This is a genomic window from Candidatus Delongbacteria bacterium, assembly GCA_041675285.1.
In the GTDB taxonomy this organism is placed as follows: domain Bacteria; phylum CAIWAD01; class CAIWAD01; order CAIWAD01; family CAIWAD01; genus CAIWAD01.
The window spans coordinates 1-115343 of the sequence record JBAYTZ010000003.1; the positions used below are offsets into that span (position 1 = coordinate 1).

Sequence of the window (115343 nt, forward strand, 5' to 3'; positions counted from 1 at the left end):
CGCCTGATTCTCGGCGCAGCTGCCGCCGGTGGCGCGCAGGGTCAGCACCGCGCGCTCCTCTTCCTGCAGGCGCGTCACCAGGGCCGGGGGCAGCTCGCCGTCCAGCAGGCCTTGCGCGGACCAACCGACCACCGGGCGCAGGGCGTCGTCGCCCGAGGCCAGGATCCAGCCGCCCTGATTCAGGCTGACCAGGTAGAAGACCGGCTCGGCGGCTTCCCAGGCCAGCGCGTGGACGCTGCTGATCTGGGCCTCCTGGAAGCCCGCGCTCCGGGCGGCCCAGGCTGCGGCCATGGCGCTCACCTGCGTCGGGCCCATCGGGGCGGCCCACGCCGGGGTCAGGTTCAGGGTCAGGGCGGAAAGCAGACCGGTCAGGGTCAGGGTGCGGGTGAGGGTGAAATTCCGTGCCATGGGAGCCTCCTGGTTACGGGCTCCTTATTGGCAGGGATTGTGCCAGTTTGAGTCGAAAATATCTCATTGAAGATCAACAGGATCGTTTCTCAGAACAAAGCGGATATCGGTTGAAATGCCCCAATCAAAGCTACGGTCAGGGTGGGGGATATCAACCGCCAGCCCGCTCCCGAACCCTCCGACTTCAGGCGGCGGGACGCAGACTCCGCTTCCCAGAGGATAAAATTCCCCGCAAACCGTTCGGAATTGGATGTGAGACCGCTCACATGCCCGCCGTGGGGCCTCGCTTGTCCGGGCTCACATGGCGCACGGCCATCCCAAAGCCCGGCGCTTTGGGGCAAATGAACAACAATATGGGGGAAATGCCGGGGAGACCCGCCGCAGCGGGCCTCCCGCAGAGGGTGCTTCAGCGGGGCGTGTCGTCCACGATGGCGATGCGGAAGGCCGTGCGGGCGCAACTGCCCACCACGCCCTGGCATCGATCGCCCTGCAGGTTGAACTCGACGGGGTCCGTGGGCTGCTCGCGGATCCACCAGTGCGTGGTGAAGAAGAAGCGGGCCGCTGCGTCGTCCAGCCGGCGCAGGGTGATCTGGTAGTAGCCCATCCGGCGGTCCCGCAGCACGTCGCTGACATATTCGTCCTGTTCGTCGAGGAACACGAAGAAGCCCCAGGAGACCGGCTGGGCCTGCACGCGCGAACCAGGCGGCAGGCGCAGGTCGGGATAGGGGCCCACCTGCCAGGCCAGCTCCTCGTCGTCGCGCAGCCAGTGCAGACGCTCGGCGGGCGTGCGCTGCCACTCCCCGGCCACGCTGTCCCAGACCACGGCCAGGAATTCGATCTGGTACTGGTAGGGGCAACCGTCCGAGCAGCTCTGCTCGAAGTCCACAGTGAAAGCGGTGGGGTTGGAGAGGTTCTCCTCCCGGGCCGGATCGAAGACCATCAGCGTGTCCGCGTCGTAGCCGTGGCTGCGGTCGCCGGGCTTCTGCGTGAAGGCCAGGCCATCGGGACTGACGATCCGCGTCACGCCGGCGCCGCTGAAGGCCTCGCCGCGCCAGGTCCCCGCGATGGCCAGTTCCACGCTGTCCCCCGGGACCAGCGGGAAGGCCGCCCGGTCGAACACGTAGCGGAACTGCGCGGGGTCCTCCTCCAGCGTGACGGTGGCGCCGTCGGCCAGCCGGCGCAGGGTGATCAGCGCGCCGGGCAGGAAGGTGCTGGAGTCGTTCACCGCCTGGGTCAGATCCACGGGCTGGGTCAGCCGGACCTCCTGCAGGCCGGTGTCACCGGGCTCCAGCAGCGCCACGACGGTGGCCCGCTCCAGGAAGGCGCCGGGATCGTCCTCGGGCATGTCGCCGCAGCCGGTCCAGAGGAGCAGGCCCAGCAGCAGGGCGGCCACGGGCCGCGCCAGGGTATGGAAAGGTGCCGTCATGCTTAGAATCTCCACGTCAGTTCAAGGCTGGGCAGGCGGCGGATGCCGTCCGTCAGCACCTTGGTGGGCAGTCCGCCCGGATCGTCGGTGTAGTTGAATTCCACGCCCCAGTAGTTGGGGTTGTTGAACAGGTTGAGGATGCCCATCCGGCACTCAAATTCCTTGCCGGGCTTGCGGTGCGTGAAGGTCCAGGCCAGGTCCAGCCGGTTGTAGGCCTGCAGCTGCTGCGCGTTGCGCCCGCCGTAGTTGTGCAGGATGCTCTCCTCGCCGTTCAGGCCGTCGTCCCCCAGCCAGGTGGCACTGTAGGGTTCGGTGAAGCGCGGCCCCGAGGCCCACAGCCAGGTCAGACCGGCAGAACTCTCGTTGTAGCGGAAGAAGCGCACCCACTTGCGGAAGGGCCAGCCCTTCGTTTCCTGATGGAAGAAGCTGCGGTTGGCCAGCAGGTTGAGGTTGTTGCGTTTGTCGAAGGCGGCGTAGAACGGCTTGCCGTCGTTGACTTCGTCCACGTGGCGCACGGCCCAGCCCAGGCTGTAGCCCAGCTGGCCGGTCCAGAGGCCGCGTGTGCGCTTGATGGTCAGGTCCGCGCCGAAGGATTCGCCCCGGCCTTGATAGAACAGATAGTCGTTGCTCGAGGGATCGTCCGCCTGGTGTTCATCCATCAGTGCCTTGGCCTCGGCCAGATGGTCCATCCGCTTGTGGTAGCCCTCCAGTTCCAGCGTGAAGTCGGCGGGTAGATCCGCCTCCACGCCCGCGGTGAGGTGCATCGAACGCGACGGCCGGGACGTGCTGTCCATGGAGACCCAGAGGAAACTGAAGGTGCTGCCGTCCCGCCGAAACTGCTGGATGCCCTGGTTGTAGAGTCCCCAGGCCGCCTTGAGGCGCAGGCCCTCGTTGACGTGGAGCTTCACGCCCAACCGGGGTTCCAGCCGCTCCACGGAGTAGGCGTCGCCGTCCGTCAGGCCGCCGGCCCGGAACACCACGCCCCGCAGCCCGGGCTCCACGATCACCAGCGGGTGCGGCCGCCAGCTGGCCTGGGCGTAGAGTGCGACCTCGGACATGGGCACGTCGATGTCCCACTGGTGGTTGTTGAACACCCACGCCTGGAAATTGGTGGACACGCTCTTCAGCAGCAGGCCCGTTTCCACCGACAGGGCGTCGTCGTGGTGGTACTCCAGTTGCAGGCGCGTGGACCAGTCGTTGATATGGTTGGTCTGCAGCACCAGCGCTTTTCCGCCGAAGTCCAGCTCCGTGCGGAAGCGCGAGAAGGCCACGATGGTGCGCGAATACCAGCGCGTGTTCCAGACATGGCGCCAGTTGAGGTTCAGCGCCCGGTTGCCGTATGCGAAGTCCAGCGAACTGGTGTCGAAGACGTCGTCGCCCCAGTAGCCGGTGACGGAGAGCCGGTCCTTCTCGCCCAGGTCCCAGTTGGCGCGCAACTGGGCGTCGGTGAAGTGGTAGGGTACCTCGTCCTGGGTGAAGGCCTTGGTGGCCAGGTCGATGTAACTGCGGCGCAGGGCCACCATCCACGAGGAATTGTCCAGTTTCCAGGTCGGGCCGCTGAACTGGATCGACGAGGCCAGCGCGCCCAGGCTCACCTCGCCGTCCAGGGCCTCCTGGTTGCCCTCGCGGGAGGTCACCTGCAGCACGGCGCCCAACCGGCCGCCGTACTGCGCGGGCCATGAACTGCGCAGCAGGTCGGTGTGCTTGACGGCGCCCGGGATGAAGGCCGAGAACAGCCCGCCCAGGTGGTTGGGGTTGTAGACCTCCACGCCGTCCAGCAGGATCAAGTTCTCGTCGGCCCGGGAGCCGCGCACGTTGAGGTCGCTGGAGAAATCGTTGGAAGGCAGCACGCCCGGCACGGTGAGCAGGGAGCGCAGCAGGTCGCGCTGGATCAGCACGGGCGCCAGATCCATCTGCTTGCGGTCCAGCCGCACGTTGCCCACGTAGACCTGCTCCTGCTTCAGCTCGCGCTCGGTCTTCTCCGCCGTCACCACCACCTCGGCCAGGGCCAGGGTGGTGGGCCGCAGGCGGATCTCCTGCAGCGGATCCAGCCCGTCCAGCAGCGTGAACTGGACCTGGCGCGGCTCGTAGCCCTGGTAGCTCGCCTCCACCTGGACGGGACCGGCCTCCAGCCCCGAGATCACAAAATAGCCGTCCAGGTTGGTGGCGGCGCCCCGACGCGGCGCCCGGCCCGTGGCGGCCTCGGCGATCAGGATTTTCAGGTTGGCCCCGATCAGGGCCTCGCCGGTGGCGTCGTCCACGACGTGGCCGTGCAGGCGGGCGGCCCGGGCGCCGGCGACGGCGCACAGGAGCAGGCCCACCAAGAGCGGCCAGCGGAAGCAGGATGTGGCGGTCATCTATGTTCCTTCATGTCATGCGGTGACGGGCGGATGGCCCGGAATCAGGGTGCCTCGAACCGGCGGTGAAGTGGCGTTCACCGGCCGACCGGGCGCGGATACGGTCTAAAATAGAGCTTGAGTGGTCACGGGGAAATGGCAGCGGCCGAAAGGTGGCTCTGGAGACCGGCCCGGCCGCTGGCCGGGTTTGCGCATGCCGTTCGGGAATCGGATGTTTTCGGCCAGACAAGCCATTCCGCAAGCCGGAGACTCCCATGCGCAACCGAATCCGCCCCCTGCTGATCCTGCTTCTGCTGCTTGGTTGGACCGTGCCGGCCCTGGCCTTGCGCGTGGGCGTGGCGCCGCTGGCGGGCAGCGGGTTGACCATGGACCAAGCCCGGGTGGCCCGCTCCCTGCTGGTGCACAACCTGCAGAAGGAGATGCCCGAGGATCTGGTGGTGGAGCTGCGTGGCGAGTCCTGGATGGCCCTCTCGCCGGTCCTCGAGCTGCTGGGGGAGGCCCGCGGCCAGAAGCTGGACCGCATTGTGCTGGTGAGCGCCGACCAGCTGGGGGAGAAGTTGATCTTCCAGCTGCGCGTGTTGCAGGTCTCCGACGAGCGCAATTTGTTCACCGACTCCATGCCGGTGGCCTCCGTGGAGGATCTGGACACGGCCATGCAGCGGGCGGCCATGGCCGTGGCGCGTGGCAAGACGCTGGACGATGTGCGCGAAGTGGGTCAGGTGCTGGAGAACGAGGGCCTCAAGACACGGCATCGGACGGCCCTGCGCCAGGCCACGCTCCAGGCCGGCTACCTCTGGCCGCTGAGCGACGAGGCGGTGGACAAGTCCGAGCGCAACTACGACGGCCACTCCCGCCGCTTCGCCTTCGCCCTCTCCAGCGGCATCGAGGATCGCAACTTCGATGCGGGCTACACCCTGGCCTGGCGCTACGGGCCGGCGGTCCAGCTCTATTCGGACTGGCTCTTCCGGGTCCAGGACTTCTGCCCCTACCTGGGCGCGGGGCTGGGCTTCCACTGGGTGCTGGACAAGAAGCCGGACGGCGAGTACCGGATGGACGACGGCTTCCACCTGGCGGCCCGCACGGGCGTGATCCTGTTCCGCACCTATGACTTCCAGATGAGCCTGGAGGGCGGCTACCTGGTCACCTGGAACGAGGACATCGACCGCGCCTGGCTGCTCTCCCTGGGCATCCGGCCGTAGGAGCCCGTCCGCCCGGCTGGACAAATCCACCAAGTGGTGTCAGGCACCGTGCCAGACGACGAACCGCAAGTACCCGATGGACGACGGTTTCCACCTGGCGGCCCGCACGGGCGAGATCCTGTTCCGCACCTACGATTTCCAGATGAGCCTGGAGGGCGGCTACCAGGCCACCTGGAACGAGGACATTGACCGCGCCTGGCTGCTCTCCCTGGGCATCCGGCCGTAGCAACCCGTCCGCCCGGCTGGACAATTCCCCGAAGTGGTGTCAGGCACCGTGCCAGACCACGATTCTGCCAGCCGTGTTGATTTCTTGACACCCGCGAGGCTTGAAAGCCACTCCATTCACAATGTTAAGCCGGCCAGCCAACCGGGCGCCGCGACGCTCCGGAACACTCGGAAATCCGTCCGGAAGCCCGCTCTGGCGGTGGCATGATCCTTGCCGTGCAACCCGTGCTGCAAATGAAAGGCAAGTCATGCTGCGCGTTCTGCTGTTGTTCCTGGCCTCGCTGCCCGCGCTGGCCAATTCCATGTCCGCCGATCTGGTGCTCGCCCATCCCCAGCCCTTGAGCAACGGAATGGTGCTGACCCTGGATTTCCCCGAGCCCGACCTGCTGGACGTCAGCGGCGGTCAACAGGCCCGCCTGGCGGGAGAGGGGTTGTGGGGCGTGGCCGGCTGCCCGGACTTGCCGGCCGTCATCCGCCATATCCGCATCCCTGATCGCAGCGGCGTCACCTTGGACGTCCAGGAGGCCCGCTGGACCAGTCTGGGCCGCGTGGACATGGCCCCCGTGCAGGAACGCCTGCACACGCCCCAGGACCTGCCCCTGGCCTGGATCCGCGACGAGGCTGTCTATCAGACCGCCTCGCCCTGGCCCCAGGACTGGATTCGCCTCTCCGACCCCAAACTGCTGCGCGAGATCCGCCTGGTCACCCTGACCGTGGCGCCCCTGCGCTGGAATCCCGTCTCCGGCGAACTGCAGCGGCTGGAGTCCCTGACCGTGATGCTGGGCTTCACGGGCCACAACGAGCTCAACATGCCCCTGCGGGACGAGGACGAGGGCCTCTCCGACGACAGCGAGGGCCTGGTCTACCGCTATCACGCCGCGGAGGACCAGTTCGTCCGCCAGATGCTGGGCCACAACCTGCTGGATCCCGTCTCGGGCGAATCCTGGCAGGAGGAAGGCTCGCTGAACGAGATCGGCTGGTCCGCGCCGGCGCTGCCGCTGAATTACCTGGTGATCTGCCGCAACGCGGCCGTCAATCAGGCGGGCTTCCAGCTCTGGCTGGAGTGGAAGCGCCGCAAGGGCCACCACGTCACTATTCTGACGGAGACCCAGATCCCCAGCTTCAACGCCTCGAACATCCGCGCGGCCATCGTCAGCGAATACAACACCTCCGCTTTTCCGCCGCATTACGTGATGCTGGTGGGCGACCCCACGGACGGCAGCTACACCCTGCCCACCCACCCCAGCCAGTACGACCACTACTACGCGGCTTGCATCGGCTCCGACATCCTGGCGGACGTGGTGGTGGGGCGGGTCTCGGTGACCAGCGCCACCATGCTCAACAACGTCTTCAACAAGATCGTGGGCTACGAGACGGCCCCCTACCTGGAGAACACCAGCTGGCTGCGCCGGGCTTCCTTCCTGACGGGCTCGGGCCACTGCGGCGAATCCATGAGCCAGCTGGCCCGGGACATCGGCTTCCAGCTGCTGCAGGAACGCGGCTATTCCCAGGTGGACACGGCCTTCTGCGCCAGCAGCCCGAGCTACGTCTACAACTGGTTCAACCAGGGCATCAGCCACTACAATTACCGCGGCTGGATCGGGATGGAGGGGCTGGACACCAACACGCTGCTCAATCTGCAGCAGGGGCCGCGCACGCCCATCGCCGTGGTCTTCACCTGTTCCAGTGGCGAGTTCTCCCAGTCGGAATCCTGGGGTCCGGCCTATTCCGAGGCCTTCCTGCGCGGCGGGACCATCACCACGCCGGGCGGCGCGGCGGCGGCCATGGGCTTCTGCACCTCCAACACGCACACGGCCTACAACAACCTGGTGGACGGCGGTTTCTGGAGCGCGCTGCTGGACTACCGCATTCCCCAGGTGGGCACCTGCATGTTCCGCGGCAAGCTGGAGCTCTTCAACACCCTGCCCGACAACGACAGCAACGTCAACAACTTCTCCTACTGGGCCAACCTGATGGGCGACCCGGGCATGGAGCAGTGGTGCGGCGTGCCGGAAGTGCTGCATTTCGAGACGCTGCCCGCCGGCGGCAGCACCAGCGCCCAGGTGTTGGAACTGCGCGTGCTGAACGCCGAGAACGCCCCGGTGGAAGGCGTGGCGGTCACCGCCTGGCAGAGCGGCGATTTGGCCGTCAGCGAACTCAGCGACGCCGAGGGCCGCGTGCAGCTCAGCCTGCCGGGCTACCCGGAAGGCGAATTGAAACTCACCGCCAGCAAGGCCTTCCACGCGCCGACCCTGGCGGCCCTGACCTTGAGCTCCCTGCCCGCGACCCCGGTGCTGCAGGCCTTCCAAGTCGTGGACGCCAGCGGCGACGGGCTGCTGGTCCCCGGCGAGAGCTTCCAACTGCAGTTGACCCTGGCCAACGCTTCCGCCAGCGAGGCGCTGCCCGCCCTGGCGCTGAGCGTTGAGCTGGTGGACGAGGAGGCGGCCCTGATCGTGGACGGCGCGGCGGACCTGGCCGCCCTGGAAGCCCTGGGCGTGGGCGAAGTGCGGGACCAGTTGCAGCTCACCCTGGACGACAGCTGGACCGAGGGTCTGCCCCTGGAGCTGAACCTGCGCCTGGGCGCCGGCGAACAGCAATTCCTGCTGCGGGCCGTGCTGCCGGTCAGCACCCCCGTGCTGGCCATCCGCAGCGCGTCCTGGGCCACCTCGGCCCTCTATCCCGGCGAGACCAAGGACTGGGTCCTGCGCGTGGAGAACACGGGCACCATCACCAGTCACAACCTGCAGCTGGTGCCGATGTTCGGCAGCGAACTGCTCACGGTCACGCCGGAGACCCTGACGCTGGACTCGCTGGCGGTGGGCGAGTCGGTCAACGTGACGCTCGCAGTGACCGCGGCGGCCAACCTGGTGCCGGGCTTCACGGCTCCGTTCTACCTGCTCTGGGGCGACGCGAGCCTGGAGTGCGACGGCCTGGTCACCACGGCCCTGACCCTGGGCAACCGGCTGGTCACCGATCCCACCGGCCCCGACGCCCATGGCTACTACGCCTTCGAGAGCACGGACACCCAGTGGATCCAGTCTCCCGTCTTCAACTGGATCGAGATCGCCCCCAACAACGGCGGGACGGGCACCGTGCTCAACTTGCACGACACGGCCGACGAGGCCGACGACAGCCGGCGCGTCCAGCTGCCCTTCCCCTTCTCCGTCTACGGCGAGACCTACTCCAGCCTGGCGGTCTGCTCCAACGGCTTCGTGGCCTTCGGCACGCTGGCCCACCTGCAGACCGACTTCCGCAACCACTTCCTGCCCTGCGGAATGGGGCCGGAGCCCATGCTGGCGCCCATGTGGGACGATTTCAAGCTGACCTCCGACGCCCAGGTGGTCACCCAGTACGTCGAATCCCAGCACGTCTTCGTGATCGAGTGGTACCGCATGCGGACCAACTCCAACAACGCGATCAACACCTTCCAGCTGCTGCTCTACGATCCGGCCGTCTATCCCACTCCCACGGGGGACGGCGAATTCGTCTACCAGTACCAGACCTTCACGGACACGCAGAACAACGATCAGGACTTCCCCTACTGCACGGTGGGCCTGAAGAACCAGGACGCCACCATCGGTCTGACGTTGTTGAACTACCACGAGCGCCCCAGCACGGCCGCCACTTTCGGCACGGGCAAGGCCATCCGTTTCAGCACCTCCATCGGGCTCAGCGTGGATCCGGCCCAGCTGGACCTGAGCGCCACGGAGGCCGCCTTCCACCTCTCCGAGACCAGCGTGGAAGCGGCCAGCGACAGCCTCTGGCTGGGCAACAACGGCCAGGCGCCGCTGATCTGGCGGGCCAGCGTGCTGGCGCCGGAGACTTGGCCGCCCGCCATCGCGGACAGCACGCAGCGCGAGAGCGGCGGTCCGGACTCCTTCGGCTACACCTGGCGGGACAGCGCCGACGAGCAGGGGCCGCCCGCGGGCTGGGTGGACATGTGGGAAGCCGGCAGCGAACTGGTGCTCACCGACGACGACGACTGGTCGGATCCGCTGACCCTGCCCTTCGCCTTCCCCTTCTACGGGGAGCCGCGCACCCAGCTCTGGGCCCACGCCAACGGCTTCGTGGCCTTCACCGAGCCCGACGGCAACTTCTGGCAGAACAACGTCAGCCTGCCGGGTTCCTCGGCGCCGGACCAGAGCCTGATGATCTGGTGGGACGACCTGATGAACAACGGCAACTACAGCGGCTACATCCGCTCCTGGACCAACGACGCCGACAGCGTGGTGGTGACGTGGAACGTCGTGCCCCACTTCAACCAGACCAGTTACGGCGGACCCTTCACCTTCCAGGTGGTGCTGGAGTCCAACGGGCGGATCACTTACAACTACGGCGAGATGAACGCCGAGGACACGGACAGCGACAGCGGCACCATTGCCGTCCAGCTGGACCAGGACACAGGGTTCGTGATCCACCAGATGACCCGCGCCCAGGACCACCTCTCCATCCAGATCCTGCCGCCCTTCTGGCTGACGCTGGGGACCAGCACGGGCGCCGTGTCCACGGGCGAGCTGCAGGCCCTGGTGCTGAACGCGCGCAACGACCTGCAGGGCCTGGTGCTTCCGGCCGGCCAGTACACGGCCACCGTGGATCTGCGCACCAACGACCCCGAACATCCCATGACCCTGATTCCGGTGACCCTGAACGTCGCCGATGTGGACCTGGAGCCCGGGCAGGGGCCGCGCAGCTTCGCGCTGGGCGAGGCCGTGCCCAACCCCTTCAATCCGGTCACCCACTTCAGCTTCCAGCTGCCCGAGGCGGCCCGCGTCCAGGCCAACCTCTACAACGTGGCCGGCCAGTACGTGGGCACGGTGCTCAGCCAGTCGCTGCCGGCGGGCTCGCACTCCCTGCGCGTGGACGGCTCGCGCCTGGCCAGCGGCGTCTACCTGTTGAAGCTCGAGGCCGGCCCGCACAGCGCCGTGCGCAAGCTGACCCTGCTGAAGTAAGCCACAGTCCCATCAAACGCGACCGGGCGGGAGCCATCCCGCCCGGTTTTGTTTTGTGGACAACCGAGTGGAAGACCTCCCGGGAGCGGGCCACTCCCGGCAGTCCCTGCCGCAAGGACGAGGGCCGGCGTGGGGCGAGAACGGCGGCCGGCGGGCTCCCGATCCTCGCGATCGCCCACAAATCCGCTCATTCTGGACTGAATCGACCCTCTTTTGATGATTTGAATTTCATTCATTCAAATTGACAAGTGACGAGGATCACACGCTTGAGCGGAGGGCGCGTTGGATCCCGAAACCGCGTCGACCTGTGGATAACTGGTGGACAAAATCTGGACTCAATCGGTCCTTCTCGCCCTGTCCGGCGAATGGGCCCCACGCGGCGGCCGGATGCCCGGCGCCGGCCCCGACGACCGGCGGATCCGGGCTGTGAGAACATAAACGGCCACCTGTGACATGGGTCAGGTGGCGGGGCCGTGGTGGTGCATATCTTGTTAGGGAAGCAAAACAAGAACGGATCTGCCGGAAGGAGTCGCTCATGCGTGGATGGACGGGTTGGCTGGCCCTGGCGCCGCTGCTGGCGTTGGCCCAGGCCGAGGTGGAATGGGTGGAGCCCACGGGCGGCGTGGCCGTGGCCGTGGACCCGCAGCTCAACGTGTACACCGTCAGCTACGACTACAATCCGGCCGGGGACATCCGCCTGACCAAGCGCGACAACACGGGCCTCGTGTTGTGGAGCACGGGCTACGACCAGACGGATCCCGGCAAGTGGGAACAGGCCACCTGGGTGGACTGCGACAGCCAGGGCAACACGCTGGTCAGCGGGACCCTGAAGTCCGGCTACAGCAACCCGGTGAACGCGGCCAGCCTGCTGATGAAGTTCGCGCCGGATGGCGCCCTGCTCTGGCGCGTGGTCTACGAGAGCGACTTCGACGGTTCCTGGACGCGCAAGTGCCTGGTGGACGGACAGGACAACGTCTACGTGCTGGGCGTGGGCCCTGGCCCGAGCGGTTTCACGGCCCAGGTGAAGAGCTTCGCACCCGACGGCAGCGCGCGCTGGACCTGGCACGACCTGCAGGGCATCGGCTCGCCGATCAACCTCAAACCCACCCCGGACGACGGCCTGCTGGTGGTCACGCGGACCAGCGCGGGCAACTTCACCGGCTACGCCAAACTCTCGCAGGACGGCGCGCTGCTCTGGTCGCTGCCCGGCCTGCAGAGCCTGAGCAGCGGGGACGCGGCCGGCGACGCCCAGGGGCACACCTACCTCGTCCACGGGGAATACGTGTTCAACGGCGGCACCGTGCTGCGCAAGCTGGACGCGACCGGAGCCGAACTCTGGAACCGCGTGCTGGCCTTCGGCGGCACGCGCGTGGAAGTGGGTCCGGACCAGCAGCCGCTCCTGAGCGGCACGCCCAGCCCCAACGGCGTGGGTGCGGCCTTCTGGAAGACCGACGCGGCGGGCACCACGCTCTGGAGCAACCTGGACGCCGACGGCCCGCTCATGCTGTTGCAGCAGGTCCAGCTCCGCCTGGACGACCAGGGCGCGGCCTACCTGGCCGCCGGCCTGCTGGGCACGGCCGCCGTCTGCAAGGTGGACGCCGCCGGCGCCTCCCAGTGGACCCTGACCGTGTCCGGGGGCAGCGCGGCCGCGCTGGACTTGGGTGCCGACGGCAACGTCTACCTCACCGGTGGCCAGACGGCGAAGATCCGCCAGGTCGCGCCGCGTCCGCAGCTGAGCGTGGAGCGGCTGCCCGCCTGCGGCACGCGCCTCAGTTGGACGGCCGTCCCTGGCGCGCTGGAATACCGCGTGTACGAGGCCGGCGGGCTGGGTTCCCCCTGGTCGCTGCTGGGCTCCACCACCCAACAGGAGTGGCTCCTGCCTTGTCTCACCGACGCCACGCGCCTCTACCAGGTCACGGCCCAGCTGCCTTGACCACTTGGCGCCCGGTTGTATCACATGAAAGAGGGGGCCGCGGGGCCCCCTCTGCTTGTCAGACTGGGTTGCCGGTTACTTGACCAGCAGCAGCTTCTCCGTGCCGGCGGGCTGGCCGTCCAGCCGCAGCTCCAGCAGGTACAGGCCGCTGGCCAGGTCGGAACCATCCACGCGCAGCACGTGCTCGCCCGTGGGCCGCGCCGCGTCCACCAGCGTGCGCACCAGCCGGCCCTGCAGATCGTAGAGGGCCAGCCGCACGTCGGCCGAGCGGGTCAGCCGGTAGCTCACCGTTGTGGCCGGGTTGAAGGGATTGGGCCAGGCGCGGCCCAGCCCGGCTGCGGCGGGACGCTCCTGCGGCGCAGCCAGGTCGTCGATCAACACGTCGTGGCCGAAGGCGTGGAAGTTGAACTGGTAGCCGCTGATCAGTTGCGGGCTGCCGCCGGCCACGCGGTAACTCACCGGCGTCTCCCAGGCCACGGGCACCAGGGTGACGTTGGGCACCGGGCGCAGGTCGCCGGGGGTCTGGAAATCGCGCTCCTCCAGCGTCACCACCTCGACCCAGAAGTTCTCGGTAAAGGGCCCCAGCACGTCGCTCAGCACCACGGAAACCCAGTCCTCGGAGGCGTCGCCGCCGGCGTAGCTGGGCGTGTAGCTATGGACGCTTTCGTGGATCACGCTGCCGCTGCCGGGCAGGCCATTCCAGAGGCGCAGACGCCACTCCACCGTGTCGTCCTGCATGATGTTGTAGCTGGCGAAGCGCAGGCGCAGGCTGTCCAGCGCATAGCCGTGGCTGGGGGCCAGGGCGGGCAGCGCCAGGGCTTGCAGATAGCCCAGACCCAGCTCCTCGTTGGCGGCCGTGGTGTGCAGGAAGTTGGGATCCGTCACGTCCCAGCCGTAGTCGTTGGCCAGCTCCAGCACGCCGGCGGGGCGCACGATGAAGCTCGGCACGTTGTAGCGGTCGTTGTCCGCGTACTGGTCGGCCGTCAACAACCGGACCTGGGGGAAGTGCATGCTGGGCTGGCTGGGCGTGTACTGGAAGGGCAGGTCCACGCGCTGGCCGGCGGGCAGGTTGAAGCCGCCCGAAACATCCGTGGCTGCGTTGTCCATGTAGAGACCCCACTGCACGCCGTTGGCGTCGCCGGAGCCCAGATTCAGGAAGGAGGCGCGCCCGTCGATGGGCCGGCCTTCCGTGCGGGGATAGGGCAGGCGGACTTCCGTCACGCCCAGATCGTTGGCCAGCAGGGGCTCGCCCACCACGCGGAAGTCGTCCAGGTAGAAGCCCGTGCCCGTGCCGCCGTCGTGGTTGTCGTCGGTCATCACACGGAAGCGGAAGAAGGCCGTGTTGCCTGCCAGGAAGCTGATGTCCGTGCTGCGGTTGTGTCCGCCCCCGTCGCCGAAGTAGTACCACGCTCCGGAGCCGGTCTCCGTGTCGTAGTAATCGAAGAACAGCTCCTGCCAGAGGTAGCCGTTCAGGCTGTACTCCACCACGAAATAGTCGTCCAGGCTCTGGTCGCCGTTGCCGTCGTAGTCCGGCATGTCCACGCGGGTCCAGAAGTCGAGGTTGAGCTGGTAGTTGGTGGGCAGCAGCACGGCCGTGCTGGTGATGGTGTTGCGGATGGGCACGTCCTGGTCGGCCAGCGTGCAGCGCAGGCTGAAAGGCCCGCTGTGAAAGGAGGTGGAAATGGCGAAATGGTCGCCCGCCGCGGGCACGCCGGAATAGTGCAGAATCGGGCCGGGAAAGTCGATGCCGTCGGCGTTGTTCTGCAGCAGCACCTGGGCGCCGTCGCTGATGACGATGTTGTCCAGCTGCATGCCCGTCAGGCTGGGATCATCCGTGTAGGACGTGGTCTCGTCGCTGGCGAAGGCGAAGCGCACGCGCGTGGCCTGGGAGCGGAAGGCCGTCAGGTCGCAGAAGGCTTCCTGCCAGCCGTTGCTGGTGCCGCCCCAGCCCGCCGTGACGGTCTGGCCGAAGATCTCGCCGAAGGCGAAGGAGTGGCTCACGTTGTAGGCCGGGCTGGAGGGCGTCAGGATCTGCCAGGCCCCCGCGCCGACCTTCACCTCCACGTGGCAGGCGTCCCAGCCCGTGAAGGGGGCGGGCGCGCCGGCGGGGCTTTCCAGCGCCCACAGCACGTCGAAGGTCAGCTGCGGGTTGGTGGTGGTGCTTAAGTTCAGCGGCGGCAGCTCCAGGTAGAGCAGGCTGTGGTCCTGGTAGCCGCCCAGGTCCACGTTGCCCGACCACCAGTTCCAGCCGTCCACTCCGTTGAAGCTGTCCATGTGCCAGGTGCTGCCCTGGTCGGTCAGATCCTGGCTGGTCCAGCCCTCGAAGCCGGTGTTGAAATTCGTCTCGTACAGGGTGGTGTCCGTGCGGCTGGCGTCGCGCTGGGCGATGGCCGGGAAATCCACCGACTCCACCCGGTGCGTACTCAGCGCCGCCAGTCCCTGGGTGGCCGAGGCCAGCAGGGCCAGGAAGAGCCATCCACGTGTTCTGCGCATGTTCGATCCTCCTCGTCACTACCGGGCCGCACCGGCCCGCAGCCAGTGGACGCCAAACCCGATCTGCCCCGCAAGGGGGCTGGTTTGTTCAATCTTGTCGGGCCTGGCAACTACCAGGCTTGTTCCACCAGGATTTCGGGATCCACTTCCTGACGCAGGATGCGTTCGATTCCCGCCTTCAGGGTGACGGTGGAGGAGGGGCAGCCGGAACAGGCGCCTCCCAACCGCAAAAAGATCACCTTGTCCCGAATCTCCACCAGCTCGCAGAATCCGCCGTCCATGGCCAGGGCCGGGGCGATTTTTTCTTCCAGGATCTGCGCGATCTGGTCGTTCATCGAAAGCTCGCTCATGTATCCTCTTTCAATCTGGATTCCGGGACTCAAGCTGGCGTCCGGCGCCGGTCGCCGGTGTGTCCCAGGCCACTCCGGGACTCGGAACACGTTGCGGGTCAAATGAGGCAGATTCCCCGTCCGCCTGCAAGACAAAAGGCCGCCACGCGCTCGCGGCGGCCCGGAAGTTGCGGATCAGGCGCGCTCCGTCCTCGCTCAAGAAAGACTCCGGATGGAACTGCAGGCCCCACCAGCCCAGCCGGGGCTGGCGCAGCGCCATCGGCAGGCCCGGCGCGCAGCGGGCGTTCTCCGCGCAGCGGGCGTTCTCCGCGCAGCGGGCGACCTCCGCGCAGCGGGCGTCTACCCAGAGATCCGGCGCCACGAACTGGGGCAGGGTCCCCCGGGCGGGGATCTCCAGCACCAGGCTGTGGTAGCGGGCCACGCGCATTCCCGGCCGGCAACCGGCGAACAGGCCCGTGCCGGCGTGCTCCAGCTCCACCGCGTGGCCGTGCACCGGGCGCGGCGCACGGACTAGCTTCAACCCCAGCAGCCGACCCATGGCCTGCTGGCCCAGGCAGATGCCCAGCACGGGCAGGCGGCCAGCGGCGGCGCGCAACAGGCGCAGCAGATTGGGCGCGCGCTCCGGGCGGCCTGGGCCGGGGGAGAGGAAGAGCGCGGCTGGGCGGCGCGCCAGCAGGTCCGCCGGACTCAACTTGTCTGCCCGGACCACCTCCGGCTCCTCCCAGGCCCCGGCCACCAGGTGCGCCAGGTTGTGGGTGAAGGAGTCGTGGTTGTCAATCAGCAGCAGCACCGGATCCTCTCAGGCCTTGCGGCCGGGCTTCTTCCGGTCCGGTTTGGCCGGTGGCCTGGCCGTTGCCTTGGCCTTCGGCTTCGCCACAGGCTTGACAGTTTCCGCGGCGGGAGTGGCTGGGGTGCCGCGTCCCTTGGCCGGCAGCAGCATGCGCTCCAGCACCTGCTCCATCCGGCTCACCGGCAGGAATTCGAGCTTGCTCTTGATGGACTCGTGCATCTCGCCCAGGTCCCGCAGGTTGGCTTCCGGGATGACCACGGACTGGATCCCGGCGCGCAGCGCGGCCATGGCCTTCTCGTTCAGGCCGCCGATGGGCAGCACGTCGCCGTGCAGGGTCACCTCGCCGGTCATGGCCGTGTCGTGGCGCACCAGCCGCCCGGTGGCGGCGCTGGCCATGGCCGTGACCATGGTGATGCCCGCGCTGGGGCCGTCCTTGGGGATGGCGCCCTCGGGGATGTGCACGTGCAGGTCGTGCTTGTCGAAGGTGCCGTGCTTGATGCCCAACTCGGCAGCGTGCATGCGCAGCCAGGTGAGCGCGGCCATGGCGCTCTCCTTCATCACCTCGCCCAGTTTGCCGGTCATCACCAGCCGGCCGCGGCCGGGATAGAGGCCCACTTCGATCATCAGCAGGTCCCCGCCCACGGGCGTCCAGGCCAGACCCACGGCCTTGCCCAGCATGGGCGCCAAGGGAGCGCGGCGCTCCAGCACGTGGGCCACGCCCAGGTAGCGCTCCAGCGCCGCCGGGTCCACCGGCACGAGCGTGGGCTTGCGCGACTTGCGGCCCTTGGCCAGTTTGCGGCGGTCCTCGGCGCCCACCTGCTCGCGGGCCACCTTGCGGCAGATCTTGGCGATCCGCCGCTCCAGCGTGCGCACGCCCGCCTCCTGCGTGTACTGCATCACGATGGCCTCCAGCGCCGCCGCGTCGAAGGTCACGCGCGTGGCGTCCAGCCCGTGCTCCTCCAGCTGGCGCGGCACCAGGAAGTCCTGGGCGATGTGCAGCTTCTCGTGCAGCAGGTAGCCCGGCAGGTAGATCAGCTCCATCCGGTCGCGCAACGCGGGCGGGATGTCCCCGGCCACGTTGGCCGTGGTGATGAACATGACCTCGCTCAGGTCGAAGTCCAGGTCCAGGTAGTGGTCGCTGAAGGCGTTGTTCTGCTGCGGATCCAGCACCTCCAGCAGCGCGGCCGACGGGTCGCCGCGGAAGTCCATCGACATCTTGTCGATCTCGTCCAGCAGGATCACGGGATTGCGGCTGCCCGCCTTCTTCATGCTCTGGATGATCCGGCCGGGCAGGGCGCCGATGTAGGTGCGGCGGTGGCCGCGGATCTCCGCCTCGTCGCGCACGCCGCCCAGCGAGAGCCGGACGAAGTTGCGCTTCAGCGCCCGGGCGATGCTCCGGCCCAGGCTGGTCTTGCCCACGCCGGGCGGGCCCACGAAGCAGATGATCTGGCCGCGCATCTTCTTCACCAGCCGCAGGACGGCCAGGTGTTCGAGGATGCGCTCCTTGGGCTTGGCCAGGCCGTAGTGGTCCTCGTCGAGGATCCGCTCGGCGTTGGACATGTCCAGGTTGTCCTTGGTCTTCTCGTTCCAGGGCAGGCTGAGGATCCAGTCCACGTAGGTGCGGATCACGTGGGCCTCGGGGCTGGCCGGGGTCATCTGGCGCAGCTTGTCCAGCTCCTCCTCCACCCGGGCGTGGGCGTCCTCGGGGAGCTTGGCCTTCTCGAGCTTCTCCTTGTAGCGGCTCACCACGCCTTCGTCGTCGTCGGCCTGGTCGCCCAACTCCTCGCGGATGACGCGCAGCTGCTCCTGCAGGTAGTAGGCCCGCTGGTGCTTGCTGATCTTGTCGCGCACCTGGTTCTCGATGGTGCGCTCCAGCTCGAGGATCTCGTTCTCGCCCTCCAGCAGCTGGATCACGTGCTGCAGGCGCTCGTCGATCGCCTCCGCCTCGAGGATCGGCTGCTTGGACTCGACGTTCTGGCTCACGTGGGCCGCGATGAAGTCGATCAGCACGCTGACGTGGGGCATCTGTTCCAGCGATCCGAGAATCTCGTCCGGCAGGTTGGGATTCAAGTTGACGTAGCGCCGGAAGAGGTTGGCGGCCACGCGGGCCAGGGCCTCCAGCCGCGGCGTCTCCTTCTGGTCCTCGCCGCCCAGGGGCAGCACGTCCACGAAACGCACCTCGGCGCTCAGGCTGTAGCGCTTGATGCGGGCGCGGGTGACCCCCTCCACCAGCACCTTGACCACGTTGTTGGGCAGCTTGAGGATCTGCAGGACCTTGACCACGGTGCCCACCGGATAGAGTCCGGCCCGGCGCGGCTCGTCCTCCTGGGGGTCCTTCTGGGCCACCACGAAGAGCAGCTTGTCGCGCAGCATGGCCTCCTCGACGGCCTTCACCGAGGACGGCCGGCCGATGAGCAGCGGGAAGATCATGTAGGGGAAGATCACCACATCGCGCAGCGGGATGGCGGGCAGCCGTCCCGGGATCTCGATCTGGGTCTGCTTGGCGTTCGACATACGATCACTTTCAAAACTTGCCGCGCCCGCCGCCCGTCCGTGAACGGCTGTCTGCGCGAGGATGAAGCGTGGGATGGGCCAATGTAGGAAAGGCAAGGGCGGGTACTCTCTCGGCTGGGGGCTTCACCACAGAGTCAGAGGGGCATAGCGGCCGAATGGGTTGACAGGTCATGGCCTGGGTTGGGGGTGGGGGCGCCGGAGTGTTGGGGTGCGCACGAAGTTGGGAAGACTCGAAGAGGAGGTGGGTTTGCGAGGGATGGCTGCGGCTGAGCGGTTGTCTTGGCGCGGATTCTCAACACGGAGTCACAGAGGCACAGAGACAGAAACACGTGATGGATGAAAATCATGGTGTTGTGTGGGATTCGCTTCCCCCGCGCCCCGCGGGGGAAGCCGGCCGGGTGCACGCAGCGTACACGGGCGGATGGGGGCGTGGGAGAACGGAGGCGTGCTCTGGCACCGTGCCTGACACCGCTTTCGGGATTTGTCCAGCGCACGGGGCAGATCGAGCCGAAAGGTCAGGTGCATCACCTGACCTTTAGATCTCAATCGCCACGCCACGTGGACACCCCAAGGCGCAACCTGATCCGTACATTTGCCGCGTGATGTCTGACCCTCCCGGATGCTTCTTCCGCTCACGGAGGTTTGTGTGCGCCTGCCGCGCTGGATCAGCCTGATTCTCTTGGTTTTGCTCGTGCGCGGCGTCGGGGCCTCCATCCTGACTGTGCCTGCCCAGTACTCCACCATCCAAGCCGCATTGCAAGCCACCAGTTCTGGCGACACCGTCCACGTGGCACCAGGAATCTATTACGAACACTTGGTCACGCCATTTACGTCCGTAACCCTGCTTTCAGATTACGCCTGGACCCGGGACAGCTTGGATATTGAACGCACGATCATCGATGGGTCTTGGAGCGGCACAGTGCTCGCCGTGAATTGCAGGCAGCAGCACAGATTTGTCATGGAAGGATTCACTCTTCAGCGGGGTATGGGCTTACAATACGAGCGTACGGGGGGTGTGCAGTTTCGCGAACAGGTCAATGCAATACTACGCCACGTTGTGTTAAAAGAACACCGCAGTAGCAGTCGACTTTATCAAGTGATGCAATGGATCGATGGAGAAGAAAATCGGGGTAGTTTGGTGCTTGATAACTTGCGTATTGAATTAGATACTTTGCAAGTAGTAATGGATCCGGAACCTAGTCAGATCGTGCTCGTGGGCTTAAGGTCGCTTGTCGTACATAGACTTCGTGTGATTCAGACGGCCAACCCAGGAAGTCTAATGAGTGTGAATGCCGACACGGTGATTGTGTCAGATTGTATCCTGGACCGTCACCAGTTTTCAACTGTTCCAGCAGGCAAGTTTATCATGGCACACGGAAACGAATTTGTATCCGTGGATTCTGTCACTATTCAAAATAGCACATTTTCTACCTCGCCCTTAACTTTCACTGGAGAAACCACTGGGACAATATTGGTGAACGGATTGCAGATGGAAGGTGTCCATGTGGTTTGGCCAGATTCGCGACTTAATAATTCAACCTCAATGGTCGGAATTACTGGCGGCCGGGTCTTGGTAACTAACTGGACTCACAGGAACTGTTCCACTAATGCGGGATTTGTCGTTGGCGGTTTACATGGAGCGGAGGGAATCGTCCAGAATTTATTGGCAGAGGATTTACTCTCAGGCGGCCCAGTGTCCCCCGAAGCGAATTGCGAAGACGGGTGTGCGGGAGGGGCAATGTATGTGACCGGTCTCAGCATGGATAACGTGACCATCCGGCGCTTGACTTTGGATGTGTTTGACACGAGTCCTGGCCCACACGCCACCATCAGTCCGCCGGTCATCTTCGCTTCCAACGGAGACCGTTTCACGGCGGATACCCTGATCTATCGCAATGTGGAGGTTCATGACGTGGTGGTGATAGATCCGGACGACTATAGCCAGCCGGAGACAGATTGCACGGCGAGCTTGGGCCGTGCCTTCAGATTCTATCCATCTCCTATCGCGCGTCCGTGGACGATTTTCATGGACAGTTGTCGCTTCGTGGAGAATCGTCAACCCAATACCCAACCGGAACGGAGACAGCAGGATTCGTTCCCTGGTGGCACGCGAATGGTTGGCTCAACAGTAAAGATTGAGGGAGATCCAGATTCTAAACTGATCCTAAGAAAAGTCACGCTCTTGCACAATGATGATGGAGGGTTGGAAATAGTTCGATTTCGAAATTTGAATATGGAAGATGTGGTGCTGGTGGACAATAGTAGAATGGGAGTATATCTCTCATCTTCAGATTCGATACATGTGGATAATTTATATATATCAAGAACGAATTCTTACCTTGCGTTTTTAAGCTATCCGTATGACTATGATTATCCTTCCTGGCAGTGCGTTGCAATGATAGATGGGCATATTGGAACTTTTTTGAATAATGTTTCATTTGTTGACAATCACACAGAGTTCATGTTCTGGTGTCCAAGAGAAGATTTTGATTTAAGAACCTATTTCACAAATTCAATATTTAGTAATAACACATACGGGTTCTTGGTTAATCCAGAATATGATAGCAGTTTATTTCCCCCACCTTTGTTCGATTACTGCTTCCTCCCAACGGCGCAACCGGGTGTGGGAAATTTAGTCGGGGTTGATGCCTCTTTTGATCCCATCCAAGGAGCCCCCTTTTTAGCCTGGAATTCACCTTGTGTGGATGCTGGTAATCCTAATTCAAATTACAACGACGCAGAAGATCCAGCTGCTCCTAGCTTCCCCCTTTGGCCGGCGCTGGGCAGCCTGCGCAATGATATGGGTTTCACGGGCGGTCCGCACGCCGTGGCGCTGGATACCACCTGGGTTTCGGTGCCTGGCTGGCAGCCCAACATCCAACCCAAGGACTTCTCCCTGGGCGCCCCCTGGCCCAACCCCTTCAACCCGGTGACGCGCATTCCCTTTACCCTCACCCGCCCGGAGATCGTCAAGCTCAGCGTGCACAACCTGCTGGGTCAGGAAGTGGCCGTGCTGGTAAACGGAGTGCAGTTCGCGGGTCGGCAGGAGGTCACGTGGAACGCGGGGCAGTTGGCCAGCGGCACCTACCTGATCACCCTGGAGGCGGCCGGACGCCGGGAAACCCGCAGCGTCACCCTGCTACGCTGACCTCTCGCGCCGGCAGTTCGCCCTATAGTCACGGATCGGCCATTCCTTGCTTCCCCTGACAGAAAGCCGACTCAGCTTCCGGCAATCCTCCGCGTGCCGCTTGAGTCCTCCGCTTGTCATCTCACACAGCGTCCAGGGCTCCTCCCTGCACATGCGGGGTCTGTTGACATTCCGTGACAGCCCCCACCCAAGTCCTCCACTCTCCAGGAAGTGGCCGAACCTCCGCCGCCGTGAATTCGTTGAGCGCGCGCATGGCACTTGATTGGTTGTATCCAAATGAATACACTCCGGCTGGCTCTGAACCAAACCCGGACCTTCGTGCGCTGGCTGAAGGCCTTGCGGGATCCCCACGCGAAAGCACGGATCCTGCTACGCCTGCAGGCCCTCCAAATGGGACAGTGGGGAGACGTCAAATCTCTGGGGAAGGGCCTGCTTGAGCTGAGGATCGACGTGGGGCCGGGCTATCGGATCTATCTCGTTCATCGGCAGAAGGATCGAAATGTGTTGTTGTGCAGAGGCAACAAGGACACCCAGGCGCGCGACATCAAACGGGCTCGGGCACTGGTCGCACAGCTGGAAAGGGAGAACACGTGAAAACGTCCTTACGAGATTTCGATGCCGCGGACTACCTGGACAGCGAAGAGCAGCTCTCCGCGTACCTGTCGGCTGCCATGGCTGAGCCGGATGAGGCCCTTTTCCTGGCCGCCTTGGGCGCAGTGGCCCGTCGCCGCGGAATGGGACTCGTGGCCCGTCGATCGGGCCTGGGCCGGGAAAGCCTTTACAAAGCCCTCACCCCCGGCTCGCATCCCCGTTATGAAACCATCCGCCAAGTTCTGGCAGGAATGGGCATGCGCTTGACCGTGGTGCCCGCATCCTGAGACGCGAACGACAGAGTCACAGAGGCCGGATCGGTCATGGCCTGGGTTGCGTGTGACCCGGCCGAGGATCTGTTTGAACACGAAGACTCAAAGGCTCAAAGGCTACAAGTCGAATTGTGTCATGTGAGGTGAAGCCCGCAGGGCTGAACCAGAACCAGGTGGTGACGCCGTCAGGCGGAACCAACTACGCGGTGGCAGGAAGGCCAAACTGCGGCTAGCGGAAGGCCACCGCGAGGTGGCCTGACTCTAGCCGTTGAGAAAAAGCGCCTCTTTGGCTCCACCTTTCTGGCGCCAGCAGAAAGGTGGAAAACAAGGGGACCGGCCAGGCCGGTGCCAGGTCGGTGCCAGGCCGGTGCCAGGCCGGTGCCAGGCCGGTGCCAGGCCGGTGCCAGGCCGGTGCCAGGCCGGTGCCAGGCCGGTGCCAGGCCGGTGCCAGGTCGGTGCCAGGTCGGTGCCAGGTCAGTGCCAGAGCACTGTCCAATTCTGGCGCCAGCAGAAAGGCGGAAGACAAGGGACGGCAAGTGGCCGGGAGGAGCCATGGGATCCCAGCTTTCGCTGGGATGACAGGCCCTTTGCCATGGGATCCCCCGGTCAAGCCGGAGGATGACGAGTACCTGCGGCCGCTGCCGGCGGGCCTACAGGCAAAAGAGCCCTGCTGCCGCATCCACTTCGCGCAACAAGAGCTCGGCCGAAAGGGAGCTGACCTCGCCCCCCAGGTCGCGACATGCCAAGCCCCCCGCCACCGCCGCGCAGGCCAGGGCTTTGCGGGTGGGGAAGCCCTGCAGCAGGGCCCAGGCCAGCGCGCCGTGGAAGACGTCGCCCGCGCCCGTGGTGTCCACGATCTTGCCCGCCGGCCAGGCCGGGAACCAATACGGCTCGGCGCCGCGCTCGCCGACGATCATCCCGCCGGCTCCCAGGGTGATCACCGCCAGCCGCGGCCCGGCTTCCAGCAGATTGGCCGCCGCCTGGAGCAGATCCAGGCCGGGGTACTCGCTCATCACGAAGGCTTTGGAGACCGCCAGCACCTCGGCCGCGGCCACCAGCGACGCGATGTCTTCCCGCGGGCCGCCCAGATCCAGCAGCACGGACATGCCGGCGGCCCGGGCGCGCCGCGCGGCCTCCAGCGCCACGGGCTCCTTGCCGTCCAGCAGCAGCCAGCCGGGCCCCCAGGGCAGCCGTACCAGCGCTGCGGCCGGATAGTCCGGCAGCCCGGCGCGATCCAGCACCACCGTGCGCTTGCCGTGGCGGGCCTCCACCCAGATGCCGGCCCGGGGCGTGACACAACCCGCGCAGAGCTCCACGCCCGCGCAGTCCACGCCGCCCTCGGTAAAGGCCTGGCGGATCCGCACGCTGTTGGCGTCGTCGCCCAGGCAGCCGGCGAAGGCGACTTCCGCCCCCAGCCCGGCGGCGGTCAGGGCCGCCCGGGCGGCGGGCCCGCCCACGCACTCGCGGCTGCGCAGGGCCAGGTTCTTGCTGTCCACGGCCGGGTACTGGTCCAGCAGCAGCAGGTGATCCCAGACCACGTGGCCCAAGGCGATGAGACGCATGGCGACACTCCCGTTGTTCTCTTGTGAGACAAGGACGAGGCTCCGGCCTGACGCCGGGCTCAGCCGCCCGTGCCGTGGAAGCACTCCAGGTTGTCCAGCAGCTCGCCGGGCAGCTCCAGCTGCAGCGGGCGGGCGTCGTAGAATTCCTCGATCACCTGCAGGTTGTCCAGCGCGCTGAAGCGGTCGCAGAACAGCACGATGCTGCCGCGATCCTCCGGGCGGCGGATCACGCGGCCCGCTGCCTGCAGCACGCGGCAGAGGCCCGGCAGGCGGTAGGCCTTGTCGAAACCACCGTCGCCCTGGCTTTCGTACCACAGACGAGCCAGCTCGCGCTCGTGAGACAATTGCGGCAGCCCGGGCCCGATCACCAGCGCGGCCTCCAGCATCCGGCCCGGATAGTCCACGGCCTCGGCGAAGATGCCGCCCATCACGGTGAGCAGCAGGCGTGGTCCGCCGCGCTCCAGCTTCTTCAGCAGGGCCAGCCGCTCCAGCGGCTCCAGGCTGCCTTCGTGGACCAGCAGCGGCAACCCGGCGGGCAGCTCCCGGCGCAAGGCGCGCAGGTAGGCGAAGGAGGGCAGGAAGACCGCCGTGTTGCCGCCCACCCGGCGGAAACTCTCGGCCACCAGCCGGCCCAGCAGGGGCAGGCCGCGGCTGCGGTCCCGCCAGCGGCTGCTGATACCCTCGAAGATGATCAGGTTGCGGTGCTCGGGCGGAAAGGGCGAGGGCGCGGCCAGGGTCAGCACGCGGGGCCGCTGGTTCAGGCCCAATTCGCCCAGGTGCCAGTCCCAGGGGCGCAGGGTGGCGCTGAACAGCACGGCGGCGTGAAAGCGCTCCAGCTGCTCCTGGATCCAGTCCCCCGCCCAGGTGCAGAGGATTTCGAAGATCAGGACCGGACGCTCCGGGCCGGGCAGCACGCGGATCACCTGGCGCAGCGTCTCCTTCTCCTGGCGCGCCAGCTCGGCGAAGCGCTCCAGCTCGCGAAAGAAATCCACGATGGGATCCTTCTCCACCACCACGCCCAGCAGGCTGCGCGTGAGCAGCAGATCCACCAGCGCGCGCTCGTACTGCCCGGCGGCGGCGGCCAGGACCTCCTGGTCGAAGCGCGCGCCCAGGGCGCGCTCGCCCGTGTCGTAGACGAATTCGAAATCGGGTTCCACCTGCTCCTCGACCCGCTCGAAGAGATCGTCGAGCTTGTGCAGGGCCTGCTTGAGTCCCTTGAGCGGCCGCTGCAGCGGCCCGCCCTGGAACAGGTCGCCGCCGGCCAGCTGCACGTCCAGGTGGCGTTCCAACTCGCCCAGCTGCTCGCGGGCCAGGCTGGCGCTGAACCAGCTGCGGCCGCGGGGCGCCAGGTTGTGGGCCTCGTCCACCACCAGCACGAAGTCCTGCGGGTCGCCCTCCACGAAGAGCCGGCGGATGCGCACCTGCGGATCGAAGACGTAGTTGTAGTCGCCCACCACCAGGTCGCGGGTCTCGGTCAGCGCCAGGGCGATTTCATGCGGGCAGACCCGGTGCCGGATGCCCGTGGCCACCAGCTCCTCGCGATCCACCAGCGGCAGGCCGGCCAAGTCGCGCAGGGCGGCCTCCAGGCGCGGGGCCAGGCCCTTGAGCAGGGGACAGTGCTCCTCGTGGCAGAAGTAGGTCTCGGCGGGACACATGCCCTCGCGGCTGCTCATGGCCACGGCGCTGACCACGGTTCCCTCGCGGTTGAGGGCTCGCGCCACCAGCAGCGCGGCCTCGCGGCCCGTGTTCTTGGCGGTGCAGAAGAAGACGCGCCGGCCGGCCTGCATGGCCGTGCGCAGCGCGGGCAGCAGCACGGAGACGGACTTGCCCAGCCCGGTGGGGGCGTTGAGGGTCAGGATCTGCTCCCGGGCCAGCGCGGTCTCGATCTCCTGCATCAGCACGCGCTGCCCGGGCCGGTAGGCGGGGAAGGGAAACTCCAGCTGGCGCGAGCGTGTGACACGGGCGGCGCGCAGCTCGTTCTCGCGGCGCTCCCGGGCGGCCAGCAGGGCGACCTGGGTCTCCAGCGTGGCCAGCAGTTCGTCCGCCGGCCGCTCCACGTCCAGCACGCGCTCGGCGCCGTCGCCCAGGTTGATCAGCCGCAGGCGCGCGCGCACCGTGCCGGTGGGTTTGAGCATCCAGGCGTAGAGCAGGGCCTGCAGGACGTGGCCGGGGAAGTCCTCCGCGCGCAGGCGCTTCAGCCGCTCCGCCTGGACCAGCACGGTCTTGATCTCCTCTACCGTGCCGTCCTCGTCCAGCTGATCGGCGCGCCCCGTCAGTTCCACCTCCTCGCCCAGCAGCACGCCGCGCCAGGAGAGCGGCACCTCCACGCGCGCGCCCTCGGCCAGGGCCCGCTGCTGCGCCTGGCCATGCAGGCGCTGTCCCTGCCGGGCGCGGCCGGGAATCCAGCCGCCGCCGTCGTTGCGCCCGCCCTCGGCGAGTTCGCACAAGGCCTGGACGGCCAGGCGGCGCACGGGCTCAGGCATGGGGCTTCCCTTCCCCCGCGCCCCGCGGGGGAAGACTGGTTCCGGCGAAGCTGGATTCGGGGGAAAGGGGGCGATTCCCTTCCCCCGCGCCCCGCGGGGGAAGGCCGGTTCTGGCGAAGCCGGAACCGGGGGGATGGGGGCTGACCGTCAGTTCTTCCTCCATCCCACCCCGATTCAGGTTTGATTCACGGAGGATTGTCTCCAAAACAGCGTCCAATTCTTCGTCCACTTGATGATTCCAGAAGCGAAGGACCGTGAAGCCATGCTCCCTCAGCCAGTCATCGCGTTGGATGTCGCGCACGGGATTTTCGGCGTGCTGGCCACCATCAATCTCGATGACAATCCGCGTGGACAAGCAGACGAAGTCCAAGATGTAGGGACCGGCAATGTGTTGCCTTCGAAAGCGGAAGTTGCCCAGTTGCCTTTTACGCAGGGCCGCCCAGATCGCCTTCTCCTGTTGGGTCATTTCGTGCCGAAGGCAACGGGCGTGGTGCAACATTTTCTTCGTTCTTCTCAAGGCCCCCATCCCCCGTCGCTGCGCGACGCCTTCCCCCGCGGGGCGCGGGGGAAGGGAGTCAAGTCTTCTGCTTCTTCTTCTTCGCCGCCGGAAAGAGCACGTTGTTGAGGATCAGGCGGTAGCCCGGCGAATTGCGGTGCAGGCTCAGCTGGGTCTCGGGGTCGCCCACCATGTGGCGGTAGTCCTCCGGGTCGTGGCCGCCGTAAAAGGTGAAGGTGCCCTTGCCCACGTTGCCGTGGATGTAGCGCACCTCGTTGGAGCCTTCGATCTCCCCCAGGACCAGCACGTGGGCCTTGAGCCGGTCGCGCCGAAAGGCCGTGGTCTGGCCCATGAAGCCGCGCACCCAGGCGGTGTGGTTCTGGGTGAGCATGGTGGGCACGGGATCCCATTTGGCGCTGAACTCGAAGAGGCTGAACCAGTCCTGGTCCTCGGGCACGGAGCGGCCGGTGATCGGGCCCAGGTCGATGTCGGAGAACTCGTAGACCAACGGGTCGGTGATGAGCTGGAAGTCGGTGAAAGCCACGCACTGGCCGAAGTCCAGCTTGGTGCGCCAGGCGGGATCCAGGCCGTCGCCGTCGAAGACCGCGTCGCAGATGTCCGTGCCGCACGCGGCCAGGGCCACGTCGTAGCTGTCCGTGGCGCTGCACATGGCGAACATGAAGCCGCCGTTCTCCATGAAGGCGCGGATGGCCAGGCTGACGGCCAGTTTCTCCTGGCTGACCTTGGCGTAGCCCAGCCGGTGGGCCAGGGCCTCGAACTCGGCCTGCTGGCGCACGTACCACTCGGCGCCGTGATACTGGGCGTAGAACTTGCCGTACTGGCCGGAGAAGTCCTCGTGGTGCAGGTGCAGCCAGTCGTAGTCGCCCAGCTTGCCGGCCAGCACCTCCTCGTCCCAGATCGTCTCGAACTCGATCTCGGCGTACTCCAGCGCCATGGTCACCGCGTCGTCCCAGGGCGGGCTGTCCGGCGGCGCGTAGATGGCCACCTTGGGCGCCTTCTCCAGCAGGATGCGGTCCATGTTCTCCTGCTCGATGGTGGCGTAGATCGCCGCCGTCTCGGCGCCGCCCGCGCTCTCCCAGGTCACGCCCGTCAGCGCCAGGCGCTCCTCGAGGGCCGGGAACTCGTCCATCAGAAAGGAGCCGCCGCGGTAGTTCAGCAGCCACTCCACGTCCACGCCCTGCTTGAGTGTCCACCAGGCCACGCCGTAGGCCTTCAGGTGGTCGCGCTGGCCGGGATCCATCGGGATGAGGAGTTTGGCCGCGACGGGGGCGGCCAGCAGCAGGCTTAGGCTCACTATTGACAGCAGGCAGGCGCCGCGGCGCAGGGTTCTGGTCGTGCTCATGGGTTGATCCGCCTTTCAGGGTCAGCGGGGACGCTCGTCCCGGGGCTCATCCGCGGCAGCCGGTTTGTCCGTGGACGCCGGCGTGGCCGGAGGCGGCGCGTCCGCCGGCTCCCACTCCCGCAGCCGTCGGCGCACGGCGTCCTGGAGCAGGCTGCCCGGCCAGGTCTCCAGCAGGCTCAGGGCCTGTCGGCGCAGTTCCTCGCGGGGCTGGCCTTCGCGCTCGGCGGCCAGCAGATCCATCCAGGCCAGCCGATCCAGCCGCACGGAGGCCGGATGACGCTGCCGGAAACGCTCAAGTTCCCGCCGCAGGCCCGCGGCGTCCAGCTCGGCCTGGGCCAGCTGACAGGCGCGCCAGTCCAGCCACTCGGCCAGTTTGTCCGGCCGGCCCTCCGCCAGGCTGTGCAGCAGCTCCAGGGCCTCGCGCCAGGAACCCGCGAAGGCCAGCCGGTCCGCCCGCGCCGCCTCGGCCACGCAGAGGGAATCGCGCGTGGCGAAAGCCAGCAGGTCGGCCAGGTCGATGGCGTCGTTGAAGGTCTCCTGGCGCGTGCTGGTCTGCAGGAAGGCGCCCAGGCTGCGTCCGCAGGGCGTCAAGCGGCCGGCCCACCACTCCAGGCGCAGGGCCAGGAAAGCCAGGTCCGCCCGCTCCTCCTCGTTCACGCGGGCCCGGTTCTGCAGCACCCCGAGCACTTCGGCGGCCCGCTGCTCGTGGCCCTGGCTGCCCAGCAGCAGCAGCAGCAGGCGTCCGCCCTCCGGGTGGCCGGGCTGGCGCTTGAGCAACAACTCCAGTTCCTGGATCGCCTCCTCGGGCCGGCCCAGCGGCCGGTGCAGCAGCTGGGCGGCCTTCAGGCGCGCCGGCAGACCCTTGCTGTCCGTGCGTTCCGCCAGTCGGCGATAGAGCGCCAGGGCCTCTTCGCCCCGGCCCAGTGCGGCCAGATTGTCCGCCTGGAGCAGCAGGCCCTCCGGCTGGGCGGGCTGCGGCCGTCCGCGCCGGCTCAGCTCCTCCAGCAAGGCCTGGGATTCCTGCCGGCGGCCGTCCTTACCCAGATCCTGCGCCAGCTCGAAGGGGATCTTGCCCGTGTCGGCGGAATCCAGCTCCCAGGCCAGCTTGATGGCCTGCTCCGGTCGCCCCTGCTGGGTCAGCACGCCCAGCACGGCCTGACCCACCGCCGCGCAGCCGCCCCGGCCGCGCACGCGCTTCACCATGTACTCCAGCAGCGCTGCGCGTTCCCGACAGTTCTCCGCCAGGCGCAGCAGGCGCGTGTCCACCAGACTGCCCGGCGTGCGACGCGCGCACTGCCAGGCCGCCAGCTCGTCGAAGGCCTCGTTCCAGCGGCCCGCATCCTCGTGAAGCTGCGCCACTTCCAGCGCCCAAAGCTGCGGCAGCCCGCGCGTGCGGCGCTGCTCGCGCGCCCAGTCCAGGCACTCATCGAGAAGCTGGACCTGCCGATAACTCTGGAAGACCGCCAGGGCCGTCTCTTCCGTCCGCGCCTGCTCGCGCAGCTTTTTCCATGCCTCGGCGGCTTTGGCGGGTTGACCCAGACGATACCAGGCCCCGGCCAGCGCGCCGCTGATTTGAAAGTCCAGCGCGTTGCGCAGCGGGCCGCTCGCCGGCAGCCGGACGGCCAGGCTGTCCATGCTGCGGCGGGCGCCGCTCTCGTCCTTGAGCCGCACCTGAAGGTCCAGCATCTGCAGCAGCGGCCCCGGGTCGCCGCGTTGGCCGCTCAGTCCCTCCAGCAGTCGCAGAGCCTGCTGGAACTGGCCCTGCTGGATCAGTTGGTTGGCCTGCTGCTGCAGATCCGCCTGGCGCTGGCGCTGCTGCGAAGCATCCGGAACAGCCTCCGGAAGGGGCCGAATGCGCGCGGGCTCCTGGGCCGTGACGCACAGGGCGGCCAGCAGCAGGGCGGTTGTCGCGAACGTGCAGAATCGGACACTTTTCATGCGGCCAAGGTAGCCAGCCTGCGCGACACTTTGGCCCGGAGGGCCCCGGCTCGCACACGGCTGCTCATATCTTGAACAGGTTTAACAGGATGGCTCAAGGGACTCTTTCGCCAAGCGATTGCCCGGTAAGGTGATCTGGGTCACACGCCAAGTGGTACGGCGTTTGCTTTGAGGGTCGCATCTAGAGGATCGAATGGAAAAGCAGGATCTCATCCGATACCGAACCTTCGCCGACGCGTTGATCCGACTCAACAACGCGGCCAGCACCCTGTTGCAGGAAGGGGCGGATCCGGAAGCCATCAAGTTGATCCTGTCCGGCACGGCCAAGCTGTTTGCCGAGCTGGAGCACCGCATGTCCCAGGCGCTGCCCGAGGATCCGGATCATCCGCTGGATTTGAACTTCCCCGAGTCCGGCGCCTCCGGCTGGGAGCTGCCTCCCGCCGAGGCCGGCGATCCTCAGCCCAAGCCGGATCCCGCCCAACCCGGACCGCGCTTCGGCAGCGGCCAGGAACCCTTTCCGTCCATCGAGCCCGCGGTTTAGCTGAAGTCCCGCCCGGTCACGCTGATCCGTAGACAGCCGCCGTCCACCTGATAGCTTTGTCGCTGCCAGACCAGCCCGCTATCCGGCAATTCGCCGCGGCCCGCGAGCGGCAGTCCCAATTGAAACTCCGTTCCGCCGCCCAGCCGCCGGTTCAGGAAGCGCCCGGCCACCGTGTTGGCCAACTCGGCCACGGTGTCCAGCAGCAGGGCCTCGCGCCCGCTCTCGTCCCCGGTCACCATCTGCAGCAGGCGGGCGGCCAGGTCCGGACTCATCTCCACTCCCAGCAGGCCCGGCAGCGGGCTCAGCAACTCCAGCCGCGCCCAGCAGAGGCTGCCGGCCGCCGCCTGGCAGGATTCCTCCTGTTCCTCCACCAGCATGAAGGCCAGCTGCTCCAGCGTTTCCTCCAGCGCCCGGGCCAGATCCGCACGCCACCCGCTCATGCCCATTCCCCTTCCCCCCAGCTGTCGCCGGACTCCTGCTGCAGGACGGCCGCCAGGTTGGAGGGCGAGAGCGGCTTCTCCAGCACGGCCTTGGCACCCATCACGATCAGCCGGTCCCGGCGACTCTCGTTGCTGGCGCTGGAGACCACCACCACCTGCACGCCCGCGGTGAGAGGATCGTCTTTGACCTGCCGCAGCAACTCTTCGCCGTCCATCACGGGCATGACCAGATCCGTGATCAGCACGTCGGCGGGCTCCAGCAGCAGCAGATCCAGCGCCTCGCGGCCGTTGACCGCCTCCCGGACCTCGCAGGGCAGGCCGGTGGCTTCCAGACAGCGTTTGAGGAACATCCGCGCCATGGCGGAGTCGTCGGCGATCAGCACGCGCAGACTCATGCTCACCTCATTCCAGCAGGGCCTGGCCCGCACTCAGGAATTCCTCCTGGACCAGCGAGACCAGGCGGTCCAATTCCGCCCGGGAGAATTTGAAGTGTTTCAGACCGGCCAGATCCAGCCGGTAGTTGAGGGCGTCAGCGCCCGTGGTGAAGCCCGCCATCAGGGCCAGCAGGTCCGCCACGTGGACGATCTCGGCCAGCCACGCGGACTTGGGGCCGGCCAGCCCGGGCTTGTGATGATGCAGGATGGCGTCGCAGATCACCTCGGGCAGCATCCAGTGCCGGGCCAGCGCGTGGCCCGCGCTCTGATGGTTGATGCCCAGCAGCGACTCCTCGATCTGGATGAACTCGTGGTCGCCGGGATCCGCCACCCGCCGGGCGACGGAGCCGGGCGCGCGGCAGAGCCAGTCGGAGAGGATGGCCTTGCCGATGTCGTGCAGCAGGCCCGCCGTGTAGGCCAGGTCCGGCTCGGGGCCCTCGGAGTTCAGGTGCGCCAGCTGGCGCGCGGCCAGGGCCGTGTAGACGCTGTGCGACCAGAGGCAGGTGTCGTCGGCCATGTAGCCCTGCAGCGGGTGGTTCATCACGTCGCCCGCACAGGTGCGGACCGCCACGCTGAACACCAGCTCCTCGCCCAGATGCGACACCGCCTGCTGCACGCTGCGGATCTCCATCCCCCGGTGGAAGAAGGCGGCGTTGGCCGCGCGCAGCACCTGGATGGTCAGGGCGGGGTCGATCTCCACCAGCTGCGAGATCTCCCGCAGATTGGCGGCCGGGTTCCCCAGCATGACGATCAGTTTGCGCACGGCGGGACTGAGCAGGGGCACCTGCTGGACGCGCGCGGCCAGGACGTCGGCGTTGATCATAGGTAATGATCCTCCCGCCCCGGGGTGGAGATGCGCACTTTCCCCGTGGCGATGGACACGACCACCGTGCGGCTGATGGAGTCCCCCGTCTCTTCCGCCAGGGGGGCCAGGCGGTGCTCCCAGAGCGCCTTGCGCACGGCCAGGAGGTTGCGCTTGCCGATGTTGAAGGTGTTGTTGGCGTCGAGGATGGTCGCGCCGCCGGCCAGCTTGATGATCACCCGGCTCTGGCCGTTCCAGCCCAGGCGGCGCACCTCCGCCAGCAGGGCGGGGATGGCCGTGTCCGCGAAACTGCCCGGCTTGCGCTGGGCGCGCTCGGGGTTGATGCTGGCCTCGGGCAGGGCCACGTGGACCAGGCCGGCGATGCGGTTGACGGGATCCAGCAGGATCACGCCCACGCAGGAGCCCAGGGCCATGGTCTTCAGCTCGTCCTGCGCGCTCTTGCTCACGACCAGTTCGCCGATGCCGGCGTAGAGCGTGTTCATGGCCGCTTCTCGAAGAAGGAGACGAGCCGGTCGCCCAGCGCGGCGGGGTTGCCCTGCTGTTCCACCGCGCCCAGTTCGGCCGCCACCTTGGGCATGCCGTAGACGATGGAGCTGCGCTCGTCCTGGCCCAGGGTGCGGGCGCCCGCCTGGCGCATCTCCAGCAGCCCCTTGGCGCCGTCGCCGCCCATGCCCGTCAGGATCACGCCCGTGGCGTTGGCGCCCACGTCCCGGGCCACGCTCTGGAACAGCACGTCCACGCTGGGCCGGTGGCCGTTGACCTTCTCGCCGGAGTCCAGCTTGACCAGATAGGTGCCGCCGCTGCGCACCACGCGCAGGTGCTGGTCGCCCGGCGCCACCAGTGCCAGGCCGGGAATCAGCCGGTCGCCCTCGCGGGCCTCGCGCACGGTCATGGCGCAGACCAGGTCGAGGTTCTGGGCGAAGAGGCGCGTGAAGCCCGGCGGCATGTGCTGCACGATCACCGTGCCCGGCATGTCGGCGGGAAAGCCGCTCATCAAGTCGCGCACGGCCTGGGTGCCCCCCGTGGAGGCGCCGACGGCGATGATCTTGTCGGTGGTGACGGCCAGGGCGCGGGTGGCCGCGGGCCGGGGCCGGGGCTGGGCGGCGCCGGTCTTCCAGCGGCTGACGTCCGCGCGGGAGACGGCCTTGACCTTCTCGCGCAGCTCCGCCAGCATCTCGCCCAACCCGCGCTGGACGTCCGCCGCCGGCTTGGTGACGAAGTCCACGGCGCCGGCCTCCAGCGCCTCCATGGTGATCTGCGCCCCGCGTTCGGTCAGCGCGCTGACCATCAGCACGGGCAGGGGATGCTGCGGCATCAGGCGGCGCAGGAACTCCACGCCGTCCATCCGGGGCATCTCCACGTCCAGGGTCAGCACGTCGGGCCTGAGCTGCACGATGCGGTCCCGGGCCACGAAGGGATCGCTGGCGCTGCCCACCACCTCGATCTCCGGATCCAGCGCCAGGCCCTGGGTCAGGACGGCGCGCACCAGGGCGGAGTCGTCCACCACCAGCACGCGGACGCGGCGGCCGCTCACGCCGTCTCCTTCCGCCGATAGATGGCCGGCAGCACGCGGGAGAACAACTCCGTGCTCTCGATGGTCTCGGAGTGGCCGATGAACAGGCAGCCGTCGGCCAGCAGGTTGAGGTGGAAGCGCCGGGAGAGGGCTTCGCGCGTCTGCTGGTCGAAGTAGATCATCACGTTGCGGCAGAAGATCGCGTCCATGGGCCGGCGGAAGGGATAGGAGGGCCGGTTGAGGTTGAGCCGGCGGAACAGCACCAGGTTGCGCAGGCCGTCCTTGACGCGCCAGGAGTCCGGCCCCACTTCGTCGAAGTACTTGTGCCGCAGGCTGGCGGGCAGCCGGCTGGTGTTCTCCCCGCTGTAGAGGCCCTCCAGGGCCGTGGAGAGCGCGCGCGCCGAGATGTCCGTGGCCAGGATGGCGGCCTTTTGGGCCACCGTTGGGCCGTAGTGCTCGGACAGGCAGATGGCCAGCATCCAGGGCTCCTCGCCGCTGGAACAGCCCGGCACCCAGATGTGCAGACGCTTGTCGCCGCGTGCCGCGCGGTCGCGCTCCGGCAGGAAGGTGCGCTGGAAGAATTCGAAGTGGGCGGGCTCGCGGTTGAAGAAGGTGAAGTTGGTGGAGAGGCGGTTCACCAGCTCGGAGACGGCGCGGCCGGAGCGGTCGTCCTCCACGGAGTCCAAGTAGTCCTCGAAGCGCTCGAAGCCCTGGGTCTGCACGAAGCGGCTCAGGCGGCTGACCACCAGCGAGCGCTTGCGTTCGGTGAGCAGGATGCGGAAGCGATCGTAGACCAGGCGGCTGAGCCGCGAGAACGCATCCTGGGAGAGTTCGAGGACCACGCATCGCCTCTGGGAATCTGCCGAACCTGCTCGCTTGCCACTTCGGACCGGACGAGCACCGGTCCCCCGTCTACCGCAGCGCCGCGCCCAGCCGCTCGTGGGCCTCGCCGTAGAGCAGGCGCCCCGTGTCCAGCAGGATCACCACGCGCTCGCCGGTCATGCCCAGGCCGTGGATGTACTGGTTGGCCGCCGAGCTGCCCACCGAGGGCGGCGCCGTGACCTGTTCCGGCGGGATACTCATCACCTCGCGCACGGCGTCCACGATCAGGCCGACGTTCTCGCCGTTCATGCTGGCGACGATGATGCAGGTGCGGTCGTCGTAGTCGCGGGCCGGCATGCCGAAGCGCAGACGCACGTCCATCACGGGCACCACGCGGCCGCGCAGGTTCACCACGCCGCGGATCCAGGGCGGCACCTCGGGCAGGTCGGTGATGGGCTGGATGCCGATGATCTCGATCACCGCCGCGATGGGGATGCCGTAATCCTCGCTGCCCAGGCGGAAGGTCAGGTGCTTCTGGTCCAGGGTGTCGACGGAGTCTTCCGCGTCGGCGATCAGCCGGTCAAGCGTGCTCATGGGCCTCTCCTAAAACTCGCCGAAGTCGTGGTCGTCCAGGTGGATGATGTCCTCCGGCCGCAGCGGGGACTCCAGGTCCACCCAGCCCTTGCCCTCGTCCGGCGGCGGCGCCGCCGGGCGGCTGGCCGGACGGGGCACGCCGCGCGTGCTGCGGGCCGGCTTGGCGGCGGGACGGGTCGCCCGGGCCGCGGAGCGCGCCGGAGCAGCGGCCGCGGGCTGACGGACCGCTTCGCCGCTCACCTGGAAGCGGCCCAGTTCGTCGCGCAGGCGTCCGGCGAGGCTGCTCAGTTCCTGGGCGCTCGAGGCGCCCTCCTCGGCGGAGGCCGTGTTGGTCTGGGTCACCTCGTCGATCTGCTTCAGGGCCTCGGTCACCTGTTCGATGGCCGTGGACTGCTCGCTGGAGGCGCTGTTGATCTCGCTGACCAGGTCGCCGGCCTGGGTGATGCCCGTGACGATCTCGGCCAGCGCGCCGGCGGTCTCCGCCGCGATGCTGCCGCCCTGGTCGATCACGCGCACGCTGCCCTCGATCAGCTCGCTGGTCTCCTGGGCGGCCTTGGCGCTGCGCTGGGCCAGGTTGCGCACCTCGTCGGCCACCACGGCGAAGCCGCGGCCGTGGGCGCCCGCCCGGGCCGCCTCCACCGCGGCGTTCAGGCTGAGCAGGTTGGTCTGGAAGGCGATCTCGTCGATCACCTTCATGATGCGGCTGATCTCCTTGGAGGATTTGCTGATGTCCTGCATGGCTTCCAGCATGCGCTGCATCTGCTGGTTGCCCCGGTGCGCGGCGTCGCGCGCCTTGTTGGAGAGCAGGTTGGCCTGGCTGGCGTTGGCCGCGTTGGTGCGGGTCTGGCCCGCCACCTCGATCAGGCTGGAGCTGATCTCCTCCAGCGCGGCGGCCTGCTCCGTGGCGCCCTGGGAGAGGGCCTGGCTGGTGTCGGACACCTGGCGCGAGCCCAGGTCCACGCTCTGGACCATGCCCTTGGCCTGGGCGAGCACCTGCTCCATCGAGGCGATGGTGTCGTTGTAGCGCGCGGTCAGCACGCCGATGTCGTGACCGGTGGTGCACTCCATCCGGCTGCGCAGGTCGCCGCCGGCCACCTGCTCCAGGCTGGTGTTCAGCGCGGCGAAGGGCTTGCCGATGGCGTCCAGGCTCTGGTTGAAGCGCTCGATCACCACGCGGTAGCTGCCCTGGAATTCGGCGGCCTGGCCGCGGCTGCTCATGCGGCCCTCCTGGACGGCCTCGGCCACGGAGATGATCTCCTGGATCAGCAGCTCCAGGTTCTCGCGGATGTGCTTGAGGGAGTCGGGCAGCTGCTGCAGCTCGCCCGGCAGGTCGCGCAGTTCGGCGGAGAAGTCGCCGTTGGCGTACTGGGCCAGGACCTGGCTGGTCTGGTGGATAGGACTGGTCAGCGTGTCCAGCGCGCTGTTGACGCCCAGCCCCAGCTGGCGGAACTTGCCCTCGGCGCCCCGGGTGTCCACGCGTTCCTTCAGGTGGCCCTGCTGCAGCGCGGCCACCGTCTGGTGGATGCGCTCCACCATGCCCTCGGCCTGGGCCGCGGCGTGCTGGGTCTCGCCGCGCCCGCGCTTCAGCCCGGCGATCATCTCGTTGATCGAGGAGCGCAGCTGCCCGATCTCGTCGGCGGATTTCACCTTCAGCACCAGGTCCAGGTTGCCCGACTCCACCTGGCGTGCCACGTCCGCCAGCTCCGTGATGGGCCGCGAGATCATCTTGCGCGCGAGCAGCACCGAGACCACGGAGACGGAGGAGGTGCCCAGGATGGCCAGCAGGATAAGGGCCCGCACGAGCTTCACGTTGTTGGTGCTGGCCTCCTCGAAGCCCGTGGTGATGTCGTTGTACTGCCCGATGATGGACTGGTGGTTGGCCCGCAGGAAGGTCACGGCCGCCAGGGCCTCGGGCGATCCCGCCGGGCTGCGGATGATGAAGTGCAGCTGGTCGTCGAAGTCCTTCCACATCACCTTGGCGCTGTCCAGGTCGGCGCGCAGCGCGGCGTGCCCGATGGGTTCGATGCCCAGCTTGTCGTCCCCGTCCCGCAGGGCGTCCTGGGTGTGTTCGAACAGGATCATGGTCTCGTCCAGCTCGCGCTGGATGGAGCTGATCACCTCGGGTGGCATGCCGGTCACGGCCATCAATTGGTAGTCCGTGGCCAGGCGCGTGATCTTCTGCACCAGCATGCGCTGGCGGCCGGCCAGGTTGACCAGTTTGGAGTCGTCCAGCTGCTTGCCGGTCTGCTGGACCACCACCGCGGCGCCCACCATCACCATCAACACGATGGTGCCGAACATGGCGCCCAGTTTGGTCTGGATGGACAGGTCGTTCAACTTCATCGAAAACCTCGCAACTCGGATCAGATGTGCTGGCGAGCGACGTCCCGGGGGGGGACCGCGCTGCGGATCGATTCTTGTCCCACGGTGCGGAAGGCCTGGTCGAAGATCCCGTGGATGTCCAGGATCAGGCTGATCTCGCCGTCGCCCAGGATGGTGCAGCCGCTCACGCCGGCCACGGCACCCAGGTAGCGGCTCAGACCCTTGACCACGATCTGCTGCTGGCCCAGGATCTCGTCCACGAACAGGCAGAGGGTGCGGCCCTCGTTGTCCAGCACCAGCGCGATGCCCGCGCCCAGCTCCTGGTGCTGGCTCGGGATGCCGAAGAGTTCGTGGAGGCGCAGCACGGGCAGCAGCTCGCCGCGGATGCGCAGGATCTCCATTCCGTCCATGGTGCGCGTGACCTGGGCCTCGGCGGGCTGCAGGCTCTCGCGGATGTGGATGATCGGCATGACGTAGCGGTTGTCGCCCACCCGCAGGATCATGCCGTCCGTGATGGCCAGGGTGAGCGGGATGCGCAGGATGACCGTGGACCCGTGGCCGGGCTTGCTGCGGATGTCCACGCGCCCGCTGATGCTTTCGATGTTGCGGCGCACCACGTCCATGCCCACGCCGCGGCCGGAGACGTCCGTCACCTGCTGGGCCGTGGAGAAGCCGGGCTCGAAGACCAGGGCCCAGACCTGCTCGTCGGACATGCCCGCGCCGTCGTCCGGGATCAGGCCGCGCTCGACGGCCTTGCCCAGGATGCGCTCGCGGTTCATGCCGCGGCCGTCGTCCTCCACCAGGATCCAGACCTCGCTGCCCACCACGCGGGCGCTCAGGTGCACGGTGCCCTGGGGGCTCTTGCCGGCGGCCACGCGCTCGGCGGCCGTCTCCAGGCCGTGATCCAGGCTGTTGCGGATGATGTGGACCAGCGGGTCGGAGATCTTCTCGATCAGCGTCAGGTCGACCTCGGTCTCCTCGCCGCTCATCAGCAGCTCCACCTGCTTGCCCGTGCGCACGGCCAGGTCGCGCACCAGGCGCGGCATGCGCCGGAACAACCCGGAGAGCGTGGTCATGCGGATGGAGGTGGAGACGTCCTGGAGGTCGCGCGTGATCTTCTCCAGCTGGCGCACGCTGCGCTCGAAGCGGTCCAGGGGCAGGCCCGACTGGGTCAGATCGGGATTCTGCGCCACCATGGTCTCGGCGATCACCAGTTCGCCCACCAGATCCAGCAGGCGGTCCAGCTTGTCCACGTCCACGCGGATGCTGGGCCGCGGCGTGGCGGAGGAGGAGGGCGACGCGGCGGCAGCAGGCGCGGCTGCGGCAGGCGCGGCGGACTTGGCGCCCTCATCACTCCGCGCGGGCTCGGGGGCGGGTGCCACGAGCGGCGGGACCAGCGCGGCGGCGAGCTCCAGCAGAATCGGCTCCGGCGCGGGCGGCGCGGTGGGCGCCGGGGCCGCCTCCACGGGCTGGATGGGCAGCGGCGCGTCGTAGGATTCGGCGGCGTCCCGCAGCATGCTGAGCAGGCCTTGCACGGCCGGCAGCGAGGCGTCCTTGGTCTCGCTCAGGCGGGTCAGGGCGCCGCGGATGAAATCGAAGCAGCTGAGCAGCAGGCTGTGCATGCCGCTGTTCAGGGTCAGGTGCTGCTGGCGCACGCGGTCCAGCAGAGATTCGACCTGGTGGCTGAGCCGCTGTAGGTCGCCGAAGCCCATGATCCCGCAGTTGCCCTTGAAACTGTGGAAGGCCCGGAAGGCCGTGTCCAGCAGGTTCGGGTCTTCGGGGTGCTTCTCCAGGCTGAGGATGGACTCCTCGGCGCTGGCCAGCAGCTCCTCGGATTCCGTGAGGAATTGCTGGATCAGCTCGTCGGTGATCAGCACCTGGAAGTCCGCCACCGGGGCCGGGCTGGCGACCGGCGCGGGCACAGGCTCGGGTTCGGCGGACGGCGGGCTGCCGAAGGCCTCGTCCAAACACCTGGAACCGTCCTCGCCGCGCTCCAGGCACTCGCGCACCAGGGTCAGCAGGCTGCCCAGCTCGTGGGCCTCGGACTCGCGGCCCTGGTCGTGGCCCTGGCTTTCCACCAGGTCCAGCAGTTGGCGCACGAAGTCGCAGCTGCGGTTGAGCAGGTCGATCTGGCGGCCCACCGGCTTGGCCTGGCCCTTGCGATAGAGGCTGAGGATGGATTCGGCCTTGTGCGTGACCTGCTGGATAGTGCCCAGGTTGAGCATCCCGGCGCCGCCTTTGAGGGAGTGGAAGAGCCGGAAGACCTTGTCCAGGGTGTCGCCCTGCACCTCGCCGGCCTGGGCATCCTTCTCCAGCCGGATCAGTTCCGGCTCCACCTCGTCCAGCAGCTCGCGGCTCTCCACCAGAAAGCCGGCCAGCAATTCGCGGTGTTCCTCGTCCATGGACCTTCCTTCGCTTCGCGGGGCGGCCGTCCCGCTCGGACGGTCTGCTTGCGCTCTATCGGTCGTCGGCTTTGCTGGATTCAGCGGGGGGAATGCTGGACAAGTGGGCAACCAGACTTCACAAAGTGTTGCCTGTCCCAAGCGGATTTGATTCAGGATTCACCGACACGAAGCTGACACATTGATTGGCCCCGCGATTGCGTTCATGATCCTCGCGATTTGTGCATGATTCAGCCCGGGAGAGCTTTGATGAAACGCAACTTGTTGCTGTTCATGGCCATCGTTCTGGTACTGGCCCGGGCAGGCCGGGCCACGGAAGACCGCTGGGTGCCCGCCAGTGGTGATTGGCGCGTGGAGCTGCTGAGCGAGAGCGACCAGGGGCTGGAGCTGCGCCTGAGCCTGTCCCCGGAGCGGGCGGGTCAGCTGCCGGACCTGGCGGCGCCGGACCCCGAGGCGGCCCCGCTGAATCTGGGCGCCTGGCTGGCGCTGCCGGCGGCGGCCGACCCCGTGGCCCAGGTGCTGGTCGAGCGCTGGTCGGATGGCGCCGCGCCGACGCCGGCCTGCTGGTCGCTGGGCGCGCCCGTGCTCTGGCTGGGCCAGCGCTACAGCGCCCTCTCCGTGGCGCCGCTCTCGGCGCAGGGCGCGCGGCTGGAGGAACTGGTCCTGCGCGTCACCTTCGACGTCGGCCAGGTGCACAACCCCGCCCCGGGCCGGGGCTGTCGCTCGCTCCTGCAAGTCGAGCGCGCCCGGGAACGGGCCCTCAACGGCGGATTGGTGGAGCGGCAGGCCGCGGCGCGCACGGGCGAACTGCCCCTGGGCCGCTACCTGGTGGTGGGCAAGAACAGCTCGCTCTCCTACCTGGATGAATGGGTGGACTGGCGCCGCAGCCAGGGCTACGTGGTGGACGTCCGCAGCAGCGAGTCCATCGGCGTCACGGGCAACAACTGGGAGCCCATCCAGGTGCTGGCCCAGCAGCTGCTGTCCGGCGAAGGCCTGGACTACCTGCTGCTGGTGGGCGACATGAACATCTCGCAGAACGAGTATCACGTGCCCGGCGACCTGGTGCCCGGCGGCCAGTACGCCGAGGACGCCTGGGGCCGCAACATCGTCAGCGACCATTCGCTGGGCATGCTGGAGGGCGACGACTACTTCTCGGACATCCTGGTGGGTCGGTTGCCGGCGGACAACGCCAACCAGCTCTCGGTGATGGTCAACCGGCTGCTGCTCTACGATCAGCAACCCACCCAGGTGGACGACCAGTGGACGCGCAAGGGCGCAGTGATTTACGACGTCTCCGGCGCGGGCAGCCGGCGGGAGACCTCGCTGGCCATCCGCCAGCACTTGCTGGAGGTCGGCTTCGCCGCCGTGGACACCATCCGCAACGACCGCTATCAAAATCCGCTGCCGCCCGGCGTGGTCACCAGCATGCTCAACGGCGGGCGCACCGTGGTGAACTACCGCGGCTTCGGCTACCGGGAGAAGTGGAACGGGCCGCAGTTCGGCGTGGACCAGATGGACGACCTGAGCAACTTCGGCATGTGGCCGCTGGTGACCAGCATCGTCTGCGGCGGCGGCGATTTCGCCAACACCAACTACGACCCCTGCCTGGGCGAGGGCTTCCTGCGGGCCGGCTCCGGCAGCGAGCCCACCGGCGCTGTGGCCTTCATCGGCCCCTCCGAGGAGGACACGCACTCCAAGTGGAACAACTGCATCGACCTGGGGATCTACCAGGGCCTGCTGCGCGAGGACGTGCGCGAGGTGGGCGCCCTGCTGGAGCGCGGCAAGGGCGAGCTGTGGCGCTGCTTCCCCAACGACCGCCAGGGCGTGTGGTACGACCCGGGTTCCACCAACCAGGGCACCAACGTGCGCTTCTACTTCTACGCCTACAACCTGCTGGGCGACCCGGGCACGCGCCTGCGGCTGGGCGAGCAGCAGGCCCTGGCCGCGCCCCAGTGGACGACCCCGGCCCGCGGTGTCACACGCCTGGACGTGGACTTGCAGGCCGGCGACGGCCAGCCCGCCGCCGACATCTGGGTCTGCCTGAGCAACGCGGAGCGCGAGATTCTGGCCCTGGGCCGGACGGACGCGAGCGGCCGCGTGGAGCTGGAGACGGCCCCGCTGCCCGCCGAGCCCCTGCGGCTGGTGGCCCACGCCGACGATCACATCCCCTGGCGCGTGGACTTCTCGCCCGGCCAGGCCGAGGCGCTGACCGAACTGCTGGAGTGGAGCCTGCTGGAGGACAGCCTGGCCGTGGCGGCCGGGGACACGCTGGGCCTGCGCATCCTGCTGGGCGAGGTGGGCGACGCCGGCAGCCCGGCGGGCCAGACCCTGCATTTGCGGGCCTTGGACGAACGCTGCAGCGTGCTGACGGACTCCCACGAGCTGCCGGAGCTGGGTGCGGGCGCCAGCCTGGAGGTGGAGGGTTTGAGCCTGCTGGTGGCGCCCAGCGTGGAGCACGGCCAGGAGCTGGCGCTGGAGCTGAGCCTGCGCGACCCCCAGGGCGGCGAGCTCTGGCGGCACGTCCTGCGACTGAGCGCTGTGGGCGCCCTGCCCGAGCTGGCCGGCCTGCTCTCGGATCCCGGCGAACTGGAGGCCGGCGACGAAGGCGAACTCTTGCTGGAGCTGCACAACGCCGGACCGCTGGCGCTGGACGCCGCGTGGGGCCGCCTGTTCGCGCTCTCCGGCGCTTTGACCGTGCTGGACAGCACGGCGACGTGCGAACTCCTGGCCCCCGGCGCGACCGGCGAGGCCGGGCCCTTCCGCGTGCGGATCGACGAGGCCGTGCTGGACGGCTCCCAGCTGCCGCTGGAGGCGGTCTTCTTCCGCGCGGACGGTTCCACTGCGGCGCGCCTGCCCTTCTCGCTGGAGATCGGGCAGGTGGCCCTGACCGACCCCGTGGGTCCCGACGAGCACGGCTACCTGATCTACCACCACGACGACAGCGGCGATGCCGCGCCCGACTACCAGTGGGTGAACATCGCCCAGACGGGCACGGAGGTGATCCTCAACGACGAGGGCGTGGCCTTCAACGAGGAGGGCCTGGACGGCGTCAGCCAGGCTGTGGCTCTGCCCTTCACCTTCCGCTTCTACGGCGTGGACTATGACAGTCTGACCATCTGCTCCAACGGCTGGCTGGCCATGGGCGACCAGCACGACCACATCCTGGGGCTGAACACACCGATTCCCGCCGCCCAGGGGCCCAACGCCATGCTGGCGGTCTTCTGGGCCGACCTCTACAACTACTTCGGCAGCAGCCGCTTCGGCCACTGCTACCGCTACTACGATGCCGACCAGCACATCTTCGTCGTGCAGTGGAACAACTTCCAGCACACGGGCCACCCCTACCAGGACAACTGGTTCCAGGCCATCCTGCGGGATCCCGCCTACTGGCCCACGCCCACCGGGGACGGCGAGATCCTGCTGCAGTACCAGGACGTGATCACCACCCTGGGCGACCACTTCTTCACTGTGGGCGTGGAGCGGCCGGACCAGCAGGCCGGACTGGAGTACGCCTTCAACGGCCAATACGCCACCGGCGCCCAGACCCTGGGCAACCAGACGGCCCTGCTGATCACCACGGCCCAGGCCTACGAAGAGACGGGCGTGGAACCGGCCCGGCGGCCCCAGAGGCTGGAGATCCTCTCCGCCACGCCCAATCCCTTCAACCCCTCCACGCGGCTGTCCCTGCGGATCCCCCAGGCTGGCCAACTGCAGCTAAGCGTCTACAACCTGCGCGGCGAGCGCGTGCGGCGCCTCTACGACGGCCCCAGCTCGGCGGGCACGCGGAGCTTCCTGTTCGAGGGCGGAGCCCTGGCGGGCGGCGTCTATCTGGTGGAGGCCCGGCTGGGCGATCTGCGCGCCGTGACCCGCGTGCTCTTCCTGCCCTAGGGCGCGACAGAGCAGCCTGTTGATCGCACGAGCGGGGGCCCCAGGCCCCCGTTCCCTTTGAACCATGGCCGCCGATTGTGTCACACAGCGTTGTTTAGTTCTTCACACAGTGGCGGCGGGGCGAACCGGATCGTAGGTTCATCCCCATGCCACGACCGCTTCCCCACATCGGTCACTCCACGTGACGGGCACAACCTGGACGGCGCGAGTTCGCGCCGGCACAGACGGCCCCGCCCGCGCGCAAACCCGCGGCCACGACCTGCTGAGCGACTCCCCGCTCGGCCTCGGCCGGCGGGATCGGCATCCATCCTCGCTGGACCTGCTGCTGGCCGCGCTGGGCTCAGACCTGGTGCTGCGCCTGCAGGCGGAGCTGGGCCGGACCGGCCTTGAAGTGCAATCCCTGGAGCTGAGCCTGCGCGCCGAGTTGGAGGATCCGCTGGCCGCGTTGGGCGTGCGTGGCGCCGAGGGCTCGCCGGCCTTGGCCGGCGTCAGCGGCTCCTGCTACCTGACGGGCTTCCTGGACGAGGGGGAGGACGAGACGGCCACGGCCTGCTGGCAGGCGGCGAGCCGGACCTCGCCCCTGCTGCAGACCCTGCGCCGGGCCTGCCCCGTGAACATCGAACTCAAACTCATCTGACAAAAGGAGTTCCCATGTATCGCTTGACAGTGGAAGAACAGCTGCTGGTGGCCCGTGCGGCCGCCCTGGCGGACGAGAAGATCGCACCCCACGCCGTGCGGGTGGATCGGGAGGGAGTTTTCCCCTCCGCGTCGCTGCAGGCCCTGGCGGAGGCGGGCCTCTTCGGCCTGCTGGTGCCGGTGGAGCACGGCGGGCAGGGCCTGCGCCTGCGCGCGGCCATGGCGGTCCTGGAGGAACTGGGCCAGCGCTGCGGCAGCACGGCCATGGTCTTCCTCATGCACCTGTGCGGCAGCTCGTGCTACGTGGCGGAGGCGGCGCGCAACCCGGCGGGGCCCTTCCCGGCCCTACTGCGCGAGGTGGCCGCGGGGCGCCATTTGAGCACCCTGGCCTGGAGCGAGAAGGGCAGCCGAAGTCACTTCTGGGCGCCGGTGGGCACGGCACGCGCGGAGGGCGACACGGTGGTGCTGGACGCGGTGAAAAGCTGGGTGACCACCGCCGGCCACGCGGACGGCTATGTCGCCACCAGCACGGGAGCAGGAGGCGAAGGCATCGACCTTTACTTGGTGAAGGCCGGCGACCCGGGCTGGACCATCACGGGAGGCTGGGACGGCGTGGGCCTGCGGGGCAACGCCAGCAACCCCATGACCCTGGCCGGCTGCCGCATTCCGGCGGAACGGCGCATGGGTCCGGCGGGCGGCGCCCTGGAGATCATGCTGGGCGTGGTGCTGCCGGTGTTCCAACTGGGCTGCGCGGTCATCGCCACCGGGCTGGCCGAGGCCTCCATCCGCCTCACTACCGGACACCTGACCTCCAGCCGCCTGCAGCACCTGGACTGGGCGCTCAGCGACCTGCCCGTGCTGCGTGCGCGGCTGGCGCAGATGCGCATCATCACCGACAGAGCCCGGGCCCACATCAGCGTGACCCTGGACAGCGTGGAGGAGCCCACGGAGGCCACCACCCTGCTGGTGCTGGAGAGCAAGGCTTCCGCGGCGGACGCGGCGCGGGAGACCACGGAGCTGGCCATGCTGGCCTGCGGCGGCGCGGCCTTCAGCCGCCACCTGGAGGTGGAACGCTGTTTCCGCGACTGCCGCGCCATGAGTGTCATGGCCCCCACCTCCGACGCCATCCGCGAATTCGTGGGCCGCGCGCTGGTGGGCCTGCCGGTGTTCGGGTAGCCCCTTTCGCCGCAGGCGGCAGGGCGGCGGTTTCCGCCGTGGGGCGCTAGGGAAGGACCGGCTGGTTGAGACACACAGGTGATCACCCGCGCGGGACGAGATCCGCGCCGGCATCACGAACAGGACAACGAGGAGCAGGACATGAGCAAGCCCATTCTGGTGGGGGCCGTGGTATACGATCCCAAGGTGGTCCTCATCTGGGAGATCATCGCCGAGTACTTCCGGCAACACGGATGCCCGCTGGACACGGTCTTTTACAACAACTACGAACTGATGGTGGAGAGCCACCTCCAGGGCCAGTTCCAGATCGCCTGGAACTCGCCCCTGGCCTGGCTCGACATGCAGCGCCGCACCGGGGGCGACTGCCGGGGCATCGCGATGCGGGACACGGATCAGGACCGGATCTCGCACCTGGTGGTGCGGGCGGACTCGGGCATCCGCTCCGTGGCGGACCTGCGCGGCCGCCGGGTGGGCCTGGGCGCCTGGGACAGCCCGCAGGCCACGCTGATCCCGCTGCAGACCTTGGCGGAGGCGGGACTCGTCGAGGGCCGGGACTTCACGGCCTCGCGCTTCGACGTGCTGGTGGGCAAACACGGCGACCACGTGGGCGGCGAGCGCGATGCCCTGCTGGCGCTGCAGTCCGGCGACGTGGAGGCGGCGGCCCTGCTGGATCTCAACTGGCAGGCCTGGTGTGCGGATGGCAGCCTGGACTCCGCGGCCTTTCGCGTGCTGCTGAGCACCGAGCCATTCGACCACTGCATCTTCACCGTGCGCGGGGACTTCCCGCTGGAACAACAGCAGGCTTGGCTGGAGGTCCTGTTCGGGATGGACTACTCCGACCCGGCCCAGCGCGAGATGATGGACATGGAGGGCCTGAAGGAGTGGCGACCGGGGCGACAGAGCGGATTCGGCCCGCTGGGACGCGCCGTGGATACCCTGCGCTTCTTCGAGCGTCGCGCGGCGGGCGAGTGGAGCCGCGCATGAGGCCGACGTTGCCGCTCTTTCCCGTCACCATGGTGGGCAGTTGGCCGCGCAGCCGTGAACTGCTCCACGCCCAGCGACGGCTGCGGTCGGGCGAGCTGCCGCGCGTGGGCTTTCTGGAACTGGCGCGGGACGAGGTCCGGCGCTGCGTGGAGCTGCAAGAGTCTGCGGGCGTGGATCTGGTCACCGACGGCGAATTGACCCGCGACAACTTCTACTCCTTCGTCGCCGACCGCCTGGACGGCGTGACCCTGATGACCCTGGCCGAACTGCTGGAGCACGTGGAGGACCGCCAGGGCTTCGAGACGCTGTTGGAGAGCCTGGACGTGCCGGCCACGGCCATCCGCAACCCCACCTGCACGGGTCGCCTGCGCCGGCGCGAGCCCCTGGCCGCCGAAGACGCGCGGTTCCTCAAGAGCGTGACCCACAAGCAGCTCAAGGTGACCCTGCCCGGCCCCTATATCCTGACCCGTGCGTTCTGGGTGCCCGAACTCACCCGCGGGGTCTACGCCTCCAAGGAGGAATTGGCGGAGGACGTGGTGGCCCTGCTGCAGGCGGAGGTGGCGGAGCTCTGCGGCCTGGGCGTGGCCGTGATCCAGCTGGACGAGCCCGTGCTGACGGAGTTGGTCTTCACCAAGGGCCGGACACGCACCTTCATGTGCGCGGCGCTGGCGGCCAGCCAGGACCCGGCGGCGGAGCTGGACTTCGCCGTGGGCCTGATCAACCGCGTGACGGACCTGATCCACGAACTGAGCGCCGCGCGCAGCGCCCTGCACGTCTGCCGCGGCAACTGGAGCACGCGCGAAGAAACCCTGCTGGCGGGCAGTTATCGGCCGCTGGAGCCGGTCTTCCAGCGCATCCGGGTCAGCCAGCTGGTGCTGGAGTACGCCACGCCGCGCGCCGGTGACTTGCTGGCCTTCGGCAACAAGGAGCTGGGCCTGGGCGTGGTGAATCCCCGCACGCCCGGCGTGGAGAGTCCGACGGAGATTCTGCTGCGCGTGGAAGAGGCGCTGGAACTGATGCCCGCGGACAAGCTCTTCCTCAACCCGGATTGCGGCTTCGCCACTTTCAGCGAGCGCCCCATGAACAGCGCGGCCGTCGCCGAAGGCAAACTGCGCGCCATCGTCGAGGCCGCCCGCCAGCTGCGGAGCCGCACACTGTAGGAGACGGGGCCGATCAGCGCAGCAGGGGCGCGCGCAGCAGGGCGACCCGCCCGCCGGACTCGGCGCGCAGGAGATAGAGGCCGTCCGCCAGTTCTGCGGCCCGCTCCTGCCAGCGCAGGCTGTGCAAACCCGGCGCCGGCACGGCCTCTGTGAAGGCCAGCACGCGCTGCCCCAGCAGGTTGTAGACCTCGATCCGCAGCGGGGCGGCCGCAGGCAGCGTCAGTTCCAGGCGCCCGTCCCGCAGGCGTGCCGGCAGTCGTCCGGCGTCCGCCAGCGCGCCGCTGCGGGTGACCGGCGGGGCCAGGGCGTTCAGGTCGATGCAAAGCGTGTCGTTGGCGGCCTGCTGATCGCCCGCCCAGACCGTCCAGGCCCGCAGGCGATGGCGCCCGCTGGTGGGGGGAGTCCAGCTCGCGAAGTCCAGCGTGTCCAGCCCGGCGCTGACCACGAAGGCGTCGGTTTGCAGGGTCTCGCCGTCCACCTCCAGGACCACGCCCACGCTGTCGGCGTCCTCCAGGCCGTGGTTGGCCACCACCACGCGCAACTCCAACGGCTGACCCGCCGGTACCACGGCCTCGTCCAGCAGGCCGTGCAGGCGCAGCGGCCCCACGTCCCGCGGCGCGGGCCGGCCCACCAGCCGCGCCACGCAGAAGCGGGCCAGGTAGCAGGTCACCCAGCTCATGTCCTCCGTGTCCGGATCCTCGCTCTCCGCCATGATCCCGCCGTCGTCGTCCGTGTCGTGGGAGAGCAGGTTCTCGGCGATGCGGCGCGCTCGCTCGCTGGAGACGGGGTCGCCCACCGCCTCCGTCACCGCGAACAGACCGTTGGCGTAGGCCACGTTCCAGGAGCCGTCCCAATCGTAGCCGTCCACGTTGTGCCAGTCCGCCCAGTCGGGCACCTGGAAGACGTGGTCCTGCAGCCACTGCTGGCCGTAGAGCGGCGCGTCGCGGAACACGGAGCGGCACAGGCCCCAGAGCATGGTGCCGCCGCTCATGGCCCACTCGTCCCAGGCCAGCCAGCGCGCGGGATCCTGTTCCACGAAGTCCAGCAGGTCCAGGCCCTGCTCGACGGCCGCCGCACGCAGGTCCGCGCGCTCGGTCTCCACGCCGTATTCGTACAAGCTGCCCGCGCACCAGCCGGTGACCATGGCATTCATTCCCGACGCGGAGCCCAGCGGCAGCGGATGGGCCGCGATGTAGGTGGCGCAGGTGCGGCCGTAGCTCCGGCGCGTGGTGTCGCCGCTGGCGGCTTCGTACTCCAGGGCGGCCGCCAGACCCCAGGCGCAATTGTGGGCGCGATAGTAGTTGTCGTTCAGCCCGCCCTCTTCCAGCCAGGCCGGATGGTTCAGGCAGTAGGTCCAGGCGGCGGCCACGTGGGCGTCGTAGTCCGCGCGGCCCGTCCAGCTCCGCCAGCGCGACCAGACCCAGATGGCCTCCAGCGTGTTGTCGGTCTGGATCACGTTTCCCAGCGGCCCGGCCTCGGCCTCGATCATCCCGCCGTACTGGGCGTTTCCGACCTGCAGGTATTGCCAATCGGCCAGGAAGGCGGCGATCTGCGCGTACTCGCGCAGCCAGCTGAAGGGCCCCAACGGCGCGGGCAGTTCGCGGGCCGCCGGGCGCAGCGCGGCCGTGGACTGCGTGGGCGCGCCCTCCCAGGGATTCTCCGCGCGCTGGGGCACGGTGGCCCGGGCCTGGACGGCCAGCAGGGCCAGGGGCAGGATCAATCGCTTCATGGGTGGCTCCCGTGTGACAAGTGGCGGGGACGGGCGCAACTTGGGAAAACGAACCTGCTGCCCGAAGGGAAACCCGTCTGCCGTGCCGGCAAATTGCCATCCTGGGGCCGGCGCGGACTGCCGCCGTCCGGACTCCACCGGCGGCCCGGCGGCCGCACAGCAGAGGAGGCCCCGATGTTCTTCGCCCTGATGGGACTCACCCTGGCCATCGCCGTGGCGGTCTCGCTGGCCGTGGCCCGCGCCTTCCGCCAGTCCATCGGCAAGATCCTGGACCGGATCATCGCCGACGAGATCGCGCTGGTCTGGCGCCGCTACCTGTCCTTCGCCATGCTGGTCGTGGGGGTCTCCGGCGGCGTGCGCGTGCACTCGCTGGAGCGCTACATCATGCCCGAGGACAAGCTGGGCGAACCGCTGACCATCACCTGGGAGCGCCTGACCCTGGAAGTCTACCAGACGGCCATGGGCACGTTGGGCGCCATCGCCTGGATGCTCCTGCTCTTCTTCGCGTGCGCGCTCATCGCCTACGTGATGGTGCGCAACCGCGAGGCCCGGTCCCGTTCCTGAGCGCCGGCTGATCTTGACGGTCACGCATCACCATCTGCCTCGATGCTGAGCAGGCCCTTGCTGCCGTCCATCACCACCACCTGGCCGTCCTTGAGCGCAGCCAGCAATCCGGCGATGCCCACGATGGTGGGGATGCCCATCTCCCGGGCCACGATGGCCGAGTGCGAGAGGATGCTCCCGCGCTCGATCAGCAGCCCGGAGATGGACGGATAGAGCGGCACCCAGCCCGGATCCGTCCGCCCCGCCGCCAGGATTTCGCCGTTCAGGGCCAGGTCGTCCAGGGGCGAGGCCACCACGCGCACGGCTCCGCGCACCTGCCCCGGACAGCAGCCGATGCCCTGCAGACCGCCCGCCGGCGAGTCCGTGGCCGCCGGTCGCCAGTCGCGGCCGTCGTTGCGGTGGCAGGCCATGCCCCAGGTGGTGAAGTGGTCGTCGGGCACGGGGGCGTCCGCCGCCCGCCAGGAGTCGGATTCCCGCCGGCGTAGCTCGGCCAGGCCGCGCAGATCCGTGCTCACCGCCGTGCCCAGGATGAAGTCCCAGACCTCGTCGATGGTCAGCAGGTAGATGTCGCGCCAGGAATCCAGCAGGCCCTCGCGCTCGAAGGTCCGGCCGATGGAGTTCAGCAGCTCGCGCAGCAGGCCGTAGATCCGGGTGCGGGCGAAGCGCAGGTTCTCCCGGTTGCGCACGCCGCGCCGCGCGCCGCCCAGGATCCACTGGAAGATCCGGCGCTTCAGCCACGCGGCAGGTCCGCCGCCCAAGGCCGCGTGGGCCCGCCCTTCGGCCTCGCGCCGGATGACCTGCTCGCGCTCCTCCAGCCGGGCCGGGTCGATGAGCTCCTCGTCGGCACGCAGGTAGTTTTGGATCACCTGGTAGACGAAGCGCGGCGTCTCCTTGAGCGAGGGTTCCTCGAGTTTGAGCTCGTTGATGCAGCGGAAGCCGTACTCGTCCAGGTAGAAGGCGATGCGTTCGTAGACCGGGGCCAGCTCCGGGCTGGTGGGCACGCTCGCGGCCAGCTCGTCCGGCGTGGCCTGCTCGAAGGCGGCCCGCCAGTCCGGGCGCGCCCGGATGGTCCGCGCGATCTCCATCAGCAGTTTGGTGGGCCGCGTGCTCTCGATATCGCCCTCGCCGCAGATCAGGTCGTTCTGCAGCGCGCCGCCCGCATCCCCGCACCAGTCGGCGCAGAGCTTCTTCAGCAGCCCGTAGTGGATCATCACGTAGAAATCGTTGATGATCGGCGTGTCCCACTTCCACAAGAGCGCGCTCTCCATCTCGCGATAGAGGGCCAGCAATTCGTGGGGCGCCATGCGCTCCAAGTCCAGCCTGCGCCAGCGCGAGTAGTGCGCGTGGAAGTCGGCCTGGAAGGTGGCCACCAGCCGGTCCAGGCGCCGGAAGTTGCCCAGCGAGCGCCAGAGCAGCCGCAGCAGACGGGGCAGCTCCACGAAGAGCCGGCGCGCACGGCTCTGGTCCGGGGCGTTCTCCTCCTCCAGCGGCAGCTTGTCCTTGAGGCCCATCATGGACTCCATGAAGGCTTTGTTGTAACGGAAGCCCGGGAAGAGCGCCACCAGCCGGTACCAGTTGTGCAGGTTGTAATACACGCGGCCGTGGAACAGCCCCAGCATGTTCTGAAAGACGTGGCGGTTGCGCTCCACCTCCGCCGGAGGAATGCCCATCACGCGGGCGAAGCAGTGGTAGACGATGGTGTAGGCGTGGCGGATGAAACTGAAGGTCATCGGGCTGGTGGGCCCCGAGTAGCTCTCGATGATGTTGGAGTTGTCCCAGACCACCGGGTTGCCGGCCGCCGGTCCCGCGCTGGACACGGTGGTCACGGGCCGTGCCTGGAGCAGGAAGAGCCGGCCCGCCTCGTCCAGGGAGAACTCCACGTCCTGGGGCTCGCGGAAGCGCGCCTCCAGCCGCAGCAGCAGCTGGGCGAGTTCGCGCAGCTGGGGATCGCTCAGGCTGGGCCGCTCCTGCAGCTCCGCCGGGACGGGGATCCGCCGCAGGCCGGACTCCCCGGCGCCCGCGTGTCGCAGCTGCTCGGTCTTGCGGGCCAGGGTGGACGTCCAGCTGCCGCCCTGCTTGGCCACCACGAACAGGTCCGCGTCCAGCCCGGCGCTGACGATGCCCTCGCCGGCGCCGTAACACGCGCTGATCAGGATCTCCTGCACGTTGCCCGTGTTGGGGTTGGCCGTGAAGGCGATGCCGCTCACCGCCGCGTCCACCATTTCCTGCAGGACCACGGCCATGCGCGGCTCGGCCACAGGCAGGCCCTGCCGCTGCCGGTAAGCCAGGGCGCGCTCGTTCCAGGCCGAGGCCCAGACCTGCAGCACGCGCCGGGCCGCCTCCTCGGCTCCGTGCACGAACAGGAAGCTGTCGTGCAGACCGGCGAAGGAGACGCGCCGGCCGTCCTCGTCGGCGGCCGAGGAGCGCACGGAGATGGGCCGACCCGGCGGGATGTGGCGGGTCAGCGCCTCCTCCAGCGCCTGCACCAGGGCGGCGGGCGGTTCCAGCGCCAGCAGTGTGTCACGAACGTGGCGGCCGGCGGCCAGCCGATCCTCCGGCGCAGCCTCGACCAACGTGGCGATGACCCGGGCCGACGGTGCGAAGGCCGGATCGTTCTCCAGCAGCCAGGGCAGCAGGCCGCTGGCCAGCCCGAACCAGGCGGGAACGGGGAATCCGTCCGCCTGCAGGCGGGCCAGGTTGGCGCCCTTGCCGCCGGCCTGGGCGACCTCCAGCCGCGCGGCGTCCCGCGGCCCGATCAGCTGTGCGGACAGATTCATCTCACTCCCTGGGGATCAAAAAAGTCGGAAGGGATAGGCCCGGGCGATCTCCACGGCCAGGATCAGGTCGAAGGCGATGATGTAGATCCCGGCGTAGCTCTCCATCCGGCGCGCCGTGACCCGGCTGGTGCGGAAGCGGAACTGCAACAGGCCCACCAGGCAGAGCAGAAAGAGGGCCGCCAGGGCGCCGTAGAACAGCGCGCTCAGGCCCAGGTGCCAGCCCACCAGCGAGACCAGCAGCGTGTCCACCACGCGGATCAGGATCACCAGATAGGCCGCGCCGTAGGCGCCGAAGATCTGCGAGTAGGAGTCCAGCCCCGCCACCTCGTCCTCCGGCGCGCGAATCTTGCGCGAGATCTCCCAGTTGAAGGTCACGAACACGCCCACGAAGGCGTAGAGCCAGAACCAGCTCGGTGCCTGCCAGGGGTACTTGCCGGTGGTGAAGCTGTAGGCCACCAGCGCCAAGAGCGGCATGATCAGCATGTGGCTGACGGCGTAGAGCAGGAAGTGCCGGTTCAGCCACTCGCGCACGAAGAATTCCTTCAACATCATAAGCGAGAAGCCCAGCGCCAGCAGCACGGCACTGAGTGCGGCCGGTCCGCGCCACGCGCCCAGCAGCAGCTCCAGCCCGATGGCCAGCGCCCCGGCGACCTTGAGCTGCCGCAGGGTCACCAGGCCGCGCGAGAGCACGCGCTGCGGGAAGAAGCGCAGGTCGCGCTCCGCGTCCTTGTGGTCGTCGAAGACCCGCAGGTGGAAGAACATGGCCAGCAGCGTCAGGGCGCCCATCAGCGAGGAGATCGAATAGTGGACCGCGCTACCGGGGTTCTCCAGGGTCTGCGCCAGGAACTGGTTGGACGAGTAGTAGCAGACGATCAGGACGCCGTAGTTGAGCGGCGGAAAGCGCTCGGCCAGGTAGGCGTGGAAGCGGCGCGGAAAGGACGACTGCCGGCTGACTTGGCTCACGGTTCACCTCGCGGGAAGGCCCAGCGCCTGGCGCAGGGCCGGATGGTCCACCTTGGAATTGTGACGCGGATCCAGCGGCAGCGGCCGGGGGTGGAGGATCAGCTCGTCCACCGGCAGGCCGGCGGCCTGCAAGTCGGCCAGGGCCGCGGCGCTCGATTGCGGCGGGCGCTCGGTGTGGACCACCAGCAGCAGGCGCTCGCCTTGCCGTTCGTCCTGTCGGCCTAGCGCCGCGTATTGGCCGGGCCCCAGCCGGCGCCGCGCCTGCTCCTCCACCAAGTTGGCGTGACACGCCTGTCCGGCGCGGAAGATGGTTGTGTGCACGCGCCCCGCTAGCCAGAAGCGGCCCGCCTCGTCCAGCCAGCCCGTGTCGCCCATCCGGTGCCAGACCCGGCCCTCGGCGTCCAGCAGCTTGTTTTCGGCCGTGGCGGCGGGGTTGCGGAAGTAGTCGCGGCAGACGTGCGCGCCGCTCACCACCAGCTCGCCGATCTCGCCCGGCGGCATCTCGTCGGCCAGGCCCGGCCGCTCGCTGTCGCTTGGCGGCGCCAGCCGCAGGATGCGCGCGCGGATCTCCGGCACCGGCCGACCGGCGCAGATTCCACCCCGCTCGCTGCCCGCCGCCTGCCGCTCGGCCCGGCTGGCGTGGGCGACGGGTTCGGCCTCGGTAGAACCGTAGACCACCTGCAACTCCGCGTCGGGAAAGGCCCGCTGCCACTCGTCCAGCTGCTCGTCCCGCACCGGCGCGCCCCCGGTGAGCACGCGCCGCAGCGCGGGCGTGGGGCCATGGCCGGCCAACAGGTGCGCGGCCAGCCGGTCCAGGAAGTCCGGCGAGGCCGTGCAGGACGCCACTCCGTGCTCGCGGCACTGAGTCAGGATCCGCCCGGCGTCCAGCCGCTCCAGGTGGCGAAAATCCAGCTCGGGGATCACCGACGTGGCCCGGCAGGCCAGGTTGTTCAGCGCGAACACCGGGAAGAGCGGCAGGTCGGCCGCGCCCGGCGGCGGGCCGAAGGCCTGGAACAGCGCCTGGTGCTGGGCGCGCAGGAAGCCGTGGGTGCGGTTGGCGCCCTTGGGTTCGCCGCTGGATCCGGTGGTGAAGGTGATCAGGGCCGGATCCTCCGCCCGACGGAAGTGGCCGGGTTCGTCGGCGGGCGCGGCCTCCAGCTCCGCCAGGGTCCAGCGCGCCGGCCAGCCACCCAGCCGCCGTCCGCTGGTGACCGTGAGCGGAATGCGCAGCAGGCGCGGCTCCAGCAGCCGCAGCAGGTGGCTGCGGGTCACGCCGATGAAGGCCCGCGGTTCCGCGTACCGGCAGAAGGCGGCGATCCGGCGCGGTGACACCCAGGGATCCACGAACACGGCGCAGGCCCCGGCGTGGATCACGCCCAGCAGGGCCGCGTAGAGGTCGATGGACATGGGCAGCATGACCACGGCGCGCTCGTCCGGACCCAGCCCGCGCTCCCGCAGCCCGGCGGAGCAGGCGCAGACCCGCCGCCAGAGCCCGGCGAAGGTGATCCGCCGCGTGCTCGTCCCGGCGCCCTCGATCAGGGCGACGCGCTCCGGACTCTCCGCCGCGGCCGCGCGCAGCAGTTCCACCACGTTGGCGCTTGGCTCCATCAGGTAGCGCCCTCCAGGTCGTGCCGGTAGAGCGCGTAGCGGCGCGACACGACGCCCAGCCCGGCGTCGTAGCCCGTGGAGCGGTTGCTCTCGTGCATCAGGCAGAGGTTGGCCCGGTGGAGACCGCGCTCCAGCCCGGCCGCGAAGGCCTGGTGGATCAGCGCAGTGCCCAGGGCCTGACCGCGCTGCTCGGGGCAAACGCCCATGCTCTTGATGTTGAGCGTGTCCGTGTGTCGCCGCAGCCAGAAGCGCAGCCGGGCAAGCGGGCCGCACCTGCCGCGCATGCTCCGCAGGGCTTCGAACTGGTCGGGCAGGGAGAAGAGGAAGGCCGCTGGCGCGCCGCTTCGGTCGTGGCAGAACCAGACCAGCCCGGGATCCAGCACGGGTTTGAGCGGCCGGTAGAGGTCCCGGAAATCCTCCAGCCCGCTGGGCGAATAGAAGGGGTTGACCGGAAAAATCCGGCAGGCCAGCTGATGCAGCAGCTCCAGTTCCTGCTCAAAGCGGGCTGGGTCCAGGGGGCGGAAGCGGTAGCCCGCCGCCCGGGCCTGGGCGTGCGCGCCAGCGAAGGCGGGCAGCACGGCGGCCATGTCCGGCACCTGCTTGGACAGGTAGCGGGCCGTCTCCGTAAACCCGCAGGCCAGCCAGAGCTGCGGATACCAGGGCGGGTTGACGGGCTCCAGCAAAAAAGGCCGTGTGTCACGGGGCCCCAGGTTGAAGCGATAGCGATGCCACGTGTCGCCGTCCAGCGGGCCGAAGGCCGCCCGCGCGCCGCCCTGCCGCAGCCACTCCCGGGCGGCCCGCAGCAGGGGCCGCGCCGCCTCCAGGTCATCCCGCGATTCAAACAACCCGAGTAGCCCGGCGACGCCTTCCACGCCCGTCAGGCCCTCTGCCAGCCAGGCGCCCACGCGGGCGATGGGCTGGCCCTCCCGGCGGACCAGCCACAGGTCGTGGCGGGCGGAATCCATCGCTTCCAGACGCCGCCGCAGCGCAGCGGGCGCGGCGCGCGTGTAGTCGGGATCGCCGCCCTGGATGCTGTCTGGCAGGGCCAGGAAGTCCCGCCAGTCGGCGGCGCTGCGGACGAGGGTCACCTCCACGCCCATGCGTACCCTCCGTTAGGAAAGCGGTTGCCAGACGGGCAGCGGAGCCAGCCGCTGCAGGCCCCAGTAGACGATCGCCGCCCCCAGCGCCAGCCAGAGCACGGGGCTGCCGCCGCCCTGGACGGGCAGCTCCTGGACGCGGCCCCGCAGGCGGAGGTTATAAGCGGCCAGCGCCACTCCGGCCAGCAGCGGGATCAGCGCCAGGGCGGCCAGCGGCGGCTGGTGCTGCGGCAGCATGGTGGCACCCACGGCCAGCAGCGCGGCGCCAGCGCCTGCCGCCAGCGCCTGCCAGGGCCGGCTGTTCCACACTCCCTGGCGGTTGAACAGCACGTAGGCCCAGGTCACACAGACGAAGGCCGTCACCGTGGCGGCGAGGAAGGGCCCGAACAGCTCGTGGTAGCGGCCGCTGGCGTTGGCCAGGAGCAGGATCAGCAGGGGAATCAGGATCACGCGCAACAGCGGCGTGGTCTCCACCTGGTAGTTGCGCCGGTTGGGGACGCGCATGCGAACCCCGCAGTAGAGGGCGAAGCAGGCGAAGATGGGCACGGACCACTGGATCGAACCCAGCGACCAGACGCCGTAGATGAAAATCACGAAGACGATGGAGTCACGGATGCTGAAGAGCTTCAGCGAGCGGAAGAAGATCTCCAGCACGGCCATCATCGCCAGCAGGCTGAGCAGCTGGAAGGCGATCTCGCCGGGCGGTTTGGTGGTGATCTTGAGCAGGCTGTAACACGTGAAGAGCGGGATGTAGAGGTTGTCGGTCCCGCGCGTGGATATCGCCTCGACGCCGGTCAGGAGCAGCGAGATCAGCAGGGCCGCCAGCACGCAGGTCTCCCGCGGCAGCTCGGTGAGGAGCAGCAGGGGCAGGTGGATCGCCAGGAAGGTGAGCAGGAGGAAGAGCACGGAGCCCTCCAGGCTCTTGCGATGCTCGTGGCCCACCCGGAAGCTGTGCCGGCCGTAGCTGCCGCCCACCAGCGCGGCGGCGGCGTCGGAGACGGTGATCACCAGAATCGAGGCCACGTAGAGCCAGCGCTCCTCGCGGCAGATCAGGTAGAGCAGGAACACGGCCAGCGGGAAGTAGGCGCTGCCCGCCCCGCGCCGCCGCACGGCCGCCAGGCACTGCAGGCGTCCGCTGCGCTGGCCGGCGTAGAGCGCGGCCGCGAACAGCAGGGCCATCGACAGCACCAGCCAGACCGAGTGGATCAGCCAGGGCAGGAAGAGCGTGCCCAGCCCGCCCAGGAAGTGGACGGCCTTGCGGCTCAGCTCGGGATCGGGCCGGACGCGCCGGGTCCAGGACTCCACCAGCAGGACCATGCCCAGATAGAGCGCGATCAGCAGCCCGGCGTTCCAGAGATCGGCGGCGGAGATCATTCCAGGACCTCCTCGACCCGGAAGTCACGATAGAAAAAGGCCCGGTCGCGAGCGAAGAGCCCGGCGGCCAGCCCGTCGAGGGAGCGCGCCCGTCCGGCCAGGGATTCCGGCAGCCGGCGCGGCGCCAGCATGTTCCAGTAGGCGATTCGCGCGCCCGGCCGGCTGCGCTCCAGCACGCGGCGAAGCAGGCGTTCGCAGCCCGGGCCGTCCAGATACTCCAGGATGTCCGAGAGGTTGAACCCGTCGTAACACCTGTCCGAGGCGGCCAGCACGTCCTCCACGGAGCCTTCGGCCAGCTCCAGCAACTCCAGGTTCTGCCGCAACCCGGCGTAGCTCGCGGGCCGCAGGTAGTCGGGCAGGCTCTGCTGGAAGGTGCCGGTCAGGATGTACTCGAGGTAGGGGTTGTCCTCGCCGGGCAGCTCGATCAGCGCCCGGCGCACGCGGCGCAGGATCGTCTCGCCCACGGGCTCGTCCACGTAGCGGAAGAACTCCGGATCCCGCCCCAGCCGCCCCAGCAGGGTCCGGCCGAAGAAGAGGCGGAAGAGCAGGCGCCAGCGGCGGCTGTCCCAGACGTCCCGGTAGAAAGCGGCGCGCTCCTGCGCGCTCTTGGGCTCCAGCAGCGCGCGGCAGGTGCGGCGGTCGTGCAGCAGCGGCAGCACCCAGCGGCGGAAGAGTCGGAAGTAGCGCTCGAACTTGCCGGCGTGGATCAGCCCCGCCTCGATATGCTGCGGGCGTTCGTTCCAGAAGGCCCGGGCGGGCGGGCTCAGCTCGGGCGCCAGCCGCCGCCAGGTGGCCGGGCGGTCCCCGGCGGGCCGCAGCCCCAGGAAGGCCAGGCACTCGTCGTGCTCCAAATGGCGGATCGCCGCGCGCTTCAGCTCCACCAGGGCCAACTGCGCGGGGTTCAAGTCCACGGCGCAGACGCGGGCCCCGGCCGCCAGCAGGGAGAAGGAGTTGTCCCCGGCGGAGGCCACGGAGAGGATCCGGCGCCCGGGCGCGGGCTGCAGGGCCTCGCGCAGGATAGCCGCGTCCTCCCAGCAGTTGGAGTAGCGGATGAAGGTGAAGGCGGCGCGCCGGCGGATGTCATCCACGGCGGACGGACTCCGCCTGGGGGTGGCGGTGGAGTTGGTGCGCGGCGCCGAACTCGCCGGCGGCCATCGCGCCGATGATCGAGATCTCGCCCGCCAGGGCCGTCACCGCGCAGATCTCCGCCAGTTTGCGCGCCCGCCCCGCGCCCTCGCAGTCCATCAGGCGCAGGCACTCCCGGGCCGTGGGCAGGTGCGTGCCGCCGCCCACCGTGCCCACGATCAGGTTGGGCAGGGAGACGTGGACCTGCAGGTCGCCCGCCTCGGTCTCTTGCATGTCCGTGATCCCCACGGCGGATTCGGAGACGCAGGCCACGTCCTGTCCGCAGGCCAGATAGATCGCAGTGAGGGCGTTGGAGAAGTGCCCCTGGACGCCGATGGAGCCGCTCTGCACGCCGCCCAGCACGGAGGTGTGGCTGTAGCGGGCCATCTCCCGGGGCGTGCAGTGCAGCGCGCGGCGCACGTCCGCGGCGGGCAGGATCGCCTCCGCCACCACTTTCTTGCCGCGCACTCCCAGGAAGGAGAGCATGCTGGCCTTCTTGTCGCCGGAGAGGTTGCCGTCCAGATACCAGGCCGACGGCTTCACCGGGGACTGCTCCACCAGGCTGCGGCAGATGGCGTTGGTGGCGGCCGTGACCATGTTCTGGCCGGCGGCGTCGCCCGTGGTGAAGTCGAAGGTGAGGAAGAGCGTCGAGCCGTTGATTGTCAGCTTGATGTCCACCAGTTCGCCGTGCCGCGTCTCGCGTGAGACAATCTCCCGGAAGCCGGGCACGCGCGGCAGCACCCAGTTCAGGAAGACCCCGGCGTCGACGATGTCCTTGAAGATGAAACAGGGCGCCCGGGAGACAGACTCGCTGATGCAGGCCGCCCGGGCCCCGCCGGCCCGGCTGATCAGGCGGGCGCCGCGGCCGTAGGAGGCCACCAGCGCGCCCTCGGATGTGGCTAGCGGCACGTAGAAATCCCCGCTGGCGTTGAGACCGCTGATCCGCAGCGGACCGATCACGCCCACCGGAACCTGGCACCAGCCGATCTGGCACTCGACGTTGCCCTTCAGCGACTGCGGATCCAGCGGCTCGCCCCGGCCTGCCACGTGCTCGAGCACGTGTCCTTGGGCGCGCAGGAAGTCCTGGCGGGCCTGCAGGGCCTCGGCGCCGTGCTCGTCGGGGTGGGGCGCTCGCTCGGGCAGCGGACGCTCCTCCGGCGGGACCAGCCGCAGCCGTTCGCGGAACTCCGTGTCGTCGCCCTGCTTGAAGATGTCGGCCGTGATCTGGAGGACCCGGTTCATGGTCTGCGGCATGGGGCGGCTCCCTGGCTGCTCGACTCGTGACAGGCTCGCGGTGGGGGGGCTCCGCCGCCCGCCAAAACGTAGGGAAGGAGCCTTGTATAAACCGGGGCCGTCTGCGCGGCCCCGCTGTGTTTCAATTGTCCCGCAGCCCGCCGTCGGGTGCAGTCGGAGCTGGAAGAGGAGCGCGGGGGGGTCGTCCTGGATCAGAAGGGCGCGCACCTGGTTGCCCGTCTGGGGTTGGGGACGATCGTCCGGGACGACCGTCCCCGCGCTTCCTCGATTTCCAGCCGCTTGCCTGCGGACGGCGCTCAGCGCAACAACAGCATGCGGCTCGTCTCCTGGCGACCGGCGGCGCTCAGGCGGTACAGGTAGAGGCCGCTGGCCAGCTCGCGGCCGGCCTCGTCCCGGGCGTCGAAGCGCAGGCTGTGCGCACCCGCGTCCAGCTCACCGTCCTGTAACACGCGCACGCGCTGTCCGGCCAGATTGAACACCTCCAGCCGCACGGGGCCGGCCTGGGCCAGCGTGAAGCGCAGCGTGGTCTCCGGATTGAAGGGATTGGGTCGGTTGGGCTCCAACCGGAAGGCCGCCGGTTGGGCGGGATCGTCCACGATCGTGTTGGCATCCAGCACGTCCAGGCGCGTGATCCGAGCCTGTTCGCCGTAGCCCAGCAACATGCCGCGCCGATCCTCCCAAACCAGCCAGACGTCTCCCTGCGGTGCCGGCTGGGTCTGCACGACCCAGTTGGCCGACTTCGGCGACGGCAGATAGTCGCTGAACTGGAGTTGGGGCTCCGGCCCTTCGGCCAGGAGGAAGCCCGACACTCGGATCCCCGCGTCGACATTGGCATTCTCGGTTACCGTGATCAGCGCGCTCTCCTCCCCGGCGTGAGTCAGGGACCAGGAATAAATGCCATCCATGGCGGAGCGCAGCAGATTCCACTCGCGCTCCAGCACACCCGCGCTCGAGCGCCTCACCAAGCGGAAGTCCATTTGCTCGGCCGCGTAGCGCGAACGCCCCAGCCAGACGCGCTGCTGGTCGTCCAGCAGCACGCGCATGGCCATCAGCGCGGCGCCCGTCTCCTCGTGCCGCCACAGTTCGTCGCCGGCGCTGGTCAGGCACAACACGCGCCAGCGGGTGTTCTGATCGTCCATGGTGTCGCCCAGGGACAAGAGCAGCGTGCCGTTCGGCTGCGGCAGCACCTGGCCCGAGAAGCTCAGATAGTCGGCGTTCAGGTCCAGCCGGATGCCGCGCCCGCTGTTGTCGGCGATGAGCGGTTCGCCGGCCGGACTGAAGCGCTGCAGGTAGAACTGCGTGTCCGTTCCCGAGCGCCGGGTCCAGACCGCCACCACCTCGCCACCCGCCTGGGTCGCCAGGCCCAGCAGGGTCGTCTGCGTGTCCGTGGACAGCCCCACCGGTCGCCCGCTGTCGCCCCACAGCCGGCTTCCCGCGGCGTCCAGGCATTGCAGGCGGGCCCGCAGTTGGTTGCCCGCGAGCAGGTCATAGCCCACGAAGAGCCGGTCGCCACCCCAGGCCAGCTGCGGACGGTACTGCTCGTAGTAGCCGGGGAGCTGCGGCTCGGCCGGAGCGAGATCCACCGGGGTCAGCAGCAGCTGGCCTTGCGCGTCGACCCGACTCAGCTGCAGCTGGTAGACGCCCTGCTCCGGCAGCAGCACGTCGCCGCACAGCCAGAGCTCGTCGTCCACCGCCAGGCTCACCATGTCATATGGACCCGCCTGCGTTCCCACCGGCCGCTCGGTGTAGTCCCAGCGCCGCTGCCCGCTGTGCCCGTCCACGGAGGCCAGGTAGAGGGTGCCGGCTGCGCTCCAGGTCAGCAGCGGACGTTCGCCGCCCATTCCCAGCTGCGTGGCGCCGCCGGACTGCCAGCTCTCCGCCAGGAAGGCGGCGGCCGCGGGTTCCAGCTGTTCCTGGCCCAGCAGATTGCGGTGGGACAGTTGATGGCGCGAATGCTCCGCCTGACCGTCGGACTCCACCGCGGACCAGCCGGTCAGGATGCCGCCGTCCGAGCGCAGCGCGAAGTCCCACGAGTGGCCGCTCTGGCCCGTCGGTCCCAGCCGGCTCTGTTCCGCCGACCAGAGCTGCTGGCCTGCGGAGAGGCGCTGGACATGGAGGCCGTCGCCCTCTTCGAAGAGATAGGCCGGCCCGTGCGCGTCCACCGCCAGGTGGTAGAGTTCGCCATTGCTGCCGTCCGCCACCACGTCCAGCGGCGCGGGGGCCGCCCAGACCTGATGCCCATCCCCGTCCAGCACCTGGGCCAGCCAATTGCCGGTTGGATCTTCCCAGGCCACCACGTGCGGCTGATCCGCGGCTCCGCCGGAGGCCACCCGCACGACCCGCGGACCGTAGTCCTCCAGCAGCACGCCCCCGGCCTGCCACAGGTCCTCCAGCCCCGCGTCCAGCAGTTGGGCGCGCAGGCCCGTCTCCGTGGTCCAGGCCGCCAGCGTGCGGCCGGCGCCCGCCGGACGGCAGGAGAAGTACAGCAGCGATTCGCCGCCCAGCAGACGCGTGCCGCCCGGCCAGAGCCAGCCCGCGTCGGGGCGCACGCCCAGCACGCCCAGCGGCCGCTCGATTCCCAGCTCGGCCGAGTGCGCCAGCAGCGCGTTGCCCAGTCCGTCGCCCAGCAGTTTGAAGTCCCAGGCGTTGACCGGCAGCGTCAAGCCGTCGGCGGGGAAATCGGGATCCGGCAATCCCTGACCGTCGACGTGCATCAGATGCAGGAACTGATCCGCGGCGCGCCAGGCTACCCAGGCGCCGCCCAGACCGTCCGCCGCCAGCTGGCGGTATTCGTCCGACATGCTCCGGCAGCGGTTGGCGGCGTCGCCGCAGTCGTAGACCGGCAGCGGCACGTCCTCGGCCAGCAGCAGGTCCTGACCCCACTGGAAAGCGCCCTGGCCGCCGCCGTCCGTCACGCGCTGCAGGAACAGATCGCCCGCGTTCTCGCTGGTCACATCCTGCCAGAGCACGAAGGCGCCGCCGGCGCCGTCCGGCGCCAACACGGGCATGAAGGGCGTCAGGGCGGCGGGCGGGCCGGCCAGCGCGTCCACCGGACCCAGCCCCTCCGGCGCGGAGTGCCAGGCCGGCGCCGCCGGATTCGTCGCGTCGAGTTTCTGCAGGAACAAGCGCGCGCGCCCGTCGCGCATGTCACACCAGGCCGTGATCCAGTGGGCGTCGTCCACGGCCGTGGCGGATCCCTGGAAGCGCAGGTCGTGGCGGACGAAGAGGACCGTCCCGTCCGGCTGATCCGGCCAGGCCAGCGGCAGCGGCTGGGCCAGGGCGGCCAGGCTCGGCAGCAGGAGCAGCAGTGCCAATCTCATGGTGAACCTCAGCTGAGTGTTCGGGCGGGAGTCGCGCGCTCCCGCAGTCCTTGTGTTGGAATCATGCGAATCAGCGCAGCAGCAGCATGCGCCGCGCCTCCTGGCGGCCGGCGGTGCTCAGGCGGTACACGTAGAGCCCGCTGCCCAGTTCGCGGCCGGCCTCATCCCGCGCGTCGAAGCGCAGGCTGTGCGCGCCGGCGGGCAGCTCGCCGTCCTGTAACACGCGCACGCGCTGCCCGGCCAGGTTGAAGATCTCCAGCCGCACCGGGCTGGCCTGGGCCAGCGTGAAACGCAGGATGGTCTCGGGGTTGAAAGGATTGGGCCGATTGGGTTCCAGCCGAAAAGCCGCCGGATGGGCGGGCTGATCCACGGCCGTGTTGACGTGCAACACGTCCAGGCGGGTCAGGCGGGATTGCAGCCCGTAGCCGAGGAAGCTGCCCCGGTGGTCGCTCCAGCTCAGCCAGACGTCCCCCAGCGGCGCCGGTGCCAATTCGGCGTTCGCTGCCAGCGAGGGCAACAGCGGCGCCGGCGCGGCAAAGATCGGCTGCGCGTCCCCCTCCGGCAGCCGGGCCGCGCGCAACCACCAGTCGTTGGCGTCCTGGTTGTACTCCAGCAGCACCAGCGCGTGCTCGCCGTCCGCGTGGGTCAGGGCCCAGCTGACCGTCTGGCTTGCGTCGGGCGTGTCCAGGGACCAGATCCGCTCCACGGCACCCTGGGCCGAGCGGCGCTCCAGCTGGAAGCGCACGCGGTCGCCGTCCCAGCGGCCGCGGCCCAGCCAGAGCGAGCCCTCGTCGTCCGGCACCAGTGCCAGACTGGTCAGAACGACGGAGGCCTCCGTGTGACGCCACAGTTCGTGACCCTCGGCGTCCACGCGCACCAGGCGCCAGCGCGTCAGGCCGTCCTCCAGTTGGTCGCGCACGCCCGCCAGCAGCGTGCCGTCCGGCAGGATCTGGAGCAGGCTTTCGGCACTCCAGCCCGCGTAGTCCAGCCCCAGTCCCAGACCGCGGCCCCCGTTCTCGGCGAAGACCAGGGCGCCTGACAGCGTGACGACCTGCAGGTAGACGCTGGTGCCTGCGGCGGTCCACTGGCCCCAGAGCACGCCCACCGTTCCGTTGCCGAAGGGTGCCAGCCCCAGCAGCCTCGTCCAGGCGTCTCCCGCCGGCGACAGGGCAAGGCCCGCCTCGCCCCAGCGCCGCGTGCCGACGCCGTCCAGCAGCTGCACGCGCACCTGGTTGAGATTGGCGGCGGAGTGCTCCCAGGCCGCCACCACGTGGGTGCCCATTCCGGTCAGCCGGGGATTCTGCTGGTCGAAGTAACCGGGATCCTCCAGCGCCGCGGGCGCCAACTGGACTGGCCCGGCCGCCAGCTGGCCTGCTTCGTCCACCCGGCAGACTTCCAGCAGCGTGCGCCCCGACTCGTCCGCCGTCACCGAGGCCGCCAGCCAGGTTCCCACGGTCGCCGCTGCCGTTGACTGCACGCTCAAGCCGGGCCGACCCAGCACGGGCCGCTCGCGGAAGCCCCAGTCCAGGCGGCCGTCGTGGCCGTTCACCTGCACGCTGTAGAGCGAGTCGCCGGTCTGCCAAGTCAGCAGCGGGTCCACGTCGCCCTGCAGCAGCCGGACGCCCGAGGCGGATTCCAGCGCTTCCGTCAGGAACACGGCCGCGGCGGGATCCACCTGCTCCACGCCGTCCAGGTCACGCCGGGACAGCCGCTGACAGGCGAGGCTCAGGCCGCTGGCCGGGCGATACTCCGTCCAGCCGGTGCGCAGGCCGCCGTCCGCGTCGAGGCGGAAATCCCAGGCAGCCGTGTAGGTGCCGGGCGTTCCCAGTCGCGTGAGGTCCGGATCCCAGCCGGCGTGGCCCGCCAGGTCCAGGCGCTGCACATGCAGGCCCTCGTCCTCGCGGAAGAGATAGGCCAGGCCGCCGGCATCCAGGACCAGCGCCTCGAGGGATCCCGGCTGACCGTCGTTGAGCACTTCCAGCGAGACGGGCTGGGTCCACTGCGCGTGACCGCTATCGTCCAGCAGCTGGGCCTGCCAGGATTCGTTTTGATGACCCCAGGCGACGGCCAGCGGCGTTCCCGGCGTTCCCGTGGCCGTTCGAACCCCCCAGGCCGGACCGGCGGAGAGCAGCTCGCCTCCGGGGGTCCAGAGGCTCTCCAGCGCCGTGTCCAGCAGTTGGGTCCGCGCCACCGATTCGCTGGTCCAGGCCAGCAGCAGGCGCCCGTCCGCCGTCAGGCTGGCGTCAAAGGTGTTGGCGTCCCCCTCCGACACCACGCGCGAGATCTCGGGCAGCAACCAGCCGCCATCCGGCCGCACGCCCAGCACGGCCAGGGCCCAGCCGCTCGCTCCGGACGAGGTATGGATCACAAGCAGATTGCCCGCCGGGTCCGTCAACAAGCGATACTCCCAGGAGGTGACGGGCAGCTCGAGGCCCGCGGCCGGGAAATCCGGGTCCGGCTGGCCGCCCTCCGCCACGTGCTGAACCTGCAGCGTGCCCACGGCCGTGCGCCAGGCCACCCAGACTCCGCCCGTCCCGTCGGGGGCCAAGCGGCGCCAGGAGTCCATCCAGCTGCGGCAGCGGCCGGGGTCGCGGCAGTCGTCATAGGGCAGGGGCAGATCCTCCACCAGCACGAGATCCTGCTCCCAGAGGAACTCGCCCTGCCCGCCCGCGCCGTCTCCTACCCGCTGCAGCAGCAGATCCCCCCGCCCGTCGGACTGGGCGTCCTGCCACAGCAGGTAGGCGCCGCCCGCCGGAGCCGGGGCCAACTGGGGCATGACGGGAGACAGCGCCGCGGGCGGGCCGGCCAGACCCTCCACGGGTCCCAGACCTTCCGCCTCCCCGCGCCAGGCGCCGGCGGACGGATGGTCGGGATCCAGCTTCTGCAGGAACAGGCGTCCGCGCCCGTCCCGCATGTCACACCAGGTGGTGATCCAGCGGCCGTCGTCGGCCACGGTGGAGGAGCCGGTGAAGCGCGTGGGATGGGCCACGTAGAGCACGGTCCCGGCCGGTTGATCGGGCCAGGCCAGCGGCAGGGGCTGGGCCAGCGCACCCAGCGGGATCAGCACGAGCAGCGGCAGGACTTTCATGGTGTCTCCTGATCAACGAACCAGCAGCATGCGTCCCGTGCGGCTTTGGCCGCCGGCACTCAGGCGCTGGAAGTAGAGCCCGCTGCCCAGTTCGCGTCCGGACTCGTCGCGGGCGTCGAAGCGCAGGCTGTGCGCGCCGGCGGGCAGCTCGCCGTTCTGTAACACGCGCACGCGCTGCCCGGCCAGGTTGAAGATCTCCAGCCGCACCGGGCCGGCCTGGGCCAGCGTGAAGCGCAGCGTGGTCTCGGGGTTGAAGGGGTTGGGCCGATTGGGCTCCAGCCGGAAGGCCGCCGGCTGGGCGGGCGCCTCCACGGCCGTGTTGAGGTCCAGCACGTCCAGGCGGGTCAGGCGGACTTGGTCGCCATAGCCGAAGGGCGTGCAGCGCCTGTCCTCCCAGCCTAGCCAGAGATCGCCATGGGGTGCGGGAGCCAGGAAGGCGGGGTAATTGTCCGCTTGCGGCGTGGTCAACAAGTCGTCGAAGAGCAAGGGCATGTTCGTCTGCTCCTCGTCCACCAGGTGGCCGCGCACGCGCAGTCCCGTGTCACTCTGAGTGGAGCGGAGAATGCTCACCACGGCCTCCTGGCTTTCGCCCGGAACCCAGCACCAGGTGAAGAGCTGGTGGTCGCTCTCCAGCGGCAGGTTCCAACTGCGTTCGTCGTCCCCGGCCGCCGTCAGCCGGAGGAAGAGCAGGCGCTCCTGGTTGTCGATGAACTGCGGGATCTCCAGCATCAGCCGGCCCTGGGAGTCCTGCCGGAGGCTCAACCCCTCGGCCTGGAGATGGCTCAGGTGGCGGATCCAGCGCGAGTCCCCCGCCGTGTCGAAGGCCTGCAGGCTGAGAGTGGATCCCGTGCGCAGGGCCAGCAGGCAACCGCCCTCCGCCGTGGCCAGGAAGCCGGTCTGGGACTGCCAGCGCTGGTAGTCGAGGCTGGCCAGCCGCCCGCGGCCGTCGTGGTCCGGGTAGCGGGGTTGACCTGCCGCGTCATAGCTCTGCAGGTAGTAGCCCAGGTTCGCCGGATCCTGATCGGCCCAGCCGATGTCCACGCCGCCAGCGGGATGAAGCCCCCAGCCGCCCAGCCGTTGGTTTGGACGCAGCCCGCCCACAGTCACGCCCGCCTCGCCCCAGAGCAGGGCGCCGGTCTCGTCGAGGGCTTGCAGCCGATAGGTGCTGAGATCATTGGCGAGCACATAGGCCTGCCCGGCGGACGCCAGCACCTGGCCGTAGTACAGGCCCTGATAGTCGGGGTTCAGATTGAGGCCGGGGAAGGGGTTGGCGCACTCGGCCAGCACCTGGCCCGCGCGGTCGACCTTCTGCACGCGATACCCGGGCAAGCCGGTCTCCGGCTGTGACACGGTACTCAGCACCCAGCAGCCGTCCTCCACCTCCGCGCCCGCCACCTGCTCGTAGGGGATGACGGGTCCCAGGGGGCGCTCCCGGGCGCCCCAACGGGGGTCGCCGGAGGCTTCTGCGGTGGAGAGCAGGAACAGGGAATCTCCCGCGCACCACGTCGTGAAGACGTCGTCCGCGCCGGCGAGCAGGGCCTTCGCGCTCTCGTGGCTGTTGTCGAACTGGAAGAAACGGTCGGCGGGCGGATCCAGCAGGTCCAGTCCTCCGGGATCGCGGCGGACCAGCTGCACGTGCGTCTGGCCGTCCGCCCGGGCAGACAGGCCGACGCTCCAGGCGCCCGGGCCCTCGTGCGACAGTCCCCAGGGCCAGCCGGCGTGGCTGCCCGGCGCCAGCCGCGTGCGCTCCGCCGGCCAGAGCGGCGCGCCGGCCGGATCCAGGCGTTGGGCGTAAGCGACGTCGTAATACAACGCGACGCAGAACAGGCCCTGCTCGTCCGCCTCCAACAGGAGCACGCGCTCGGGGTTGGCGTCGCCCACCAGCTCCAGCGGGGCGGGCTGCGGCCAGCCCAATTGGCCGCTGGCGTCCAGCTGCAGGGCCACGTTGCCCGCGGGCGTGGAGTGGGCCAGGTAGTAGGGCGTGGCGCCCTGGGTCGTGCAGACTCTCAGCCACGCGGCGTCCGTCAGCCCCGCGGGCAGGCCGCCCGCCGGCCAGAGGTCCTGCAAGGCGGCGTCCAGCAGCTGCAGGCGCAGCTCCATCACGCCCGGGGAGTAGCCGTCCACCCAGCCAGCCAGGACGCGGTCGTCCCCGGTCGGCTCGACGGCGAAGGCCGTGACCACGGCGTCCACCGCGCTCAGCCGGCGGCTGGTCTCGTGCAACAGGTAGAGCCCGTTGGGCCGCACGCCCGTCGCCCAGAGTGCGTTGCCCTGATCCAGGTGGAAAAGCAGGGCGTTGCCCTGTCCGTCGGCCAGCAGCTGGTAGTTCCAAGTGGAAAAGGGCAGCACCAGGCCGTCCGCGGGGAAGTCTGGATCCGGCACGCCGCCGGCCTCCACGTGCAGCAGGCGCTGGCGGTACTCGCCGTCCCACCAGGTGACCCACGCGCCGCCCTGGCCGTCGGCGCAGAGCCGGCGGTACGGGTCCATCAGCCCGCGGCAGCGTTCGGCATCGTCCCGACAATCCTCGCCGGGAATGGGCGCGTCGTCCGCCAGCAGCAGGTCGGCGGGCCAGAGGAAGGCGCCCGGGCCGCCCGCGTCGCCCACCTGTTGCAGGCGCAGCTCGCCCTGGAAGGAACTGGTGGCTTCACTCCAGAGCAGGAAGGCCCCGCCCTGCCCGTCGGGGGCCAGCGCGGGCGAGATCACGGCCAGGGGACTGACAGGCCCCACCAGGGCCTCCACGCGCCCCAGACCCTCCACTTGACTGCTCCAGGCTCCGGGAGCCGCGGGTGCCGCGGCGGAGAACTTCTGCGCCATCAGGCGGGAGTTGCCGTCCCGCGCGTCGCACCAGGCCAGGATCAGGCTGTCCCCGCCGGCTGCGGCGTGGGCGCCGTCGAAGAGCCGGGATCGTGTGACGTACAACACGGATCCGGCCGGCTTGTCCGGCCAGGCCAGCGGCAGGGGCTGGGCCTGGAGAGCGAGCGGCAGACTGAGGATCAGCAGCAGCGTACGCATCAAATCCTCCGGTCAACGAAGCAGCAGCATGCGCTGAGTGCGGCTCTGGCCGCCGGCGCTCAGGCGCTGGAAGTAGAGCCCGCTGCCCAGTTCGCGCCCGGACTCGTCGCGGGCGTCGAAGCGCAGGCTGTGCGCGCCGGCGGGCAGCTCGCCGTTCTGTAACACGCGCACGCGCTGCCCGGCCAGGTTGAAGATCTCCAGCCGCACGGGGCCGGCCTGGGCCAGCGTGAAGCGCAGCGTGGTCTCGGGATTGAAGGGGTTGGGCCGGTTTGGCTCCAGCCGGAAGGCCGCCGGTTGGGCGGGATCGTCCACGGCCGTGCCGGCGTCCAGCACGTCCAGGCGCAGCACGCGGGCCTGGCTGCCGTAGCCCATCTCCTCGCCGCGTCCGTCGTACCACGCCAGCCAGGCGTCGCCCTCGGGCGCGGGGGTCAGCTGAGGTACCCGGGCGAACAGGTGGGCCGGGGTCAGCAACTCATTGAACAAATCAGCCGGCGTGGATTGTCCGTCCACCAGCTGACGACCTTTCACGCGCAAGCCCTCGCCGCTCCAACTCAAGGTGGAGGCCGTCAACAGCGCGTGCTCGGTCTCCGTGTGCACCAGCGTCATGCCGCTCTGGCACTCTGCGTCCGCCTGGGCGATCTGCCAGACTTGTTCCACCCCGCCATCCGCCGCCAGGCGTTCCACATGCACGTGGTGGCTGCTCTCATCGCCCAGTTCGCAGGCCAGCCAGAAGCGCCCCAGCGGATCGGACTGCACCTGCACATCGTTTCCCCAGGCAGGCGCCCAGAACCGGCTCCATGCTTCCTCGCCCTGGGAATCCAGGCACAACAGGCTCAGGCGGGGAATTCCTGTGTCATACGTGAAACTCGTGAGCAACAGGTGGCCCGCGTCCAGCACGTGGGACTCGAAACCAAATCCCCACAGGTCCACCGGCAAATCCAGCCGGCGGCCACGCCCCTCTTGGTCGGAGTATTGCGGCAGCCCGGCTTCGTCGAAGAGTTGGAGGTAGAGGGAGCTACTTGCGGATTCGCGCAGGTGCAGGATGGCGAACACCCCGTCCGGCGCGGGGGCCAGGCCCGCCAGACGCCAATTGCCGGCCGACGGCGGCGGGATGAGCAGGCCGTTGTCGCCCCACAGGATGTGGCCTTCCCGGTCCAGGCGCTGCAGGCGCATCTCCGTCGACGGACTGGACCACTGGTCATAGCCCACATAGACGCTGGACTCGCCGGCCGCCAGGTGGCGGTCGAAGTACTCCGCGTAGTTGGTCTGCTCCAGCATGGCCGGATTCACCGGGCTGAGCGGGGTCAGGACGCTGCCGTCCGCGCCCAGGCGCTGGAGTCCCAGGAAGTAGCCTTGGGTTTCCGGCCGCCAGATCATCTGCAGAATCCAGACACCATCAGCGGTCTGCTGTGTCACCGGCTCGTTGTAATCGTCGCGCTCCTGCATGGGCCGCTCCAAGACTCCCCAGCCCCGTTCGCCACTCTGCCCGTCGACGGACTGCAGCCAGTCGGACTCGCTGTCGCTCCAGTAGAACAGAGGCGCGGCGCCATCGTGGATCAGCCGGGGGGGCCCGCCCCACTGGGCTTCGCCGCGGAAGCAAACCGCCTGCTCCGGTGTCAGCAGGTCCTGGCCCTGCAGATCACGGCGCACGATGTTCACGGTCAGATCCAACGGGTTCCGCCAACCCACACGCACTTCGCCCGCGGGACCGGGCTGCAGGTCCCACACCGCTCCCGGGTTGCCGGGCTGGTTGAATCGGGCGGTTTCGGCGCTCCAGAGCGGCGTGCCCGTCGGACTCAAGCGCTGGAGGTATTGGGTCTCATCCTCGAGCTGCAGGTAGACGATGCCTTCGTCGTCCTCGGAGAACCAGCGCAGCTGTCCCGGATTGCCACCGCCGATCAGGTCCAGCCAGGGCGGGGCGGCCCACAGGAGGCGGCCCTCGCCGTCCAGCCGCTGGGCCTGCCAGCCCGCGGCCGTGCTGTAGGCCAGCGAATAGGGCGGACCCGGCGCCTGGGCCTTGGCCAGGCTGAGATCCTGGACCCCATTTGCCACGGTCACTCCAGCGGTCGGCCAGAGGGCCAGCAGACTGGAGTCGAGGAGTTGGACCCGCAGGTTTTCGTTCGCCCGCCACGCCGCCAGCAGGCGGCCATCACCCGTGGACGAACAAGCGAAGCGGTCGATGACCGCACCGGCTGGCGTGATTTGTACGGGTGCCGGCGTCAACCACTGTCCGTCCGGCCGGATGCCCAGCACATAGCCGGTCTGGGACGAGCCGGATGTGTAACACAGCAAGAGATCGCCCAGCCCGTTGTCGCTCAGTTGAAAGCTATAGGTGGAGATGGGAAGAGGCAGGCCTTGGGCGGGGAGATCGGGATCCGGCAAGCCGCCGGGTTCCACGTGCTGCACCGTCAGCGAGTCCGTCCCGCTGCACCACACCACCCAGGCGCCGGTGCCGTCTGCATGCAGGCGGCGATATTGGTCGGCCCGGGAGCGGCAACGCTCCGACAGGTCGCGGCAATCATCCTGCGGCGTGGGCACCCGCGGCGCCACCACCAGATCCGCCGGCCAGAGGAAGTCGCCGGCGGGACCCACGTGCTGCAGCCGCAGTTCGCCATCGGATTCATCCAGCATCTCCTGCCAGAGGACATAGGCGCCGCCTGCGCCATCGGAGGCCAGCGTGGGCGTGTAGGGTGTGATCACGGAGGCTTCGTGCACCAGCGCATCCACTGGCCCCAGCCCTTCCACCTGGGTGTACCAGGCTCCGCCGGCAGACGGGTTGTCCAGCGGGTAGCTCTGCAGCATCAGCCGGCCCTGGCCGTCGCGCATGTCGCACCAGGCCAGCAGCCAGTGATTTTCATCCAGGGGCAGTGACGCTCCGCTGAAGGCCTTGGTGGGGAGCGCATAGAGAACCGTACCGGCGGGCCGATCGGGCCAAGCCACGGGCAGTGGCTGGGCCAACAGCAACGCAGGTAGGATCAACAGAAGCAACAGCGGTCGCATGGGATGACCTCGTTAGAGGGCTGGGTGTGTGTGGTTAATACAGAGCAACATGCGGGCCAAGAGCCTGGTTTGGCCAAAACTGAGCGAAACTCAGAGTCAACGCGTTGATACACAATGAAAATGATTCGGGTCGGTGCGGTTTCTCCCTGAACAATGCCAAGGGTTGCCGTATAAAAGTGGGGTCAATTGTGCGGCATCTGTAAGAAAAGCCAATGGTGTGGTAAAGACTTGTCGGCGGCCCTGCCTGTGAAAGGTGAAGGAGCGGGCCGTTGTCTGGAAGCCCCCTGGCGGGACCCATGCAAAAAGGGCCCCCGGTGGGGGACCCTTTTGGCGGGAACGTCTGGGAATCGAACCCAGCCAGGACAGGTGCACTGCCCCGCAACGGCTTTGAAGGCCGCGGCCTCCACCAGGTCGGCATCCATCCCCGTGAGGGGAATATCAGCAACCCGGCGGGGCGCGGCAATGCCGGCGGGAGCTTTCTCCAGTTCTTGGCTCATGGGCCTCGCCTTCCAGCCCGAAGCCTTGGTAGGTTGGACGGGCAGGGCGAGGAGTTCGCCACGCCAACCAGAAAGGATCGAACATGAGCGAGCGGGCGATCCCCGTGGGTGGGATTTGTTGGGAGGAACTGCAGAGTGCGGATCTGTCCCGGGCCGTGCCCTTCTATCAGGAGCTGATTGGCTGGGAGACCCGGGCCTGGCCGCTCCCCGACGGTTCCATCTATACCCTGTTCGGGCCGGAGGGCGGCGCCGTGGCGGGCGCGCAAGTGCACGCGCCGGCCCAGACGGGGGAGTTCCATGGCTGGCTCAGCTATGTCTCGGTGGCGGACGTGGATGCCGCGGCGGCCCGGGTGGACGCGCTGGGCGGGCGCGTGCTTCTGGCGCCCCACGACATTCCCGAGGTGGGGCGCTGCGCCGTGCTCCAGGATCCCGAGGGCGCGCTCTTCGCCCTGATGTGCTTCCTGCAGCCCGCCGAGTACCCGGAGAATCCGCTGGGCTTCTTCTGCTGGCGCGAGCTGATGGTGCGCGACGTGGCGCGGGCCCAGGCCTTCTACGCCGGCGTGCTGGGCTGGACCTGCCGGGCCATGGCGGGGATGGAGGGTTACCAGACCTTCCTGGCCGACGGCCACGAGGTGGGCGGGTTGATGGCCATCACGGAGGACATGGGACCGGCCCCGGCCCGCTGGACACCCTACCTCACGGTTCCCGATGTGGACCGCCAGGCCGTTCGGGCGCAGGAGTTGGGCGGAACGGTCTGCCTGCAGCCCGTGGACGTGCCCGGCGTGGGGCGCTTTTGCATCGCGACGGATCCCGCCGGCGGCACGCTGGCCCTCATCACCCTGAACGCGAGGTGAGCACGCCCAAGCGGATTCCCTGCTGCGGCGCAACCACAAGGGGCCACGAGATGGATCACGACAGGATGGGGGTGGGAATGCCGCGCCGCCGCACGCCGATCCCCGTGGTTGCGCTGCTGTCTCTGCTGCTGGTTGCCACGTCCGTGGCGGCCCTGCCCGTCGTCGATCCGACCACCATCGGACTGGTGGAGCAGGTGGAGCGCGGCCCGCGGGTCAAACTATCCCTCGAGCAGCTGAGCGCCTGCGTGGTGGAGGAAAGCGGGGCGCTCTGGCTGGATCTCGCCCGGGCGGACACGCTGCTGGACGGCAGCCCGCTGGACGCCGCCGCCGTGACGGGCAGCGTCTGCGCCGGTCCCTGGCCCTTCGAGGCCGAGGAGAGCGGCTACAGCTACCGGCGCTTCCGCCTGGAGCGCCGGGTGGAGGGCGGCCGCGTGGAACTGCCGCTCAAGGGGTTGTTCAACCGCAACCTCAACAGCGAGGGCTGGACGGAGACCGGGTCCGTGCTGGTGCGCGTGGAACTCTCCCTGGCCCGGCCCGGGGCGGACGAGCCGCTGGTGCTGGCGGACATTCCCCTACGCTTCCGCCGGGATGGAGAGGCGTTGCGGCGACTGCCGGCCCTGCTGGAAGGACCGCTGCTCTGCAAGGTGGACAGCCGCGCGCCCGGCATGGCCAGCGTGGCGCTGAAGACCGACCTGCCTTGCTCCGTGGCGCTGGAGCTGGACGACGGACTGTGCGTGCAGGCCACGGGCGCCGGGCTTTCCCACGAGATCGCGCTGCGGGGTTTGTCCACGGAGCACGAGCTGCGCTACCGCGTGCGCCTGGCCGGCGAACCCGCCACGGAGTGGCTGGATCTGCCCCTGCCCGGCCCCGGACCGGAGCCCATCCGCTTCGCCTACTGCGGCGACAGCCGGGACGAGGACGGCGGCGGCGACCGCGGCTACCTGGGCGTGAACCTGCACGCGCTGGAGCCGCTGCTGGGGCTGGCCTACGTGAACGGATCCCAGGCCCTGCTGTTCGGCGGCGACCTGATCAGCGGCTACACCACCCACCCGGCGGACTTCCGCGCCCAGCTGCAGGCCTTCAAACAGGTCACCTCCGGCTTCTGGCGGGAACGGCCGCTCTTCGCGGGCATCGGCAACCACGAGACCCTGCTGCGCATTTTCCGGGGCGACAAGATCGACTGGTTGGGCATGGACCGCTGGCCGTATCACGCAGAGAGCGCGGAGACCGTCTTCGCGCAACAGATGTGCAACCCGGAGAACGGTCCGACCCAGGCGGATCCCGACCTGCCGGGCTACGCCGAGACCGTGTTCAGCACGCGGCTGGGCTGTGTCACGGCCCTCTTCCTCAACAATGTCTGGTGGTACAACGAGCACGAGGAGCTGACGGGCGGCAATCCCCAGGGCTACCTGCTGGAGGATCAGCTGCGCTGGCTGGAGGAGCAGGTGGCCGCCGCCGACGCGGACCCCGCCTGCGCGCACATTGTGGTGGTGGCCCACGAGCCCGTGTTTCCCCAGGGCGGCCACGTGAAGGACAGCATGTGGCACGGCGGCGACAACAAGGTGCGAGCCTGGAAGGCGGCCGCGGACGGAAGCCTGGCGCCGCTGGGCCCGGGCATCCTCGAGGTGCGCAACCGGCTGTTGCACATCCTGGCCGCCAGCCCCAAGACCGCCGCCGTGCTGGCCGGCCACGAGCACGCCTACGCCAAACTCCTGCTCACTCCCGCAACCCCGGCCGGCGACCCGGCTCGGGACGACCCGGACGGCGACGGCCGCTTGTGCGAGGACGGCGAACCCTGCTCGCCCGTGCCCGGCCTGCGGCGTCCGCTCTGGTTCTTCACTTCCGGCAGCGCCTCGCCCTGGTACGCCCAGGAGCCCACGCCCTGGGCCACCTGGTGGAAGGGCCAACCCGGCGGGGAACGGGCGTGCTCGTACACGTCGCAGGAATCCGTGCTGCTCTTCGACGCCACGCCGGAGCGCATTGGTCTGCGCGTGCTCAATCCCTTCGGCGAGGAGCTGGACCGCATCGACAACTTGAAGGAGCCGCGCCCCTGAGCGGTCCAGGCCTGGCTGGAAGAAGCTCCGCAGCCTCGTCCAGCCGGGCGGAGTCGCCGCGAACACCCGCCGGAACCCGCGGGGTCTCAGTGGGGAATGCCGGTCGGCAGGTCAGGAAAGCCTGTGCAGCGGCTTGTTCCGGCTGTGATTCTGGACTCGTGTTCAGTAGATTGTGCGCGCCATTCATGGAGACGCCATGCCGCCGCGCACCCGCCGCCTGTTGTTCGTCATCCTGTTGTTGCTGGGTTCCGCCTGTTCCCGCTCCTCGCAGCCGGCCGACGAGGGTCCGGTCCAGCTGGAGTTCGCGGTGGTGGAGGCCCTGCTGGGTCCCCCCGTGCAGCTGGAAACCCCGCGCCTGAGCCTGCGCCCGCCCAAGGAGTGGGCGGAAGTGGATTCCAACCGGGTCCGCCTGCTGGGCGGACAATTGGCCCAGCCGCAGGACTCGTCCTTCCTGCTGACGCCCGTGCGCGTCTTCCTGGACCCGGCCACCGGCTGCGCGCTCTTCGTCTCCACCTGGAGCGCGGATTCGGCGCAGACCTGGAAGCAGGTGGAGGCGCGGCAGCGCGCCCGGCTGGACGAAACGGCCGCCGGCCGCCAGATCAAGCACGACTCCTTCATCCTGGCCGAGCAGTCCTGTCTGCAGTCCCTGATCCAGGACAGCCTGCGCGTGAACTTCAAGCTGCTGCTGGCCGGTGGAGTCCAGCTGGACTACCTCGTGCCGCGCACGATCTACGAATCCCAAGTGGAGCTGATCGAATCCTCCCTCGGCTCCGTCACCGTCCCACATCAACCCTCTCAAGACTAGGAGAGCCCCGATGAAGTTGGTCAAGTTTGTCGCTCCGCTCCTGCTGCTGGCCCTGTTGGCGAGCTGCACGGCCCACATCCACACCGTCGGCGACGGCCCCAAGGGCAGCACGGTGCTGAAGCAGAAGCAGTGGTACGTGCTGTTCGGGCTCATCCCGTTGAACACCGTGGACACGAAGGTCATGGCGGGCGACGCCGAGGACTATCAGATCAAGACCGTCTCCAACGCCGACGACGTCCTGATCAGCATTTTCACGAACTACGTGTCGGTCCACTGCCGCACCGTGCAGGTGACCAAGTAAGGCACCGGCCTTGTCCATACGCCAAGGGCCCCGGATTCCGGGGCCCTTTTTGTGAGACAACTGTGGGTCGAGCCCGCGGGCGGTCCGCTCAGGCCTCTCCGCCCGCGTCGCCAGCCGCCGTCGGCAGTCCCAGCGTGGGCTGGTCGCCCGCCTCGGGCAGCGCCTCCACCTTCTTCAGCTTGTCGCCCATGATGCGCGTGTCGTCCTGAGCCTCGGCCAGCACCCGGCCGGCCTCGCCGATCTTGCGCTGCGCCTTCTCCAGCGTGTCACGGAAGCTCTCGAACTTCTTCTTCACCACGGCCAGCATCTGCCAGACCTCGCTCGAGCGCTTCTGGATCGCCAGGGTCTTGAAGCCCAGCTGCAGGCTGTTGAGCAGCGCGGCCAGCGTCGTGGGACCGGCGATCATCACGCGGCACTCGCTCTGGATCTGGTCCGCCAGCCCGGGCCGGCGCAGCACCTCCGCGTACAGGCCCTCCGTGGGCAGGTAGAGGATGGCGAAGTCCGTGGTCTGCGGCGGCGCGATGTACTTGTCGCGGATGCTGCGCGCCTCCTGGCGGATGCGCTGCTCCAGCTGGCGCACGGCGGCCTCCACGCCTGCCGGATCGCCCTGCTCGGCGGCGTCCACCAGCCGCTCGTAGTCCTCCTTGGGGAACTTGGCGTCGATGGGCAGGAAGACCGGCGTGTCGTCGGCGTCGCGCCCGGGCAGGCGCACGGCGTACTCCACCACCTCGCCGGAACGGGGCTTGGGCTTGTACTGCCGCACGAACTGCTCGGCGGTGAGCATCTGCTCCAGTAGGTTGCCCAACTGCACTTCGCCCCAGGTGCCGCGCGCCTTGACGTTGGTGAGCACCTTCTTCAGGTCGCCCACGCCCGCCGCCAGCCCCTGCATCTCGCCCAGCCCCTTGTGGACCTGTTCCAGCCGCTCGCTCACCTGCTGGAAGGACTCGCCCAGCCGCTTCTCCAGCGTCTCGTGGAGTTTCTCGTCCACCGTGCGGCGGATCTGCTCCAGCTTCTCGGCGTTGTCGCCGCGCACTTTCTCCAGCTGCTCGGCCACGCCGCCGCGGACCTGCTCGAGCTGGCTGCCCAGCTCCGCGCGCAGGCTCTCCAGCCGCGCGTCCAGCGTGCCCCGCAGCGTCTCCAGCCGGCCCTCCAGGGTCTTGCCGAACTCGTCCAGTCGGCCGGCCTGCTCCTGGCGCTGGCTGCCCGCCTCCCGGGCCAACCGCTCGCGCAGCTCCTCCAAGCGACCGGAGAAGTCCGCCAGCTGGCGCTGCTGCGACTCGCCCAGCGCGCTCACCGGCTCGCGCAGCGTGCGGCCCAGCTCCTGGACCATGCCGCTCAGTTCCGTGCGCAGCGCGCCGGAAGCGGTCTGGGTGTCCCGGCGCAGCGCGGCCAGCTCGTCGCGCAGCCGCTGCTCCAGCCGGGCCAGCTCGCTTTGCAGCGGGGCCAGGTCCGGCGCCGTGGGTCTCCGCAGCACCAGCACGAGCACCAGCGCCACGAGGATCAGCAAGAGCAGCAGGGTGAGATAGGGCAGCATGGGGGCCTCAGTGTCCGAGGATGGTCTTCTGCTCCACCTCGAGCACCAGGGCTTCGAAGAGGCGTAGCACGTCGCGGTTGGTCTTCTCCAGATGGCCGGCCAGCAGGATGGCGATCTGGTGCAGCAGGCGCCAGCCGATCTCCGGGTGCTGGTCGCCCAGCCGGATGAAGGCCTCGCGCCGCAGGACCCAGCAGCGGCAGTCTGTCCGGGCCGTCACGGTGGCGATGCGCTCGCCGCCGCCCACCAGCGCCACCTCGCCGAAGAGCGGGTGCTGGCCGGAGTTGAGGATGGCCCGGGTGAAGGGTTCCTGGTCCATGGTGTAGTCGAAGACCGTCACTTCGCCTTTCACCAGCAGATAGGCGCAGTCCCCGTGCTCGCCCTTGCGGATGATCTCGGCCCCGGCGCGGTAATCCTGCTCGTCCAGCGAGGCGGCCACCAGGGCCAGCTGGTCGTGGTGCTCGGAGATGGGCTTCATCAGCAGGAAGGCGGACAGGTGCTCCAGGACTTCGGGCGTGGGCTTCATGCGGGGTTCTCCTGCTGACGCTTCACCACCACGGCCAGGCTGCGCGGCTTCAGCACGTGGCCGGCGGGCGGACATAGCACGGGGTGGTGGGGCTGCACCTGCTTGGCCTCCCGCAGGCGGTTCACCAGGTGGCTCACGTCCGGCGTCTTCTGGGCCTCGCGCAGGGCTTCGCGCTTGATCTGCAGGGGCGAGCCCACGTTCTCCACCAGCCCCACCAGCATCACGCCCTCGCGGTCCAGGTAGCGGCGCTCCAGATCGGCGAAGGTCTGCCCGATCAGGCCGCCGGGGATCTCCTCGAAGCCGAAGAACGCGCCCTTGTCGAAGCGCAGCAGGTCGTAGAAGACGTTGCCCATCCCCGGCGAGACCAGGATCTGCGCGGCCATGGCGCGCCGGAAGGCGCCGGGATCGATCAACTCGTCGGCGCCGGCGTCCTTGACGTAGCGCACGAAGCGCTGCTCGCGCACCTCGGCGCTCAGGTGGGCTTCCTTGTTGAGCTGGCGGAAGGCCATTACGGCCAGCAGCGTGCGGGAGTCCGGGGCCGGGTCGCCCTCGTCGGCCAGCACCAGCGCCATGGCCGCCCGGGCGGCGCCGGCGCGCTCCAGGTCGGCGGCCTTGGTGATGTCCCCGGCGATCACGTGCAGGCCGGCCAGCTCCGGGCGGTTCTGCAGCGCCGAGAGCCGGTCCATGTCCTGGCCGCTCACCAGCACGATGTGGTCGGCGCGCGAGGTGGGTCCGTAGGTGACCAGGGATTCCAGGATCCCGTCCAGATCGTCGCTCCAGCCGCAGACGATGGTGTGTCCGCTCAATTGGTCCATGCGTCCCAGTCCTCGCAATTGCAGCAGCCGTTGCTGCAGGATGTAGCTGCCCGCCCGCGCCGCCGCCGTGGCCACCACCGTCACGCCGGCCACCACCACCAGGATGACCAGCGCCTTGCCGCCCTGGGTCCGCGGCGTGATGTCGCCGTAGCCCACCGTGGCCGCGGTGGTGACCCACCAGTAGAGGACGTCCAGCGGGGACTTCAGCAAGCCCTGGTCGCGCTCCAGGTGCCAGAACAGCCAACAGGAGCCGCCGAAGAACGCCGCCAGGCCCAGGCCCAGCCGCCAGAAGCTGGGCTGTTTGCTCCAGGACGGCCCCTTCATGCGGACCAGCCGGCGGGACGGGGCGTGGGGTGACGACGCGTACTCACGCCGGTGCGCTTCCCGGGGCGTCGAACAGCTCCAGCACGGCCTGCGGGGGCCGTCCCAACCGGGCCCGGCCGTCCACCAGGCAGATGGGTCGCTCCAGCAGGGAGGGATGCCGGGCCAACAGCTCCAGCCACTCGCGCCGGCTGCGCGTGTCGCCGCGGCTCAGCCCCAGCTCGGCGAACAGCGGCTCCTTAATGCGCATGAAGTCCGGCGGCTCCAGGCCCAGCGCGTCGGCCAGGGCCTCCAGCTCCGCCACGCTGGGCGGCTGCTCGAGGTAGAGGACGAGTTCGGGCTCCACGCCCTGCCCGCGCAGCAGGGCCAGGGTTTCCCGACTCTTGGAGCAGCGGGGATTGTGGTACAGGCGGACAACTGGCATGACGTCTCCCGGGCTGGCGATGGGCCAAGATACCACGGGATGGGTCGCGGGGCGAGGCATGCGGACAGTGGCGCGGCGAGGCCTCATTCAATAGGTTGGAGCCGTCCCGCGAACAGCGGAATGAAATCGCCTCCATTCTTGCGTGCGTACGTGAAATCATCGAAGACACCACCCACTGCCTCCGTTCCGCCCCCGGCGGCCGGACGGCCTCTCTCTGGCCCGGCGCTTCCGGGCCTGCCGGGTCGCTTCTTGACCCAGTCCATCGGTCCCGTCGTGTTCGGCGGCCTCACCCTGGCCCTGCTGCTGGCCCTGGGCGTGGGATTGTGGCTGGACACGCGTTCGCCTGACGGCGCGGCCAACCCGGCGGACGGCTTTTGGCACCTGATCCTCCATCACCACGCCACGGACAGCCTGCTGGCCCTGAGCTTGGTCGTCCTGCTGGTCGTGCTGGTGACCCGCCACCGGCAGCGGGGCCTGCTGCTGCTGCGGATCTTGGAACACGATGTCACGGCCCTGGCCATGCGCGACACCCGGGGCCGCTTCCTGTTCGCCAACCACGAGTTCCAGCGCCTGCTGGGATCGCCGGAGAGCGGGCATCTGCTGGCCATTCTCGGGGCGGCCGGACCGAACCTGGACGAGAGCTGGAACGTGGAGCAGCGCTGGATGCGCCTGCAGAGCCGGCCCGTCTGGCGCGGACAACGGGAGTTGGGCTCGCTGATCGTCATCACGGACGAGACGGCCCAGCGGCAGGCCGGCGAGGGCCAGCGCTTCCGGGCCTTCGCGGGCCTGGTCACCCATGAGTTGAAGACGCCCATGACCCCGCTGCGCCTGGGTCTGGACCAGATCCAGCGCGAGGTGGAGCGCCTCCAACGGCCCCTGCCGGAGACCTTGCAGCGCGTGCTGGGCCGCATGCGGGCGGACCTGGACACCATGAGCCGGCTGCTGCGGCAGTTCATGGCCCTGGCCGGCGAGCGCCGGGTGCAGGAACGCTTCGATCTGAAGCTGCCCCTCGAGGCCGCGCTGGAGCGGACGGGCGTGCGGCAGCTGCCGCTGGTGGGCTGCATATGCCGCTTGCCCGAGGGTCCGGCCTGGGTGGAGGGCGATCCGGAGATGATGACCATGGTCCTCTCGGGCCTGCTGGCCAACGCGCTGGAGGCCATCTCGCGCCAGGGCCGGCTAGAGATCGAACTGCTCCCGGACTCGGCCAGCGCGCCCCAGGCCTGCTGGAGCCTGACCCTCCTGGACGACGGCCGCGGCATCGCGCCCCATGACCGCCGGCACATCTGGGAGCCGGGCTACAGCACGCGCAAGGACGGCTACGGCTACGGCCTGTATTTCGCGCGCAACACGATTCTCGACATGAACGGGCAGATCAGCCTGACCAGTCCGGTGGGGGGTGGAGCGCTGATGCGCATCCTGCTGCCGGTCGCGGGGGCCGGATCTGCCCCGCGGCCCGTGGCGTCGTTCCCCGCAGCCGAGGAGTCAGCAAGCAGATGAACCGCAGCGCACGAATCATGCTGGTGGAGGATGACCAGGACGTGGTCGCCTCGCTGAGCGAATCCTTGAGCAGCCAGGGCTACGAGATCGATTTCGCCGAGGACCTGACCACGGCTCTGGTGCTGCTGACCACCCGCCCACCCGATCTGGTGCTGCTGGACATCCACCTCCCCGGCGCCCCGCGGGGTGGGCTGGAACTGTTGCGGCGCCTGCGGACCATGTCCCCGCGCCTGCCCGTGATCATGGTCTCCGGCAAGGACAGCAAGGAAAACCTGCTGGAGGCCGGCGGCCTGGGCGTCTGCGCCTTCCTATCCAAAGGGGAATTCGGCGAGCAGGACTTGTTTTCCGCCGTCGTCCAGGCCCTGGAGAGCCGGCCGCCACGCGCGGGCGAAGAGCGCGGCGGCGTGGGCCGCTTGTTGGGCGAGAGCCTCTCCATGCGCCGGCTCCGCTCGCAGATCCAGCGCTTCGCCCCGCTGGACATGCCCGTGATGATCACCGGCCCCACCGGCTGCGGCAAGGAACTGGTCGCCCAGGCCCTGCACGAGGAGGCGCCGGGCCGCTCGGAGCGCCCGCTGGTGGTGGTCAACTGCGCGGCGATCCCCGAATCCATCATGGAGAGCCACCTGTTCGGCCACCGGCGCGGGGCCTTCACGGGGGCCATCCAGGACCACCCGGGATTGATCCAGCAGGCCAACGGCAGTTCGCTCTTCCTGGACGAGGTGGGGGAGCTCAGCCCGGCCGCCCAGCAGCGCTTCCTGCGCTTCTTGGAGACCGGCCAGATGCAGGCCGTGGGAGACCGCAAATCCTCCCAGGTCCAGACCCGGGTGATCACGGCCAGCCACCAGGATCTGGTCCACCAGGTGCGCATCGGCCGCTTCCGCGAGGACCTCTGGTTCCGGCTCAACGTGCTGACCGTGGAGACTCCGACCCTGAAGGAGCGGATGGAGGATCTGGAACAGCTGTGCCGCCACTTTCTGGACCAGGCCTCCCAGCGCAACCACCTGCCGCCGCGCCGCTGTTCGGAGGCGGCGCTGGACGTGCTGCGGCGGCACGACTGGCCGGGCAACGTGCGCGAGCTGCGCAACCTGATGGAGCGGTTGGTGGCCACCTCGGACACGCCCTGGGTGGAAGTGGAGGAACTGCACGCCCTGCTCCCTCATCATCCGGAATTTCACCAGGGCGCGGCCCGGCCGGCGGGAGGCGAGGACTCAGGTGTTGGAATTTTCCCACACTGTGTGGAAGAAATCCAACCCTTGCGCAGCTGGCGCGTACAGCAAGTGCAGAACTACGTGCAACATGCCCTGCGACTTTGCGGGGGCAATGTCACCCGGGCAGCGGAGTTGTTGCACATCGACCGCACCACGCTCTATTCCTATACCACCAACCCGGTGGCCCACAAGGACATTTCGTAGACAATCGCTCCGGCGCACGGCGCGGGCCGGATTTGGGCATACGTTTTGCAATTCCAACTGTGTTCGAGAACGGACCCACTTGGCAACCAAGTGCAGGACTTATGCTTGATCCGCCTGCGAGATTGGTCGTCATGGAGTTGAACCGGGGGGGCTGCAATTCCAACGCCGGATCTTGAATCGGTGGAACGAGTTGGGCGGACCGCAAGGCCCGCCCTTTTTTTTATGGCTGGCCCACAAAGAAACCGGCGCCGCTGGGGCGCCGGTTCAGGAATTGCTTGCGGGGGTGGGATTAACCCAGCAGGCCCGCAACCATGGACGGAACGTTGTTCGCCTGCGCCTGCATCGCGATGCCCGACTGCATCAGGATCTGGCTACGGGTGAACGCGGACATCTCCTCGGCCATGTCGGCGTCCCGGATCGTGGACTCGGAAGCCACGATGTTCTCCTTGGCGACCTGCAGGTTCTGCACGGTGGCCTGGAGCCGCGAGACGTAGGAACCGATGCGCGTGCGCTCGGTGTCCTTGATGTTGATGGCCGAATCGAGGGTGTCAATGGCACTCTGGGCGGTGGCGGTGTTGGTCAAATCAACGGATGAAAGACCCAGGCCGCTGGCCGTCATGTCTCCCAGGTTCACGTAATAGAAATCCTGGTTGGAGACGTTGTACGTGCCAATGTGCAGCTTGATGCCTTGTCCACCGGGGCCAGCGGCGCCTTGCGAATAGGTTCCGTCAATGAGATGCAGACCGTTGTAATTCGTCACGTCGGCAATACGCGTGATTTCACTCTTCAGCTGCTGGAATTCCACATCCAGATAGCCTCGGTCCAGTGAAGTCAGCGTACCGTTGGAGGCTTCAACGGACAGCGCCCTCATTCGGATCAGCTTCTCGTCAATCGTCGCCAGCGCACCCTCTGCGGTTGCCAACATGTTGATGGCATAATTGGCATTACGCTCGGCTTCGGTCATGCTGCTGATCTGCGCACGCATTTTTTCCGAGACGGCCAACCCTGCGGGATCGTCCCACGCATAATTGATGCGCAGGCCGGAAGAGAGCCGGGTGACCGCCTGGTCCAGCGAATTTTGGGTGTTCATCAGCGTTCTGTGAACCCCAATCGCCAGCGGGTTTTGGTTGATTCTCAAGCTCATCAGTCACTCCCCTGTTCGGATAGACCTGCTACTACAGTCCCAAATTCTCTTTTGCTTCCTGTACACCGAGATGCTATAAGCGCCCCCCGCCCGCCACATCCTGTCTCCCCTAGCGACGCGCGGAAATGGGCTGAACAACCTTTCGGGAGCTTTTTTGATTTCTACAGTCCGCGCGCCGGTTGGGACGACCTGCGGGTGGCGAGCTCCGACCCGCCCGCCGGCGGAGGGCCGGCAATCCGCATGGGATGACCCGGGAATCCACATGCCTATCAATTGGTTGCTCCCGTTTCGCTGTACCGCGGAAGCTCCGGCCGAACTCCGGCGGCGCTGGGCAAAAAACCCGGCCGGGCGGCAGCCGAGTTAGGAAGTTGCGCAGTCCGGTTTGGGCGGCTCTTGGAAGGGCTCCGCCGGCTTTGCCTCAGTTGGATTCCTGCCCCCCAAACCATACTCTCGCAGCACCCCCGAATCCAACCGGTGTCAATCCAGGTGATGCGCATGCGAAAATGCTGGCTGGCGGTCCTGCCGCTCTTCTGGTCCTGTGCCGACAATCTGCCGGAGGCTCCGCAAGACTCCGCCCGACTGGTGGCCCTGGACTTCCCCGACGTGATCGTGATGGATTGGCCGGATCCGCTGGAGTTCCGCGTCCAGGCCGAGCTGCCGGAGGACGGGGACTGGAGCGTCGTATTGCGCGTCAGCGGGCCGGGCCTGCCGGACGTGAACTATCTGCTGCTGGACGACGGCGACCAGCAGACCCTGGCGCAGCCCGGGCCGGGCCAGGCCGACCACAGCGGGGACAACGTGCCCGGCGACGGCTGGTTCACCACCCGGCTGGGGGCCAACTTCAGCGCCGCCACCGGCAGCTACACATTCCGGGCCCAGCTGCTGGAAGCGGGCGCCGAGCGCGACTTCCGGCAGGTGACGCGCGAGCGCGTGCTCAACCGCGCCCCGGAGATCCTGGCCGTGACGGCCCCGGACACGCTGCCCTCGGGCGCCAGCTTCACGTTGAACCTGAGCGCCGCTGATCCCGACGGGCCGGAGGATCTGCTCCAGGCCAGCTTGATCCAAAGCGGTGGCGTCCTGCGCAGCTGGTCCTTCGTGCGGCAGGACGACAGCCTCTTCACCCTGAGCGTCGGCCCGGAGCTGGCCGCCGGCCGCCAGGGCATGGACACGCTGCACGTGGAGCTGCTGGACCGCGTGGGCAATTCCGCACAGCAGGAACTGGTGGTGGAGCTGGAGAACGGTCCGCCCAGCCTGACCGACGAGAGCTTGGCGGTCTACCAAGTTCTTGAGGACCTGAGCTTGGTGGAGATCGCCTTCTCGGACACCCTCCACCTCTATAGTCCCGGGACAGATCCCACCCAGGTCCACAACTACCTGTTCGTCATCGATGCCTCTGACCCGCAGAGTTTGGCGGACCTCACCGGCGTCACGTGGGAGATCGACCCCGTGGACGGATCACCCAATCTCCCCGAGCACGCGATGGAGGACCCCACGGAGAGCGGTCGCTTCCAGGGACAGTTCCAGCTGGCCGGCGTGGCGGACGGCACCTACAACGACAACCACTACACCTTCATCTTGCGCGCCTTCGACGCCTTCCACGAGCCGGTGCAGGTGGAGCGGTGGATTTTCATCCACAATCCGGGTGACGGAGCGCCGCCCCCGCCGCCGGGACGCTTCCTGGATAGGCTGAAACCTGGGCGGGCGGGCTCCACGACCATCCTCGGATGGGAGGACGCGCAATGAGGCGGGGACTGTTCCTCCTGGGCTGCCTGTTGCCGCTGCTCGCCGGCGCGGCCGCGGATTCCACCGACCGTCTGCACTTGCGCCCCGACGCTCTGGGCGGCCTCTTCGACGAGGATCTCAACCCGCCCTATCCGGGCATGGTCAGCAACTCCGTCACCCAGCTGCGCGTGGTGGTGGAAGGCGCGGACACGCTCGTCTACGGCTCCAACAGTTTCGGCGTGCTGCGCTCGACGGACTTCGGCCAGAGCTTCGTGACCTTCACCGACAGCTGCGGCGTGGGCCGCGGCGGCGTCTCCGGGCTGGCGGCGGTGCCCGGCCTGCTGGCGGCGGCCACGGTGATCGACACCTCCATCGCCAACGTCCAGGGCGCGGGCACGGGGATCGGTTACTCGCTGGATCGCGGCGCCAGCTGGACCTGGCTGGAGCAACCCATCGACAGCGTCTTCGACACCAGCATCGATCCCCACGACTGGATCGCCGTGGACTGCGAGACCGGCGACAGCCTGGACTACCTGATCGAGCTGCCCAACCGCACGCCGGTGGAAAACATCTCCTGGAGCCTGGCCCTGGAGGGCGACAGCGCCATCTGGGCGGCCTCCTTCGCCGGCGGCTTCCGGCGCTACGATCTGCGCACGGGCTGCTGGCGCCTGCAGGTGCCGGACGACGATCCCTTCCAGCCCGTGGAGCACTTGAACCACCGCGCCTTCAGCGTGCTGGCCGGCCAAACGGGAATCTGGGCGGGCAGCGCCGGCGGGCTCAATTTCCTGCCCTGGGATTCCCTGCGCGACCCCGGGCGCAGCCTGCTGGGCGGCGGCTGGCGGCACTTCGATTTCCAGCACACCCAGGTGGACGGCAGCCCCACCATCACGGGCAACTGGGTGGTGTCGATGGAGAACCACCTCCTTCCGTCAGGTGGCGAGGAGATCTGGGTGGCCGGCTGGGCCACCTATTCCAGCGTGGGCGACTACTACGGCCTCTCCTGGACCGCCGACGACGGCGCCAGCTGGACGGAAGTCGAGGACCTGCGCGACGTGAAGATCTGGGACCTGGCCTTCGACGGCGAAGACGTCTGGGTGGCCAGCGACGACGGGCTCTGGAAGTCCAACCGCCACGGCGAGGCGGGCAGCTGGTCGCGCTACCCGGCCATCCGCGACGCCGTCACCGGGCGCGAGATGATCACCGAGACGGTCTACGCCGTCAAGCTGGTGGGCGGCCGCCTGCTGGTGGGCTCCACGCGCGGGCTGTTCACCAGCACGGACCGGGGCAACAGCTGGCACTCGGTGCACCACGAGCCCGCCGGCGCGCTCTTCTTCCCCAATCCCTTCTCGCCCCGCGTGCATGGCCTGGCCACCGTCTCCGTGGCGGCGCCCCGCGCCGGAGGCGTGACCATCCGCATCTTCGACTTCGCGATGGATCTGGTGAAGACCGTGGCCGACGGCGTGGCCGTGCCGGCGGGCCAGAGCCGCGAATTCTACTGGGACGGCACCACCCGCTCGGGCGAGCCCGCCGCCAACGGCGTCTACTTCTATTCGGTGGAAGGCCCGGGCATCCATAGCTGGGGCAAACTGATGGTGATCAAATGAGCGCGGGCACCCTCCTCTTGACGGCCTGCGGCGCCGGCCTGCTGGTCCTGGGCGCGGCCCGGGCGGACGAGAACAGCAACGGCGGCACCGCCGGCGCCCTGCGCCGGGTGGGCCAGGGCGCGGCCCTGATGGCCATGGGCAACGCGGGCGCGGCCTTTCCCATGGGCCCCGAATCCCGGCTGGTGAACCCGGCCCTGATCGGCTGGGGCCATGTCCGCAAGGCCGGCCTGGACTGGTACAAGCTCTCGCTGGACCGCAGCCTGCTGGGCGTGCACGTCTCCTGGCCCCTGCGGCCCATGGGCGCCTTTGGGCTCAGCTACCAGCGGGCGGGCGTCTCGGACATCCCCGAGACCACCACCTGGGGCGAGCCCACGGGCAACCAGATGGAAGCCTCGGACAACCTGTTCTCCTTCGGCGTGGCCCTGAACCCGGCGCGCTTTTTCGCGCTGGGCCTGAACATGAGCGTGCTCAGCAGCGGCTTCAGCGGGCTGGACGGTTCCACTGAAATGAAAGAGACCACCGCCGCCGTGGATCTGGGCCTCTCCGTCCGCCCCACCGACAAGGTCTGGGTGGGCCTGAGCCTGCAGAACCTGGGCGGTTCGCTGGCCTGGGATTCCAGCCCGCTCTGGGGCGCGGGCGGCTCCGGCGGGGACGAGGACGAGCTGCCCGTCACCTTCACGCTGGGTCTGGCCGGGGAGTTCGTCCAGGAGCGCCTGCTGGTCGTGGCCGACTACGAGGCCACGGACGTGGACGCCTGGGACCTGCGCGGCGGGCTGGAGTGGCGCTCGCCGACAACTGAGCTGGGGCGCTGGGCGCTGCGGGCGGGCTGGGATGACGGCTCGCCGGCCCTGGGCCTGGGTTTCGCCTGGCCCTTCCAGACCTTCGAGGCCGGGCTGGACTACGCCGTCACCTTCCATGAGAACGATCCCGACGAGATCCACACCATCAGCTGGCGCGTGGCTTTCTAAGCGGGCTTGAAGGAGCACGATGAACACCACCCTCGCGCTGTCGGCCCTATTGCTGCTGGTCGGGACTTCCCGGGCGGCCACGGGCCTGGCCTTCCTCAAGATTGCCGCCGACGCGGGCTCCGCCGGACTGGGCGAGTCCACCGCCGGGGCCTGGGAAGACGCCCTCAGCCCGCTGCGCAACCCGGCCACGGCGCCCGCCGACGAGCGCTGGCACCTGGCCTTCACGCGCGCGGACTGGATCTTCGAGAGCGACTACTCGGCCCTGGCCGTGCAGCTGCCGCTGGGGCGCTGGTCGCTGGGCGCGGACCTGCGCGTGCTCACCATCGAGGACATCGAGCAGCGCGACTCCCCCGACCCGGAGCCGGAGGGCTACTACCGGGTGGACGACCTGGCCTATGGCCTGCGGCTCTCGGCGCCGCTGGGCAAGTCCCTGCGGGCCGGCGCAGCCCTGCGCCGCGTCCAGGAGAAAATCAACCAGGAGGACTCGCGCGGCTGGGTGGGGGACCTCGGGCTGCGCTGGGAGCGCCCGGGCGCGGATCCCTCGCGCCTGCTGGGCGTGTCGCTTGCCGTGCGCAACCTGGGCTCCAGCTCCGAGTTCGTCGACGAATCGCCGGATCCGCCCCGGACCTTCAGTCTGGGAGTGGAGCGGCGCGGCCCCCTGCCGCTGGTGGGCTGGACCACCAGCCTGCAGGCCGAGGCGCGTCAGTTGCAGGATGAGGACACCCATCTCCATCTTGGGGTCCAGACCTTCCCGGTGGGCGGGCTGGCGCTCCGCGGCGGCTGGATGACCGGCTACGACGAGCGCGGCGGCACGCTGGGAGTGGGCTTCGTCTGGCGCCAGATGAAGCTGGACTACGCCTGGCTGCCCTTCCGCAACGCGCTGAACGACAGCCACCGCTTCACGTTCTCCTTTGCCATGTGACACCGCCCGGGCGGTGGAATAGATCAGCGACAGTGTTTGAAGGAGCATTCGCAATGGCCAAATATCGGATCGCCTGGCTGCCGGGTGACGGCGTGGGCAACGACGTGATGGACGCCACCCGCCCCGTGCTGGAGGCCCTGGGCTTCGACGCGGAGTACATCCACGGCGACATCGGCTGGGAATATTGGTGCCGCGAGGGCAACCCGCTGCCCGACCGCACGCTGGAGGTGCTGCGCAACACGGACGCCGCGCTGTTCGGCGCCATCACGTCCAAGCCCAAGGAAGAGGCGGTGGAGGAGCTGGCTCCCGAGCTGCGCGGCAAGGGCCTGGACTACTTCAGCCCCATCGTGCGCCTGCGGCAGGAGTTCAACCTTCACACCAACCTGCGGCCCTGCAAGGCCTACCCGGGCAATCCGCTCAACTTCAAGGAAGGCATCGACCTGGTGATCTTCCGCGAGAACTCGGAGGGCAGCTACAGCGGCGTCGAGTTCCACCCGCTGCCCCAGCAGGTCTACGATGCGCTCTGCCTCAATCCGAAGATGAAGAAGTTCGGCGCCGCCGGGCTGGAGAACATCGCCCTTTCCACGCGCATCGTGACGCGCCAGGGCTGCCAGCGCATCGTGCGCGGCGCCTTCGAGTTCGCGCGCAAGTTCGGCCGCAAGAGCGTGACCATCGTGGAGAAGCCCAATGTCCTGCGTGAGACGGGCGGCCTGATGGTGCGCGAGGCCCGCAAGATCGCCGCCGAGTACCCGGAAATCCCCATGTGGGAGACCAACATCGACGCGCAGTGCATGTGGCTGCTCAAGAACCCCTTCGACTATGACGTGATGGTGGCCGAGAACATGTTCGGCGACATCATCAGCGACCTGGCGGCCCAGCTGGTGGGCGGCCTGGGCTTCGCCGCCAGCGGCAACATCGGGGACAACTACGCGGTCTTCGAGCCCACCCACGGCAGCGCGCCCAAGTACTTCGGCAAGAACAAGGTCAATCCCATGGCCATGTTCCTCACGGCCAAGATGATGCTGGACTGGCTGGGCGAGACGAAGAAGGCCGAGCAGCTGGAAGCCGCCATCGCCGCCGTGTTGCAGGACGGCCAGGCCCGCACCTACGACATGGGCGGCACCACGGGCACGCGCGAGATGGGGCTGGCGGTCATCGCCAAACTGTAATCGACCACTGGACCGGACCGGTGGCCGCGGGAGATCCGTGACACCTGCCGACAACAGACGACCGCGCCGCGGAGCGGGCCCCCACCGGCCCGCTTCGCGGCCTTTTTTGTTCCTGGGCTTGCTCGTGGCCTGCGGCTGCGCGCTCTTCGAGCCCCGGGACAGCCGGCGCCCCGACGAGGGCGAGGAGCTGGACTGGCGGCCGCCCATCAGTCCGGACGCCGTGCTGGAAAACCTGGGCACGGTGGTCCAGGCGCTGGAGCCCGGGCTCTACGAGGAGCTGCTGGCGGACAGCGGCTGGGCGCGCTCTTTCCGCTTCGTGGGCGACGCGGCCGCCTCCGGCGGCGAAACTCACTGGGGCCTGGAGGAGGAGCTGGGCGCCTGGCAGCGGCTGACGGACCAGTACCGCGCGGCCGAAGTGCGGCCGCTGCTCAGTCTCCTGCGGACGGACTCGCTGCTGGCCGGGGACTCGGCCAGCTACTCGGTGGACTACCGGCTGGATTTCCCCGCCAGCGCCGACCAGCTGGCCGGGAGCTACGCCGGCACCCTGCGCCTCACCCTCTCGCGCAGCCTGCGCACGGGGGACTGGGCCATCCACCTCTGGGAGGACTGGGGCGCCGACAGCCTGGCCTCCTGGACGCAGCTGAAACAGGCCTTCCTATGGCCTTGAGCTTGAACCACAGAGGCACGGAGACACAGTGGAGGCCCCTGAAGGAGAAGATGGCTCCGCCTGGATTGCCGGCCAATGATCCAAGGCGACAGGATCCAAAGTTCAAACGCTCCCTCTCTGTGCCTCTGTGCCTCTGTGGTGTTCTCCTGATGCTCCAGGGATCGTGCGAGAATCCCTTCGCCCCACCCCTGGGCGACCCCACCAGCCTCTGGACGGACCAGAGCACCGTGGGGGGGCTGCTGGAGAACTTCCGCAGCGCCTACATCCACCGCGACAGCCTGCGCTACGCCGAATGTCTGGCCTGCCCGGACTACCAGTTCAACTACTTCAACACCGAGCTGGGCGAGTACGAGATGATGCCGCGGGAGACGGATCTGGTCTCCACGGGCCGGCTCTTTCGGCATTACAACGAAGTAGACCTGCGCTGGGTGGGCCTGGGCGATGAACTGGCCGCGCTGGAGACAGCGGACTCGCTGATCCACTTCACCCTGCTCTTCGAGCTGCGCCTGGACCAGGAGCTGATCACGGGACACGCCAATTTCAGCGTGGTGAAGGCCGCACAGGTTGTTGAGTTCTGCCAAAGTCCGATCTTTGCCGACGAGCCGGTCTTCCGCATCATCCAGTGGGACGACGATTTGTGACACGCCCCCACGGCCTGCCAGCACTGCTTCTCCTTCTCCTCCTGGGCTGGGTGGGTGGCGCGAGCCATGCCGCCGGACGCATCCTGCTCATCCTGGACGACATGGGCCACGGCTACGGCCGCGCCCGGCTGGAGTCCTGCTTCGCGCTGCCGCCGACGGTCGCCTTCTCCATCATCCCGGGCACGGCGCAGGCCGCCCGGACCGCCGCGCGCTGCACGGAGCAGGGCCGCGACTACCTGGCCCACCTGCCCTGGCAGCCGCTGCAGCCCGAGGGCCCGCCCGAACGCCTGCTGGCCCGGGTGGACACGTCGCCGGAGCGGCTGGCCCGGATCCTGGAGCAGACCCGGCGCGAACTGCCCGCGCTGGTGGGGGCCAACAACCACCAGGGTTCGCGGGCCTGCCTGGACTCCGCGTTCCTGGAACGCTTCGCCCTGGCCTGGCAGCCGCTGGGCCTGCCCTTCGTGGACAGCCGCACGGTGGCGGGTTCCCGGGTGCCGGCCGAGCTGGGCGCCGCGGGCATCGCGGTCTTCGAAAACCAGCTCTTCCTGGATCACGTGGACGAGCGCGGCGCCATCGCCGAGAAACTGGCGGAGCTGGAGCAGCTGGCCCGGCGGCGGGAGTTGACCATCGCCATCGCGCACCCGCGCCCCAACACCCTGGCGCTGCTGGGGCCCTGGGCCGCCCGCTTGCCCGCGGGACTGGAGCTGGTCTCCGCCACCGCGGCCCTGTTGTCCCCGCCGGCCCGGGACTGGCTGGCCCAGGGACGGACCCCGTGGCCGGGCGTACCCTGGTCGGCGCCGGCTGTCCCGGCCGGCCACAGCGAGCAGGAGGATTGAGATGCGTCTTGGAGTGAACATCGACCACATCGCCACGCTGCGCCAGGCCCGGCGCGGCCTGGAGCCGGATCCCGTCCACGCCGTGGGCATCGTGGAGCGCGCGGGGGCCGACGGGCTGGTCTGCCACCTGCGGGAGGACCGCCGCCACATCCAGGACCGCGACCTGCGGCTGATCCGCGAGCTGGTCACCACCCACCTGAACCTGGAGATGGCCGCCACCGAGGAGATGGTGCGCATCGCCCTGGACGCCGCGCCGGACATGGTGACCCTGGTGCCCGAGCGCCGCGAGGAGGTGACCACCGAGGGCGGGCTGAACCTCAAGTCCGGCGGCGAGGAGCTGGCGCGCCAGATCCGCGTGCTGCGCAACCACGGGCTGGTGGTCAGCGTGTTCATCGATCCGGACCTGGACCAGGTGCGCGAGGCCAAGCGCCTGGGCGCCCAGTTCGTGGAGCTGCACACGGGCGACTACAGCCAGCAGCGCGGCGAAGAGGAATTGGAGCAAGCCGCCGAGCGCATCCGCGAGGCCGCCATCGCCGCGCGCCGTTTCGGCCTGCGGGTGAGCGCCGGCCATGGCCTCAACTACCACAACGTGGCGCGCATCGCCGCCATGCCCGAGATCGAGGAACTCAACATCGGCCACAGCATCCTGGCGCGCGCGGTCTTCACCGGCGTCGAGCGCGCCGTGCAGGACATGCTGCGGGCCATCGGGCGGTAGAAAGGCCAGTGGACGCGGTGGGAACGTCTGTCATCCCACAGGATCTGTCATCCCAGCGAAAGCTGGGATCCCATGGCAAACCAGAGTCTCGACGCGCAGCATTGAACAGGACAATTTGGGCGGAGGAATGACAATGGGATTCGATGAGAAAATCCATGGCTTGATTCAGCGCCTGCCTTCACTGATCGATCACCTTCCCACTGAAGAGGCCACCAAGAACGCCCTAGTTATGCCCTTCATTGCGGCGCTTGGCTATGACGTCTTCAATCCACACGAGGTCGTGCCCGAGTTCACGGCGGATGTGGGTCTGAAGAAAGGCGAGAAGGTCGACTACGCGATCAAGCGCGATGGGGAGATCATCATTCTCTTTGAGTGCAAGAAGGTCAAGACCGACCTGAGCCACGCCGAGATGAGTCAGCTGTTCAGGTACTTCGTTGTGACCAAGGCGCGCATCGCAATCCTCACAAACGGCGTCAACTATTGGTTCTACTCAGACCTGGAAGAGCCGAACAAGATGGATCAGCGGCCGTTCCTGGAGTTGGATCTCAGCGATCCAAAACCTGCTGATCTGACGGAAGTGAAGCGCCTTGCGCGAGATGAGTTCAATTTGGACCGCATGTTGAGTGCGGCGAATGATCTCAAGTATCTGTCAATCTGCAAGAAAATCCTGGCCGCTCAGATTGAACAGCCCGACGAAGAGCTCGTCAGGTTCTTCTATGCAAGGGCAACCACCGGTGGTCGATTCACCGCTTCCATCAAGGAGCAATTCACTGCGCTCGTAACACGGTCTTTCCAGCAGTTCATTAGCGAGAAAATCAGCGACCGACTTCGGTCTGCGCTTCAGAATGAGAGCAATGTCTCATTGCCAATGACTGAGATGGCTGGTCCTGAGATAGTTGAGTTGATTCCAGAGGAAAAGTGCGTGACAACTGAGGCCGAGGCCGAGGGGTATCGCATTGTTCGTGCCATTGTCTGTCGGAATGTTGCACCAGAACGAGTCGTCATGCGCGACTCTCAGACGTACTGCGGAATTCTACTTGATGACAACAATCGTAAGCCGATCTGCCGTTTAAGATTCAATGCCAAACAAAAGTACCTGGGAGTGTTTGGCGCTGACAAGCAAGAGACGAAGATCCCCATCCTAGAGTTGACCGAGATCTACAAGCATGCGGATGAACTGCTCGCGACTGTGGCTTCGTATGATCAACAGAAGAGCTAGCCAAACCCAGATGCCGTGAGGCGCCTGGAGAACTGCACGGCCCATAGGATCCCAGCTTTCGCTGGGATGACAGAAAGGCCAGGATGTCAGAGATGCCGGATTGACTGAGATGCCGGAATGACAGAAGTGCTGGGATGACAGGACCGTAAGCAATTCCCAATAGATGAGACGAGGAGCAGATGGAATTCCCCGCGGAACCCTTCCGGATCAAGGTGGTGGAGCGCATCAAGCGCACGACGCGCGAAGAGCGTGAGCGCAAGATTGCCGAGGCCGGCTACAACGTCTTCGCCATTCCGGCCGAGGACATCTTCATCGACCTGCTGACCGACTCCGGCACCAGCGCCATGAGCGACAACCAGTGGGCCGGGATCATGCACGGCGACGAATCCTACGCCGGTGGCCGCAACTTCTTCCACCTCCAGGACGTGGTGCGGAAGATCTTCGGCTACGAGCACTTCATCCCCACCCACCAGGGCCGCGTGGCGGAAAACCTGCTCTTCTCCACCCTGCTCAGCCCGGGCAAGGTGGTGCCCAACAACATCCACTTCGATACCACGCGCGCCAACGTGCAGGCCAACGGCGGCCTGGCGCTGGACTGCGCGGCCAAGGTGGCCTACTGCCCGGACGAGGAGCATCCCTTCAAGGGCAACATGGACGTGGAGCTGCTCGAGAAGGCGATCCTCGAGCACGGCGTGGCCAACATCCCGGTGGTGATGCTCACCATCACCAACAACTCCGGCGGCGGCCAGCCCGTCAGCATGGAGAACGTGCGCCAGGTGAGCGCCCTGCTGCACAAGTACGGCATCCCGCTGTTCTTCGATGCCTGCCGCTTCGCCGAGAACTGCTGGTTCATCAAGCAGCGCGAGCCGGGCTACCAGGACAAGAGCGTGCTGGAGATCGCCCAGGAGCTGTTCAGCTACGGCGACGGCTGCACCATGAGCGCCAAGAAGGACGCGCTGGTGAACATCGGCGGCTTCCTCTGCACCAACGACGGCGAGCTGGCCCTGCGCATCAAGACCAAGCTCATCCTCATCGAGGGCTTCCCGACCTACGGCGGCCTGGCCGGCCGCGACCTGGAGGCCATCGCCCGCGGGCTGGAGGAGGTGGTGGACGAGGACTATCTAGCCTATCGCGTGGGCCAGGTCAAGGGCCTGGCCGACGAGCTGGAGGCCAACGGCATTCCCTTCATCAAACCGGCCGGCGGCCACGCCGTCTACCTCAACGCCAAGAAGTTCCTGCCGCACATCCCGCCGGAGCAGTTCCCGGGCCAGTCCCTGGCGGTGGAACTCTACCGCGAGGGCGGCGTGCGCGCCTGCGAGATCGGCAGCCTGATGTTCGGCGCCACGGAGGCTCCGGAGATGGAGCTGGTGCGGCTGGCCATTCCGCGCCGCGTCTACACCAGCGCCCACATGCAGTTCGTGGCGGACGTGCTGTGTCGCATCGCCGAGCGGAAGGAGAGCCTGCGCGGCTACCGGATCGTCTGGCAACCGCCCGTGCTGCGCCACTTCATGGCCAAACTGGAGCCCGTGGCCTGAGCGCCGCGATCCCAGCCGCGCGTCCCATCCGGGGCGTGCTCTTCGACATGGACGGCGTGCTGATCGACTCGCAGCCCAATCACGTGCGCGCCTGGCAGACGGTGTTCGCCCGGCGCGGCGTGGAGCTGGATCCCTACCTGCCCCTGCAGCGCGAGGGCGAGAAGGCGCTGGACACCTGCGGCTGGATCTGCGCCCAGGTGGGGCTGGCGCTCAGCTTGGCGGAGCGCGCGGAGTTGGTGGCCGAGAAGCGGAGCTACTTCCGCTCGCTTGCCGGCACGCTGCCCTTTCCGGAGGTGGCGGACGTCCTGGCCGGGTTGGCGGAACGCGGCATTCCGGCGGCCCTGGTGACGGGCTCCACGGTGGTCAACGCCCGGGCGATGATTCCCACGGAGATGTGGCGGATGTTCGCCGCGCACATCGCCGCGGAGGACGTGACACAAGGCAAGCCGCATCCCGAGGGCTACCGCAAGGGCTGCGCGGCGCTGGGGCTGGACCCGGTCGACTGCTTGGCCGTGGAGAACGCGCCCTTCGGCATCCAGGCCGCCCGGGCGGCGGGTTGCCGCGTGCTGGCCCTGACCACCACCCTGCCGGCCGAGCTGCTGGCGGGCGCGGACGAGATCAGCGACCGGCATCTGCGCGTGCTGGAGCTCATCGATGAAGACCGGACAATACCACAGAGACACGGAGGCACGGCCGAAGGATCGGCGTGAAGGCGCACAGCGGGACTGTGCCTCTGTGCCTCTGTGTTGAATGGGACAAGGTTAGCAGGGAGCGGACATGAACAGCATGGTGACCATCGACCGGCACATCCTCGAGGAAGAGAAGAGCGTGCCGGGCGCCACGGGCGCCTTTTCCGACCTGATCTACAGCATCGCCCTGGCGGGGAAGATCATCAACCGCGAAGTCAGCCGCGCCGGGTTGATCAACCTGCTGGGCAAGACCGGCGGAGTCAACGTGCAGGGCGAGACGGTCGCCAAGCTGGACGACTACGCCAACGACGTGCTGGTGAACACGCTCAGCCAGGGCGGGCGCGTCTGCGTCATCGGCTCCGAGGAGTGCGCCGAGGTGATCCATCCGCCCAACGTGGGCAAGGACGCCAAGTACGTCGTGCACTTCGACCCGCTGGATGGCAGCTCCAACATCGACGCCAACGTCAGCATCGGCACCATCTTCTCCATCAGCGAACGTGTCACGCCGCTGAACACGACGCCCACCGAGGAGGACGTGCTGCAGCCCGGCACGCGGATGATCGGCGCGGGCTACATCGTCTACGGCAGCTCCACCGTCATGGTCTACACGACCAAGAAGGGCACGGTGAACGGCTTCACGCTGGATCCCAGCGTGGGCGAATTCCTGCGCAGCCACCAGAACATCCGCACGCCGACCCGGGGCAAGATCCTCAGCTGCAACGTGGGCCACAGCCAGTACTGGGAGCCGGCCGTGGACCGCTTCATCCGCCAGGTCACCACGGAGGACAAGGAAGCGGGCCTGCCCTACACGCTGCGCTACATCGGCAGCCTGGTGGCCGACGTGCATCGCAACCTGCTTTACGGCGGGATCTTCCTCTATCCGCCCAACGTGCGCGGCAGCCTGCACCGCGGCAAGTTGCGCCTGCTCTACGAGGCCAACCCGCTGGCCATGGTGGTGGAGAACGCCGGCGGCCTGGCCTCCACGGGCGCGGGCCGCGTGCTGGATCTGCAGCCCACGGCCCTGCACCAGCGCACGCCGCTCTACATCGGCAGCCGCGACGACGTGCTGGAAATCGAGCGCCTTATCCGCGAACAGGCGCCGGAGGAGCGGGGCTGAGCATGACCCTATGATTCCGGAGTCCGGCGGGCCGGAGGAGCGAGGCTGAGCGGGATTGTGCTGTGCCGATGGACGGCACCGGCTGGTTTGGAATCGCCACTGCGCAGAAGCCCCCGACCCACGGGGGCTTCTGCTCTCAGGACGGGCTCGCGGAGCTGGGTCTGTTAGACTGGCATGAAGCTCAGGCGGTGCGCCGCGCGAGTCCGGACGCCGCCCCGAAGTCCTTGAGGCGCCTTGGGGCTGGCCGGTTTTTCCCTACATTTGCACAGCAAACGCGCAAGGGAAATCTCCCGGGTGCGCGAAAACGGTCAAGACACGAGGAGAACCGTTCGTGGCAAGCAAGCAGATGGTCTATTTCTTTGGCGACGGCAAAGCCGATGGCAACGCCGGCATGAAGGAAATCCTGGGCGGCAAGGGCGCCAACCTGGCGGAGATGAACCGCATCGGCGTGCCCGTCCCCGCGGGCTTCACGATCTCCACCGAGGTCTGCAAGCTCTTCGAGAAGACGGACGTCCAGGCCCCCAAGTGGCTGGTGAGCGAAGTCTACGCCAACCTGAAAAAGGTCGAGCAGGCCATGGGCGCCGTGTTCGGCGATGCCAAGAACCCGCTGCTGGTCTCCGTGCGTTCCGGCGCGCGCGACAGCATGCCCGGCATGATGGACACCATCCTCAACCTGGGCCTCAACGACAAGACCGTGGAGGCGCTGGCCGCCCGCACGGGCAACCCGCGCTTCGCCTGGGACAGCTACCGCCGCTTCGTCAGCATGTACGGCGACGTGGTGATGGGCATGCCCGAGGATCACAAGACCCACCGCGATCCCTTCGAGGTCCTGCTGGAGAAGAAGAAGGAGCAGCGCAAGGTCAAGTTCGACAACGAACTCACCGCCGAGGATTGGAAGGACCTGGTCGGCCAGTTCAAGGCCGCCATCCTCAAGGCCACGGGCAAGGCCTTCCCGGACGATCCCCGCGCGCAGCTCTGGGGCGCCATCAAGGCCGTGTTCGACAGCTGGCACAACCGCCGCGCCTACGAGTATCGCAAGATGAACGGCATCCCCCACGAGTGGGGCACGGCCGTCAACGTGCAGTCCATGGTCTACGGCAACATGGGCGACAACAGCGGCACGGGCGTGGCCTTCACGCGGGATCCGGCCACCGGCGAGCGCGTCTTCTTCGGCGAGTACCTGATCAACGCCCAGGGCGAGGACGTGGTGGCCGGCGTGCGCACGCCGCTGCCCATTTCCCAGCTCGACAAGGACATGCCCAAGGTCTACGCCCAGCTGACGGCCATCTACCAGAAGCTGGAGAAGCACTACCGCGACATGCAGGACCTGGAGTTCACCGTCCAGGAAGGCAAGCTGTGGATGCTCCAGACCCGCAACGGCAAGCGCACCGGGTTCGCAGCCATCAACATCGCCGTGGACATGGTCCGCGAGGGCTTGATCAATCCGCGCGAGGCCCTGCTGCGCCTGAAGGCCGACCAGCTGAACCAGATCCTCCAGCCGATTTTCGACCTGAAGGACAAGAAGAAGGCCATCGCCGAGGGTCGGCTGCTGGCCAAGGGGCTGAACGCCGGTCCGGGCGCCGCCTGCGGCCGCATCGCCTTCACGCCCGAGCGCGCCATGGAACTGGCCGCCAAGGACAAGGTGGTCCTCACCCGCGTGGAAACCAGCCCGGAGGACATCGCCGGCATGCAGGCGGCGGTGGGCATCCTGACGGCCCGCGGCGGCGCCACCAGCCACGCCGCGCTGGTCGCCCGCCAGATGGGCAAGGTCTGCGTGGCCGGCTGCGGCGCGCTGGACATCGACTACGTGGCCGGCACCATGAAAGTGAAGGGCTTCACGCTGAAGGAAGGCGACTGGCTCTCCATCGACGGCACCACGGGCGAAGTGATCGCCGGCGCCGTGGCCACCAGCGACTCCGAAGTGATCCAGGCCCTGCTGCCCAATCCCAAGCTCTCCAAGCCCGAGCAGAAGAAGCTGATGGCCGCCGCCAGCAAGGGCCGCGTCTACCAGAATTATCTGCAGATCATGAGCTGGGCCGACCAGTATCGCCGCCTCAAGGTGCGCACCAACGCCGACCAGCCGGATCAGGCCCAGTCCGCCGTGGCCTTCGGCGCCGAGGGCATCGGCCTCTGCCGCACGGAGCACATGTTCTTCGGTGAAGGCTCGAACAACGAGAAGATCAGCGCTGTGCGCGAAATGATCCTCTCCGGCAGCGAGGCCGGCCGCAAGGCCGCGCTGAAGAAGCTGCTGCCCATGCAGCGCAAGGATTTCGAGGGCATCTTCCTGGCCATGGGCGAGCGTCCCGTCACCATCCGCACGCTGGATCCGCCGCTGCACGAGTTCCTGCCCAACGACGAGGCCTCCCAGAAGGAGATCGGCGAGCGCATGGGCCTGAGCGTGGAGCAGGTGAAGGCCAAGGTGCACGCCCTGCACGAGAGCAACCCCATGCTGGGCCATCGCGGCTGCCGCCTGGGCATCACCTATCCCGAGATCACCGAGATGCAGGCCCGCGCGATCTTCGAGGCCGCGGCCACCGTGGCCGCCAAGGGCGTCAAGGTCCATCCCGAGGTGATGATCCCGCTGGTGGGCCACAAGAGCGAGCTGGTGGACCAGGCCGGCCGCGTGCGCGCCATCGCCGAGGAGATCGTCGCCAAGGCCAAGGTGAAGTTCCCCTACCTCATCGGCACGATGATCGAAGTGCCGCGCGCCGCGCTCACCGCCGGCGAGATCGCCACCGTGGCCGAGTTCTTCAGCTTCGGCACCAACGACCTCACCCAGATGGGCATGGGCATCAGCCGCGACGACGCCGGCGTCTTCCTGAAGGATTACGCGGAGCGCGGCGTGCTGGAATACAATCCCTTCGAGACTCTGGACACCACGGGCATCGGCCGGTTGATGCAGATCGCCTGCGCTGACGGCAGCGCCGCGCGCCCGGGCATCAAGCTGGGCATCTGCGGCGAGCACGGCGGCGACCCGGCTTCCATCGAGTTCTGCAACAAGCTGGGCTTGAATTACGTCAGCTGCAGCCCCTTCCGGGTGCCCATCGCCCGCCTGGCGGCCGCCATCGCCGAGCTGAAGCAGAACCCGCCCGCCAAGAAGGCTCCGGCCAAGAAGGCCGTTGCGAAGAAGGTGGCCAAGGTTGCGAAGCCGGCGGTGAAGCCTGTCGCGAAGAAGGTTGCGCCGAAGGTGGCCCCGAAGGCCGCCAAGCCGGTGGCGAAGAAGGCGCCGGCAAAGAAGGCCAAGTAAGCGCCGAATCCAGCCATTTATGGGAACGGGTCGCCGCAAGGCGGCCCGTTCTGCGTTGAACCACAAAGACATCGGAAGAGATTTAACCACAAAAACACAAGGATCACAAATAAGAGAATCAATAATGGCACAAGATGGAGACTTGGTCGTATAAGGTAGAAAAAAACTATAAAATTGATAGCAAGCTGACAACATGGGAAAGACATCTGACTATCTTATCAGATTTTTATCTGTTTTGTATTCATGGTTAGTGTCTTATATTGTTTTGTAAGAATCAAACACGATTTTCTTAATACTGGATGATAAATGGCGGGCAAGTTCCAGAAGGGATATAACCACAAAAACACAAAGACCACAAATAGGAGAATCAATAAAAATACAAATTGAAACGCGATTTATAATCTCGCTTTAATTATGACAATTGAAAGTGAGTTGATGGCAGCAGACAAATATCCGACCATTGTACCAACTTACTATTTATTACATTTTCATGAATTAGAGTTTCATTATGTTTTGTAAGAATCAAACAAGATTTTCTTGAAATTCAGTTAGAATGACAAATTAGAGATAGGGTGTGAGTTGAATAATTCGTAATAAAATCTGATTTGTGTCATTTGTGTTTTTGTGGTTAAATTCTTCTTTATGATTTATGTGGATTGAGTTGTGGTTGCCTGGAGATGTCACCAGATGAGCTTGCGGATTTCGAACCTGGGGCCACCAAAATTGATCAACAGCGCGTGCCGTCTTCGGGCCGCTCTAAGGTAACCGATGACTTGTCCGATGTGATCGTTGTTCAGGTTCCTAACCGCCTTCAGCTCGATCAGCAGCCCACCTTCAATCACCAGATCGGCAAAGTACTCGCCCAGGACAGTTCCATCCTCATCCAGTACCTGCAAGGGTACTTGGGCTTCCACCTGTAGCCCCAGCATGGAGAGTCGGTGCTCCAGGCCATGTTGGTAGACCTTTTCCAGGTGCCCATGGCCCAGGTACCTGTGCAGGGCATAGGCAGCCTCGCGAACCCGATCGCATAGGTGCTGGACCTCCAAATCCCGCGCGCGTGGGTTGTCCAGCAGATCAGATTGATTCGCCGTGTGCATGGGGGAGCTTGGCGCAACAGCAGGGCTTCCACAAGTACTTGTGGCGGTCGGTGGAGTGGATTTCCGCCCAGTGTACGGGAACCCCGACAGCTGTCAGTAGCGGGTCCCCACCGCCGCATCCATGGGGAAAGCCGCATCGATGCGGGCGAGGTCCTCCGCCGTCAGGGTCACTTCCAGCGCACCCAGGTTCTGCTCCAGGTAGCTGCGCCGCTTCGTCCCCGGAATGGCGACGATGTCTTCGCCCTGGGCCAACACCCAAGCCAGCGCCAACTGGGAGGGCGTGATTTGCTTGTCCCGGGCGATCTCGCTGATGCGTTCCACCAGCTCCAGGTTCTTGCCGAAATTCTCGCCCTTGAAGCGCGGATTGGTCCGCCGCCAGTCATCCGCGGCCAGGTCTTCGAAGCGCTGGATCTGCCCGGTCAGGAAGCCGCGCCCCAGCGGACTGTAGGCGACAAAACTGATCCCCAGCTCGCGGGTCGTGGCCAGGATTCCGCGCTCGGGCTCGCGGCTCCAGAGCGAATACTCGGTTTGGAGCGCGCTGATGGGATGCACCGCGTGGGCCCGCCGCACCTGCTCCGGCTCGGCTTCCGACAGCCCCAGATAGCGGACTTTGCCCGCCTGCACCAGTTCGGCCATGGCGCCCACGGTCTCCTCGATGGGGACCTGCGGATCCACCCGGTGCTGATAGTACAGGTCGATGTGCTCCAGCCCCAGCCGCTGAAGCGACGCGTCACAGGCCGCGCGCACGTAGTCGGGCCGCCCGCTGATGCCCAGGAATCCGCCCTGCTCGCTGCGCATGACGCCGAACTTGGTGGCGATCACCGCCGCGTCCCGCCGCCCCGCCAGGGCCCGCCCCACCAACCGCTCATTGGTCCAGGGGCCGTACATGTCGGCGGTGTCGAAGAAGTTGACGCCCAGTTCCAGCGCCCGCTGCAGGGTAGCGATGGACTCGTCCTCCTGCCCGCCGCCGTAGAAGTCCGACATCCCCATGCAGCCCAAGCCGATGGCGGAAATCGTCAACTCGCTGTGACCTAACGCGTGGTGTCTCATGGCTGCAACTCGCATTGATTAGATCCCGGGCTCCCCACGAGCATCGAAAGGAGCTGTTCAACTGGCTGGTGGGTAAGATAGGAGGCAGTGTTGGCTGATGATGGGGTTTTCGGCCATGTGTACGGAATCTTGCCAGGTGAACGTCAATGAAAACGCCCCGGACCTCGCGGCCCGGGGCGTGCAGATGCTGATGGGTGGTGACGGGTGTCGTCCCCGCTTAGAACTGGTCGTCGGCGCGCACCCGGTAGAAGCGCTTCTCGTTGCCCACCGGCTGGGGCAGCAGGAACAGCGGCTCACTGGTTGTGCCCAGCAGGGTGCCGGCGCTGGCCGGCGCCCAGGGCGTGGGGATCTCGTAGACGTGGTAGCGCACGCCGTTGCGCTCGGGCAGGTGCTGGCCGTTCACGGTGCCGGTGGTCACCGGTTGCCAGCCGAGGAGCAGGCCCTCCGCCGGTTGGGCAAGCGTGGCCAGCAGCTGCGGCGCGTCGGGCGGCACGTTGTCCAGGCTGGTGCCGGTCAGCACTTCGCTTTCGCTGAGCACGGCGCCGGCGTGCCAGAGGACTTTCAGCTGCGTGGGCCAGGGCTGGCCGTCCAGGCGGTCCGCCAGCGTCTCCACCACTTGGGCGTACTGGGCGTGGCGGGCGGCGGGCAGGCTGCCCAGCCAGCTCCAGGCGCTGCCGTCGCGCTCCCAGGTGAAGGCCGCGCCCGTCTCCATCGCCGCCTCGGCTTGACTGCGCGTGTGTACCACCGGCAGGGCGGCAGGGGCTCCGGCCGCGGCGCTGAACAGCGTGTCCAGCCGCCAGAGGCTGTAGAACCAGTCGCCGTTAGCCTGGGCCAGATCCATGCTGGAGGCATTCCACACCAGTTGCAGGCGTCCGCCCTGATCCTCGGGCACGTCCACGGCGGCGCTGGCCACGGGCGCGCTCTGGTCGTAGTAGTGGTAGCCGATGTCCGCCGGCGTCAGGTCCGGGTCGGCGGCGCTGAGCAGGCTGCCCGCGTCGATCACCGGCGAACCCGCCAGCGGCCGGTGCTGGGCGTCCAGCAGGGGATCCGCGTCCAGCAGGCCCGCGCCGAGCACCACCTGGGACAAGCCGTCCTGCGTGCAGCGAGCGGCGCCGCCGGGCAGCACGCCGTAGGTCAGCGCGACGAAGGAGCCGCTCTCGGCCTGCACCTCGGCGGGCGTCGCCGGGTTGTCCAGCACGCAATTCACCAGCTCCAGGCTGGAGGCCCCGCTCACGTGCAGCGCGGTGCCCGCGTTGTCCCGCAGGGTGAAATCCTCCAGCGTCATCGTGCAGGTCTGGGCCGACAGGGCTTGCAGGGGGCTTTCACTGATCAGCACTCGGCGCATGAGCGCGGGGCCGTCCCAACCCAGCGACCACAGCCGCAGGCCCAGGCCGTTGCCCACCAGTTCCAGATCCTCCATCGTGCCCGAATTCCCATAGAGGTAGAGTCCGGTCGCGCAGCCCTCCACCCGGATGTGGGACAGGTCCAGCGGCGAGTAGCTGAGCGACAGGCCCACTGCCCCCGGGCAATCGCGGACCCGCAGGTGGTGGAGGCTGTGGCGCCCGCCGGTGGCGCCGCCGTAGATGGTCAGCCCGTTGACTCCGGTTCGGGTGTGTTCCACCACGCAGTGACTCAGCTCCACTTGGGCGTCGGATTCCGGCGCCGCATAAATGCCGGTCCAATTCACGCCGGTGAAGCGGATGCTGTCGGCTTCGCTGCCGATGGCGCGGAAGTCGTCGTACACCTGCAGGCCGTAGCCCGCGGCGAAGTTCAGCGTCACGCCGGGCAGGATAGTGGTGCGCCGGCCGCTGACCTTCCAGTCCGCGTGGAGGAGTCCGTCGGGATCCACCAGCTGGGACGCGTTGGCCACCAGCGCGGGCATGCGGCGTTTGGCGCCGCCCAGCTTGACCAGGGGCCGCCGGGAAAAGACAACCCCGACATTCGTGCCCAGCAGGTTGAATGAAGGCGTGCTGTTGTAGATGCCGGTGCGCAGGCAGGGTTCGGTGGTGGCCACGGTGCTCCAGTAGCTGTCGTTGCCCTGCACGGACTTGTTCATCACCAGATCTACCAGCAGGTCCCGGCTGCTGTCGAAGCTGTGGTTGTTGGAGAAGCTGAAGAGCACCCAGCCCGGAGTGTTGGGGATGACGGCGACGGACTGGCGGCACAGGGTCAGGCCCCCGTTGACGAAGCGGGACAGATTCATGCTGTCCAGATCCGTCTGGGTGGCGTTCTTCAGCCGGATGAACAGTTGATCGACGGAGTACCCGACCGAGCTGTCCAGGTAAAGCGAGAGCGAGCTGATCGATTCGCCGGACTCCAGCCGCAGTTCCTCCTTGGGAATGATGAATTGGAAGCGTGAATCCGAGTAGTAGGTGTCGATGGGGTAGAAGGATGGCGCCGTCTCCCCGAAACCGATGCGCACATCCGCCCGGGCCGCCGGCCCACCCAGCAGCACGGTGCAAAGCAGCCACAATCCGCTGATCCAATGCCTTGTCATGATGGTCCTTTTCGGTTATTGTGGTCCAGCTAGGCAAGCGGAGTGCCAACGGCGGGATGGCCCTGAATGAGGGGTAGCCTCTCCATCTTGTGGTGGCGTGAAGCCTCCTTGCATTTAAATCAGTACGCGTGGCAGATCGACTTTGACAGTCATACGTTTAACATGGACAGGGGTGTACGATTTCGGGCATGGGCGCCGGGTCCGGCTGGGTCCGCCGCGCCACGTTTTGGTCCATTGTTGAAAGGAAAGGGGCATCATGCGCACGGCACTGGTCACGGGCGGCAATCGCGGCATCGGGCTGGAGGTCTGCCGCCAACTGGCCGGGCAGGGCGTCCACGTTCTGCTGGGCAGCCGGAACTACGAAGCGGGCGCCGAAGCGGCCCGCGAACTGGCTGCCGCCGGGCTGGTGGAATGCCTGGAACTGGACGTGGCCGACCCGGCCTCCATCCTCACTTGCCGGCAACTGCTGCAGCTGCGCCACCTGCGGGTGGACATCCTGGTGAACAACGCCGCCGTCCTGGCCCGTGGCGGCGCGCTGGAGCTGGCCGAGGACGAGTGGCTGGAGGCCGTCCAGGTCAATCTGCTGGGCGCCCTGCGTTGCTGCCGAGCCTTCCTGCCCGGCATGGTGGAGGCCGGCTGGGGCCGGGTGGTAAACGTCTCCTCGGGCTACGGCTCCTTCGCCCAGGGCCTGACGGGGCCGGCGGCCTACAGCGTCAGCAAGGCGGCGCTCAACGCCCTGACCCTCAGCCTGGCCCGCGAGCTGCCGGAGACGGTCAAGGTCAACGCTGTCAGCCCGGGCTGGGTGCGCACCCGGATGGGCGGGGCCGACGCCGCCCGCAGCCCGGAAGAGGGCGCGCGCGGGCTGGTGCGGCTGGCCCTGCTGCCCGACGACGGCCCCACGGGCGGCTTCTTCCGCGACGAAGAGTCGCTGGCCTGGTAGCCGCGGCGACGGCAACCCGGCGGTTCCGGGCGGCCACTTTTCTCGCCGCCCGGCTCAATTCTGTTGTTCGGCAGCTTTGCGGAAGGCATGTTGAGCGCAGTCCAACCAAGCACCCAGGAGCCATCGTGAATCTTTCGCACCGCCCGCTTGCGCTGCTCGCCATGTTGTTGTCTCTGGGCGGACCCGCGGGTGCCGTCTGGACCGTGGGGAGCACGCCCACCGACTTCACCTGCACGGACTGGAACGGCCAGAGCTGGAACCTCTACGCCCAGCGCGGCAAGGTCGTCCTGCTCAACTTCGGCGCCACGTGGTGACCCTCCTGTAACGCCGAGTTTCCGGTGTTGCAGACCAATTTCGAGGCTTCCTACAGCTCGTCGTCCTTCGAAGTCGTCCACATCGACACGGACAACGCCACCGCTAGCATCCTGCACTCCCACTGGGATCCCGACAATCCCAGCTTCCCCGTGCTGGTGGGCTGCGGTTCGATCTACAGCCAGTACGGCAACGGCTACATCCCCTACAACGTGATCCTCGATCCCGACGGCGTCGTGCGCTACATGGCTGCGGGCTTCAGCGAGTCCGCCCTGCACGCCGTGATCCAGCAGAACATGAACATGGCGCACCCCTTCTTCGAACTGGCGGAGTTCGACCTTTTGGGCGATGACAACGGCGACGGCCGGCCCGATCCGGGCGAGACGGTGAACTTCCGCGTGCGTCTGCAGAACAGCATCAACGCCCAGGCCGCCACCGGCATCAGCGTGGTCTTCAGCACCGACGACGGCGCGCTGACGGAAACCCAGACCGCCGCCACGCTGCCCGGGCTGGCCCCGGGGGAGTCCGCCTTCAGCGGGCAGGAATTCCAGTTCAGCGTCGCGGCGGACGCGCTGCCCCACTGGGCCAATTTCCACTTCACCATCACGGCTACCCACGCCGGCGGCACCTGGACGCAGACCTTGGGCAGCTCCCGGCGCATCGCTCGGCCGGACCTTCTGGTGGTGGATTCCGACGGCAGCCTGGACGACAACGAGACCTTCATCCAGACGGCTCTCGGCGGCTTGGGACTGGATTACGACATGTGGACGCCGGAGGCCGACGGCGACCTGCCCGTGGCGGAGGTCCTGGCCTACGACCAGCTCATCTGGCTGGGCGGCCGGCGCGACCCGGACATCAACCCGGCGGAGCGCGCGGCGCTGACCGCCTTCCTGGACCGCGGCGGCCTGCTGCTCCTGTCCAGCCAGTACGCCTCCAGCGAGCCGCTCAACAGCGGGCTGGCCCAGCGCTGCGGCGTGCAGACCTTGGCCACCGCGCCGGGCATCCTGTTCCTGGCCACGACGCCGGCCGTGGACCCCTGGTTCGGCGACATGAGCTTCGTGCTGACGGGCGCGCCGGGCGCGGGCAACTGTCTGCAGCCGGACAACCTGTCCGTGCTGCCCGAGGGCCAACTGCTGGCCACCTGGACCCAGGGCGCGCTGGCCCAGGCGGCGGCCTATCGCATCCAGGGCGGCTACAACATGGTCTACTGCGGCTTCCCCATCGAGGCCCTGCGCATCCACTCCTCGCGGCCCAACTCGGTGACCCTCTCCACCTTCCTGCAGCGGGTGTTCGCGTTCCACGCCGCCAATCCGCCCCAGCCGCTGGCTCCCGTCACGGACTTGCGGCTGGAGTGCGCCTCGGGCGGCTGCCAGTTGTCCTGGTCGCCCGTGGCCAACGCCGGTAGTTATCGCGTCTACCAGTCCGCGGAGCCCTGGACCTTCCCGGAGCTGCCCTTGCTGGAGACCAGCGCCACCTCGGTGCCGCTGCCGGCCGGCGAACCGGGCCGGGCTTTCTACCAAGTGCGCAGCCAGCACTGAGGGAGCCCGGCCCAGGCGGGCTCCGGGGCGGCCGGACTCAGGCGGCCATGGAGCCCAGGGCGCGGGTCTGCAGGCTGGTGAGCAGCACGCCCTGGCTTTCGGCCCAGCGGCGCAGCCGGCCTTCCAGCTCCGCCGGCTGACCCAGGAAGACGGAGAAGTCCGGATCCACCAGCACCACGTGGCGCGTGCCGGACTGCGAGACGACCTCCAGCAGGGTCTCCAGCCAGAGTTTGGACGCGCCCAGCCGGCTGGCCAGATCCCGGGCCCGCAGACCGTTCACGTCCAGACAGACGCCGCCCCAGGCCACCAGCCCCAGCAGACGCAACTCCCCGACGTTGCGCTGAAAGCTGATCATCAACGGCTTCAGGTTCTTGGTGTTCATCGTGGTCTCTCCCCTGTTTTGAACGGGGGACAAGAAGCAGGGGGGGTGGGACATGGATCGCCAATCCAGCCCCACCAACAAGTTTTTTTAACAGGATCATGGGAAAGAGCTTGGAGCCGCCCCTGCTCAGCCCTATTTTCGTTCGCCTTTGGAACCAGGGGGGTTTTGTGAATCACTCGCGCATCCGGTTCGGCATGCTGCGCCCCGCCCAGGCGGGCTGAACGCGGGTGATTCCGGGGTCCCGGAATCGCTCCCATCCCCTGCACCTTCCGCTCTTCCCTTCGCCAACCAATGGGCTGTCCCGCTCGGGTCTGGGCCTTGCCGAGACCGGCGACGACGGCCGTTTCAAGCTTCAGCCATCAGCCATCCGCCTCGCGCGCTGCGGGGCCGAACATCGGGAGACGTGCATATGAAACACAAGCTGGCCGTTGGATTGGCCACGCTGGGTCTCGCTCTGGTCGCACAGGCGCAGTACAACGTGGGCGACGTGCCCGCGGACTTCACCTGCGACGACTGGAACGGGGGCAGCTGGAACCTGGAGTCCTTCCGTGGCAAGGTCGTCGTGCTCAACTTCGGCGCCACGTGGTGACCGGGTTGTAACACCGAGTTTCCGGTGATTCAATCCGATTTCGAAGAAGTCTACGATCCCGCCGCGGTGGAAATCGTCCACGTCGACACCGACAACATCAGCGCCGCCGCCCTGCACGCCCACTGGGACGTCCACGATCCCACCTTCCCCGTGCTGGTGGGTTGCGGCGACGTCTACGGCGACTTCGGCGACGGCTACATCCCCTACAACGCCATCCTCGACACCGAAGGCGTGGTGCGGTACACGTCGAGCGGTTTCGATGACGCGGCCATGCACGCCATCATCGAGCAATACATGGCGGTGGACTTCCCCGTCTTCGCCATCCATGAGCTGACGGTGACTGGGGATGACAACGCCGACGGCCGGCCCGATGCCGGCGAGAGTGTCGAGTTCGTGGTGGACGTGCGCAACAGCCCCATCGCCGTGCCGGCCACGGGCTGCACGGTGACCATGACCTGCAGCGACCCCGAAGTCACCATCACCAACGCCACGGTGAGCTACCCGGCCGCCAATCCCGGCGAGGTGGTGACCGGCGGCAGCGCCTTCGCGTTCACGGTGGCCGCGGGCATCACGCCGCACTGGGCCACTTTCACCTTCAACTACTCGGCCACCTACGCCGGCGGCACGCAGACGGGCTCCTTCGAGCACGTCCAGCGCATGGGCCGGCCGAACCTCCTGCTGGTGGACAGCGACGGCGGCCAGGACGACAACGAGACCTTCGTGCAGACGGCCCTGCTGGCCCTCGGCATGGAATCCGACGTGTGGTCGGCCGCCGGCACGCTGACGGGCGCTGAGCTCGGCCGCTACCCGCGGGTCATCTGGCTGGGCGGCGTCAATGAGACGGACATGAGCGACGGCGAGGAAGCCGGCCTGCGCGCCTTCGTGGACGCGGGCGGCCAGCTGCTGCTCTCCAGCCAGTACCTGTCGGACAACCCCGACCGGCTGGACTTCCTCCAGGACGTGTTCGGCGTGACGGTGGCCGACGACGACGGCGGCACCATCTTCCTGATGTCCTGCCCGGCCGGCGATCCCTACTTCGGCGGCGCGGCCATGGTCATTTCCGGCAACCAGGCCGCCAACAACAACGAGGATCCCGACATCCTGGCCAGCGACGGCAGCACCACGGTCTTCGCCACTTGGAACCAGGCGGCCAATGCGCCGGCGGCGGTCTACACCACGACCCCGGGCCACAAGGCCATCTTCTGCGGCTTCCCGGTGGAGGCCAACCGCGTGCACAGCTCGGCCCCCGGCTCGGTGACGGTCCAGGGCTTCCTGGAGCGGGCGCTGGCCTACTTCGGCGAAGTCTCGATGGACGAGCCGACCCCCGTGCAGGTGAGCGACTTCCGCCTGCTGAGCGCAGCGCCCAACCCCTTCAATCCCACCACCAGCGTGGAATTCCAGCTGGGTCGGGCGGGTGACGTGGAGCTGGGCCTGTTCAACCTGCAGGGCCAGGCAGTCCGCAGCTTCGGCGCCGGCCCCCGCGCCGCCGGCATCCACCAGGCCACGGTGGAAGCCCGCGATCTGGCCAGCGGCCTCTACCTGATCCGCCTGTTCGTGGACGGACAGCCCCAGGACGCGATGAAGGTGATGCTGGTCAAGTAGTTTTCACCAGCGAACTTCACTAGCCAACCCTCAGAAAACGCCTCCGGATTCCCTCACAGGGAGTCCGGAGCGCGTTTTCTCTTTGCACTTTTTCTCTTGAGGAATGCCCCGCTGGATTAGGATCTTCAACTGAACGGGTCTACGAACGTCCCTAACAAAATCAGTTGACGATCAGCGCAAGCGGAAGGATTCCCCATGAAGCGCCTGTTATTGGTTGGACTGTTCGGGCTGCTGGGCGTGGCCCGGGCCGAATACGCGGTGGGCGTCGTTCCCCCCGACTTCACCTGCACGGATTGGAACGGCAACACCTGGAACCTGGCGGACAATCTGGGCAAGGTCGTGCTGCTCAATTTCGGCGCCACTTGGTGCGGGCCCTGCAACGATGAAATGCCCGAGCTGCAGTCCGAATTCTACGAGACCTACGACCCGGCGGGCTTCGCCATCGTGCACATCGACACGGACGGCATCACGGCCCAGGCCCTGCACAACCACTGGGACGCGCTGGGCGTGACCTTCCCCGTGCTGGTGGGCTGCGACGACCTCTACAGCGACTACGGCGACGGCTACATTCCCTACAACTGCCTGCTGGACACCGAGGGGGAAATCCTCTACGCCGGCTCCGGCTACAACCCCGGCACCCTGCACGCGCTCATCGAAGCCAACATGAGCATCGACCACCCGGTCTTCGCCCTCCAGGGGTTGAGCGTCACGGGTGACGACAACGGCGACGGCCGGCCCGACGCCGGCGAGTCTGTCCAGTTCGTGGTGGACGTGCGCAACAGCCCCATCGCCGTGCCCGCCACGGCCTGCACGGTGACCCTGAGCTGCGACGACCCCGCCGTGACCATCACCAACGGCACCGTGAGCTATCCCGCCGCCGACCCGGGCGAGACCGTGGCCGGCGCCGGCAGCTTCGCCTTCACCGTGGCGGACGGGATCACGCCGCACTGGGCCACCTTCACTTTCTCCTACAGCGCGCCCTACGCCGGCGGCACGGCCACGGGCGAGATGCTCCACGAACAGCGCATGGGCCGCCCCAACCTGCTGCTGGTGGACAGCGACGGCGCAACGGACGACAACGAGAGCTTCGTGCAGACGGCCCTGACCGCCTTGGGGATGGAGTCCGACCTGTGGACGGCCGCCGGCGCCCTGACCGGCACGGAGATGGGCCGCTACACGCGGATCATCTGGCTGGGCGGCGTCAATGAGACGGACATGAGCGACGACGAGGAAGCCGGCCTGCGCGCCTTCGTGGACGCGGGCGGCCAGCTGCTGCTCTCCAGCCAGTACCTGTCGGACAACCCCGCGCGGCTGGACTTCCTCCAGGAGGTCTTCGGCGTGACGGTGGCCGACGACGACGGCGGGAACATCTTCCTGATGTCCTGCCCCGCCGGCGATCCCTACTTCGGCGGCGCGGCGATGGTCATCTCCGGCAACCAGGCCGCCAACAACAACGAGGATCCCGACGTCCTGGCCAGCGACGGCAGCAGCACGGTCTTCGCCACGTGGACCCAGGCGGGCAACGCGCCGGCGGCCGTCTACACCACGGCGGCCGGCCGCCAGGCCATCTTCTGCGGCTTCCCGGTGGAGGCCAACCGCGTGCACACGTCGGCCCCCGGCTCGGTGACGGTCCAGGGCTTCCTGGAGCACGCCCTGGCCTACTTCGGCGAGGTGGCGGTGGACGAGCCCGCCCCGCTGGTGGCCAGCGGCTTCCGCATCCTGGGCGCCACGCCCAACCCCTTCAACCCCGTCACCCGGCTGGACTACCGGCTGGAGGCGGCCGGCGACGTCAGCGTCTCCCTGTTCAACGTGCTGGGGCAGGAAGTGCGGCGCCTGGTGCCGGGCGCGCGGCCGGCCGGCGAGCACAGCCTGCTGCTGGACGCCTCCGACCTGGCCAGCGGCCTCTACCTGGCCCGCTTGAGCGTGAACGGCCAGGCCCGCGACACCCACAAGCTGATGCTGGTGAAGTGATCCCGATCCACTGGCGACCCAATCCCCGGTCCGCTCGCGGGCCGGGGATTTCATTTTCTGTGCAGCCGGCTCCCCGCCGGAGGCTCTTCTGTCTCCGTGCCGCGTCCTCCGCGCCCCCCCGATTGGCAAGATGTGCAGGCAGCGGATGGTCCCTGGAACATTTTGAATGAGAATGAAAAAACGGACTGGAATCCCAGCAGTTGAGCGTTACATTCCCGCGTCGCTGATTGCGCACAGTCTTGCTCGGCATGCAGATCCGCTGAGGAGAATCCGGCCCTCGAGGGGTCTGCGGGCGGTTGCGAGATGGGCGAAATCGGCGGCTTGATGCAAAACGAGGCAGCTCCGGTCTGACAAGTTCAAGGCACGGCGTGGTTCCTCACAGTTCTTCTTCCAACAGGAGTCTCTTTCGATGAGCAAGAAGTTGTACGTCGGCAACTTGAACTTCGCCATGGCCAACCAGGACCTTGAGGAGCTGTTCAGCCCGTACGGGCAGGTCAGTTCCGCCACCGTGATCATGGATCGCGAAACGGGTCGTTCCAAGGGCTTTGGCTTTGTGGAAATGAATAATGACAACGAAGCCCAGGCTGCCATCTCCGCGCTGAACGGCAAGGAGATCAACGGTCGCGCGCTCACCGTGAACGAGGCTCGCCCCCGCGAAGAGGGTGCCCGTCCGCGTAGCGGTGGCGGCGGCGGCTTCGGCGGCGGTGGTGGCGGCGGTCGCGGCGGCTTCGGCGGCGGCGGCGGCGGCAACCGCGGCGGCAGCGGTGGTGGCGGCGGTTACGGTGGTGGCGGCGGCAACCGTCGCTTCTAGTTCCTCCGTCTTCGGCTGAACACAAGAACCCCAGCTTTCGCCGGATCGGAAGCTGGGGTTTTCATTTTCAGGAGAGACGTAATGACAGCGGAACCGGGCGGGATGCGGCGCCAGGATCGCGAGATCCTCGAGCGGCGCGAACTGGACGAACTGCTCCACGCGGCCGGGGTCTGCCGGCTGGC

The 115343-nt window shown here is 68.1% G+C and carries 83 protein-coding genes, 1 tRNA gene and 1 pseudogene (1 of these 85 running past the window's edge); 42 read left to right on the forward strand and 43 right to left on the reverse strand.

What is annotated here, in order from left to right; genetic code table 11:
- The 3 genes from WC326_03600 to WC326_03610 form a co-directional block, all read right to left on the reverse strand.
- Nucleotides 1-408: Spi family protease inhibitor (locus WC326_03600; GenBank protein MFA7330139.1), on the reverse strand; the 408-nt coding region annotated here is incomplete at its 3' end.
- Between the two features lie 406 nt (nt 409-814).
- Nucleotides 815-1834 (reverse strand): hypothetical protein, encoded by a 1020-nt coding sequence (locus WC326_03605; GenBank protein MFA7330140.1) that lies wholly within the window; start codon nt 1832-1834, stop codon nt 815-817.
- 2 nt (nt 1835-1836) lie between these two features.
- Nucleotides 1837-4191 carry a TonB-dependent receptor gene (locus WC326_03610; GenBank protein ID MFA7330141.1) on the reverse strand — a complete coding sequence of 785 codons (2355 nt, stop codon included), beginning with the start codon at nt 4189-4191 and terminating at the stop codon, nt 1837-1839.
- 254 nt (nt 4192-4445) lie between these two features.
- Between WC326_03610 and WC326_03615 the strand changes: the two genes are divergently transcribed.
- The 4 genes from WC326_03615 to WC326_03630 all read left to right on the forward strand — a co-directional run bounded on the left by WC326_03615 (nt 4446) and on the right by WC326_03630 (nt 12497).
- Entirely contained in the window at nt 4446-5390 is a 945-nt protein-coding gene (locus WC326_03615) for a hypothetical protein (GenBank protein MFA7330142.1), read from the forward strand.
- A gap of 76 nt (nt 5391-5466) precedes the next feature.
- Nucleotides 5467-5616: a hypothetical protein gene (locus WC326_03620; protein MFA7330143.1), complete on the forward strand. Its 150-nt coding sequence runs from the start codon at nt 5467-5469 to the stop codon at nt 5614-5616.
- Nucleotides 5617-5863: 247 nt separating this feature from the next.
- Complete coding sequence (locus WC326_03625; protein MFA7330144.1) at nt 5864-10564, forward strand: C25 family cysteine peptidase; 4701 nt, start codon at nt 5864-5866, stop codon at nt 10562-10564.
- A gap of 535 nt (nt 10565-11099) precedes the next feature.
- Nucleotides 11100-12497 (forward strand): hypothetical protein, encoded by a 1398-nt coding sequence (locus WC326_03630; protein MFA7330145.1) that lies wholly within the window; start codon nt 11100-11102, stop codon nt 12495-12497.
- Between the two features lie 75 nt (nt 12498-12572).
- Here the strand turns inward: WC326_03630 and WC326_03635 are convergent, their stop codons facing one another.
- The 4 genes from WC326_03635 to lon form a co-directional block, all read right to left on the reverse strand.
- A complete protein-coding gene (locus WC326_03635) occupies nt 12573-14990 on the reverse strand; it encodes a T9SS type A sorting domain-containing protein (protein ID MFA7330146.1) in 2418 nt (805 codons plus the stop codon).
- 110 nt (nt 14991-15100) lie between these two features.
- Nucleotides 15101-15340 (reverse strand): NifU family protein, encoded by a 240-nt coding sequence (locus WC326_03640; GenBank protein MFA7330147.1) that lies wholly within the window; start codon nt 15338-15340, stop codon nt 15101-15103.
- A 10-nt stretch (nt 15341-15350) separates the two neighbouring features.
- Nucleotides 15351-16130 (reverse strand): aminodeoxychorismate/anthranilate synthase component II, encoded by a 780-nt coding sequence (locus WC326_03645; GenBank protein MFA7330148.1) that lies wholly within the window; start codon nt 16128-16130, stop codon nt 15351-15353.
- Between the two features lie 9 nt (nt 16131-16139).
- A complete protein-coding gene (gene lon / locus WC326_03650) occupies nt 16140-18644 on the reverse strand; it encodes an endopeptidase La (protein ID MFA7330149.1) in 2505 nt (834 codons plus the stop codon).
- A gap of 646 nt (nt 18645-19290) precedes the next feature.
- Here lon and WC326_03655 point away from each other — a divergent pair.
- The 3 genes from WC326_03655 to WC326_03665 all read left to right on the forward strand — a co-directional run bounded on the left by WC326_03655 (nt 19291) and on the right by WC326_03665 (nt 22670).
- Nucleotides 19291-21792 (forward strand): T9SS type A sorting domain-containing protein, encoded by a 2502-nt coding sequence (locus tag WC326_03655; GenBank protein ID MFA7330150.1) that lies wholly within the window; start codon nt 19291-19293, stop codon nt 21790-21792.
- A gap of 276 nt (nt 21793-22068) precedes the next feature.
- Nucleotides 22069-22386, forward strand: a complete 318-nt coding sequence (locus WC326_03660) for a type II toxin-antitoxin system RelE/ParE family toxin (protein ID MFA7330151.1) — start codon at nt 22069-22071, stop codon at nt 22384-22386.
- The gene (locus WC326_03665; GenBank protein ID MFA7330152.1) at nt 22383-22670 is read left to right on the forward strand and encodes an addiction module antidote protein; all 288 of its coding nucleotides are present in this window, start codon (nt 22383-22385) and stop codon (nt 22668-22670) included. Before WC326_03660 ends, WC326_03665 begins: the two co-directional genes overlap by 4 nt.
- A gap of 635 nt (nt 22671-23305) precedes the next feature.
- Here WC326_03665 and WC326_03670 read toward each other — a convergent pair.
- From WC326_03670 to WC326_03690, 5 genes and pseudogenes are all read right to left on the reverse strand, one after another.
- Nucleotides 23306-24217, reverse strand: coding sequence for a PfkB family carbohydrate kinase (locus tag WC326_03670; GenBank protein MFA7330153.1), 912 nt, complete (start codon nt 24215-24217; stop codon nt 23306-23308).
- 59 nt (nt 24218-24276) lie between these two features.
- Entirely contained in the window at nt 24277-26700 is a 2424-nt protein-coding gene (locus WC326_03675) for an ATP-dependent DNA helicase (protein MFA7330154.1), read from the reverse strand.
- Nucleotides 26701-26884: 184 nt separating this feature from the next.
- A pseudogene (locus WC326_03680) lies at nt 26885-27226 on the reverse strand (DUF559 domain-containing protein).
- Between the two features lie 49 nt (nt 27227-27275).
- Entirely contained in the window at nt 27276-28457 is a 1182-nt protein-coding gene (locus WC326_03685) for an asparagine synthetase B (protein MFA7330155.1), read from the reverse strand.
- Nucleotides 28458-28580: 123 nt separating this feature from the next.
- The gene (locus WC326_03690; GenBank protein MFA7330156.1) at nt 28581-30497 is read right to left on the reverse strand and encodes a hypothetical protein; all 1917 of its coding nucleotides are present in this window, start codon (nt 30495-30497) and stop codon (nt 28581-28583) included.
- 193 nt (nt 30498-30690) lie between these two features.
- Between WC326_03690 and WC326_03695 the strand changes: the two genes are divergently transcribed.
- Entirely contained in the window at nt 30691-31038 is a 348-nt protein-coding gene (locus WC326_03695; GenBank protein MFA7330157.1) for a hypothetical protein, read from the forward strand.
- On the opposite strand, the gene WC326_03700 is transcribed toward WC326_03695, so the two are convergent.
- The 9 genes from WC326_03700 to WC326_03740 form a co-directional block, all read right to left on the reverse strand.
- On the reverse strand, nt 31035-31478 hold the full coding sequence (locus WC326_03700; GenBank protein ID MFA7330158.1) for a chemotaxis protein CheX: 444 nt from the start codon (nt 31476-31478) through the stop codon (nt 31035-31037). The genes WC326_03695 and WC326_03700 overlap by 4 nt on opposite strands.
- The gene (locus WC326_03705) at nt 31475-31873 is read right to left on the reverse strand and encodes a response regulator (protein ID MFA7330159.1); all 399 of its coding nucleotides are present in this window, start codon (nt 31871-31873) and stop codon (nt 31475-31477) included. The genes WC326_03700 and WC326_03705 overlap by 4 nt, the downstream gene beginning before the upstream one ends.
- Nucleotides 31874-31880: 7 nt before the next feature.
- Nucleotides 31881-32735: an HDOD domain-containing protein gene (locus WC326_03710; protein MFA7330160.1), complete on the reverse strand. Its 855-nt coding sequence runs from the start codon at nt 32733-32735 to the stop codon at nt 31881-31883.
- A complete protein-coding gene (locus tag WC326_03715; GenBank protein MFA7330161.1) occupies nt 32732-33217 on the reverse strand; it encodes a chemotaxis protein CheD in 486 nt (161 codons plus the stop codon). Before WC326_03715 ends, WC326_03710 begins: the two co-directional genes overlap by 4 nt.
- The gene (locus WC326_03720; GenBank protein MFA7330162.1) at nt 33214-34269 is read right to left on the reverse strand and encodes a chemotaxis response regulator protein-glutamate methylesterase; all 1056 of its coding nucleotides are present in this window, start codon (nt 34267-34269) and stop codon (nt 33214-33216) included. The genes WC326_03715 and WC326_03720 overlap by 4 nt, the downstream gene beginning before the upstream one ends.
- Nucleotides 34266-35090, reverse strand: coding sequence for a protein-glutamate O-methyltransferase CheR (locus WC326_03725; GenBank protein ID MFA7330163.1), 825 nt, complete (start codon nt 35088-35090; stop codon nt 34266-34268). The genes WC326_03720 and WC326_03725 overlap by 4 nt, the downstream gene beginning before the upstream one ends.
- Nucleotides 35091-35160: 70 nt before the next feature.
- Nucleotides 35161-35664, reverse strand: coding sequence for a chemotaxis protein CheW (locus tag WC326_03730; protein MFA7330164.1), 504 nt, complete (start codon nt 35662-35664; stop codon nt 35161-35163).
- Nucleotides 35665-35673: 9 nt separating this feature from the next.
- On the reverse strand, nt 35674-38007 hold the full coding sequence (locus WC326_03735) for a methyl-accepting chemotaxis protein (GenBank protein ID MFA7330165.1): 2334 nt from the start codon (nt 38005-38007) through the stop codon (nt 35674-35676).
- Nucleotides 38008-38027: 20 nt separating this feature from the next.
- Entirely contained in the window at nt 38028-40388 is a 2361-nt protein-coding gene (locus WC326_03740) for a chemotaxis protein CheA (protein MFA7330166.1), read from the reverse strand.
- A gap of 249 nt (nt 40389-40637) precedes the next feature.
- On the opposite strand from WC326_03740, the gene WC326_03745 reads away from it, so the two are divergent.
- The 5 genes from WC326_03745 (at nt 40638) to WC326_03765 (ending at nt 48232) form a co-directional block, all read left to right on the forward strand.
- On the forward strand, nt 40638-44276 hold the full coding sequence (locus WC326_03745; GenBank protein MFA7330167.1) for a C25 family cysteine peptidase: 3639 nt from the start codon (nt 40638-40640) through the stop codon (nt 44274-44276).
- Nucleotides 44277-44457: 181 nt separating this feature from the next.
- Nucleotides 44458-44913, forward strand: coding sequence for an OsmC family protein (locus tag WC326_03750; protein ID MFA7330168.1), 456 nt, complete (start codon nt 44458-44460; stop codon nt 44911-44913).
- 14 nt (nt 44914-44927) lie between these two features.
- On the forward strand, nt 44928-46088 hold the full coding sequence (locus WC326_03755; GenBank protein MFA7330169.1) for an acyl-CoA dehydrogenase family protein: 1161 nt from the start codon (nt 44928-44930) through the stop codon (nt 46086-46088).
- Between the two features lie 141 nt (nt 46089-46229).
- The gene (locus WC326_03760) at nt 46230-47072 is read left to right on the forward strand and encodes a phosphate/phosphite/phosphonate ABC transporter substrate-binding protein (GenBank protein MFA7330170.1); all 843 of its coding nucleotides are present in this window, start codon (nt 46230-46232) and stop codon (nt 47070-47072) included.
- Nucleotides 47069-48232, forward strand: coding sequence for a cobalamin-independent methionine synthase II family protein (locus WC326_03765; GenBank protein ID MFA7330171.1), 1164 nt, complete (start codon nt 47069-47071; stop codon nt 48230-48232). The genes WC326_03760 and WC326_03765 overlap by 4 nt, the downstream gene beginning before the upstream one ends.
- A gap of 13 nt (nt 48233-48245) precedes the next feature.
- Here the strand turns inward: WC326_03765 and WC326_03770 are convergent, their stop codons facing one another.
- On the reverse strand, nt 48246-49961 hold the full coding sequence (locus WC326_03770) for a hypothetical protein (protein ID MFA7330172.1): 1716 nt from the start codon (nt 49959-49961) through the stop codon (nt 48246-48248).
- Nucleotides 49962-50135: 174 nt separating this feature from the next.
- On the opposite strand from WC326_03770, the gene WC326_03775 reads away from it, so the two are divergent.
- Nucleotides 50136-50525 carry a hypothetical protein gene (locus WC326_03775; GenBank protein ID MFA7330173.1) on the forward strand — a complete coding sequence of 130 codons (390 nt, stop codon included), beginning with the start codon at nt 50136-50138 and terminating at the stop codon, nt 50523-50525.
- Nucleotides 50526-50545: 20 nt separating this feature from the next.
- Here the strand turns inward: WC326_03775 and WC326_03780 are convergent, their stop codons facing one another.
- The 12 genes from WC326_03780 to WC326_03835 form a co-directional block, all read right to left on the reverse strand.
- Nucleotides 50546-53302 (reverse strand): PEP/pyruvate-binding domain-containing protein, encoded by a 2757-nt coding sequence (locus WC326_03780; GenBank protein ID MFA7330174.1) that lies wholly within the window; start codon nt 53300-53302, stop codon nt 50546-50548.
- A 15-nt stretch (nt 53303-53317) separates the two neighbouring features.
- Nucleotides 53318-54265: a UbiA family prenyltransferase gene (locus WC326_03785; GenBank protein MFA7330175.1), complete on the reverse strand. Its 948-nt coding sequence runs from the start codon at nt 54263-54265 to the stop codon at nt 53318-53320.
- A gap of 3 nt (nt 54266-54268) precedes the next feature.
- A complete protein-coding gene (locus WC326_03790; GenBank protein ID MFA7330176.1) occupies nt 54269-55873 on the reverse strand; it encodes an AMP-binding protein in 1605 nt (534 codons plus the stop codon).
- Entirely contained in the window at nt 55873-56973 is a 1101-nt protein-coding gene (locus tag WC326_03795) for a GNAT family N-acetyltransferase (protein ID MFA7330177.1), read from the reverse strand. Before WC326_03795 ends, WC326_03790 begins: the two co-directional genes overlap by 1 nt.
- 12 nt (nt 56974-56985) lie before the next feature.
- Nucleotides 56986-58344, reverse strand: coding sequence for a hypothetical protein (locus WC326_03800; GenBank protein ID MFA7330178.1), 1359 nt, complete (start codon nt 58342-58344; stop codon nt 56986-56988).
- Entirely contained in the window at nt 58341-59432 is a 1092-nt protein-coding gene (locus WC326_03805) for a DUF3419 family protein (protein MFA7330179.1), read from the reverse strand. The genes WC326_03800 and WC326_03805 overlap by 4 nt, the downstream gene beginning before the upstream one ends.
- Nucleotides 59425-60723 (reverse strand): hydroxymethylglutaryl-CoA reductase, encoded by a 1299-nt coding sequence (locus WC326_03810; GenBank protein MFA7330180.1) that lies wholly within the window; start codon nt 60721-60723, stop codon nt 59425-59427. The genes WC326_03805 and WC326_03810 overlap by 8 nt, the downstream gene beginning before the upstream one ends.
- A 296-nt stretch (nt 60724-61019) precedes the next feature.
- Nucleotides 61020-64043 (reverse strand): FlgD immunoglobulin-like domain containing protein, encoded by a 3024-nt coding sequence (locus WC326_03815; GenBank protein MFA7330181.1) that lies wholly within the window; start codon nt 64041-64043, stop codon nt 61020-61022.
- Nucleotides 64044-64113: 70 nt separating this feature from the next.
- The gene (locus WC326_03820; GenBank protein ID MFA7330182.1) at nt 64114-67131 is read right to left on the reverse strand and encodes a FlgD immunoglobulin-like domain containing protein; all 3018 of its coding nucleotides are present in this window, start codon (nt 67129-67131) and stop codon (nt 64114-64116) included.
- 12 nt (nt 67132-67143) lie between these two features.
- Complete coding sequence (locus tag WC326_03825) at nt 67144-70140, reverse strand: FlgD immunoglobulin-like domain containing protein (GenBank protein ID MFA7330183.1); 2997 nt, start codon at nt 70138-70140, stop codon at nt 67144-67146.
- Nucleotides 70141-70152: 12 nt separating this feature from the next.
- Nucleotides 70153-73140, reverse strand: a complete 2988-nt coding sequence (locus WC326_03830) for a FlgD immunoglobulin-like domain containing protein (GenBank protein MFA7330184.1) — start codon at nt 73138-73140, stop codon at nt 70153-70155.
- Between the two features lie 328 nt (nt 73141-73468).
- Nucleotides 73469-73566 (reverse strand) — tRNA-Sec (locus tag WC326_03835).
- Between the two features lie 154 nt (nt 73567-73720).
- On the opposite strand from WC326_03835, the gene WC326_03840 reads away from it, so the two are divergent.
- The 4 genes from WC326_03840 (at nt 73721) to WC326_03855 (ending at nt 77651) form a co-directional block, all read left to right on the forward strand.
- The gene (locus WC326_03840) at nt 73721-74491 is read left to right on the forward strand and encodes a VOC family protein (protein ID MFA7330185.1); all 771 of its coding nucleotides are present in this window, start codon (nt 73721-73723) and stop codon (nt 74489-74491) included.
- A 77-nt stretch (nt 74492-74568) separates the two neighbouring features.
- The gene (locus tag WC326_03845) at nt 74569-76545 is read left to right on the forward strand and encodes a hypothetical protein (GenBank protein MFA7330186.1); all 1977 of its coding nucleotides are present in this window, start codon (nt 74569-74571) and stop codon (nt 76543-76545) included.
- Between the two features lie 196 nt (nt 76546-76741).
- Nucleotides 76742-77350 carry a hypothetical protein gene (locus WC326_03850; protein MFA7330187.1) on the forward strand — a complete coding sequence of 203 codons (609 nt, stop codon included), beginning with the start codon at nt 76742-76744 and terminating at the stop codon, nt 77348-77350.
- Nucleotides 77351-77360: 10 nt separating this feature from the next.
- On the forward strand, nt 77361-77651 hold the full coding sequence (locus WC326_03855) for a hypothetical protein (GenBank protein MFA7330188.1): 291 nt from the start codon (nt 77361-77363) through the stop codon (nt 77649-77651).
- Between the two features lie 88 nt (nt 77652-77739).
- Here WC326_03855 and rmuC read toward each other — a convergent pair whose 3' ends face one another.
- From rmuC to arsC, 4 genes are read right to left on the reverse strand one after another with little or no spacing between them, the layout of a single operon-like run.
- Nucleotides 77740-79185, reverse strand: coding sequence for a DNA recombination protein RmuC (gene rmuC, locus WC326_03860; GenBank protein ID MFA7330189.1), 1446 nt, complete (start codon nt 79183-79185; stop codon nt 77740-77742).
- 7 nt (nt 79186-79192) lie between these two features.
- Complete coding sequence (locus tag WC326_03865; protein MFA7330190.1) at nt 79193-79708, reverse strand: cyclic nucleotide-binding domain-containing protein; 516 nt, start codon at nt 79706-79708, stop codon at nt 79193-79195.
- Nucleotides 79705-80847 carry a potassium channel family protein gene (locus WC326_03870; GenBank protein MFA7330191.1) on the reverse strand — a complete coding sequence of 381 codons (1143 nt, stop codon included), beginning with the start codon at nt 80845-80847 and terminating at the stop codon, nt 79705-79707. The genes WC326_03865 and WC326_03870 overlap by 4 nt, the downstream gene beginning before the upstream one ends.
- Nucleotides 80848-80890: 43 nt before the next feature.
- Nucleotides 80891-81268, reverse strand: coding sequence for an arsenate reductase (glutaredoxin) (gene arsC / locus WC326_03875; protein ID MFA7330192.1), 378 nt, complete (start codon nt 81266-81268; stop codon nt 80891-80893).
- A 249-nt stretch (nt 81269-81517) separates the two neighbouring features.
- Here arsC and WC326_03880 point away from each other — a divergent pair, with 249 nt between their 5' ends.
- The gene (locus WC326_03880) at nt 81518-82765 is read left to right on the forward strand and encodes a HAMP domain-containing sensor histidine kinase (GenBank protein ID MFA7330193.1); all 1248 of its coding nucleotides are present in this window, start codon (nt 81518-81520) and stop codon (nt 82763-82765) included.
- Nucleotides 82762-84177 (forward strand): sigma-54 dependent transcriptional regulator, encoded by a 1416-nt coding sequence (locus WC326_03885; protein ID MFA7330194.1) that lies wholly within the window; start codon nt 82762-82764, stop codon nt 84175-84177. Before WC326_03880 ends, WC326_03885 begins: the two co-directional genes overlap by 4 nt.
- A gap of 289 nt (nt 84178-84466) precedes the next feature.
- Here the strand turns inward: WC326_03885 and WC326_03890 are convergent, their stop codons facing one another.
- Nucleotides 84467-85321 (reverse strand): flagellin, encoded by an 855-nt coding sequence (locus WC326_03890; GenBank protein ID MFA7330195.1) that lies wholly within the window; start codon nt 85319-85321, stop codon nt 84467-84469.
- A gap of 495 nt (nt 85322-85816) precedes the next feature.
- On the opposite strand from WC326_03890, the gene WC326_03895 reads away from it, so the two are divergent.
- From WC326_03895 to ppdK, 14 genes are all read left to right on the forward strand, one after another.
- A complete protein-coding gene (locus WC326_03895) occupies nt 85817-87064 on the forward strand; it encodes a hypothetical protein (GenBank protein MFA7330196.1) in 1248 nt (415 codons plus the stop codon).
- Nucleotides 87061-88647: a FlgD immunoglobulin-like domain containing protein gene (locus WC326_03900; protein MFA7330197.1), complete on the forward strand. Its 1587-nt coding sequence runs from the start codon at nt 87061-87063 to the stop codon at nt 88645-88647. The genes WC326_03895 and WC326_03900 overlap by 4 nt, the downstream gene beginning before the upstream one ends.
- Nucleotides 88644-89615, forward strand: a complete 972-nt coding sequence (locus tag WC326_03905; protein ID MFA7330198.1) for a hypothetical protein — start codon at nt 88644-88646, stop codon at nt 89613-89615. Before WC326_03900 ends, WC326_03905 begins: the two co-directional genes overlap by 4 nt.
- A gap of 19 nt (nt 89616-89634) precedes the next feature.
- The gene (locus WC326_03910) at nt 89635-90537 is read left to right on the forward strand and encodes a PorV/PorQ family protein (GenBank protein MFA7330199.1); all 903 of its coding nucleotides are present in this window, start codon (nt 89635-89637) and stop codon (nt 90535-90537) included.
- Between the two features lie 53 nt (nt 90538-90590).
- On the forward strand, nt 90591-91706 hold the full coding sequence (locus tag WC326_03915) for an isocitrate/isopropylmalate dehydrogenase family protein (GenBank protein MFA7330200.1): 1116 nt from the start codon (nt 90591-90593) through the stop codon (nt 91704-91706).
- Between the two features lie 106 nt (nt 91707-91812).
- Entirely contained in the window at nt 91813-92373 is a 561-nt protein-coding gene (locus WC326_03920) for a hypothetical protein (GenBank protein MFA7330201.1), read from the forward strand.
- Between the two features lie 149 nt (nt 92374-92522).
- Entirely contained in the window at nt 92523-93014 is a 492-nt protein-coding gene (locus WC326_03925) for a hypothetical protein (GenBank protein MFA7330202.1), read from the forward strand.
- Nucleotides 93011-93850: a divergent polysaccharide deacetylase family protein gene (locus WC326_03930; protein ID MFA7330203.1), complete on the forward strand. Its 840-nt coding sequence runs from the start codon at nt 93011-93013 to the stop codon at nt 93848-93850. Before WC326_03925 ends, WC326_03930 begins: the two co-directional genes overlap by 4 nt.
- Before the next feature lies 1 nt (nt 93851).
- Nucleotides 93852-94565, forward strand: a complete 714-nt coding sequence (locus tag WC326_03935; GenBank protein MFA7330204.1) for a pyridoxine 5'-phosphate synthase — start codon at nt 93852-93854, stop codon at nt 94563-94565.
- A 133-nt stretch (nt 94566-94698) separates the two neighbouring features.
- Nucleotides 94699-95784, forward strand: coding sequence for a type I restriction endonuclease (locus tag WC326_03940; GenBank protein MFA7330205.1), 1086 nt, complete (start codon nt 94699-94701; stop codon nt 95782-95784).
- A 179-nt stretch (nt 95785-95963) separates the two neighbouring features.
- Nucleotides 95964-97319 carry a tryptophanase gene (locus tag WC326_03945; protein ID MFA7330206.1) on the forward strand — a complete coding sequence of 452 codons (1356 nt, stop codon included), beginning with the start codon at nt 95964-95966 and terminating at the stop codon, nt 97317-97319.
- Between the two features lie 35 nt (nt 97320-97354).
- Nucleotides 97355-98029, forward strand: a complete 675-nt coding sequence (locus WC326_03950; GenBank protein ID MFA7330207.1) for an HAD family phosphatase — start codon at nt 97355-97357, stop codon at nt 98027-98029.
- Between the two features lie 67 nt (nt 98030-98096).
- On the forward strand, nt 98097-99125 hold the full coding sequence (gene fbp, locus WC326_03955) for a class 1 fructose-bisphosphatase (GenBank protein ID MFA7330208.1): 1029 nt from the start codon (nt 98097-98099) through the stop codon (nt 99123-99125).
- A 346-nt stretch (nt 99126-99471) separates the two neighbouring features.
- Nucleotides 99472-102372, forward strand: coding sequence for a pyruvate, phosphate dikinase (ppdK, locus tag WC326_03960; protein MFA7330209.1), 2901 nt, complete (start codon nt 99472-99474; stop codon nt 102370-102372).
- A gap of 680 nt (nt 102373-103052) precedes the next feature.
- On the opposite strand, the gene WC326_03965 is transcribed toward ppdK, so the two are convergent.
- The 3 genes from WC326_03965 to WC326_03975 form a co-directional block, all read right to left on the reverse strand.
- Nucleotides 103053-103469: a GxxExxY protein gene (locus WC326_03965; GenBank protein MFA7330210.1), complete on the reverse strand. Its 417-nt coding sequence runs from the start codon at nt 103467-103469 to the stop codon at nt 103053-103055.
- 93 nt (nt 103470-103562) lie between these two features.
- A complete protein-coding gene (locus WC326_03970) occupies nt 103563-104519 on the reverse strand; it encodes an aldo/keto reductase (GenBank protein MFA7330211.1) in 957 nt (318 codons plus the stop codon).
- Between the two features lie 217 nt (nt 104520-104736).
- Complete coding sequence (locus WC326_03975; GenBank protein ID MFA7330212.1) at nt 104737-107016, reverse strand: hypothetical protein; 2280 nt, start codon at nt 107014-107016, stop codon at nt 104737-104739.
- Nucleotides 107017-107272: 256 nt separating this feature from the next.
- Between WC326_03975 and WC326_03980 the strand changes: the two genes are divergently transcribed.
- The 3 genes from WC326_03980 (at nt 107273) to WC326_03990 (ending at nt 109806) form a co-directional block, all read left to right on the forward strand.
- Nucleotides 107273-107956, forward strand: coding sequence for an SDR family NAD(P)-dependent oxidoreductase (locus tag WC326_03980; GenBank protein ID MFA7330213.1), 684 nt, complete (start codon nt 107273-107275; stop codon nt 107954-107956).
- Nucleotides 107957-108081: 125 nt separating this feature from the next.
- On the forward strand, nt 108082-108270 hold the full coding sequence (locus tag WC326_03985) for a hypothetical protein (protein ID MFA7330214.1): 189 nt from the start codon (nt 108082-108084) through the stop codon (nt 108268-108270).
- Nucleotides 108271-108294: 24 nt separating this feature from the next.
- Nucleotides 108295-109806: a hypothetical protein gene (locus tag WC326_03990; protein ID MFA7330215.1), complete on the forward strand. Its 1512-nt coding sequence runs from the start codon at nt 108295-108297 to the stop codon at nt 109804-109806.
- A 37-nt stretch (nt 109807-109843) separates the two neighbouring features.
- Here the strand turns inward: WC326_03990 and WC326_03995 are convergent, their stop codons facing one another.
- A complete protein-coding gene (locus WC326_03995) occupies nt 109844-110188 on the reverse strand; it encodes a hypothetical protein (GenBank protein ID MFA7330216.1) in 345 nt (114 codons plus the stop codon).
- Nucleotides 110189-110597: 409 nt separating this feature from the next.
- On the opposite strand from WC326_03995, the gene WC326_04000 reads away from it, so the two are divergent.
- From WC326_04000 to WC326_04020, 5 genes are all read left to right on the forward strand, one after another.
- On the forward strand, nt 110598-110777 hold the full coding sequence (locus tag WC326_04000; protein MFA7330217.1) for a hypothetical protein: 180 nt from the start codon (nt 110598-110600) through the stop codon (nt 110775-110777).
- Between the two features lie 24 nt (nt 110778-110801).
- A complete protein-coding gene (locus WC326_04005) occupies nt 110802-112379 on the forward strand; it encodes a T9SS type A sorting domain-containing protein (GenBank protein MFA7330218.1) in 1578 nt (525 codons plus the stop codon).
- 195 nt (nt 112380-112574) lie between these two features.
- Nucleotides 112575-114350, forward strand: a complete 1776-nt coding sequence (locus WC326_04010; protein MFA7330219.1) for a redoxin domain-containing protein — start codon at nt 112575-112577, stop codon at nt 114348-114350.
- Between the two features lie 409 nt (nt 114351-114759).
- The gene (locus WC326_04015) at nt 114760-115161 is read left to right on the forward strand and encodes an RNA-binding protein (protein MFA7330220.1); all 402 of its coding nucleotides are present in this window, start codon (nt 114760-114762) and stop codon (nt 115159-115161) included.
- An 81-nt stretch (nt 115162-115242) separates the two neighbouring features.
- Nucleotides 115243-115343 carry the 5' portion of a pyridoxamine 5'-phosphate oxidase family protein gene (locus WC326_04020; protein MFA7330221.1) on the forward strand. The gene runs 400 nt beyond the window's last position, so the window shows 101 of its 501 coding nt (coding positions 1-101); the start codon lies at nt 115243-115245; its stop codon lies beyond the right edge, outside the window.

Bases quoted from the DNA above. Each gene is read 5' to 3' on its own strand.
- WC326_03610 (MFA7330141.1), bottom strand. From the start codon at position 4,191: ATGACCGCCACATCCTGCTTCCGCTGGCCGCTCTTGGTGGGCCTGCTC.
- WC326_03935 (MFA7330204.1), top strand. From the start codon at position 93,852: ATGCGTCTTGGAGTGAACATCGACCACATCGCCACGCTGCGCCAGGCC.
- WC326_03870 (MFA7330191.1), bottom strand. From the start codon at position 80,847: ATGAAGGGGCCGTCCTGGAGCAAACAGCCCAGCTTCTGGCGGCTGGGC.
- WC326_03730 (MFA7330164.1), bottom strand. From the start codon at position 35,664: ATGAGCACGCTTGACCGGCTGATCGCCGACGCGGAAGACTCCGTCGAC.
- WC326_03605 (MFA7330140.1), bottom strand. From the start codon at position 1,834: ATGACGGCACCTTTCCATACCCTGGCGCGGCCCGTGGCCGCCCTGCTG.
- WC326_03865 (MFA7330190.1), bottom strand. From the start codon at position 79,708: ATGAAGCCCACGCCCGAAGTCCTGGAGCACCTGTCCGCCTTCCTGCTG.
- WC326_03695 (MFA7330157.1), top strand. From the start codon at position 30,691: ATGGAAAAGCAGGATCTCATCCGATACCGAACCTTCGCCGACGCGTTG.
- WC326_03815 (MFA7330181.1), bottom strand. From the start codon at position 64,043: ATGAGATTGGCACTGCTGCTCCTGCTGCCGAGCCTGGCCGCCCTGGCC.
- WC326_03710 (MFA7330160.1), bottom strand. From the start codon at position 32,735: ATGATCAACGCCGACGTCCTGGCCGCGCGCGTCCAGCAGGTGCCCCTG.
- WC326_03910 (MFA7330199.1), top strand. From the start codon at position 89,635: ATGAACACCACCCTCGCGCTGTCGGCCCTATTGCTGCTGGTCGGGACT.
- WC326_03615 (MFA7330142.1), top strand. From the start codon at position 4,446: ATGCGCAACCGAATCCGCCCCCTGCTGATCCTGCTTCTGCTGCTTGGT.
- WC326_03825 (MFA7330183.1), bottom strand. From the start codon at position 70,140: ATGCGTACGCTGCTGCTGATCCTCAGTCTGCCGCTCGCTCTCCAGGCC.
- WC326_03905 (MFA7330198.1), top strand. From the start codon at position 88,644: ATGAGCGCGGGCACCCTCCTCTTGACGGCCTGCGGCGCCGGCCTGCTG.
- WC326_03715 (MFA7330161.1), bottom strand. From the start codon at position 33,217: ATGAACACGCTCTACGCCGGCATCGGCGAACTGGTCGTGAGCAAGAGC.
- WC326_03740 (MFA7330166.1), bottom strand. From the start codon at position 40,388: ATGGACGAGGAACACCGCGAATTGCTGGCCGGCTTTCTGGTGGAGAGC.
- WC326_03765 (MFA7330171.1), top strand. From the start codon at position 47,069: ATGAGGCCGACGTTGCCGCTCTTTCCCGTCACCATGGTGGGCAGTTGG.
- WC326_03755 (MFA7330169.1), top strand. From the start codon at position 44,928: ATGTATCGCTTGACAGTGGAAGAACAGCTGCTGGTGGCCCGTGCGGCC.
- WC326_03630 (MFA7330145.1), top strand. From the start codon at position 11,100: ATGCGTGGATGGACGGGTTGGCTGGCCCTGGCGCCGCTGCTGGCGTTG.
- WC326_03620 (MFA7330143.1), top strand. From the start codon at position 5,467: ATGGACGACGGTTTCCACCTGGCGGCCCGCACGGGCGAGATCCTGTTC.
- WC326_04000 (MFA7330217.1), top strand. From the start codon at position 110,598: ATGAAACACAAGCTGGCCGTTGGATTGGCCACGCTGGGTCTCGCTCTG.
- WC326_03705 (MFA7330159.1), bottom strand. From the start codon at position 31,873: ATGAGTCTGCGCGTGCTGATCGCCGACGACTCCGCCATGGCGCGGATG.
- WC326_03670 (MFA7330153.1), bottom strand. From the start codon at position 24,217: ATGCGTCTCATCGCCTTGGGCCACGTGGTCTGGGATCACCTGCTGCTG.
- WC326_03970 (MFA7330211.1), bottom strand. From the start codon at position 104,519: ATGAGACACCACGCGTTAGGTCACAGCGAGTTGACGATTTCCGCCATC.
- WC326_03700 (MFA7330158.1), bottom strand. From the start codon at position 31,478: ATGAGCGGGTGGCGTGCGGATCTGGCCCGGGCGCTGGAGGAAACGCTG.
- WC326_03900 (MFA7330197.1), top strand. From the start codon at position 87,061: ATGAGGCGGGGACTGTTCCTCCTGGGCTGCCTGTTGCCGCTGCTCGCC.
- WC326_03745 (MFA7330167.1), top strand. From the start codon at position 40,638: ATGAAACGCAACTTGTTGCTGTTCATGGCCATCGTTCTGGTACTGGCC.
- fbp (MFA7330208.1), top strand. From the start codon at position 98,097: ATGAACAGCATGGTGACCATCGACCGGCACATCCTCGAGGAAGAGAAG.
- WC326_03675 (MFA7330154.1), bottom strand. From the start codon at position 26,700: ATGCCTGAGCCCGTGCGCCGCCTGGCCGTCCAGGCCTTGTGCGAACTC.
- WC326_03850 (MFA7330187.1), top strand. From the start codon at position 76,742: ATGCCGCCGCGCACCCGCCGCCTGTTGTTCGTCATCCTGTTGTTGCTG.
- WC326_03845 (MFA7330186.1), top strand. From the start codon at position 74,569: ATGCCGCGCCGCCGCACGCCGATCCCCGTGGTTGCGCTGCTGTCTCTG.
- WC326_03945 (MFA7330206.1), top strand. From the start codon at position 95,964: ATGGAATTCCCCGCGGAACCCTTCCGGATCAAGGTGGTGGAGCGCATC.
- WC326_03770 (MFA7330172.1), bottom strand. From the start codon at position 49,961: ATGAAGCGATTGATCCTGCCCCTGGCCCTGCTGGCCGTCCAGGCCCGG.
- WC326_03685 (MFA7330155.1), bottom strand. From the start codon at position 28,457: ATGGATCCCGGCCAGCGCGACCACCTGAAGGCCTACGGCGTGGCCTGG.
- WC326_03890 (MFA7330195.1), bottom strand. From the start codon at position 85,321: ATGAGCTTGAGAATCAACCAAAACCCGCTGGCGATTGGGGTTCACAGA.
- WC326_03810 (MFA7330180.1), bottom strand. From the start codon at position 60,723: ATGCCGCAGACCATGAACCGGGTCCTCCAGATCACGGCCGACATCTTC.
- WC326_03625 (MFA7330144.1), top strand. From the start codon at position 5,864: ATGCTGCGCGTTCTGCTGTTGTTCCTGGCCTCGCTGCCCGCGCTGGCC.
- WC326_03660 (MFA7330151.1), top strand. From the start codon at position 22,069: ATGAATACACTCCGGCTGGCTCTGAACCAAACCCGGACCTTCGTGCGC.
- WC326_03635 (MFA7330146.1), bottom strand. From the start codon at position 14,990: ATGCGCAGAACACGTGGATGGCTCTTCCTGGCCCTGCTGGCCTCGGCC.
- WC326_03925 (MFA7330202.1), top strand. From the start codon at position 92,523: ATGCTCCAGGGATCGTGCGAGAATCCCTTCGCCCCACCCCTGGGCGAC.
- WC326_03975 (MFA7330212.1), bottom strand. From the start codon at position 107,016: ATGACAAGGCATTGGATCAGCGGATTGTGGCTGCTTTGCACCGTGCTG.
- WC326_03840 (MFA7330185.1), top strand. From the start codon at position 73,721: ATGAGCGAGCGGGCGATCCCCGTGGGTGGGATTTGTTGGGAGGAACTG.
- WC326_04010 (MFA7330219.1), top strand. From the start codon at position 112,575: ATGAAGCGCCTGTTATTGGTTGGACTGTTCGGGCTGCTGGGCGTGGCC.
- WC326_03995 (MFA7330216.1), bottom strand. From the start codon at position 110,188: ATGAACACCAAGAACCTGAAGCCGTTGATGATCAGCTTTCAGCGCAAC.
- WC326_03820 (MFA7330182.1), bottom strand. From the start codon at position 67,131: ATGAAAGTCCTGCCGCTGCTCGTGCTGATCCCGCTGGGTGCGCTGGCC.
- WC326_03915 (MFA7330200.1), top strand. From the start codon at position 90,591: ATGGCCAAATATCGGATCGCCTGGCTGCCGGGTGACGGCGTGGGCAAC.
- WC326_03855 (MFA7330188.1), top strand. From the start codon at position 77,361: ATGAAGTTGGTCAAGTTTGTCGCTCCGCTCCTGCTGCTGGCCCTGTTG.
- WC326_03885 (MFA7330194.1), top strand. From the start codon at position 82,762: ATGAACCGCAGCGCACGAATCATGCTGGTGGAGGATGACCAGGACGTG.
- WC326_03780 (MFA7330174.1), bottom strand. From the start codon at position 53,302: ATGAATCTGTCCGCACAGCTGATCGGGCCGCGGGACGCCGCGCGGCTG.
- lon (MFA7330149.1), bottom strand. From the start codon at position 18,644: ATGTCGAACGCCAAGCAGACCCAGATCGAGATCCCGGGACGGCTGCCC.
- WC326_03830 (MFA7330184.1), bottom strand. From the start codon at position 73,140: ATGCGACCGCTGTTGCTTCTGTTGATCCTACCTGCGTTGCTGTTGGCC.
- arsC (MFA7330192.1), bottom strand. From the start codon at position 81,268: ATGCCAGTTGTCCGCCTGTACCACAATCCCCGCTGCTCCAAGAGTCGG.
- rmuC (MFA7330189.1), bottom strand. From the start codon at position 79,185: ATGCTGCCCTATCTCACCCTGCTGCTCTTGCTGATCCTCGTGGCGCTG.
- WC326_03965 (MFA7330210.1), bottom strand. From the start codon at position 103,469: ATGCACACGGCGAATCAATCTGATCTGCTGGACAACCCACGCGCGCGG.
- WC326_03940 (MFA7330205.1), top strand. From the start codon at position 94,699: ATGGGATTCGATGAGAAAATCCATGGCTTGATTCAGCGCCTGCCTTCA.
- WC326_03795 (MFA7330177.1), bottom strand. From the start codon at position 56,973: ATGGGCGTGGAGGTGACCCTCGTCCGCAGCGCCGCCGACTGGCGGGAC.
- WC326_03760 (MFA7330170.1), top strand. From the start codon at position 46,230: ATGAGCAAGCCCATTCTGGTGGGGGCCGTGGTATACGATCCCAAGGTG.
- WC326_04015 (MFA7330220.1), top strand. From the start codon at position 114,760: ATGAGCAAGAAGTTGTACGTCGGCAACTTGAACTTCGCCATGGCCAAC.
- WC326_03775 (MFA7330173.1), top strand. From the start codon at position 50,136: ATGTTCTTCGCCCTGATGGGACTCACCCTGGCCATCGCCGTGGCGGTC.
- WC326_03640 (MFA7330147.1), bottom strand. From the start codon at position 15,340: ATGAGCGAGCTTTCGATGAACGACCAGATCGCGCAGATCCTGGAAGAA.
- WC326_03895 (MFA7330196.1), top strand. From the start codon at position 85,817: ATGCGAAAATGCTGGCTGGCGGTCCTGCCGCTCTTCTGGTCCTGTGCC.
- WC326_03800 (MFA7330178.1), bottom strand. From the start codon at position 58,344: ATGATCTCCGCCGCCGATCTCTGGAACGCCGGGCTGCTGATCGCGCTC.
- WC326_03690 (MFA7330156.1), bottom strand. From the start codon at position 30,497: ATGAAAAGTGTCCGATTCTGCACGTTCGCGACAACCGCCCTGCTGCTG.
- ppdK (MFA7330209.1), top strand. From the start codon at position 99,472: ATGGTCTATTTCTTTGGCGACGGCAAAGCCGATGGCAACGCCGGCATG.
- WC326_03980 (MFA7330213.1), top strand. From the start codon at position 107,273: ATGCGCACGGCACTGGTCACGGGCGGCAATCGCGGCATCGGGCTGGAG.
- WC326_03790 (MFA7330176.1), bottom strand. From the start codon at position 55,873: ATGGAGCCAAGCGCCAACGTGGTGGAACTGCTGCGCGCGGCCGCGGCG.
- WC326_03735 (MFA7330165.1), bottom strand. From the start codon at position 38,007: ATGAAGTTGAACGACCTGTCCATCCAGACCAAACTGGGCGCCATGTTC.